This is a genomic window from Halopseudomonas xiamenensis, from assembly GCF_014219065.1.
Lineage (GTDB): Bacteria > Pseudomonadota > Gammaproteobacteria > Pseudomonadales > Pseudomonadaceae > Halopseudomonas > Halopseudomonas xiamenensis.
This window is the reverse complement of record NZ_JACLGO010000018.1, coordinates 1-89,306: the sequence shown is the minus strand read 5'-3', so window position 1 is coordinate 89,306 and position 89,306 is coordinate 1. Positions and strand designations below refer to the sequence as shown.

General features: G+C 61.2%; 76 protein-coding genes and 1 pseudogene. 41 read left to right on the top strand and 36 right to left on the bottom strand.

Features of this window, described 5'->3' with window-relative positions:
* A pseudogene (locus H6X51_RS12975) lies at positions 1–240 on the top strand (TonB-dependent receptor); the annotation flags it as partial.
* A 140-nt stretch (positions 241–380) separates the two neighbouring features.
* On the opposite strand, the gene H6X51_RS12970 reads toward H6X51_RS12975, so the two are convergent.
* Entirely contained in the window at positions 381–2,507 is a 2,127-nt protein-coding gene (locus tag H6X51_RS12970) for a 4Fe-4S binding protein (protein ID WP_185267908.1), read from the bottom strand.
* A gap of 170 nt (positions 2,508–2,677) precedes the next feature.
* Between H6X51_RS12970 and ercA the strand changes: the two genes are divergently transcribed.
* The 5 genes from ercA (at position 2,678) to H6X51_RS12945 (ending at position 10,763) form a co-directional block, all read left to right on the top strand.
* The gene (ercA, locus tag H6X51_RS12965) at positions 2,678–3,841 is read left to right on the top strand and encodes an alcohol dehydrogenase-like regulatory protein ErcA (RefSeq protein WP_185267907.1); all 1,164 of its coding nucleotides are present in this window, start codon (positions 2,678–2,680) and stop codon (positions 3,839–3,841) included.
* The gene (locus H6X51_RS12960) at positions 3,825–5,549 is read left to right on the top strand and encodes a PAS domain-containing hybrid sensor histidine kinase/response regulator (protein ID WP_185267906.1); all 1,725 of its coding nucleotides are present in this window, start codon (positions 3,825–3,827) and stop codon (positions 5,547–5,549) included. The genes ercA and H6X51_RS12960 overlap by 17 nt, the downstream gene beginning before the upstream one ends.
* Before the next feature lie 190 nt (positions 5,550–5,739).
* Entirely contained in the window at positions 5,740–6,915 is a 1,176-nt protein-coding gene (locus H6X51_RS12955; RefSeq protein WP_185267905.1) for a porin, read from the top strand.
* Between the two features lie 115 nt (positions 6,916–7,030).
* A complete protein-coding gene (nosP, locus tag H6X51_RS12950; protein WP_185267904.1) occupies positions 7,031–8,179 on the top strand; it encodes a nitric oxide-sensing protein NosP in 1,149 nt (382 codons plus the stop codon).
* Positions 8,124–10,763: a hybrid sensor histidine kinase/response regulator gene (locus tag H6X51_RS12945; RefSeq protein ID WP_185267903.1), complete on the top strand. Its 2,640-nt coding sequence runs from the start codon at positions 8,124–8,126 to the stop codon at positions 10,761–10,763. The genes nosP and H6X51_RS12945 overlap by 56 nt, the downstream gene beginning before the upstream one ends.
* Here the strand turns inward: H6X51_RS12945 and H6X51_RS12940 are convergent.
* On the bottom strand, positions 10,753–11,415 hold the full coding sequence (locus tag H6X51_RS12940; RefSeq protein ID WP_185267902.1) for a response regulator: 663 nt from the start codon (positions 11,413–11,415) through the stop codon (positions 10,753–10,755). The two genes, H6X51_RS12945 and H6X51_RS12940, sit on opposite strands and share 11 nt — an antisense overlap.
* 380 nt (positions 11,416–11,795) lie before the next feature.
* Here H6X51_RS12940 and H6X51_RS12935 point away from each other — a divergent pair, with 380 nt between their 5' ends.
* The gene (locus tag H6X51_RS12935) at positions 11,796–12,455 is read left to right on the top strand and encodes a response regulator (protein WP_185267901.1); all 660 of its coding nucleotides are present in this window, start codon (positions 11,796–11,798) and stop codon (positions 12,453–12,455) included.
* A gap of 14 nt (positions 12,456–12,469) precedes the next feature.
* Here the strand turns inward: H6X51_RS12935 and H6X51_RS12930 are convergent, their stop codons facing one another.
* Entirely contained in the window at positions 12,470–13,165 is a 696-nt protein-coding gene (locus H6X51_RS12930; RefSeq protein WP_235991334.1) for a pentapeptide repeat-containing protein, read from the bottom strand.
* A 76-nt stretch (positions 13,166–13,241) separates the two neighbouring features.
* The gene (exaA, locus tag H6X51_RS12925; protein WP_185267900.1) at positions 13,242–15,110 is read right to left on the bottom strand and encodes a quinoprotein ethanol dehydrogenase; all 1,869 of its coding nucleotides are present in this window, start codon (positions 15,108–15,110) and stop codon (positions 13,242–13,244) included.
* Positions 15,111–15,495: 385 nt separating this feature from the next.
* Here exaA and pedF point away from each other — a divergent pair, with 385 nt between their 5' ends.
* The 8 genes from pedF to H6X51_RS12885 all read left to right on the top strand — a co-directional run bounded on the left by pedF (position 15,496) and on the right by H6X51_RS12885 (position 23,873).
* Complete coding sequence (gene pedF / locus H6X51_RS12920; RefSeq protein ID WP_185267899.1) at positions 15,496–15,933, top strand: cytochrome c-550 PedF; 438 nt, start codon at positions 15,496–15,498, stop codon at positions 15,931–15,933.
* 158 nt (positions 15,934–16,091) lie between these two features.
* Positions 16,092–16,163: a pyrroloquinoline quinone precursor peptide PqqA gene (gene pqqA / locus H6X51_RS12915; protein WP_063607997.1), complete on the top strand. Its 72-nt coding sequence runs from the start codon at positions 16,092–16,094 to the stop codon at positions 16,161–16,163.
* 68 nt (positions 16,164–16,231) lie between these two features.
* Positions 16,232–17,143, top strand: coding sequence for a pyrroloquinoline quinone biosynthesis protein PqqB (gene pqqB / locus H6X51_RS12910; protein WP_185267898.1), 912 nt, complete (start codon positions 16,232–16,234; stop codon positions 17,141–17,143).
* A gap of 25 nt (positions 17,144–17,168) precedes the next feature.
* Positions 17,169–17,906, top strand: a complete 738-nt coding sequence (gene pqqC, locus H6X51_RS12905; protein ID WP_221627345.1) for a pyrroloquinoline-quinone synthase PqqC — start codon at positions 17,169–17,171, stop codon at positions 17,904–17,906.
* Positions 17,903–18,181 carry a pyrroloquinoline quinone biosynthesis peptide chaperone PqqD gene (gene pqqD / locus H6X51_RS12900; RefSeq protein ID WP_185267896.1) on the top strand — a complete coding sequence of 93 codons (279 nt, stop codon included), beginning with the start codon at positions 17,903–17,905 and terminating at the stop codon, positions 18,179–18,181. The genes pqqC and pqqD overlap by 4 nt, the downstream gene beginning before the upstream one ends.
* Positions 18,153–19,313 (top strand): pyrroloquinoline quinone biosynthesis protein PqqE, encoded by a 1,161-nt coding sequence (gene pqqE / locus H6X51_RS12895; RefSeq protein WP_185267895.1) that lies wholly within the window; start codon positions 18,153–18,155, stop codon positions 19,311–19,313. The genes pqqD and pqqE overlap by 29 nt, the downstream gene beginning before the upstream one ends.
* Complete coding sequence (locus tag H6X51_RS12890) at positions 19,279–21,162, top strand: alpha/beta hydrolase family protein (RefSeq protein WP_185267894.1); 1,884 nt, start codon at positions 19,279–19,281, stop codon at positions 21,160–21,162. The genes pqqE and H6X51_RS12890 overlap by 35 nt, the downstream gene beginning before the upstream one ends.
* A 110-nt stretch (positions 21,163–21,272) precedes the next feature.
* Positions 21,273–23,873 carry an insulinase family protein gene (locus tag H6X51_RS12885; RefSeq protein ID WP_185267893.1) on the top strand — a complete coding sequence of 867 codons (2,601 nt, stop codon included), beginning with the start codon at positions 21,273–21,275 and terminating at the stop codon, positions 23,871–23,873.
* A 46-nt stretch (positions 23,874–23,919) separates the two neighbouring features.
* Here the strand turns inward: H6X51_RS12885 and H6X51_RS12880 are convergent, their stop codons facing one another.
* The 3 genes from H6X51_RS12880 to H6X51_RS12870 form a co-directional block, all read right to left on the bottom strand.
* Complete coding sequence (locus H6X51_RS12880; RefSeq protein WP_185267892.1) at positions 23,920–24,336, bottom strand: group II truncated hemoglobin; 417 nt, start codon at positions 24,334–24,336, stop codon at positions 23,920–23,922.
* Between the two features lie 67 nt (positions 24,337–24,403).
* On the bottom strand, positions 24,404–25,405 hold the full coding sequence (locus tag H6X51_RS12875) for a helix-turn-helix transcriptional regulator (RefSeq protein WP_185267891.1): 1,002 nt from the start codon (positions 25,403–25,405) through the stop codon (positions 24,404–24,406).
* Between the two features lie 29 nt (positions 25,406–25,434).
* Complete coding sequence (locus tag H6X51_RS12870; protein ID WP_185267890.1) at positions 25,435–26,562, bottom strand: PcfJ domain-containing protein; 1,128 nt, start codon at positions 26,560–26,562, stop codon at positions 25,435–25,437.
* A 137-nt stretch (positions 26,563–26,699) separates the two neighbouring features.
* On the opposite strand from H6X51_RS12870, the gene H6X51_RS12865 reads away from it, so the two are divergent.
* Both H6X51_RS12865 and H6X51_RS12860 read left to right on the top strand, forming a co-directional pair.
* On the top strand, positions 26,700–27,290 hold the full coding sequence (locus H6X51_RS12865) for a hypothetical protein (RefSeq protein WP_185267889.1): 591 nt from the start codon (positions 26,700–26,702) through the stop codon (positions 27,288–27,290).
* 15 nt (positions 27,291–27,305) lie between these two features.
* The gene (locus H6X51_RS12860) at positions 27,306–28,226 is read left to right on the top strand and encodes a DnaB-like helicase C-terminal domain-containing protein (protein WP_185267888.1); all 921 of its coding nucleotides are present in this window, start codon (positions 27,306–27,308) and stop codon (positions 28,224–28,226) included.
* 190 nt (positions 28,227–28,416) lie between these two features.
* Here the strand turns inward: H6X51_RS12860 and tpx are convergent, their stop codons facing one another.
* Genes tpx through H6X51_RS12845 form a run of 3 tightly spaced genes read right to left on the bottom strand, consistent with a single transcriptional unit; the run spans position 28,417 to position 34,371 of the window.
* Positions 28,417–28,917 (bottom strand): thiol peroxidase, encoded by a 501-nt coding sequence (tpx, locus tag H6X51_RS12855; RefSeq protein WP_185267887.1) that lies wholly within the window; start codon positions 28,915–28,917, stop codon positions 28,417–28,419.
* A gap of 31 nt (positions 28,918–28,948) precedes the next feature.
* Positions 28,949–32,668: a translocation/assembly module TamB domain-containing protein gene (locus H6X51_RS20340; protein ID WP_185267886.1), complete on the bottom strand. Its 3,720-nt coding sequence runs from the start codon at positions 32,666–32,668 to the stop codon at positions 28,949–28,951.
* Positions 32,665–34,371: an autotransporter assembly complex protein TamA gene (locus tag H6X51_RS12845; protein ID WP_221627343.1), complete on the bottom strand. Its 1,707-nt coding sequence runs from the start codon at positions 34,369–34,371 to the stop codon at positions 32,665–32,667. Before H6X51_RS12845 ends, H6X51_RS20340 begins: the two co-directional genes overlap by 4 nt.
* A gap of 123 nt (positions 34,372–34,494) precedes the next feature.
* On the opposite strand from H6X51_RS12845, the gene xthA reads away from it, so the two are divergent.
* On the top strand, positions 34,495–35,310 hold the full coding sequence (gene xthA / locus H6X51_RS12840) for an exodeoxyribonuclease III (protein WP_185267885.1): 816 nt from the start codon (positions 34,495–34,497) through the stop codon (positions 35,308–35,310).
* 48 nt (positions 35,311–35,358) lie between these two features.
* Here xthA and clpA read toward each other — a convergent pair whose 3' ends face one another.
* Together clpA and clpS are read right to left on the bottom strand one after the other, a co-directional pair.
* Entirely contained in the window at positions 35,359–37,626 is a 2,268-nt protein-coding gene (gene clpA, locus H6X51_RS12835; protein ID WP_185267884.1) for an ATP-dependent Clp protease ATP-binding subunit ClpA, read from the bottom strand.
* A gap of 34 nt (positions 37,627–37,660) precedes the next feature.
* Positions 37,661–38,023 (bottom strand): ATP-dependent Clp protease adapter ClpS, encoded by a 363-nt coding sequence (clpS, locus tag H6X51_RS12830; RefSeq protein ID WP_185267912.1) that lies wholly within the window; start codon positions 38,021–38,023, stop codon positions 37,661–37,663.
* A 260-nt stretch (positions 38,024–38,283) separates the two neighbouring features.
* On the opposite strand from clpS, the gene cspD reads away from it, so the two are divergent.
* Positions 38,284–38,547 (top strand): cold shock domain-containing protein CspD, encoded by a 264-nt coding sequence (gene cspD / locus H6X51_RS12825; protein ID WP_185267883.1) that lies wholly within the window; start codon positions 38,284–38,286, stop codon positions 38,545–38,547.
* 103 nt (positions 38,548–38,650) lie between these two features.
* Here cspD and icd read toward each other — a convergent pair whose 3' ends face one another.
* Complete coding sequence (icd, locus tag H6X51_RS12820; RefSeq protein WP_185267882.1) at positions 38,651–39,910, bottom strand: NADP-dependent isocitrate dehydrogenase; 1,260 nt, start codon at positions 39,908–39,910, stop codon at positions 38,651–38,653.
* A gap of 341 nt (positions 39,911–40,251) precedes the next feature.
* Here icd and H6X51_RS12815 point away from each other — a divergent pair, with 341 nt between their 5' ends.
* The 10 genes from H6X51_RS12815 (at position 40,252) to H6X51_RS12770 (ending at position 50,167) form a co-directional block, all read left to right on the top strand.
* A complete protein-coding gene (locus H6X51_RS12815; RefSeq protein WP_185267881.1) occupies positions 40,252–40,686 on the top strand; it encodes an NUDIX hydrolase in 435 nt (144 codons plus the stop codon).
* Positions 40,687–40,693: 7 nt separating this feature from the next.
* On the top strand, positions 40,694–41,815 hold the full coding sequence (mnmA, locus tag H6X51_RS12810; RefSeq protein ID WP_185267880.1) for a tRNA 2-thiouridine(34) synthase MnmA: 1,122 nt from the start codon (positions 40,694–40,696) through the stop codon (positions 41,813–41,815).
* Positions 41,812–42,432 carry a high frequency lysogenization protein HflD gene (hflD, locus tag H6X51_RS12805; protein WP_185267879.1) on the top strand — a complete coding sequence of 207 codons (621 nt, stop codon included), beginning with the start codon at positions 41,812–41,814 and terminating at the stop codon, positions 42,430–42,432. The genes mnmA and hflD overlap by 4 nt, the downstream gene beginning before the upstream one ends.
* Positions 42,425–43,297 carry a DMT family transporter gene (locus H6X51_RS12800; RefSeq protein WP_185267878.1) on the top strand — a complete coding sequence of 291 codons (873 nt, stop codon included), beginning with the start codon at positions 42,425–42,427 and terminating at the stop codon, positions 43,295–43,297. The genes hflD and H6X51_RS12800 overlap by 8 nt, the downstream gene beginning before the upstream one ends.
* A gap of 45 nt (positions 43,298–43,342) precedes the next feature.
* The gene (purB, locus tag H6X51_RS12795) at positions 43,343–44,713 is read left to right on the top strand and encodes an adenylosuccinate lyase (RefSeq protein ID WP_185267877.1); all 1,371 of its coding nucleotides are present in this window, start codon (positions 43,343–43,345) and stop codon (positions 44,711–44,713) included.
* Positions 44,714–44,801: 88 nt separating this feature from the next.
* Positions 44,802–45,974 carry a ribosomal protein uL16 3-hydroxylase gene (locus H6X51_RS12790; RefSeq protein WP_185267876.1) on the top strand — a complete coding sequence of 391 codons (1,173 nt, stop codon included), beginning with the start codon at positions 44,802–44,804 and terminating at the stop codon, positions 45,972–45,974.
* Entirely contained in the window at positions 45,967–46,407 is a 441-nt protein-coding gene (locus H6X51_RS12785; protein ID WP_185267875.1) for a GNAT family N-acetyltransferase, read from the top strand. The genes H6X51_RS12790 and H6X51_RS12785 overlap by 8 nt, the downstream gene beginning before the upstream one ends.
* A gap of 239 nt (positions 46,408–46,646) precedes the next feature.
* Positions 46,647–47,468, top strand: coding sequence for a secretin N-terminal domain-containing protein (locus H6X51_RS12780; protein WP_185267874.1), 822 nt, complete (start codon positions 46,647–46,649; stop codon positions 47,466–47,468).
* Between the two features lie 458 nt (positions 47,469–47,926).
* Positions 47,927–49,525, top strand: coding sequence for an isocitrate lyase (locus tag H6X51_RS12775; RefSeq protein ID WP_185267873.1), 1,599 nt, complete (start codon positions 47,927–47,929; stop codon positions 49,523–49,525).
* A gap of 195 nt (positions 49,526–49,720) precedes the next feature.
* Positions 49,721–50,167: a thioesterase family protein gene (locus H6X51_RS12770; RefSeq protein WP_185267872.1), complete on the top strand. Its 447-nt coding sequence runs from the start codon at positions 49,721–49,723 to the stop codon at positions 50,165–50,167.
* A 51-nt stretch (positions 50,168–50,218) separates the two neighbouring features.
* Here the strand turns inward: H6X51_RS12770 and H6X51_RS12765 are convergent, their stop codons facing one another.
* The 6 genes from H6X51_RS12765 to ppsA form a co-directional block, all read right to left on the bottom strand.
* Positions 50,219–51,178, bottom strand: coding sequence for an OmpA family protein (locus H6X51_RS12765; protein WP_185267871.1), 960 nt, complete (start codon positions 51,176–51,178; stop codon positions 50,219–50,221).
* Positions 51,179–51,273: 95 nt separating this feature from the next.
* On the bottom strand, positions 51,274–51,855 hold the full coding sequence (sigX, locus tag H6X51_RS12760; RefSeq protein ID WP_185267911.1) for an RNA polymerase sigma factor SigX: 582 nt from the start codon (positions 51,853–51,855) through the stop codon (positions 51,274–51,276).
* Between the two features lie 38 nt (positions 51,856–51,893).
* Positions 51,894–52,715, bottom strand: a complete 822-nt coding sequence (locus H6X51_RS12755; RefSeq protein WP_185267870.1) for a mechanosensitive ion channel family protein — start codon at positions 52,713–52,715, stop codon at positions 51,894–51,896.
* Between the two features lie 10 nt (positions 52,716–52,725).
* Positions 52,726–52,980 carry a hypothetical protein gene (locus tag H6X51_RS12750; RefSeq protein WP_185267869.1) on the bottom strand — a complete coding sequence of 85 codons (255 nt, stop codon included), beginning with the start codon at positions 52,978–52,980 and terminating at the stop codon, positions 52,726–52,728.
* Positions 52,981–53,070: 90 nt separating this feature from the next.
* On the bottom strand, positions 53,071–53,559 hold the full coding sequence (gene rraA, locus H6X51_RS12745; RefSeq protein ID WP_185267868.1) for a ribonuclease E activity regulator RraA: 489 nt from the start codon (positions 53,557–53,559) through the stop codon (positions 53,071–53,073).
* Between the two features lie 13 nt (positions 53,560–53,572).
* On the bottom strand, positions 53,573–55,942 hold the full coding sequence (gene ppsA, locus H6X51_RS12740) for a phosphoenolpyruvate synthase (RefSeq protein WP_185267867.1): 2,370 nt from the start codon (positions 55,940–55,942) through the stop codon (positions 53,573–53,575).
* Between the two features lie 158 nt (positions 55,943–56,100).
* Between ppsA and ppsR the strand changes: the two genes are divergently transcribed.
* The 8 genes from ppsR (at position 56,101) to H6X51_RS12700 (ending at position 65,636) form a co-directional block, all read left to right on the top strand.
* Positions 56,101–56,919 carry a posphoenolpyruvate synthetase regulatory kinase/phosphorylase PpsR gene (ppsR, locus tag H6X51_RS12735; protein ID WP_185267866.1) on the top strand — a complete coding sequence of 273 codons (819 nt, stop codon included), beginning with the start codon at positions 56,101–56,103 and terminating at the stop codon, positions 56,917–56,919.
* Positions 56,920–57,212: 293 nt separating this feature from the next.
* Positions 57,213–59,381 carry a TonB-dependent receptor domain-containing protein gene (locus tag H6X51_RS12730; protein ID WP_407925970.1) on the top strand — a complete coding sequence of 723 codons (2,169 nt, stop codon included), beginning with the start codon at positions 57,213–57,215 and terminating at the stop codon, positions 59,379–59,381.
* 212 nt (positions 59,382–59,593) lie between these two features.
* Positions 59,594–61,948: a TonB-dependent receptor domain-containing protein gene (locus H6X51_RS12725; RefSeq protein WP_235991333.1), complete on the top strand. Its 2,355-nt coding sequence runs from the start codon at positions 59,594–59,596 to the stop codon at positions 61,946–61,948.
* Positions 61,949–62,001: 53 nt separating this feature from the next.
* On the top strand, positions 62,002–62,598 hold the full coding sequence (locus H6X51_RS12720) for a PepSY-associated TM helix domain-containing protein (RefSeq protein WP_185267864.1): 597 nt from the start codon (positions 62,002–62,004) through the stop codon (positions 62,596–62,598).
* Between the two features lie 11 nt (positions 62,599–62,609).
* Positions 62,610–63,116 carry a DUF2271 domain-containing protein gene (locus H6X51_RS12715; RefSeq protein ID WP_185267863.1) on the top strand — a complete coding sequence of 169 codons (507 nt, stop codon included), beginning with the start codon at positions 62,610–62,612 and terminating at the stop codon, positions 63,114–63,116.
* A gap of 31 nt (positions 63,117–63,147) precedes the next feature.
* Positions 63,148–64,023 (top strand): DUF4198 domain-containing protein, encoded by an 876-nt coding sequence (locus H6X51_RS12710; RefSeq protein ID WP_185267862.1) that lies wholly within the window; start codon positions 63,148–63,150, stop codon positions 64,021–64,023.
* Complete coding sequence (locus tag H6X51_RS12705; RefSeq protein WP_185267861.1) at positions 64,023–65,372, top strand: sulfite reductase subunit alpha; 1,350 nt, start codon at positions 64,023–64,025, stop codon at positions 65,370–65,372. Before H6X51_RS12710 ends, H6X51_RS12705 begins: the two co-directional genes overlap by 1 nt.
* 105 nt (positions 65,373–65,477) lie before the next feature.
* Positions 65,478–65,636: a YqaE/Pmp3 family membrane protein gene (locus tag H6X51_RS12700; protein WP_185267860.1), complete on the top strand. Its 159-nt coding sequence runs from the start codon at positions 65,478–65,480 to the stop codon at positions 65,634–65,636.
* Here H6X51_RS12700 and H6X51_RS12695 read toward each other — a convergent pair.
* From H6X51_RS12695 to H6X51_RS12645, 11 genes are all read right to left on the bottom strand, one after another.
* The gene (locus H6X51_RS12695; RefSeq protein WP_185267859.1) at positions 65,620–67,374 is read right to left on the bottom strand and encodes a GGDEF domain-containing protein; all 1,755 of its coding nucleotides are present in this window, start codon (positions 67,372–67,374) and stop codon (positions 65,620–65,622) included. The two genes, H6X51_RS12700 and H6X51_RS12695, sit on opposite strands and share 17 nt — an antisense overlap.
* Positions 67,371–68,498, bottom strand: coding sequence for an ABC transporter substrate-binding protein (locus tag H6X51_RS12690; protein ID WP_185267858.1), 1,128 nt, complete (start codon positions 68,496–68,498; stop codon positions 67,371–67,373). Before H6X51_RS12690 ends, H6X51_RS12695 begins: the two co-directional genes overlap by 4 nt.
* 77 nt (positions 68,499–68,575) lie before the next feature.
* Complete coding sequence (locus tag H6X51_RS12685; protein ID WP_185267857.1) at positions 68,576–69,607, bottom strand: GGDEF domain-containing protein; 1,032 nt, start codon at positions 69,605–69,607, stop codon at positions 68,576–68,578.
* Positions 69,608–69,695: 88 nt separating this feature from the next.
* Positions 69,696–70,115 (bottom strand): SufE family protein, encoded by a 420-nt coding sequence (locus tag H6X51_RS12680; RefSeq protein WP_185267856.1) that lies wholly within the window; start codon positions 70,113–70,115, stop codon positions 69,696–69,698.
* A gap of 9 nt (positions 70,116–70,124) precedes the next feature.
* Positions 70,125–70,646 carry a putative Fe-S cluster assembly protein SufT gene (gene sufT / locus H6X51_RS12675; RefSeq protein WP_185267855.1) on the bottom strand — a complete coding sequence of 174 codons (522 nt, stop codon included), beginning with the start codon at positions 70,644–70,646 and terminating at the stop codon, positions 70,125–70,127.
* Between the two features lie 13 nt (positions 70,647–70,659).
* On the bottom strand, positions 70,660–71,016 hold the full coding sequence (locus H6X51_RS12670) for a HesB/IscA family protein (protein WP_185267854.1): 357 nt from the start codon (positions 71,014–71,016) through the stop codon (positions 70,660–70,662).
* A 3-nt stretch (positions 71,017–71,019) separates the two neighbouring features.
* Positions 71,020–72,273, bottom strand: coding sequence for an aminotransferase class V-fold PLP-dependent enzyme (locus H6X51_RS12665; RefSeq protein ID WP_185267853.1), 1,254 nt, complete (start codon positions 72,271–72,273; stop codon positions 71,020–71,022).
* Positions 72,266–73,573, bottom strand: coding sequence for a Fe-S cluster assembly protein SufD (sufD, locus tag H6X51_RS12660; protein WP_185267852.1), 1,308 nt, complete (start codon positions 73,571–73,573; stop codon positions 72,266–72,268). Before sufD ends, H6X51_RS12665 begins: the two co-directional genes overlap by 8 nt.
* Before the next feature lie 3 nt (positions 73,574–73,576).
* Entirely contained in the window at positions 73,577–74,326 is a 750-nt protein-coding gene (gene sufC, locus H6X51_RS12655; RefSeq protein WP_185267851.1) for a Fe-S cluster assembly ATPase SufC, read from the bottom strand.
* A gap of 53 nt (positions 74,327–74,379) precedes the next feature.
* Positions 74,380–75,816, bottom strand: a complete 1,437-nt coding sequence (gene sufB / locus H6X51_RS12650) for a Fe-S cluster assembly protein SufB (protein WP_185267850.1) — start codon at positions 75,814–75,816, stop codon at positions 74,380–74,382.
* A 107-nt stretch (positions 75,817–75,923) separates the two neighbouring features.
* Positions 75,924–76,403 (bottom strand): Fe-S cluster assembly transcription factor, encoded by a 480-nt coding sequence (locus tag H6X51_RS12645; protein ID WP_185267849.1) that lies wholly within the window; start codon positions 76,401–76,403, stop codon positions 75,924–75,926.
* 242 nt (positions 76,404–76,645) lie between these two features.
* On the opposite strand from H6X51_RS12645, the gene H6X51_RS12640 reads away from it, so the two are divergent.
* A complete protein-coding gene (locus H6X51_RS12640) occupies positions 76,646–78,079 on the top strand; it encodes an aldehyde dehydrogenase family protein (RefSeq protein WP_185267848.1) in 1,434 nt (477 codons plus the stop codon).
* A gap of 144 nt (positions 78,080–78,223) precedes the next feature.
* Complete coding sequence (locus H6X51_RS12635) at positions 78,224–80,269, top strand: AsmA family protein (protein ID WP_185267847.1); 2,046 nt, start codon at positions 78,224–78,226, stop codon at positions 80,267–80,269.
* A 59-nt stretch (positions 80,270–80,328) separates the two neighbouring features.
* Here H6X51_RS12635 and H6X51_RS12630 read toward each other — a convergent pair whose 3' ends face one another.
* The 6 genes from H6X51_RS12630 to H6X51_RS12605 all read right to left on the bottom strand — a co-directional run bounded on the left by H6X51_RS12630 (position 80,329) and on the right by H6X51_RS12605 (position 87,545).
* Positions 80,329–81,744, bottom strand: coding sequence for an NAD(P)(+) transhydrogenase (Re/Si-specific) subunit beta (locus H6X51_RS12630; RefSeq protein WP_185267846.1), 1,416 nt, complete (start codon positions 81,742–81,744; stop codon positions 80,329–80,331).
* A 6-nt stretch (positions 81,745–81,750) separates the two neighbouring features.
* Positions 81,751–82,074 carry an NAD(P) transhydrogenase subunit alpha gene (locus H6X51_RS12625; RefSeq protein WP_036990338.1) on the bottom strand — a complete coding sequence of 108 codons (324 nt, stop codon included), beginning with the start codon at positions 82,072–82,074 and terminating at the stop codon, positions 81,751–81,753.
* Positions 82,075–82,076: 2 nt separating this feature from the next.
* Positions 82,077–83,204: an NAD(P) transhydrogenase subunit alpha gene (locus tag H6X51_RS12620; protein ID WP_185267845.1), complete on the bottom strand. Its 1,128-nt coding sequence runs from the start codon at positions 83,202–83,204 to the stop codon at positions 82,077–82,079.
* A gap of 205 nt (positions 83,205–83,409) precedes the next feature.
* The gene (locus H6X51_RS12615) at positions 83,410–84,318 is read right to left on the bottom strand and encodes an AEC family transporter (protein WP_185267844.1); all 909 of its coding nucleotides are present in this window, start codon (positions 84,316–84,318) and stop codon (positions 83,410–83,412) included.
* 170 nt (positions 84,319–84,488) lie between these two features.
* The gene (gene cysS, locus H6X51_RS12610; protein ID WP_185267843.1) at positions 84,489–85,874 is read right to left on the bottom strand and encodes a cysteine--tRNA ligase; all 1,386 of its coding nucleotides are present in this window, start codon (positions 85,872–85,874) and stop codon (positions 84,489–84,491) included.
* A gap of 3 nt (positions 85,875–85,877) precedes the next feature.
* Positions 85,878–87,545, bottom strand: a complete 1,668-nt coding sequence (locus H6X51_RS12605) for a glutamine--tRNA ligase/YqeY domain fusion protein (protein WP_185267842.1) — start codon at positions 87,543–87,545, stop codon at positions 85,878–85,880.
* Between the two features lie 193 nt (positions 87,546–87,738).
* Here H6X51_RS12605 and H6X51_RS12600 point away from each other — a divergent pair, with 193 nt between their 5' ends.
* Together H6X51_RS12600 and lpxH are read left to right on the top strand one after the other, a co-directional pair.
* On the top strand, positions 87,739–88,233 hold the full coding sequence (locus H6X51_RS12600) for a peptidylprolyl isomerase (RefSeq protein WP_185267841.1): 495 nt from the start codon (positions 87,739–87,741) through the stop codon (positions 88,231–88,233).
* 9 nt (positions 88,234–88,242) lie between these two features.
* The gene (gene lpxH, locus H6X51_RS12595; protein ID WP_185267840.1) at positions 88,243–88,968 is read left to right on the top strand and encodes a UDP-2,3-diacylglucosamine diphosphatase; all 726 of its coding nucleotides are present in this window, start codon (positions 88,243–88,245) and stop codon (positions 88,966–88,968) included.
* The last annotated feature ends 338 nt before the right edge of the window (positions 88,969–89,306 follow it).

Genomic DNA, 89,306 nt, shown 5'->3' with positions numbered 1-89,306 from the left:
CGCTACGCCACCGACGACAACCAGCACAAGGCCTCCGGCTACACGGTGCTGAACTGGCGCGCCGGCTACCAGCAGCCAATCGGCAACCTCAGCCTCGAACCCTTCGCCCGGCTGGACAACCTGACCGACCGCGAGTACATCGGCTCATTGATCGTCAACGGCTCCGGCGCCCGTTACTACGAACCGGCCCCGGAGCGCAGCTGGCTGGTAGGGCTGGGGGTGCAGTACCAGTGGCGCTAACCCGCCCCCTGGGGGTGTCGAGCGCCTGCTCGACGCCGGGCTTCTGCGTGGTGGCAAGCCCGCTGGCGTAGCGCCGGCGCGCTACACCCCCAGGCTGGTTGTGTGGCTGCCCAGCGAATGCAGTACGGCTCCCGGGAGCTTCACCCCCTGTAGATCAACGCCCCAGCAGCAGCCTTGCGCTGGCTTTTCTCGGCCTTCTTGCGGGCACTGACCGTGGCCACGCACTGCTGGTCATCATGCAGAATGACGATGCATTCCAGGCACTGGATGCATTCGTCATAGTCGATGCGGCCATCGCGGTGGATAGCGCCTATGCCACAGCGGTTGCGGCAGTGCTGGCAGGGCTGGCCGCAGGCGTCGATGCGTTTCAGCCAGGAGAACAGGCGCAGCCTGCCGAGTATCGCCAGACCGGCACCCAGCGGGCACACATAGCGGCAATAGAACTTGTGGATGAACAGGCCCAGCCCGAGCAGCAGCAGGGCATAGGCGACGAAGGGCCAGCTGCGTACCAGGAACAGGGTAATGGTGGTCTTGAACGGCTCGACCTCGGCCAGGCGCTCGGCCAGGGTCTGGGACAGCAGGGCGCTGGCCAGCAGTCCCAGCAGAATCACGTATTTGAGCCATTGCAGCCGTCGATGCAGCGGCTCCGACACTTTCCATTGCCGCAGGCGCAGCTTCTGGCCCAGCCAGGCGATGAACTCCTGCAGCGCGCCGAACGGGCAGAGCCAGCCGCAGAACAGCCCGCGCCCCCAGATGAACAGGCTGATGAAGGTGAAGCTCCACAGCACGAAGATCACCGGGTCCATCAGGAATATGCGGATATCAAAGCCCTCGACCAGCGCCAGCAGCAGGGTGGTGATGTTCACCACCGACAGCTGGCCCTGGGCATACAGGCCGATGAACAGCAAGGTGAACAGCAGAAAGCCGCCGCGCAGCAGGTGAAAGGCGCGGCTGTGTTGGCTGATCCGGTGCTGGTAGGTGAATACCACGCTCAGCAACAGCAGGGCCGCGCCCAGCAGCGCCAACTGCCACCAGCGTTCCTGCCACAGGCGCAGCCACACCGGCGCCGGTTTGCTGGCGGCATTGGGCTGGTGGATCTCGAACAGCGCCGGGTCGGGCTCGAAGGGATGCTCGAGCACCAGTTGGCTTTCCACCAGATGGTTGCGCCGTAGATGGACATTGAGCTGAAGTGCGGCGGGCTGTGCCGGGTTATAGGCGGCGTGGCTCTTGATGCGGAAGATATGCGCCTGCAGGTCATCCGCCGGTACCATCGTCAGTTGGTTCAGCAGCGTGCCATTGTCGAAATCCAGGTCATGCAGCTCGATGGCCTGGTCATTCTGCACCAGCACCAGCCGGCTGGGCGAGGAGGCGGGGGTGAAATCCTCCGGTACATGCCGATAGCTGCCCCGGGACATGACCAGGATAGCCTGCTCACCGTCGCGCAGGCTGTCCTGCAGACGCGCAAAGCCCTGCTCGCCCAACAGGTTGAGCCCGCTCATGGGCGTATCCATATAGGCGAAGAACAGTTCGCTGAAGGCCTGGTCGTGGAGCATGCCTGGATAATGTTCCAGCGAATGGCCCAGGTGTTGCTCCACATCCTCCGGCTTCACCCGCCAGTGCTGAACCAGTCCGCGCTCCAGCAACTGCTGCCAATCCAGAGGCTCATACAGGTCCGGGCGCGGGGTTGCCAGCGGCGCGCTGGTAAAGCCTTCGAGATAGGCGCGGGCCACGGCCAATGCCGACTGTAGAACGCTTTCATTGAGGATCACCACCGATACCGTGGCCTTGCTGATGCCATCGAACTGGGTGATGGACTGGCCATCGCTGGAATCCGGCTTGCGCCCGCCAACTACCACTGGCCTGCTCAGCGGGTGTTGGCGGTACTGTTCGACGAAGTCGTGCAGGGCCTTGTCGCCCATGCCATGCAGGAACACCGGCTCATGGTGGCCCAGCACCCGCACCCCGGCCAGCACGCCGTCGACATTCAGGCCAACCAGCAGGTGAAAGGGTTTGCCGGCAAAGCCCTGCAGGCTGGAGTGGTCGGTGGACTCGAAGGCGTAGCCGAGCAGCTCGTTCAGCTGATATACCGGATAGACCGGTACATCACCCTGCCTGGCGTCGATCCGGGTGGCCTGGGGAAACAGCAGTTGGATAGCGTCGCGGATCTGTGCCGGCAGGGCGTCATCGGCTGCCAGCAGCGGACTGTGCAGCAGCAGGATCAGCGCCAGCCAGCGCAGCAGCAGGCGCAGTCGAGAGGACAACAGCATGGCGTACCCCGGTTTTTTCCGATTTGGCACCATGCTCATACGAAAAACGCCAGCCGACCATGCGACTTGGGGGTCAGCCCGGCACGACTTCAGTCGTAAACGCGCCCATAGCGTCTGCTTTGAGGTAACCTGTGGCTTCCATAAATACAACAACAAGGTCGATCAGCACCATGGCCTACGATATCAGCCAACTGCGCAAATTCGTTACCCCCGAGATCATCTTCGGTGCCGGCTCACGCAAGACCGTGGCCAACTATGTCAATACCTTCGCCGCACGCAAGGTTCTGCTGGTCTCCGACCCGGGCGTGGTCGCCGCGGGCTGGGTTGCTGACGTGGAGCACAGCCTGCAGCAGCAGGGTGTGAACTATGTGCTCTATACCCAGGTCTCGGCCAACCCACGGGTGGAGGAGGTGATGCAGGGCGCCGAGGTCTATCGCAGCTACGGCTGCGATGCGATCGTCGCCATCGGTGGTGGCAGCCCGATGGACTGCGCCAAGGCCATCGGCATCGTCGCCACCAACGGTGGGCATATCCTCGACTTCGAGGGTGTCGACACCATCCGCACCCCGGTACCACCGGTGATCCTGATTCCCACTACCGCCGGGACCTCGGCGGATGTGTCGCAGTTCGTGATCATTTCCAACCAGCAGGAGAAGGTCAAGTTCTCCATCATCAGCAAGGCGGTGGTGCCGGATGTGGCGCTGATCGACCCGGAAGTGACCGCCACCATGGACCCTTTCCTGTCCGCCTGTACCGGAGTCGATGCGCTGGTGCACGCGATCGAGGCCTTTGTCTCCACCGGCAGCGGGCCGATGACTGATGCCCATGCGCTGGAGGCCATGCGCCTGATCAATGGCAATCTGGTGGAGATGATCAAGCAGCCCGACAATATCCAGCTGCGCGAAAAGATCATGCTTGGCAGCCTGCAGGCCGGGCTGGCGTTCTCCAATGCCATTCTCGGTGCGGTGCATGCCATGTCGCACAGCCTTGGTGGCTATCTGGACCTGCCCCATGGCTTGTGCAACGCCATCCTGATGGAGCACGTGGTGGCCTTCAACTACGATGCGGCGCCGGACCGTTTCAAGGTGATCGCCCAGACCCTGGGACTCGATATCCGCGGCCTGAGCGGGCCGCAGGTGCGCCAGCGGCTGGTGCAGCACCTGATTGATTTCAAGCACGCGGTGGGCTTCGAGCAGACCCTGGGTATGCACGGCGTCGGCACCAGTGACCTGCCGATGCTGTCGATCCATGCCATGGATGACCCCTGCATCCTGACCAACCCCCGTGAATCCAGCCTCAGGGACGTTGAAGTCGTTTATGCCGAAGCCCTCTGACCCGCGCCGCGAGGTGCTGACCGGCCTGCTGGGGCTGGGTCTGCAATCATCGCGCAAAAGCTACTACCCGGAACTGATGGGCCGCCTGGAAGAGCTGGAGACCGAGCGCAATCGCTACAAGTGGCTGTTCGAGAATGCCGTGCACGGCATCTTCCAGGGCGACATGGAGCATGGTATCCGGGCAGCCAACCCCTCGCTGGTACGCATGCTCGGCTACCCCTCGACCGAGGCCGTGCTGGCGGCTGCCACTGAGCTGAAGGACAGCTTCTTCGCCGCCGGGGCCGAGGAGTTCCGCCGGGTTGGTGAGCAGTTGCGGCTGCAGGGCGAACTGGTCGGTTACGAAACCCGCCTGCGGCGGTTGGACGGCAGCGAGCTGGATGTGCGCATGAACCTGTTGCTCAAGCAGGAAGGCGGGCGCTCGTTGGTGGAAGGCTTCGTTGCCGATATCAGTGGTCGCAAGCAGGCCGAACGGGCCATGCAACTGCTCAATGAACAACTGGAACAGCGAGTGCATGAGCGCACCCAGGAGCTGGAAACCCTGAATGACAGCCTGCGCCACGAGATCATCGAGCGCGAGCGGGTGCAATGGGCACTGCGTGATGCCCGGGATGCCGCCGAGCTGGCCAACCGCAACAAGGATCATTATCTGGCGGCGGTCAGTCACGACCTGCTGCAGCCGCTGAATGCGGCGCGGCTGCTCATGGCGACCCTGCGCGAGCGGGCACTGCCGGCGGCCGAGGCGCAGTTGGTCGAACGCTCCCACGCCGCGCTGGAGAGCGCCGAGGACATGCTCAGCGACCTGCTGGATATCGCGCGGCTGGATCATGGCAATATTCCCCTGGATCTCGGTAACCACAGCCTGGCCGAGGTCATCGATCCGCTGCTCAGCGAGTTCCAGGGGCTGATCGAAACCAGCGGGCTGCAGGTGCGGGCCCGGCTCGGGCGCTGGGCGGTGCGCACCGATTACCGCATGCTCAGTCGCATCCTGCGCAACCTGCTGAGCAATGCTATCCGCTATACGCCGAGTGGGCGGATACTGATCGGCTGCCGGCGCCGCGGTGAGCTGCTGAGCATCCAGGTATGGGATACCGGGCTGGGTATTCCGCGCGAGCGTTTCGAAGACATCTTCCGCGAGTTCAACCAGCTGCACGCCGACCGGGTTGGGCCGCGCAAGGGCGCCGGGCTGGGACTGGCCATCGTCGAGCGTATCGCCCGGCTGCTCGAAGCACCGCTGCAGGTGCACTCGGTGGTGGGGCAGGGCTCGATGTTCAGCGTAACGCTGCCATTGGCCCGCGCCAGCACACCGAACCCGCCCGACGCCCTGTTGGAACGGTTGAGCGCACCGCTGCAGGGCCGGCACCTGCTGGTGATCGACAACGACGCGATGATCTTGTCGAGCATGCAGGGGCTGCTGGAACAGTGGGGCGCTCGGGTACAGGTGGCGGTGGACCTGCCAGGCGCGCTGGCGGTGCTCGACGGCCGCCGCCCCGATGCCATCCTGGTCGATTACCACCTGGATGCCGGGCAGACCGGCTGCGATGCGGTGGGCGTGCTGCGCGAGCACTTCCACTGGCAGATCCCGGCGATCATGATTACCGCCGATCGCAGCGAACACAGCCGGCAACGGCTGCGGGATCTGGGTATACCGGTGCTCAACAAGCCGATCAAGGCCGGTAAGCTGCGGGCCATGCTCGGGCAGGTGTTGTGACGGGAACGGCTTTGCTCCTCCCAAGGTAGCAGGCCAGTCGCTGCTTTGGCAGCAGCACCGCCATCCTTGGTAGCCCCCCACCAAAGCCCGGTATTTTCGGGCCCTTGGCAGAATAGGGGCAGGCTTCGCGCTTTCCGATAATCCGCTGGACGCTCAGTTTCGTCAGCCACTGATTCCATCGGAGAGCACAATGAACAAGAACAATACCGCCTATCCTCTGTTGACCGCATTGGCTGCAGCCATGCTCAGCGCACCGGCCTCGGCAGCCATCACCCTGTACGACCAGGACGACACCAGCTTCTCGGTCGATGGCTATTTCAACGCCTTCTATGTGCACAACAAGGTCGACCATATCGACCCTGATCTGGACCGCAACCAGTCGCGGGTGAAGATGGGCTTTCTGCCCAACTACATCGGCTTCAATGTCGACAAGAAATTCGACAACCTGACCGTCGGCGGCCGTTCCTCGTTCTGGGTCACCATCAACGACAGCCAGGACAACGCCACCGAGACCGGCATCGATGTGCGTCAGTTCTACGGCACCGTTTCCGGCAGCTGGGGTGAGGTGCTGTTCGGCAAGGACTTCGGCCTGTTCGGACGCTCCAACATCATGCTCGACGAGTTCCTTACCGCCTATGGCCAATCCAGTGACACGCTCGGGCTGGTCGATGGCGGCGGGGTGTCCTTCGGCAATATCGGTACCGGCTATCCCTATCCCTTTCCCACCTCGCAGATCACCTATCGCTCGCCGGTGATGAATGGCTTCCGCGCCGCTGTGGGTATCATGGACCCAGTCGATGGTCACCTGGTCGATGACAACGGCGTGCAGACCGGCAAGGACTACCAGGACAGCCCGCGTTTCGAGAGTGAACTCACCTATCAGTTCGAGCTGGGTGGCGCGCAGCTGCACACCTGGCTCAACGGCATGTACCAGCAGGCGGATAACACCGGCGTGGGTGTGGACTCGGTGACCTCGCGTGGTCTGGGTTATGGCGTGCAGGCGAAGCTGGGGCAGCTGTCGCTGACCGGTTCCGGCTTCAATGCCGAGGGCATCAACCCGTTCTTCACCAACAACGCCACCCAGGCCAGCCTGCGCGAGAGCGACAGCAAGGGCTACCTGCTGCAGGGCTCCTATGCCTTCGGCAAGACGCGGGTAGCCCTGTCCTATGGCAAGACCCGGGATGACGGCAACGGCCTGGGCTACCAGGCGGACTTCAAGACCAGCGGCATCGGCCTGTTCCACAGCATCAACGACAACCTGACGCTGGTGGCCGAATACAACCGCTTCGACCTGAAGGACCGCGATGCCGGCGACCGGGTGGAGAAAACCGATACCCTGGCCCTGGGGGTGGCGCTGGGCTGGTAGGCGCCTGACAGGAAATGGCCTCTCGTTCTTTAGCACTAGCCCCTTGCTACTCAAGCAGCATGGGGCCGGGGCGGGGGGCTCAATAGAATGTCGGTCAGTGAGTATGGAGGTAACCATGCAGCAGATATTGGCAGATTGCTTCCAGACCGCCATGACCGACGTTGCCGATCCCGAACTGGCGGCGCAGAGCCTGGCCAGCCAGTTGCTTCATCCACACCTGGGCTTCGTGCTGTTCTTCTGTTCCGCGCACTATCCACTGGAACGGCTGGGGGCGGCGCTGGAACAGCATTTCGGTGGTGTGATGCTGGTCGGCTGCACCACCGCCGGGGAAATCACCCCGCAGGGCTATGGTCGCGGCTGCATCAGTGCGGTCGGTTTCGACTGCCGCGCCTTTGCCATCGACAGCACCCTGATCAGTGCGCTGGATGACTTCAGCCTGGTGGATGCCCAGGCGGCGGTCGACCGCATGCTCAGCCACTGCCGCCAGGCGGGACTGGCACCGATCAAGGGGCATACCTTCGCCCTGACCCTGCTCGATGGTCTGTCCAGCCGCGAGGAGGTAGTACTCGCCACCCTGGGCGCGACCCTGGGCAGCATCCCGCATTTTGGCGGATCGGCCGGCGGAGACGATCACCCGGTGCATACCTATGTCTATTACCAGGGCCGGTTCCACAGCGCCGCGGCGGTGGTGGTGATGGTCAATACCTGGCTCGACTTCGAGGTGTTCACCACCCACAACCTGCAGGCCAAGGCCGAGAAGCTGGTGGTAACCGCCGCCGACAACGACCGTCGCACCGTGCTGGAACTCAATGCCGAACCCGCCGCCGAGGAATACGCCAGGCTGGTCGGCGTACCGGTCGAACAGCTGAGTACCGCCACCTTTGCGCTGAATGCGCTGGCGGTGCGCATCCGCGACCAGTTCTATGCGCGCGCCATCCAGCGGGTCAATGCCGATGGCAGCCTGACCTTCTATTGCGCGGTGGATACCGGCATCGTGCTGACCGCCATGGCCTCGCGGCCGCTGTTGCCCGACCTGCGCAAGCAGATGGAACAACTGCGCCAGCGCCTGGGCGAGCCGGTGCTGATCATCGCCTGCGACTGCGTGCTGCGCCGGCTGGAAGCGGAGTTGCTGGGCGAGGACGAACTGCTGGCCAGCTACATGGCCAGCAATGCGGTGATAGGTTTCAACACCTACGGCGAGCAGTTCAATGGCATGCACATCAACCAGACCCTCACCGGGGTGGCCTTTGCCTACCCGCGTTGAGGCGAGCGCGCAGGCCGATCGCGACGAACTGCTGGCCCTGCGTGCAGCCAACAACAAGTTGCGGCGCATCAATGCGGCGCTGATCGAGCGAGTCGAGTCGATCGCCAACCCGCGCACCGAGAGCTATGCGGCTTTCCAGCATTCTGTGGAACTGGCCGAGCAGGTCCGCGAGCGTACCCAGGCGCTGAATGAGACCATGGCCGAGCTGCAGGCCAGCAACCGCCTGCTCAGCGAGGCGCGGGCCCGGGCGGAAACCGCCCGGCATCACCTGGCCGATGCCATCGAAAGCATGCACGACGGCGTGGTGCTGTTCGACAAGGACCGGCGCGTCGTACTGTTCAACAGTCACTATGCACGCTTCTGGCAGGGTACCCGGGCGCGGGTGCGTGAGGGTGTGCGCCTGGACGAACTCAAGCGCATGGCGGCGGCCACCGGACTGGTGATGGATATGGAAGCCGGCGCCGATGGGCACATGCTGTATCGCATGCGCAACAAACGCTGGGTCCAGGTCAGCGAGCGTCCCACCCGGGAGGGTGGGCTGGTCATCATCTATACCGATATCACCGACCTGAAGAACTCCGAGACCGCTCGCCGCGAGCAGGCCCTGGCGCAGAAGACCCGGTTGCTGCAGCGCACGGTGGACAGCCTGTCCCAGGGCGTTGCCGTGGTCAACGAGCAGGGCGCCCTGGAGCTGTGGAACTACCGCTTCCTGGAGCTTGCCGGGCTGGCGCCGATACGGCCGCACCGGCCCTTCGCCGAGGTGCTGGAAGACAGCGAACTGCAGCTGTTCACGCCATACAGTCACAGCCAGGCGGGCCAGCCGCAGCTGACCCGGGAGCAGCGCCTGGACAGCGGCCGGGTGCTGGAGATGCGCAGTCACCCGATGCCCGCCGGTGGCTTCGTCAACACCTACACCGATATAACCGAGCGCGACCTGTATGCCCAGGCGCTGCTGGAAAGCGAACGCTGGGTACGCCTGATCACCGACCAGTTGCCGGCAATGATCGCCTATGTGGAACAGGACCTGACCTACCAGTTCACCAACAAGATGTATGACGAATGGTACGGTTGGCAGCGCGGGCACATCCTCGGGCAGAGCATGATGCATGTGCATGATGCGTTGCAGTTCAGCCGGCTGGAGCCCTATATAGAGCGGGCTTTCAAGGGTGAAAGCGTGAGTTTCGAGTTTGCCGAGCGTAGCCTCAACGGGGATGAGCGCTACCTGTTGCGCTCCTATGTTCCCAATCGCAACGCGCTGGGGGAGGTGACCGGCCTGTTCGTGCTGATCCGCGATGTCACCGAGCGCCAGCGCAGTGCCGAGGCCCTGCACCAGGCGTATCAGCACCTGGAGCAGCGGGTGCGCGAGCGCACCCGGGAACTGACCAGCCTGAACGACCAGTTGCGTCAGGAGATCAACGAGCGGGCCAGGGCCGAGGCGCGCCTGCGCGAGGCCAAGCATGAAGCCGAGCAGGCCAACCTGTCGAAGACCAAGTTCCTCGCTGCGGTCAGCCATGACCTGCTGCAGCCGCTGAACGCGGCACGCCTGTTCACCGGTGCCCTGCTGGAGCATCCGCTACCGCCGCCCAGCGGTGCATTGGCGAGGCAGATCAACCAGTCGCTGGAGGATGTCGAAAACCTGCTGGGCACCTTGGTGGAAATGTCCAAGCTGGATGCCGGCGTGATCAAACCCGATATCGGCTCGTTCAATATCGCTGATCTGCTGGACAACCTGGCCAATGAATACCGGCAGGTCTGCGCCAGCCAGCAGCTGCAGTTCCGTTTTGTCAGCAGCCGCTGCGTGGTGCTCAGTGACGTGCAGTTACTGGCACGCATTCTGCGCAACTTCCTGACCAATGCGGTTCGCTATACCCAGCATGGCCGTGTCCTGCTGGGCTGTCGCCGGCATGCCCAGGGGCTGCGCATCGAGGTCTGGGATACCGGCATGGGGATTGCCCAGGACAAACTGCAGGAGATCTTCCAGGAGTTCAAGCGCATCCAGCCTGCTACCCAGGTCCGGGATCAGGGGCTGGGCCTGGGGCTGGCCATCGTCGACAAGGTGGCGCGCATGCTCGGCCATCGTATCCAGGTCCGCTCGGTCGAGGGCAGGGGATCGGTGTTCGCCGTGGATATCCCCTACGGTAGACGCAGCCCGGCGCTGACCAGCCAGGTGCCGATCCCGGCGAGTATCGGTGAGCATCTGCGCGGGGCGCGCATCTGGGTGCTGGATAATGATCCGTCGATCTGCGCGGCCATGCGTACCCTGCTGGAGAACTGGGGCTGCGAGGTGACCACAGCGCTGTCGTCCGAGGACCTGGCGAGCCAGGTGGACGACTTCCGCGCCGCCGCCGACCTGCTACTGGCTGACTATCACCTGGACAACGGGGTCAACGGCGTGGACGTCGCCGCCGCGATCAACGCCCGCCGCGCCACGCCCCTGCCGGTGCTACTGATCACCGCCAACTACAGCAACGAGCTGAAACAACAGGTGCGCGAACTGGGCCATATGCTGATGCACAAACCGGTCAGGCCGATGAAACTGAAGGCCGCCATGAGCCATCTGCTGGCCCCGGCGATCAGCGCCTGAGATAGGCGCTGAAATCCACATCGACGGCGGACAGAATGGCCTGCACCCGGTTGCTGACGTTGAGTTTGCGCAGGATCGCGGAAACATGCGCCTTGACGGTGGTCTCGGCGATATCCAGGTGATAGGCGATCTGCTTGTTCGACTCGCCCTTGGCCATGCGTTCCAGCACCAGCAACTGCTTGCGTGTCAGGGCATACAGCAGCTCCGGTGACAGCGGCGCCTCTTCCGGGGTGCGTCGGGTGATGGTGCGGCTGGAGCGGATGATATCCGACGGCAGGTAGACATCACCGGCCAGGATCTGCTCGATGGCCTCGGTCATCTGCGCCCTGGGCGAGGATTTGGTGATGAAGCCCACCGCGCCATAGGTAATCGCCTGCAATACCACCTGCTTGTCTTCCTCGGCGGAGACTATCACCACCGGTATTGATGGTGACTCGTTGCGCAGGGTGATCAGGCCGTTCAGCCCATGCATGCCGGGCATGTTCAGATCCAGCAGGATCAGGTCCAGATCATCATGTTCCCTGGCGATGCCCAGGGCGCTGTCCAGGTCCGAGGTTTCCAGCAGTTCGGAGCCGGGAAAGCCGGCTGCAACCACGTTGCAGATAGCTTCGCGGAACAGTGGGTGATCGTCGGCTATCAATATCTTGTGCATGGCCTGCTCCAGGCTGTTCTTGTTATGGATTGCCAGCCGCTACGCTCGCAGTATTGTCATATGTCCGGCATTACACCCTGTGGCGGGGCTACTTTCAAATAGTACATTGGCATCACAAGATACAACCAAAGTAGTAGATGGCGGCCCGAATCCCGGCTCATCCTGCCAACAAGTAGCGTGCAACGAGTACCAAGGTAGCATTCAACTGCCTCCCCCAGGCTCTAGCATGGCTGGGGGAGCAGGGCTGACCTGTACTGGCACATCGTCGTGCAGCAAGCCTGGGGGTGTAGCGCGCCCGCGCTACGCCGGCTCTCAGCGGGCAGGGAGATCTGTCGTCGAGCAGGCGCTCGACAACCCGGTATTTATGGGAGTTTCGGGGCATGCATATTCTGTTGCTGGATGATCACTTCATTGTCAGGCAGGGCTACCGCAGCCTGCTCGCGGCGCAGTATCCGCAGGCCGGCATTCTCGAAGCGAGCGATGGCGAGGAGGCACTCTCGGCAGTCCAGCAGCGGGTGCCGGACCTGGTGATCCTCGAGGTCAGCCTGCCCGGCATCAGCGGTATCGAAACCGCCCGCCGTCTGTTGCAGCGCTGGCCGCTGCTGCGCATCCTGTTCTTCAGCATGCACGATGAGCTGCCGCTGGTGCGCCAGGCCCTGGCGGCCGGCGCCATGGGTTTCATCACCAAGGGGGCGGGGCGGGAGGTGCTGATCGAGGCCGTGAAGCGCTGCCTGGCTGGTCACCGCTACATAGAGCAGGAGCTGGCCATCCAGCTTGCCTGTTCGGCGGATGACAGCAGGCTCGACCCGCGCCTGGAGTGCATGACGCCACGCGAATTCGAGATTTTCGTCATGCTTGCCAAGGGGCTTGCGCCACGCCAGATAGCCCATCACCTGTGCCTGAGCAGCAAGACCATCTCCAACAACCTGACCAGCTTGAAGCAGAAGCTCGATCTTACATCGCTGACCGAACTGGTCCATCTGGCCATCGATACCGGCGTGATCCGCCTGCACGGCCTGGCCGAGCGGCAGGTGGGTTGAACCTGCCACTTGCCTCACTGGGCCCGAGGGCTGAGGTGAGCTTCCCAATCCACCGGGCAGTCGGTGCAGTTGGTCATGTGCATATTCAGGTAGGTGCCGTAGTGCAGGCGGGTGCCGGTCATGATCGCCGACTCTAGGTTGGCGTGGTTCATCTTCGACTCCTGCAGATTGGCATCGCTGAGGTCGGCGCCCTTGAGGTCGGCCTTGGGCAACCAGGCCATTTCCAGATTGGCGGCACGCAGTATCACATCGTGCATGCGTGCTGCGCTGAAGCGGGCGAATTCCAGGTTGGCCCCGGTGAAGTCGGCCTGCCGGAACTCGCCACCCTGGGCATTCAGGTTCCAGGCCTGGACCGCGACAAAACTGCTGCCGACGGCGCTGGCACCGCGCATGGCGGTCTGTTGCAGGCTGGCGCGGTTGAAGTTGGCACCGTCGAGTCTGGCGTTATCCAGCTTGGCCTGGTCCAGTTTGGCATGCCGCAGGTCGGCACCGCGCAGGTCCGCACCGGTGAAATCCGCCTTGCTCAGGTCCTTGTGGCGCAGATCGGCCTGGCGCAGGTCCACTCCGGGGCAGGCGGTGCCGCGTACCAGCGCACAGCCATTGATGGTGACGATATCTTCCTCGGCAACATCAGCCACCTGGGCCTGCAGTCCCAGGCTGAATAACGCCAGGCCGGACATCAGCAGCATGTGGGGTGTCAGTGGTTTCATGGTTGGTACCTCTGTCTGTGATTCATGCCGTTGCGCCAGGCTGAGCCTGGCGCAACGCGGGTTAGTGCATTCCCAATCAGCGCTTGGCTGTCTGTTCCCAGGAAGGCAGCTTGAATACCCAGAACGAACCACCCTGGGCGACCGGCTTGGTCAACTCGGCCATATCGCCGCCCCACAGTGGAACCGCACCGCCGTAACCGGTGGTGACGCCGATATATTGCTCACCATCCTGCTCCCAGGTGATCGGCGGGGAAATGATCCCGGTGCCGGTCTGGAATTTCCACAGCTCGCTGCCGGTCTTGGCATCGAACGCCTTGAAGTAGCCGTCGCCGGTGCCGGTGAACACCAGGTTGCCAGCGGTGGCCAGCACGCCTGCCCACAGCGGCAGCGGCTCCTTGTGTTCCCATTCCACCTTGCCGGTGGTCGGGTTCATGGCCCGCAGTATGCCGACGTGATCGTCATACAGGCGCTTGATGCGAAAACCCATGCCCAGGTAGGCCGAGCCCTTGTTGTAGCTGACTTCCTCGGTCCAGTAGTCCTCCTTCCAGTGGTTGGCAGGCACATAGAACAGGCCGGTGTCCTTGCTGTAGGCCATCGGGTTCCAGTTCTTGCCGCCGAGGAAGGGCGGCGATACCTCGACCGCTTCGCTGCGCTCCTGGCCGGGTTGCAGGCGCGGCGGACGTTGGCCTTCGTTCTCCACCGGGCGACCGGTTTCCAGGTCGATATGGCTGGCCCAGGTGATGTTGTCGACGAAGGGGAAGGCGTTGGTCAGCTTGCCGTTGTTGCGATCGACCACATAGAAGAAACCGTTACGGTCAGCGTGGGCGGTAGCCTTGACGGTCTTGCCCGACTTGTCCTTGTAGTCGAACAACACCAGCTCGTTGTTGCCGGAGAAGTCCCAGGCATCGTTGGGCGTGTGCTGGTAGAACCACTTCACCTCGCCGGTAGTCGGGTCCACGGCCACCTGGCCGGAGGTGTAGAGGCTGTCATAGTCGGAAGGATTGCCGTCCTCGGAGGTCCTTGCCCAGCCGTTCCATGGGGCGGGGTTGCCGGCACCGACAATGATGGTGTTGGTTTCCGGATCGAAGCTTGCACTCTGCCATGGCGCACCGCCACCCTGGCTCCAGGCCTCGACCTTGCCGGTGGGGGAGTTCGGGTCGTCCGGCCAGGAGGGTGCCTTGATATCGCCGGTGGGGGTGCTGTCCTTGCCATTGAGACGGCCCATGTGTCCTTCGACAAAAGGCCGCATCCAGATTTCCTTGCCGGTATCGGGATCACGGGCGAACAGCTTGCCGACCACGCCGAACTCATCACCGGAGGAGCCATGGATCAGCAGGGTCTTGCCGGTTTTCTGATCCTTGACGATGGTGGGGGCGCCGGTCATGGTGTAGCCGGCACGGTGGTCACCGAACTTCTCACGCCAGACCACTCGACCAGTGTCCTTGTTCAGGGCAACGATGCCAGCATCCAGGGTGCCGAAGAACACCTTGTCACCGTAGATCGCCGCGCCGCGGTTGACCACATCACAGCAGGGACGGATGTCGTCGGGCAGGCGGTGGGAGTAGCTCCACAGGCGCTTGCCGGTCTTGGCATCCAGGGCGAACATCCGCGAGTAGGAGCCGGTGACATAGATCACGCCGTCATGCACCAGCGCCTGGGACTCCTGGCCGCGCTGCTTCTCGTCACCAAAGGAAAAGGACCAGGCAGGCGTCAGCTTGAAGACGTTCTGGTCGTTCACCAGGCTCAATGGGCTGTAACGCTGGGCGTTGTTGCCCATGCCATACATCAGCACATCATGGGTGGTGGTGTGATCATTGGCGATATCGTCCCAGGTCACTGGTTTGGCCGCCACATGGGATGCGCTCAGGGCAAGCCCCGCCGTGAGGATAAGGTATCTGACAGCCCGGGCTGCGGGCCTCATGGCAGGAAGTGTTTTTGTTGTCATGGCAGTGTTCCTTGTTGTTGGAAGAGGGCAGCATTGCTGGTCCACGCCAACATCTTGGTCAGGGCAGGGAAGGGGCGAAACGGAAAATAACCCGTAGTTGGCGGGAAATAGTCCCTTGCGGATGCTCCTTGGGATGGCTACCGCAGAACCGCTACTTCAGGATGAGAGAAACACTGCTTTGGCATCTGTTGCCATTTCGATGCGCTCATGTCAGCTGCGCATTGCCTCGCCGCTCCGGTGCAGACCCACTCCTCCATGTGCTTACTACCAAGGAAGCAAATCTGAACCACCAAAGCAGCATTGGGGAGCAAATGACGCCTTTCTATGATGCTTGCCAACACCCGAATAAAAACTATCCGTGATCACACGGCCGCGAGGTAAGCAGATGACAGAGTACAAGAAAACACTGAAATGGGCTGCCATCAGCCTGGTGATGGCAGCCGGCCAGGTCTGGGCGCACGGTAATGTAACCCCGCAAGCAGTGGACACCAAGGGACTCGACAAGCTTGGCGAAGAGTGGCTGGAGTCCAATCCTTACCGTGAAGGTCATCCGCAATACGAGACCGCCGTGACCATCGGTGCTTCTGCCTATAACCAGAACTGTGCTGCCTGCCACGGCCTGGACGGCATATCCGGGGGCATCAACCCGGATCTGCGCTACCTGGAGACCGGCGATTACGGCGATGAGTGGTACAAAGAAAGGGTCGTCAACGGGGCCGTGCGCGACGGGCGGGTATACATGCCGAAGATGGCCGACTTCCTCAGCCAGGAAGCGCTATGGGCGATCCGCGCCTGGCTGGAAACGGTTGCCATAGAGCAGTAAGGCGCCGGTCTGGCGACCGGGAGAAAGTCGACAAGGGCCCACCTGGCTCCTATGGTAAAGGAGGCTTGCCTATGTAGCATCTTGTGGTTCAAGTGCTTAACCGGGTCTGTCGGCAGGTGCCGCCTGGCTCGATCGTCAACCCACCGGAGGATTCAACCATGTGGACCAAACCCAGCTACACCGACCTGCGCATTGGTTTTGAAGTCACCATGTACTTCGCCAACCGCTGAGCGCAAACGCGCCGTCTGGCCGGTTGCCACACTGAACCGGTCCGGCGGCCGCATCCGGGGGCCATGCCATGCTGATTCATATTCTCGGTTCTGCTGCTGGCGGTGGTTTTCCGCAGTGGAACTGCAACTGCCGCAATTGTGATGGTCTGCGCAAGGGAGAGATCAACGCCCGGCCGCGCACCCAGTCCTCGATTGCGCTCTCCGACGGTAGCGGCAACTGGGTGTTGTGCAACGCCTCGCCGGATATCCGTACGCAACTGGAACAGACGCCGGTACTGCAACCGGGCCGCCAGCTGCGCGACACCGCCATCGGCGGCATCATTCTGATGGACAGCCAGATAGACCACACCACGGGCCTTCTGACCCTGCGTGAGGGCTGTCCCCACCAGGTCTGGTGCACGGAGATGGTGCATCAGGACCTGACCACCGGCTTTCCGCTATTCAACATTCTGGATCACTGGAACGGCGGGTTGCAGTGGAACCCCATAGAGCTGGATACGGATTTTACCGTTCCGGCCTGCCCGGCTCTGCACTTTACCCCGGTCCCGCTGCGCAGCGCCGCGCCACCCTATTCACCGCACCGCAACAATCCGCATCCCGGTGACAATATCGGTTTGCTGGTGCGTGATATCAACACCGGCGGGGTGCTGTTCTATGCGCCCGGCCTGGGCCAACCCGGCAGCCAGGTGCGCGAGGCCATGGCCGTGGCCGATTGCCTGCTGGTTGACGGCACGCTCTGGCGCGAGGATGAAATGCTCCACGCCGGCGTGGGCACCAAGCTCGGCAGCGAGATGGGCCATCTGCCGCAGAGCGGGGAGGGCGGCATGATCGAGCTGCTCAGTGCCTACCCCGACAGCCGGCGTGTGCTGACCCATATCAACAATACCAACCCGATTCTCGATGAGGATTCGGCCGAGCGCGCCGAACTGGCACGTCTCGGCATCGAGGTCGCTCATGATGGGCTGGTGATCAGTCTGTAAGGAGAGCAATGTGTCAGCTGAACCGATGAGCCGCGCGGCGTTCGAACAGGCCCTGCGCGACAAGGGGCGTTATTATCATATCCATCACCCGTTCCACATCGCCATGCATGAAGGGCGCGCCACTGCACAGCAGATCCGCGGTTGGGTCGCCAACCGTTTCTATTATCAGCTGAACATTCCGCTCAAGGACGCGGCCATCATGGCCAACTGTGATGATGCAGTCGCGCGCCGCGAGTGGCTGCAGCGGATCATCGATCATGACGGCAGCGCCGACGGCCAGGGCGGTATCGAAGCCTGGCTGCAATTGGGTGAAGCCGTGGGCCTGAGCCGCGAGGAACTACTCGACCAGCGCCATGTACTTCCCGGTGTGCGCTTTGCCGTGGATGCCTACGTCAACTTCGCCCGCCGCGCCGGCTGGAAGGAAGCCGCCAGCTCATCACTGACCGAGCTGTTCGCCCCGCAGATACACCAGTCGCGCCTGGACAGCTGGCCGGAGCACTACCCCTGGATCGATCCGCAGGGTTATCGCTACTTCCGCACTCGCCTGAGTGAGGCGCGCCGGGACGTGGAACACGGCCTGCGCATCACGCTCGACCATTACCGTACATTGGAGGCCCAGCAGCGCATGTTGGAGATCCTGCAATTCAAGCTGGATGTGCTCTGGAGCATGCTCGATGCCATGTCGATGGCCTACGAACTGGAGCGGGCGCCATACCATACAGTCACCGACCAGCCCGTCTGGCACCGGGGGATCAGCTTATGAACATGCCACTATCGACTAGCGTGCCGGCGCTGCGGCCGGGCTACCGAATGCAATGGGAGCCGGTTCAGGACTGCCATGTGCTGCTCTATCCCGAGGGCATGGTCAAGCTCAATGACAGCGCCGCCGAGGTGTTGAAGCGGGTCGATGGCCAGCGCTCGGTCGGCGAGATCATTGCCGAACTGCAAACCTGTTTTCCATCCGCAGCCGAACTGGATGCCGATGTCCTGGCCTTTATCGGGGATGCCCATGAACAACACTGGATCCGTTTTCGCTGACAGCCGGCCCCGGCCGGAGCAGGGACCACCCCTGTGGCTGTTGGCCGAGCTGACCTACCGCTGCCCGCTGCAGTGCCCGTATTGCTCCAACCCGCTGGAGTTCGCCGAGCACAAGCAGGAACTGAGCACCGCACAGTGGATCGACGTACTCAGCCAGGCGCGGGCGCTCGGCGCGGCCCAGCTGGGCTTTTCCGGTGGCGAGCCGCTGGTGCGCGATGATCTCGCCGAGCTGATTGGCGCGGCGCGGGAGATGGGCTACTACACTAACCTGATCACCTCCGGCATGGGGCTGAATCAGGCGCGTATCGAACAGTTCCTGGAGGCCGGGCTGGACCATATCCAGATCAGCTTCCAGGCCTCGGACGGCGAGGTCAACAATATGCTGGCCGGCTCGCGCAAGGCCTTCGAGCAGAAGCTGGCGATGGCGCGGGCGGTCAAGGCCGCCGGTTACCCCATGGTGCTCAACTTCGTCACCCACCGGCACAATATCGACCAGATCGACAGGATCATCGAGCTGTGCCTGGCGCTGGAAGCCGACTTCGTCGAACTGGCTACCTGCCAATACTACGGCTGGGCACACCTGAATCGCGCCGGGCTGCTGCCGACCAGAGCGCAGCTGGAACATGCCGAGGCGGTAACCAACCGCTATCGGGCGCAGCTGGCTGAGCAGGGCCATCCGTGCAAGCTGATCCTGGTCACTCCCGACTATTACGAGGAACGCCCCAAGGGCTGCATGAATGGCTGGGGCAACATCTTCCTGACCATCACCCCCGATGGCACGGCCTTGCCCTGCCATAGCGCCCGGCAACTGCCGGTGACCTTTCCCAGAGTCAGCGAGTACAGCCTGGCGCATATCTGGTATGACTCCTTCGGTTTCAACCGCTATCGGGATGATGACTGGATGCAGGAGCCCTGTCGCTCCTGCCCGGAAAAACACCAGGATTTCGGTGGCTGCCGCTGCCAGGCCTATATGCTGACCGGTGATGCGACCCAGGCCGATCCGGTGTGCAGCAAGTCGCCGCATCACGGGCTGATTCTCACGGCCCGGGCCGAGGCCGAACAACCCCAACCGGGCATAGAGGAGCTGACCTTTCGCAATGAACGCACCTCCAGAATCATCTGCAAGGGCTGAGCTGGTGGCCGGCCACTGGCCCAGCGACTTTTCCGCTGCCGATGCGGTAGCCGCCGCTACCGACTACGCCGACCTGATCTGCGACGAGCAGCGGGTGCTGTGGGTGGAGTTCTTTCCGGGGGAGGGCGCCAGTGCCGCTGTCGAGTGGACGCCCAGGGGCACACGACGGCTGACCCCGGCAGGCTACAGCGTGCGCAGCCGGGTCTACGAGTATGGTGGTGGCGCCCTGTGCCTGGTCGGCGACGGTCTGGTGTTCGTCAACGAGGCCGACCAGCAGCTCTATCGCCAGTCATTCGATGATTCGATCTGTACACAGCTGACCTGCGCCGCCGACTGTCGGTACGGCGGCTTGCTGTTCGACCCGCTACGCCAGCGCGTTATCGCGGTCGAGGAGCAGCATCACGCCAGCGAGGTGATCCACCGGCTGGTGGCGATCGACCTGCACGGCCAGCGGCAGGGGCTGGCCGAGGGTGCGGACTTCTACAACAGTCCTTGCCTCAGTCCGGATGGCCGGCAACTGGCCTGGATCGAATGGCAACGTCCCGCGCTGCCCTGGACCAGCAGCACGCTGTGCCGCGCCGAGCTGGACAGCCATGGGCTGCCCGGCAAGGTCGAACGGACTGGCAAGGATGAGTCGCTGCAGCAGCCGCTGTTCAATGACCGTGGTGAGCTGCTGTGCCTGACCGACAGCAGCGGTTACTGGCAGCCCTGGCGCCAGGCTGCCGACCGTACCTGGCAGTTGCTGCCATCGCCGGCTGCTGATCACGCCCCGGCGCCCTGGCAGCTCAACCCCCGGCACTATCTGGCCTTGCCTGATGGCTGCCTGGCCGTGGGCTGGAGCGAACAGGGTTACGGTCGTTTGGCCCAGCGCCACAGCGAGCGATCTGAGCAGCAGCGGCTGGCCGAAGGCTATACGCGCTTTCGTGCCCTGGCACATAACCGCAACGGGCTGTTCTGCCTGGCTGGCTCGCCCGAATGCAGCGCCGCAGTCCTGCATATCGCCCTGCCCAGCGGCAAGGTCAGCGTACTGGCTCAGGCGCCCAGCGCGCTGGCGCCGCAGGATATTTCCCGGCCCCAGGCCATCTGCTACCCGACTGGACAGCAGGAGATCGCCCACGGCTTTCATTATCCACCGTGCAACAGCAAGGCAGTGCTGGCGCCGGGGCAGCGACCACCGCTGGTCATTTTTACTCACGGCGGCCCGACCTCGGCCTGTTACCCGGTGCTGGACAACCGCATCCAGTTCTGGACCCAACGCGGTTTTGCCGTCGCCGATCTGAATTATCGCGGCAGCGTCGGCTTTGGCCGTGACTATCGGCAGCGGCTGCAGGGCAACTGGGGCGTGAGCGATGTCGAAGATGTACTGGCGGCCATCGACCACCTGGCCCTGCGTGAGCTGATCGACCCGGATAGGGTATTCATTCGCGGCCAGAGCGCCGGCGGCTTTACCACACTGAATAGCCTGGTCAGCGCTAGTGGACGCTTCCGCGCAGCCGCCAGCCTGTATGGGGTGAGCGATCCGCTGCAACTACGGGCGGTGACCCACAAGTTCGAGGCCGACTATATCGACTGGCTGATCGGCGACCCCCGTGTGCAACCCGAGCGCTACCAGCAGCGCTCGCCACTGGCGCAGGCGGCAGCCATCAGCACGCCGGTGATTTTCTTCCAGGGTATGCGCGATGCGGTGGTGCTGCCGGCGCAGACCGAGCAGATGGTGGCGGCGCTGGAAGAGAATGGCGTACCGGTGCAATACGTCAGCTTCGATGAGGAGCGCCATGGTTTTCGCCAGCCGGGCAACCTACAACAGGTTCTTGAAAGTGAATTAAATTTCTATCACAACTATTTGTAACTTAAGGATTTAAATAGAAGGCTGGGCGCTACTTTTTTTCGGGGTGTAGCGCCCCCGCGCTACGCCAGGGCCCCCGCAGCCACGCAAGACTCCGGAGATCAACACACCTCATGCAACCCTTGGAACTACCACGCCTACCCAACGACGGCCGGCACTACCAGCTCTACACAGCGTCCAACGGACTGCTCTGCCTGCTGATCAGCGACCCGGCAGCCGATGCCGCCAGCTGCGTGGTCCAGTTCCGCGTGGGCAGCCACGACGAGCCGCAACATCTCCCCGGCCTGGCCCACCTGCTCGAACATATGTTGTTCATGGGCTCGGCTGCCTACCCGCAGGCCGGCTCGTTCCCGCAGTTGGTAAGCGAATGGTCCGGCCGTTTCAACGCCAGCACCGCCGCGGAGCGCACCCGCTATCACTTCAGCGTCAACCCGGCCGGGCTCGATGTCTGCCTGGCGCAACTGACCGATATGCTGGCCGCGCCGTTGTTCGAGGCCGAGGCGGTGGCCGCCGAGCGCCAGGTGATCGATGCCGAGTTTCATACCCGGCTGGCAGATGACGCACTGCACGAGCAGGCTGTCCTGGGGCAGGTATTCAATCCAGCTCATCCCCTGAGCCGCTTCAGCGCGGGCAACCTGGCCAGTCTGGACCTGGAGCCAGCTGCCCTGGCGCAAGCGCTCAGGCAGTTTCACGGCAAACATTACCGAGCCGCCAATGGCTGCTTGCTCATCCATGCGCCGCAGCCCATGCAACAACTCCTGTTGCTGGCCAGGCAGATGGATGACCGCCTGCCGGGGACGGCACCCGTGCCGGGAGCCAGCGCCGGACCGCTGTTCGACCCGCAGAGCCTGCCCGGGCTATTGCGCTGGCAAAGCCCGGCTCGGCAGGAACAATGGTTGCTGCTTTTCGCACTGGATGAGGCGCATAGCAACGAGGCTGCCAAGGCCCTGCGCTGGCTGTGCGAATGGCTGGCCAGCCCAGCCTCGGGCGGAGCACTTGGCTGGTTGCGGGCGAGGGGGCTGGCCGCCCGGTTGAGTGTCAGCACTCAGCGTTATGCCGGCCAGCAAACCCTGCTGCGTATCGAACTCGAGCCATTGCTTGGGGACAGCGACTACCCGGCGCTGCTCGACGGCTTTTTCGGCTGGCTGGCGGCCTTGCGGGCGACACCGATACAGCACTGGCCCCAGGCTGCCCGCCAGCAACTGGCCGACCAGGCCTTTGCCAATGGCCCGCAGGGTGAACCGCTGCGCTGGTTGACCGCGCTGGCCGAACGCACGCTATACGAGCCGCCGGAGCAGATCCTGGAATGCACCGGGCAGTGGGCGAAGATCTCCGCGCAGGCCTGGCATGGGTTGTTGAAGCAGATGCAGCCAGACAGGATGCTGCTCGGCCAACGCCAGAGCGTCAGCACGGCCCTGGCGCAACGGGCGCCCTGGACGGATACCCGCTTCACCTTTGAACGATTGAGTTGGAAACCAACTGCAGGCGCGAGCAATATGCTGGCGGAAGTGGATTGGCCGATATGGACTCTCAGTGCGCCGGAGGCAGGTGCCAGTGTCGACCGCCACTGCTTGCCCGGCTTGCGCACAATAATGGTTCCAGACGCGCAAGCAACAGCCGTGGGGCAGGGCAGGGAAACCACCCGTTTTGCCTGGTGCTGGCCCGAAGGTTTGCATCGCTCCGAGCGGGACAAACTCAAGGCCTTATGGTCCCTGCAGCTCGAACCACTGGGCAACTGGGCCGATGCCTGCGGTATCAGTCTGTCGTGGCAGGACCAGGCAAGCCTGATCTCCCTGGAACTGCAAGGCCCAGGCGAGCCACTGCGGATAGGCGCAGCCGCGGCATTGGCAGCGCTGACCCGGCCGGCCGAAGCGGCCCAGCAGCGCCTGGCCGAGCATCATCACAAGAACAACCTGAACGAACGTCACCAGGCCTTGCCTGCCTACCGTTTACTGGATGAGCTGGACCAACTGCTGAACCCGGCGGGCAACGAGCCCCGGAACGCCGCCGAGGCCGCGCAATCGTCACAGGCCCAGATGGCCTGGCTATACCCACAAAGCTGGCAACCCGAACACCTGGCCCCCATGACCGCCAGCCTGCAAAGGCTCTGCCCGGAGCTGACCGAGGCATTCGATTGGCAATGTCCAGCAGCAAGGCGCCTGGGGCAGGGCACCGAGATCATTCAGGTCGATTGCCAGCACGCAGACCGGGCGCAGATCCTCTATTGCCAGGCCAGCTCCAGCGACATACCTCAACGCGCCGGCTGGCAACTGCTGCAGCAGCACATCAGCGCATCCTTCTTCGATCAGTTGCGCACCCGCCAACAGCTCGGCTACTGGGTCGTGAGCCGCTACCACGAAGTGGCCGGAACACCCGGGCTGATCCTGCTGGTGCAGTCACCGACACATGATCACCAGCAGATTGAGTTCGCCATCACCTCCTGGCTGGAAAGCGAGCACAAACGCCTGAAAGAACTGCCCTTTGAACAGATACGACGCCAGGCACAAAGGCTGGCGGATCACCTGCGGGAACAATCCGCTTCGCCCACCGGCCAGATCGAGCTGTACTGGGCACGTGGCCTAAGCCTGCCAGGTGCGGCGCTGGGTGAACAATGCATCGCTCTGGAACAATTTACCCGGGAGTCATGGGAGGAGGTGTTGCACGACTGGCTGAGTCTGCCGAGGCGCTTGCATCTGTTCAGCAGTCCTGCTTAGAACATGCCCGTCGGGACACTGGAGTCCGTCGAGCGTTGTTTCCTGATCAGGGCTTGCGCTGTACAGCAACCACGCGTTCAGCCGGAACACGCAGTTGGCGCAACAGATACTCCCTGAACTCCGGCGTATAAGGCTGCAACTCGATCGCCTGGGCCATGCAGCCCAGCCAGGCATCCCGTTCAGCTTCGCCGATCGGCCAACTGGTGTGAAACATGGGAATACTGATCTGCCCGTAGCGCTCCTGGAACAGCTTGGGACCGCCGAGCCAGCCACTGAGAAAACACGCCAGCTTGTCCCGTGATTCGGTCAGATCGTCCTTGTGCATCTGCCGGATGGTACGGGCAAGTTCCCAAGTGTCCATGATCCGATAGAAATCATCCACCAGACACCTGAGCCCCTCAATGCCGCCGGCGGCCTGGTAAGAGGCGTCTTTGGTGCCGTAGAGAGGTGGTTGCGTAGACATGTTCATTTCCTTCTGGATCGTGTAAGCGGATATTCTAGCAACAAAGAAAGAAGAAGCTCATACATGCTCAGAAGCTGTACTTTTCGGCCTGTTCTCGAACAACCTCACGCATCCAATTGCGTAGCTCATCCGGCTTGAGGATCTCCACCTGAGTGCCTTGGCTGAGTAGCCAGCGGCGCAGTTGCAGGCTGTCCAATACATCAGCTTTCAGCTGGAAGCATCCAGCCATTTTGGCATCGACCCTGATTTGCTGATTATCCGACAAGGGCGTTTCATGTAAATGTTCAGCCAACCAGCGATCAATGCGTAACTGCAGGCAAATATGCTTATCTTCGACCTCTGGCCAGAGCATCGCGCCCTCATCAAGGTAATCATCAATCTTGAATTCGGGGAAGGCGCGTACTGTCTCATCCAGTACCTGCACCTCGGTGTAACGGTGTAAGGCGGTAATCCGGATATCGTCGTACTCGTAGAAGCGGCAGATCAAATATAAAACGTGCCCCTGCTGGACCAGCCCGTAGGGGTGGATGATGCGCTCAGGTATACCCTTATAATTGGCGCTGATTTGCCGGTTTTGCAGCAGAGCTTGGTAAACACCTTCCACGGCTTGGCCATCTACCGTCGGGGGCTGCAATACTTGCTGCGGTACGATACGCACCTTGTCGATCCAGCCCTGATATTGTCTGGAATCCTGCCCATTCAGCAGGGCTTTCGCTTCTTGATGGAGTGGCTCCAGATACGCAATGACATGCCCAGGCAGTAGAGGCTGCAAATGCTGAACAGCCATCGCCAAGGTCAACGCTGCCGAGTTCCCCATCAGGGGTAAGGATATATTTTGAGTATTGCGCAGAAACGCCCAGCCAAGACCGGCCTTTCCTCGGCCTTGGGGAGTATTTTGTATCAACGGAAAATGCGTTGATAGCATCTGCAGATCCCGTTGAATGGTGCGCAGGCTTACTTCATGCCCAGCATCTGCCAGTCGTTCACGTAGTTGCTGAGTGCTGATAAATTGCGGTTCGCGAGAAATGTGGCGCAGCAATAGCAGCAAGCGCAAGGACGGGTCTGTCATATTAACCTCTAGATATTTTTGCCGTTATGCTACCAGTCTGGCAGGTAGGTATGCGACTGAGCATGCTCGAACCAGTCCTGTACCTGTCGCATTGAGGTCTCGTCTGGTATCCGGTTGTCCACCCCTCGAACTTGATTGAGCCGCCAGCCCCCTGATGTAGATTTTATGGACACCGTCAGGCGCTGCTTCCCGTAATACCTGTAGATGAAGTATCTCTTTCCGGCGACGTAACTGGCGTATCTGACAACGCAATGCTGCATCTCCTGCCCTTCCTGGATGAACTCCACCCAACTGACCAATGGCTGCACGATATGGTTGCCCGGGAAAGGCGGGGTAGGGAAGTCCCCCAGAACTTGTTGACAATCCACGGCGGATTTCAATCGCCTCCGGCGCTTGATTTGCGGCTGCATACGGGCATAAAGAATTTGCAGGTCAGATAGGCTCTGGATTTTCCGGAAATGTCCTAATGGGATTTGAGTCGCAAGGCAAATGTTCAATAGCTTGCGTAGATGTGCCATTTCCCAAACTCCGGTTTGTGGACCGATGAGATTCAACAGCCCCGGCCAACTATAGCCGTCGTACAGTGCAAGAAATAAAAACTGCTGCATGTTGGGGTGTTGGATGTGCAGCAAGGTAGATAAATGCCTGTGATTACGTAGCACCACAGGAATATGTCTGAAGTCGGGATGAAACCGAAATTCAAGCGTGGCGCGTGCCAGAAGCCTCGCGACTGCCGGACGTGCGGGTAGATCCAATTTTCGCAGAATCAAGGTGCGTTTTTGCATCACCGTCATCTTGAAGTATTCTAACGGCCACTGCTGTTGTTCTGCATGATCAACCACCAGAAGAAATAGAAACGGGGCCGACAAGGCTAGCTCCATGGCGGCTTGGGATACCAACATGGATTGCAGCAACTGAAACTGTTTCAGGGGTACGGCTCGTGCAATGTCCAACGCAGCCTGCGGTATTTGCGTCCAAGCTGTTGAGGAAAGAAGGAGCTGTAAAGGCAAACCGGGAGGCTGCAGAAAGCCACCGTCGCCGACGACTTTGCCGTACTCATCCCGTGTTTGCCAAAACAGGGGAAGCTCATGCTCGGGAGCGTTGATATGCAGGGTCAGAGGGTAACCGACCTGGGTAGTGAAATCGATACAGTACATCTGAAATCCATACATGAAAGGGTGGGGTTAGAGAATTATTTCAGGATTAAACGACAGAAATTGACGCTTTAGGGTGGCATCGTTAGTAAAAATGACGGTCCCATAGATACAAGAGTTTCAAGGTTATAGGGGAAAACATGAATTACTTCGCGAGATTTGAAAATATTGATGGCGACCTTTTCAGGTTTGACACAAGAATATATTTGAATGGGTTTGATCCTGAAAGAGAAAGTGTCTGCGTTGGTGCTATGGTAGGAAAGAATCCTGGCTCAGCCACACCGAAAGTTCTGGGTGAGCTAGCGCCTCTAGAGTTGAATCGCGACAAAATGCTACCTGTAGTTAGGAACCGATTTAACGAAGCCTATAGGTTGGCCGGAAAACCGCTCCCCTTAAATGCATTTGTTCGAGTCTGGAACTTATTTTATATTTGCGATCCTGTTTTGGATTCTGCAATTGAAAAAGCTGCTAAATTTCAAGTGTTGCCTCTGTGTAGTACTGAAAATGAAGTTGTTCCTGTTATATGGTACGGATGGGGTGGGGACGACCAGAGAATCTTGTCTTTTAAAGAGAGGTTTCTCGACAGAGGCAGTAACGTGCAGTTTTTTTATGACCATCGTAGGAAAGAAGTGATAGCGCAAAAGCCAACCGCAGGCTTTTTTGCTCGGCACACTCAAGGCATGCCAAAAAAACCAATTATAGAGCATTTGATAACTATAGTTCAAAGTTGAGTAGGGCTGCTTTATATGACTATATGGGGCGATGAGAAAGGATTTGAAGCATCATCTAATGATGGTGGGCCTATATTGCTGAAGGACATTCTGCTTAGAGTGTCATATAACCGCCAAAGAGGTTCGCGGCAGACCGGGCTGGACACCGGCTTCGATGACTTGAACGCAATGACCAGGGGACTACAGCCGGCAGAACTGATTGTTATCGCAGGTCAACCAGCGATGGGCGCAACGACCTTCGCGATGAATATCGCGGAAAACGCAATGCTCCACGACAAGACCGTCCTGGTGTTTTCATTGGATCTGCCCGCGGAGATGTTGGCGATGCGTATGCTGGCATCCATCGGGCGTATCGATCTATTCAGGTTGTATGAAGGCAAGCTGGATGCTGATGAGCAGGAGCGGGCAGACTCAGCCGTATCAGCGATGCAGAACTGCAGTCTTTATATTGACGATTCTGCTATCAACCTTGCCGAAATACGCTCCCGCTCCAGATATGTAGCATGCAAAAACGATGGGATAGACTTAGTCATAGTGGACAATCTCCAGCAAATACTATGCAGGGAAGATCGCTATAAAAATAAAAAACGTAAGTTGTCAGAAGTCTGTCGGACACTCAAATCCCTGGCTCAGAAATTCAATTGCCCGGTAGTTGTTTTATCAGAAATGGAGCACTCGCTTGAGATTACTCAAAGACGTCCCATCCTTTTCGATTTAAGTGAGATGGGCGTGAGCGAGCGAGATGCGGACATGATCGTGTTTGTTTACCGAGACGAAGTGTACCACCCGGATACGGAAGATAAAGGTATTGCCGAGATCATTGTTGCTAAGCAGCGGAATGGACTCATCGGCACAGTACGTATGATGTTTAGGGGGTGTTATTGTCGTTTTGAAAATTTGCCATACGGCCACTATGGCAGCCACCGATCTGGTTGAAGGGCATCTATAGAGAAATACAAAATTTAACATAATATAGATTATGCGAAATAACGTGACGAGTGATGGAGCGAGCTGGGACTGTTCTTTATGTACGCAGACTTCGTCTAAAGCAAGATTATGGTAAGTAGATAACGGCATGCAGGCGTGCCTCATCGGAGACACGCCTGTACGTCATTTCAACCGCTGCTTAGCTCAACGCCGCCAAGGCCTTGTCATAATCCGGCTCATTGCCGATCTCGGAAACCAGCTCGCTGTGCAGCACCTTGTCGTTCTCATCCAGCACCACCACCGCGCGTGCAGCTAGGCCAGCCAGCGGACCGTCTTCGATCGCTACGCCGTAGTTGCGAATGAATTCCGCGCCGCGCAGGGTCGACAGGTTGGTCACGTTCTCCAGGCCTTCGGCAGCGCAGAAACGGCTCTGGGCGAACGGCAGGTCCGCGGAGATGCACAGCACGGCGGTATTGGGCAGGTTGCTGGCCTTGGTGTTGAAGGTGCGCACGGAGGTGGCGCAGGTCGGGGTGTCGACGCTGGGGAAGATATTCAGGATCTTGCGCTTGCCGGCGAAGGACGCCAGGCTGACGTCGGACAGGTCCTGGCTTACCAGGGTGAATGCCGGGGCGCTGTCGCCAGGCGCGGGAAGTTTGCCGCCAACGGTGACCGGGTTGCCGCGCAAAGTAACATTCGACATGTGAAACTCCTTTCAGTCTTGCAGTGAGGCATCAAAAATCGATGCGGTAGAAAAAGTCCAGTGAGCTGGCCAGGCCGCCCACGGCTTCCAGATACAGGCGCTTGGTCAGGTCGTAACGCAGCGCCAGTTGGTTGGCCTGTTCGAATACCCCTACACCATAGCGCAAACTCAGTTTTTCGGTGATGTATCCGGTCGCCACCACGCTGGTGGTCAGGCCGCTGCCTTCGGTATCGAGCTGGAAGTCTTCTATACCCAGCGAGCCGGCGATATTCTTCGCCAGCGGTGTGCTGCCGGCCATGCCCAGAGCCAGTGCCGCCTGGCCCAGCAGGTTGCTGTCACCGCCATCGGCGCCCAGCGGACGGCCGAGTATCAGATAGGCCAGCGCCTGCTCCTGGGCCATGGTCGGCTCGGAGAACACTTCCGATACCGGCGCATCAGCCGGACCGGTCAGGCGCAGCCCGGCGATCACGTCATCCACCCGGCGGATGGCTTCGATATCCAGGTACGGTTTGCTCAGCGGGCCGGCGAACAGGATCTGTGCCCGGCGCAATTCCAGCCGCTGGCCATAGCCGCGGAAGCGGCCGTCGAGGATGTTCAGGTCGCCGGTGGCGGTCATGTTTTCCCTGACCTGCAGCAGCCCGCTGAGACGTCCGGTCAGGCCGAAACCGCTGAAGTGCAACTGGTCGCCGATGGCCAGACGTATATCGGCGCTGATGCCCATCGGCAGCCCCTCCTCCACTTGCTCCTCGGCTCCGACGATCTCGGCATCGGCCGATACCCTGACCGCTGCGGGGGGCAATTCGCGGACGGTGATCTCGCCTTCGGGGATGGCGATGGTGCCGGTGAGCCGGAGGTTGTTGTCGGCCAGGCCGATATGTAGATCGGGGCTGGCCAGCAGATCCGCGTAAGGGTCGACGTGAATCGGCAGGTCGTTACCGGTCAGTGCGATATCCACTGCCAGCGATGGCGCCCAGGCGGCGGTGCCGGCCAGTCTGCCCTGCCCTGCGCCGCTGCGCCATTGGCCATCGATGTTAGCCTGTTGCCCGCTGATGCCGATCAATACCTGCAATTGCTCGAAACTGACTGGTAATTCGGGACCACTGACATGACCATCGCGCAGGCGGATCTCCCCCTCGACCTGGGGTTCGGTGAGAGTTCCGCGGAGCACGCCGTTGCCGACCAGATCGCCGCTGAGGGTGTCCACCTGGGGCAGGAACGGCCGCAGGATATCCAGCTGTACATCGCTCAGGCGATAGCTGCCTTCCAGGCGCTGCTCGCCGCTGGGGTCGGTGATGTCGGCCTGGATATCAAGGTTGCCGAGGCCACTGCTGAGCAATTGCAACTGGGTGCGTGCGCGCCTGGGGTCGAGCTGCGCGCTGAACTCGAGGGTTTCATAGGGCAGTTGCAGGTCCTGCTCGGCGTTGCTGACGCTGATCTCGCCATTGCGGCTGCTGACCAGCACATTGGCGGTCGGCTGGGCCCCGGCGCTCTGGCGGAAACTGGCATCGGCGTTCAGGCTGGCATCCCAGGTGAAGTCCTCGGGAAGCCAAGGCTGCAGGGAAGCCAGCGGGAAATCACTCAACTGCACATGCAGCTGCCGATCGGGCATCAGCCGCTGTTCGCCATTGAAACACAGCCGGCTATGCAGATGGCTCCAGCAGTGGGCTCCCAGCCGCAGGTCACCATTGGCCAGCCGGTAGCTCAGCGCTGCCGGCTCATCCAGTTGCCAGAGCATCTCGTCGCTGGCGATGCTGCCGGTACTCAACTGACCTTGCCAACGTTCATCGGTCAGGCGACCGGACAGGCGGCTGTTGAGCTCGACGATACCACCCTGCAGGTCGATGGCCAGGCGATGGGACGCCTTGTTACCGTCGGCGGACAGGCTCAGGTCACCCAGCCGGGTATCGCCGCTGCGCAGCCGGCTGGCTGTCAGATTCAGGGTGACGGGCAACTGGTCATTGAGGGTGAGGTTGCCGTCCAGTGCCAGTTGCGCCAGGCCTAAGTCCTCGTACCCTACCCGCTCGCCCCGCAGGTCGATAGTCAGTTTCGGTGCCTCAGCCGAGCCTGAGGCAAGTGCTGTACCACTCAGGCTGCCGGCCAGGCCCGGCCACAGGGTACGCAATTGCGGCAGTGCAATGTCGAAACGGCCCTCAACCGTATTGCCCCAATAGCCGGCACCGCTGATGCGGTTTTCCCCCTGGCGCAGCAGCAGGTCGTTGACCTGCCATTGTTGGTCATTGCCCGCCAGCGCACCGGACAGGGCCAGCGGCTGGCCGCGCAGTGTGCCACTGAGGTCCCAGCCGGCGGAGAGCTGCAGGTCATCATCGCGCAGGCTGCCTTCGCTGTTGATCGGACCGCTGAGCGAGCCGGGCAATTCGGCAACGAATACTCTCGGGTTGAGCTCCTCGAGCAGCAGGCTGGCATTCCAGCTGACGCCCTCCAGCAGACCGATGACAGCCTGGCCATTGAGGCGACCGTTGTCGGTAGTCAGGGCCAGGGGGGCGATGGTGATTTCTTCTGGTGTGCCCGCCAGCGACAGGCTCAGCTCGGCGGTCTGCTCCGCTACCCCGGTCAACTGCGCCTGCAGGTCGGAACTGAAGCGTTCACCATGCACCTGGGCCTGCAGCCCGAGCTGCTGTATTTCCAGCGTCCCGATATCCTGCGGGTACAGCCATTGCCAGGGGAACTGCTGCATGGCCAGTTCGGCCTGTGCCGCCAGTTCCTCACTCCAGTCGGCTTCGGCGGACAGACGCAGGTCCCGCTCCGGCTGTTCTGTCACCCAGAGCTGCAGGTTGACTCCGGAAACGCCTGTGGTCATCGCCTGTCCGCGCAGGCTCATGCTGACGTTACCGCCCTCGCCCGGCAGATTGCCGCTGGCCTGCATGGCGATGCCGTCCTCGAGGTTGCCATCCAGTTCAAGTACCAGGTCGTTGAGCGTCAGGCTCGGCGGTAATGACTGCAGTGCCAGGAAAGACTCGCCGCGCCAATGCGCCTGCAACGGCAGCTCCGCCTGTAGTGGATGGAGACTGGCGGTCAGTACGCCGGGCAGATAGCCACTGCTGCGCGCCTCCAGTTGCAGGTCTGCGGCGCTGCCGCCGATACGGGCCTGCAGTTGCCAGGGGCGCTCATCCATGGCCGGCAATTGCACATCGGCGAGAATGCGCAGGGGCCAGTCACCGATCATGCGCACGTCCCCTTCCACATCCCATGTCAGGTCGGGTCCGGTGCCGCTGAAGCGGCTGATATGCAGGTGGTCGCCACTAGCCTGAGCCTGCAGCAGGATATCGCTGAGCAACGCCTGCTGGTCATCGAGCCAGACGCTGCCGATACGCAGCTGCTGCAGTTGGATGCCGACCGGCAGCTGTAGGCTTGGCAGGCTGATGTCCTGTCGTGGCTCGCTGGGGCTGTCATCCTCGCTGGTGAGGATGCTGATGCGCTCGGCGCTGAGCAGATCGATGCAGACCCGCTTGCCGCGCAGGCAGCCGGGTGACCAGGCGAACTGCAGATCCTCGACCGTGACATTGATGCCGGTGTCGCTCCAGCGCAGGCTGGAGAAGCGCCATCCCTGCCACAACTGGCCGCCGGTGAAGTCGAGTTGCAGGCGCGGCTCCAGTTCCGGGGCCTTGTTCATCAGCCAGCGGTTGAACGCCTCGTTGGACAGCAATGCAGCCAGCAGCGCGACCAGCAACACAGGTACCAGCAGCAGGATCAGCAGGCCGCGCAGCAGGGCCTTGAGGAAAAAACGGCTCACAGTTCGGCCCCCATGGAGAAGTGGATACGGAAGCCCTCATCCGGATCGCTCACCGACCTGGCCAGGTCCAGGCGGATGGGCCCGACCGGGGAAACCCAGCGGATGCCCAGGCCGGCACTGGTCTTCATCGGGTCCTTCCAGCTGTCCACGGCATTACCATGATCGACAAAGACCGCGGCACGCCACTTCGGCTTGAACTCGTACTGGTATTCGGCACTGGTCGCCAGCAGGTAGCGGCCACCGATGCGGTCGCCGGTCTCATCGGTAGGAGCCAGGGTGCGATAGTCGTAGCCACGCACGCTCTGGTCGCCACCGGCGAAAAAGCGCAACGACGCTGGCACACTGGCAAAACCATTGCTGGCTATCCCCCCGGCCTGGGCGCGGGCCAGAAAGCGGTGGTTGTCCCACAGGGTATACAGGCCCTTGGCGGACATGTTCAGCCGGACGAAATCGATATCCGAGATGATGCCTTCCTTGGCACCCTGCAGGTCCATCATCAGGCTGTAGCCGCGGCTGGGGTCCATGCTGTCATCACTGATGGTGCGCTGGAAGCCGAGACTGGGGATCAGCAGTGTGCTGTGGCCCGAGTCGTTACCCAGCGAGTAGCGCTCCTGCTCCAGGCGCAGGCCTATGCTGCGGTTCCAGCCATTGTCCAGCCGCCGCTGGAACAGACCACCGACGACCAGGCTCTCGCTTTCGGTGTCGTCGATGTCTTCCCTCTGCCAGCCGGTAAAGAAGCGCAGGTGACTGGATTGCGGCGGTGTCAGTGGGATCTGGTACCAGGAGGAAACCTTCTGTCGTGGCCCCGACAGCTCCAGCTCTGCCCCACGGCTGTGGCCCCGGGAGTTGAGCCAGTGTTGGGTCCAGTCAGCCTTGGCGCGCGGGCCCACGTCAGTGGAGAAACCACCGCCAAAGCCCAGGGTATGTTGGTTACGAGCCTTGAGGTTGACCTGCACCGGGATCTCGTTATCCACCGCCAGGTTCGATGGCGCCGACACCTGAACCGTTTCGAAATAGCCGCTGGACAGCAGCTCGCGGTTGAACTCCGCGACCAGGTCCGCATCGTAGGGCACCCCGGGGCGAAATGGCACCATGCGTTGCAGCAGGTCCGGATCGAATGGTGTCTCGGAAAAACTGACCTCACCCAGCCGGTAGCGCTCACCCGTGTCGTAGCGCAGGATGATGTCGGCCAGGTACTGATCGACATCGATCAGCATGCGGTTCTCCAGGAACTTGCCGGAAAAATAGCCGTAGCGCAGCGCCTGGTTCTCCAACAGCGTCTTGGTATCTTCGTAACGGCCATGGTGCAGCTGCGCGCCGGGCATCAGGTAGCGGCTGCGCGGGATGCTGAAATACTCGGTGTCACGCCCGGGACCGGTGATATCGAAGGTCACCTCATCCAGCCGCACCGGTTCGCCCAGTGCCACCTCCAGCACCAGGACCGGTTCGCTCTGTGCGCCGGTGACGCGCGGCCTTACCCGGGCGTGGTAGTAGCCGAGAGCCTGCAATGCGCTGAGCGCCTGCTCGCGACTGGAACGCGCCAGGCGCCACATCGCCTGGTGACTGTCCGCTGAAAGCGTGCCTATGTAGGCTTCGATATTGCGCTTGGCCGCGTCATTGCGTGGTTCCACCCTGACTTCCAGTTCGGCGCGCGCCGCCGTGGCAAGCAGGAGCAGTACCGACAGCACAAAAAAACGGACCATATTCTCTTCCAGCAACTAAGGGGTCAGGCGCGCAAACAACGGACCTGCAGGGGATGCTAACATGCACTCCGTTTCAGGCCGAGCATCGCTGCGGCTTTTCCGATTTTTAATGACAGGAACGCAATGAAAATAGTCTCTTTCAATATCAATGGGTTGCGGGCAAGGCCTCATCAATTGCAAGAGGTGGTCGCGCAACATGCCCCCGATGTGATCGGCCTGCAGGAAACCAAGGTGGATGACCCGGCCTTTCCGTTGGAGTCGGTCCAGGCATTGGGCTATCACGTGCATTTTCACGGTCAGAAAGGTCATTACGGTGTGGCATTGCTGACGCGCGAAGAGCCATTGTGGGTACGCAAGGGCTTTCCGGAGGATGGCGAAGACGCCCAGTGCCGGATGATCAGCGCTGCCCTGCCCTGTGCCGACGGTCAGCCGTTGATCGTCTTCAATGGCTACTTCCCCCAGGGCGAGAGTCGCGACCACCCGATCAAGTTCCCAGCCAAGACCCGCTTCTATGCCGACTTGCAGAGCCACCTGGAGCAGAGTTTCAGCCCCGAGCAGCGCATCGTGGTAATGGGTGACCTGAATATCTCGCCGCAGGATTGCGATATCGGCATCGGTGAGGCCAATGCCAAGCGCTGGCTGCGTACCGGCAAGTGCAGCTTCCTGCCCGAAGAACGCGAATGGTTGCAGAAGCTCAAGGACTGGGGCCTGGTCGACACCTTCCGTCATATGAATCCTGCCGTTGCGGATCGTTTCAGCTGGTTTGACTACCGTAGCCGTGGCTTCGAAGACGACCCCAAGCGCGGACTGCGTATCGACCTGGTCATGGCCAGCAAGGGGTTGATCGAGCAGTGTGTCGATACCGGTATCGATTACGCCATCCGCGGGATGGAGAAGCCCTCTGACCATGCGCCGGTATGGGCGCAGTTCTCGCTCTGATCCAGCAGGGCCGGACGGGGCATACCACCCCGCCCGGCCTGAACCGGATCAGGCCATCTCCTCCTCGGGTACGTCCAGTACCAACTCACCATCACGCAGCGTGACGTGCACCGTGCCGCCATGCTCGGCCAGTTCGCCAAACAGGATCTGCTCGGCCAGTGGCCGCTTGATCTTGTCCTGGATCAGGCGAGCCATGGGCCGCGCGCCCATCAACGGATCGTAGCCATGCTCCACCAGCCAGTCGCGTGCAGCATCGTCCACATCCAGCAGCACGTGCTTGTCTTCCAGCTGCGCCTGCAGTTCGGTGAGGAACTTGTCCACCACGAACTTGACGCTGGCGTGACTGAGCCGGCCGAACTGGATAATGGTATCCAGGCGGTTGCGGAACTCCGGGGTGAAGGTCTTCTTGATGACCTCCATGGCATCGCTGGTGTGGTCCTGGGTGGTGAAACCGATCGACGAGCGCGCCATGGACTCGGCCCCGGCATTGGTGGTCAGGACGATGATCGCATTGCGGAAATCGGCCTTGCGCCCGTTGTTGTCGGTGAGGGTGCCGTGGTCCATGACCTGCAGCAGCAGGTTGAACACTTCCGGATGCGCCTTCTCGATCTCGTCGAGCAGCAGCACGCAGTGCGGGGTCTTGTTCAGTGCTTCGGTCAGCAGACCACCCTGGTCGAATCCCACATAGCCGGGTGGTGCGCCGATCAGCCGGGACACGGTATGCCGCTCCATGTACTCGGACATGTCGAAACGCACCAGCTCCACGCCGAGGCTCTTGGCCAACTGGCGGGTGACCTCGGTCTTGCCGACCCCGGTCGGCCCGGCGAACAGGAACGAGCCCACCGGCTTGTCGGCTGACTTGAGCCCGGCGCGGGACAGCTTGATCGCCGTGCTCAGCGCCTCGATGGCCTGGTCCTGGCCGAACACCACCAGCTTGAGATCGCGCTCCAGGTTCTTCAGCAGCTCCTTGTCGCTGGTGGAGACGTGCTTGGGCGGGATGCGGGCGATCTTGGCCACGATGGCCTCGACCTCGGCGACATCGATGCACTCGGGCCGCTCCTCCTGAGGCTTGAGCCGCTGGTAGGCACCGGCCTCGTCGATCACGTCGATCGCCTTGTCCGGCATGTGGCGGTCATTGATGTAGCGGTCGGCCAGCTCGGCGGCGGCCTTCAGCGACTCGTCGGTATAGCGGATGCCATGGTGCTCCTCGAAGCGGCTGCGCAGCCCCTTGAGAATCTGGATGGTGTCGCTGACCGAGGGTTCGACCACATCGACCTTCTGGAAGCGCCGCGCCAGAGCGCGATCCTTCTCGAAGATACCGCGAAACTCCTGGAAGGTAGTGGAGCCGATGCAGCGGATCTCACCGGAGGACAGCAGCGGCTTGAGCAGGTTGGAGGCATCCATCACTCCGCCGGATGCCGCGCCAGCGCCGATGATGGTGTGGATCTCGTCGATGAACAGCACCGCCTGCGGCCGCTTCTTCAGTGCCTTGAGCAAGGCCTTGAAGCGCTTCTCGAAGTCACCGCGGTACTTGGTGCCGGCCAGCAGCGCACCGAGGTCTAGCGAGTACACCACTGCCTCGGTGAGAATGTCCGGCACCTCGCCATCAACGATACGCTTGGCCAGCCCCTCGGCGATGGCGGTCTTGCCGACCCCGGCCTCGCCGACCAGCAGCGGGTTGTTCTTGCGCCGACGCACCAGGATCTGCGCCACCCGCTCTACCTCGGCCGCACGGCCGACCAAGGGATCGATCCGTCCCAGGCGTGCCTGTTCGTTCAGATTGCTGGCGTAGGCTTCCAGCGGATTGTTCGCCGAGATGGTCTCGCCGCCCTCCTCGTCCAGGCTTTCCTGGTCGACTTGCATGCTCTCGCTGTCATCGGCGACCTTGGAGATGCCATGGGAAATGAAGTTGACGATATCGATGCGCGCTATCTGCTGCTGCTTGAGGAAGAATACCGCCTGGCTTTCCTGCTCGCTGAAAATCGCCGCCAGCACGTTGGCACCGTTGACCTCGCCCTTGCCCGAACTCTGCACGTGGAACACCGCACGCTGCAGCACGCGCTGGAAGCCAAGGGTGGGTTGGGTTTCACGTTCGCTGTCCTGGACGGGAATCAGGGGCGTGGTCGAGTCGATGAACTCGGACAGCTCCCGGCGCAGGCGCTCCATATCCGCACCACAGGCGCGCAGCACCGCGATGGCGGCCTGGTTGTCGAGCAACGCGAGCAGCAGGTGCTCGACCGTCATGAATTCGTGGCGTTTGTTGCGGGCATCCTTGAACGCCAGGTTCAGGGTGATCTCCAGATCTCTGTTAAGCATAGTGCCCCCTCATCATGCGACATAGGTCGCTTTATTACGCTTCCCGTTCTATCTGACACATCAGCGGGTGCTGACATTCCCTGGCGTACTCGTTTACCTGGGCTGCCTTGGTTTCGGCGACATCCCGTGAGTAGACTCCGCAGACCGCCCTGCCTTCAGTATGGACCCTGAGCATGATCTGTGTAGCCCTTTCCCGGTTCAGCATGAAAAAGGTTTCCAGCACTTCCACCACGAAATCCATCGGCGTGTAATCGTCATTCAGCATGACCACCTGATAACGCGCCGGCGGCTTGAGTTCGGGCTTGCCCGTCTCTACCGCCAGGCCGCTGTCATCCTCATGCTCCGGTTGACCCGGCCCCTGCATAAAGGTTAGTTGAATTTCCATCTTTGCAAATATCTTGTGTTACTGGTTGATATTCCGGGACGGTTGCCGTCTCGCTGTGCCATGACTGACCCGTCATCGCCCTTTGCCCTCAGGCTACAGGCAAAACGTGCACTGGTACACAGCTTGTCGGCAGCCAGCTTGACTTGCCTTGATTCAATGTTAAAAAGTGTAACAGGCATGCCCTGCGGGAGGTATCCGCTATCGCCCACGGAACATGTCGATATCGGGATTTCACCACCCATAGATATATGGGGACAGCAGAGGAATGCAGTATGGAGATTGGCAAGGTCAAATGGTTCAACAATGCCAAGGGATATGGCTTCGTGGTAGCCGACGGACGCAGTGAAGACCTTTTTGCTCACTACTCAGCTATCCAGATGGATGGGTACCGAACGCTCAAGGCGGGACAGCCTGTACAGTTCGACATCATCCAGGGGCCCAAGGGCCTGCACGCCGTGAATATTCAAGCGGTTGGCGAACCTGTTCGCAAAACCGCTGAAGCAGCCAGGGCGAGCGAGATGACGACCGTTGTTTAACTGATACCCTGCCCGCGTGTTCCTCGCTGTACCGGGCATCCCTATGCAAACAAGCCGGCAAATGCCGGCTTGTTTGTCAGTGCCTGTCACAAAACGCTGAGACTCAGCTCATCGCCGCGATCAGGTCGTCACCGAACTCGGAGCACTTGCGCAGAGTCGCGCCGTCCATCAGACGCTCGAAGTCATAGGTGACGGTCTTGTTGGCGATGGCGCCTTCGGTGCCCTTGATGATCAGGTCAGCCGCTTCCACCCAGCCCATGTGACGCAGCATCATTTCGGCGGAGAGGATCAGCGAACCGGGGTTCACCTTGTCCTGGCCTGCGTACTTCGGTGCAGTACCGTGGGTCGCTTCGAACATGGCAACCGAGTCGGACAGGTTGGCACCCGGAGCGATACCGATACCGCCTACTTCGGCAGCCAGCGCATCGGACAGGTAGTCACCGTTCAGGTTCAGGGTAGCGATTACGTCATACTCGGCCGGGCGCAGCAGGATCTGTTGCAGCATGGCATCAGCAATGGCGTCTTTTACCACGATGTTCTTGCCGGTGTTCGGGTTCTTGAACTGCATCCACGGGCCGCCATCCAGCAGCTCGGCGCCGAACTCGTCACGGGCGACTTCGTAGCCCCACTCCTTGAAGGCACCTTCGGTGAACTTCATGATGTTGCCCTTGTGCACGATGGTCACGGAGCTGCGATCGTTGTCCACTGCATACTGCAGAGCCTGGCGCATGAGGCGCTTGGTGCCCTGCTCGGAAACCGGCTTGATGCCGATACCGCAACCTTCGGTGAAACGGATCTTGGTAACACCCATTTCCTCGGTGAGGAACTTGATGACCTTCTCGGCTTCAGGGGAGCCGGCCTTCCACTCGACACCAGCGTAGATGTCTTCGGAGTTCTCGCGGAAGATGACCATGTCGACATCGCCCGGGTTCTTGACCGGGCTGGGTACGCCAGTGAACCAGCGAACCGGACGCTGGCAGACGTACAGGTCGAGCTGCTGACGCAGGGCAACGTTCAGCGAGCGGATACCACCACCTACCGGCGTGGTCAGAGGACCCTTGATGGAAACAACGTAGTCCTTGACTGCGTCCAGAGTTTCTTCTGGGAGCCAGGTGTCCTGGTCATATACCTGGGTGGCCTTTTCACCGGCGAAGACTTCCATCCAGGAGATCTTGCGCTTGCCGCCGTAGGCTTTCTCAACAGCCGCATCGACGACCTTGATCATGACCGGGGAAATATCGACACCGATGCCATCACCTTCGATGTAAGGGATGATCGGGTTGTCAGGTACGTTCAGGGAAAGGTCGGCATTAACGGTAATTTTGTCGCCGTTGGCCGGCACCTGGATCTTTTGGTATCCCATTTGTGACTCCGTTGTCGTTGTCAGTGAAGACCCGGAGGGTTGATCCGGATCAGAAAGAATACGGCTCTTGGTGGGCCATATTGTTGTAGTTTTCCTACATAAAGTCACGCACTTTCTGCCGAGACTCTTTGTTTTTACGGTAAAATCGCCTGCTCAAGACGGCAGGCTAATTGCATTGCTGTCATTATGTAGTGTGACTACATGCCCACTACAGAAAAACCGCTCATGGCATCCTAGCCGTTTTTCCATTCAAATCCAGCCGCTCCGACTCAACGGTCCGACGGGCATTCACCCGGCGGGTTGTTTACGGTAACCTATCGACCCTGAATCGGGAGTAGTTCATGCGCTTTATACCTCACGTTACCGTCGCCACCATTGTCGAGGATCAAGGGCGGTATCTCATGGTTGAGGAACTCAGCAACAATCGTGTTGTATTCAACCAGCCCGCTGGCCATTTGGAAGCCGACGAAAGTCTTATACAGGCCGCCCATCGCGAAACCCTGGAAGAAACCGCCTGGACCATAGAAATAACCGGCGTCACCGGAGTCTACCTGTTTCGTGGCGAAAACGGTGTGACCTACCAGCGTACCTGCTTCACCGCCCTGCCGCTGACACATCAGCCTGAGCTGGAGCTTGATACCGGCATTCTCCGGGCCCACTGGATGACGCTGGATGAGATCCACGCCCGCCAGTCCGAGCTGCGCAGCCCGCTGGTGCTGGAATGCATCCTCGATTACCTGAACAAACCGCGCTATCCACTGGATCTGATTCGTTGATATGAACATGCAAGCCAAAGCCCCCAGCCAGACCAAGGTCATCGTCGGCATGTCCGGCGGTGTCGACTCCTCCGTGTCCGCAGCCCTGCTCCTGGAGCAGGGTTACCAGGTGGAAGGCTTGTTCATGAAGAACTGGGACGAGGATGACGGCACCGAGTACTGCACCGCCATGGATGACCTGGCAGATGCCCAGGCCGTGAGCGACAGGCTCGGCATCAAGCTGCATACCGCCAACTTTGCCGCCGAGTACTGGGATAACGTGTTCGAACACTTCCTGCACGAGTACCAGGCCGGGCGCACGCCGAACCCGGACATCCTGTGCAACCGCGAAATCAAGTTCAAGGCCTTCCTGGACTATGCCCTGATGCTCGGCGCCGATCTGATCGCCACCGGTCATTACACCCGGCGCGCTGACCGTGACGGGCAGACACTGCTGCTGCGCGGCCTGGACAGCAACAAGGACCAGAGCTATTTCCTGCATGCGGTGGCCGGTGAGCAACTGGCGCGCACCCTGTTCCCGGTCGGTGAACTGGAAAAGCCCGAAGTGCGACGCATTGCCGAGAAATACCAGTTGGCGACCGCGCGCAAGAAGGACTCCACCGGCATCTGCTTCATCGGCGAGCGGCGCTTCAGCGACTTCCTCAAGCGATATCTCCCGGCCCAGCCGGGCGATATCGAAACCACCGACGGCCAGGTCATCGGCCGCCACCATGGCCTGATGTATCACACCATCGGCCAGCGCCAGGGCCTCGGAATCGGTGGACTGCAGGGCGCCGGCGAGGAGCCCTGGTATGTTCTGCGCAAGGATCTGACACGCAACGTGCTGGTGGTCGGCCAGGGCAACGACCATCCCTGGCTGTTTTCCAGCGCGCTGGAATGCTCCAGCATCTACTGGGTCAATCCGCTGCAGATCAGCGAGCCCATGCGTTTGACCGCCAAGGTGCGCTACCGCCAGCCGGATCAGGACTGCACCATCGAGCCCGGCGCGAACGGCTACCTGATCCGCTTCGATCAGCCCCAGCGTGCGGTCACGCCGGGACAGTCGGTGGTGCTGTACCAGGATGATGTATGCCTGGGGGGCGGCGTTATCGAGCGGGCGATCCCGGCCTTTGACGAGGCCGCAGCATGACGTCATACCAACAGCAGGTTCTGGCCCTGGGCGCGATATTCGAAGCGGCGCTGCAGGTCGACAAGCTGGCGCGCAGCGGCCAGTACAGTGAAGGGCCGGTCGGCTGCCTGATCCAGAGCATCTTCGAACGCTCGCCGGACGACACTCTCGGCGTGTACGGCGGTTCGCACCATCAGATCCGAGGCGGCCTGCAGGCCGTGGCCAGCATGCTCGAGCGCGACACCGCGGCACTGCAGCGCGATGCCCTGCGTTACACCATGAACCTGATCGCACTGGAACGCCAACTGGACAAGCGCGACGACATGCTCGCCGTGCTCGGGCAGCGGCTGGACCAGGCCGGGCAGCAGGTCCAGCATTTCGGGCTGCTGCATGACAATGTCATGGCCTCGCTCGGCAGTGCCTATCAGGACACGCTGAGCACCCTGCGCTTGCGCATCCAGGTACACGGCGACATGCGCCACCTGCAGCAACCGGATGTGGCCAACCGCATCCGCGCCCTGCTGCTGTCCGGCATCCGTTCCGCACGCCTGTGGCGACAACTGGGTGGCCATCGCTGGCAACTGCTGTTTTCCCGAAGCAAGCTGCTGGAGGCGACCCGGACCATCCTAAATGGCTGAAGCCGCCCGCAGCGAACAGCTTGGCAAGGGAGCTGCGCTGCTGGCATTGTCGGCGCTGCTGTTTTCGCTGATGGGCGTACTGATTCGCGAAGCCTCGGTCACGGTCAACAACGAGACCATCGTCTTCGCTCGCAATCTCATCGGTATGCTGTTCTTCCTGCCGATGATTCTGTTGCGCGGCTTCGCGCCATTCCGTACCCAGCGCCTGGGCAGCCACATGCTGCGCGCTTTCTACGGGCTGGGTGCGATGTACTGCTTCTTCTACGCCATTGCCCACTTGCCGTTGGCCGACGCCATGGTCTTCACCTATGCGGCACCGGTGTTCACGCCGATCCTGGCCTGGCTGTTCCTGCGTGAGCAACTGACCCAGCGCATGATGCTGCTGGTGCTGCTCGGTTTTGCCGGCGTGCTGCTGGTCGCCAAACCAACCGGCGCCTTGTTCGATATCAAGGGCTTGGTGGGTATCGGTGCAAGCCTGCTGGCGGCCATGGCCTGGGTGTCGATCCGGATCATGAGCAGCAGCGAGCCGACCAGCCGTATCGTGTTCTACTTTTCCACCTTCGCCGCGCTGTTCTCGGCCATACCACTGTTCTGGGCCTGGCATCCCCTGACAGCGCATGATCTGTTGCTGCTTGGCGGTCTCGGCCTGCTGGCCACCCTCGCCCAACTGGTGATGTCGCATGCCTATTCTCTGGCGCCGCTGGGCAGGATAGGTCCGTTCAGTTATCTGGCCATCGTCTTCTCCGGCATCATCGCCTGGCTGTTCTGGGGCGAGCTGCCGGATGCCAGTTCCTGGCTTGGGGCGGGCCTGATCTTCCTGTCCACCCTGCTGAGCATCGCCATGCCCGCGAGACGGGCCAAATGATGTATCATTTGCGCCTTTCAGCCAGCCTTATGACGAGAACTTCCTATGCAGCTTTCCTCCCTGACCGCCGTTTCCCCGGTTGATGGCCGTTACGGCAGCAAGACCGCCAGTCTGCGCAACATCTTCAGCGAATATGGCCTGATCCGTTTCCGTGTGCAGGTTGAGGTTCGCTGGTTGCAATGCCTGGCCGCACACCCGGGCATCCCCGAGGTTGCACCGTTTTCGGCGGAGGCCAACAAGCTGCTCGACAGCCTGGTCGATGACTTCCAGCTGAGCCATGCCGAGCGGATCAAGGAAATCGAGAAGACCACCAACCATGACGTCAAGGCGGTCGAGTACCTGCTCAAGGAGCAGGTGGCTGGCCTGCCGGAGCTGCAAGCGGTCAACGAGTTCATTCACTTCGCCTGCACCTCCGAGGACATCAACAACCTGTCCCACGCGCTGATGCTGCGCAGCGGGCGTGATGAGGTGCTGCTGCCGCTGATGCGTCGCATCGCCGATGAGATCCGCTCCCTGGCCGTTCAGTTCGCCGATGTGCCCATGCTCTCACGCACCCATGGCCAGCCGGCATCGCCGACCACCCTGGGCAAGGAGCTGGCCAACGTGGTCTACCGCCTGGAGCGGCAGATCATTCAGGTCGAAGGTATTCCGCTGCTGGGCAAGATCAACGGTGCGGTAGGCAACTACAACGCCCACCTGTCGGCCTACCCACAGCTCGACTGGGAAGCCAACGCCCGTGACTTCATCGAGCAGACCCTGGGCCTGACCTTCAACCCGTACACCACGCAGATCGAGCCGCATGACTACATTGCCGAGCTGTTCGATGCCGTGGCACGCTTCAACACCATTCTGATCGACTTCGACCGGGATATCTGGGGCTATATCTCCCTCGGCTACTTCAAGCAGAAGACCATCGCCGGTGAAATCGGCTCCTCGACCATGCCGCACAAGGTCAACCCGATCGACTTCGAGAACTCCGAAGGCAACCTGGGGATCGCCAATGCCATCCTGCAGCATCTGGCCAGCAAGCTGCCGATTTCCCGCTGGCAGCGCGACCTGACCGACTCCACGGTGCTGCGCAACCTGGGTGTGGGTTTTGCTCACAGCATCATTGCCTATGAGTCCACCCTCAAAGGAATCAGTAAGTTGGAAGTCAACGTTCAACGAATTGCTGAAGATCTGGACAGTACCTGGGAAGTGCTTGCCGAGCCGGTACAGACAGTCATGCGCCGCTACGCGGTAGCCAATGCCTATGAAAAGCTCAAAGAGCTGACCCGTGGCAAAGGCATCACTGCGCAGGCCCTGCAGGAGTTCGTCGATACCCTGGATATCCCGGAGGCGGCCAAGCAGGAACTCAAGGCGCTGACCCCGGCCAGCTATATCGGCAACGCAGTGGGCCAGGCCCGCCGTATCTGAGTGCCTTGCGGCATTGTCCGGCACCTTGGCCGGGCAATGCCTGACCTTTTCATTCCCATCCGCCCTGCCGCAGCACTGCGAGGCCATCATGTCCCTATCCGTTACCACCCTGCCTGGCGGCATGCCGGCCGACGAATTTCTCCGCGATTACTGGCAGCGAAAACCTTTGCTGATCCGTCAGGCGTTCGCCGGGTTCGACAACCCGCTGACAGCCGATGAACTGGCCGGGTTGTCACTGGAGGAAGAAGTCGAATCACGCATCGTGTTGGAGCACGGGGCCACGCCCTGGGAGCTGCGTCGTGGCCCCTTCGCCGAGGACGATTATCGCCATCTTCCCGAGCGGAACTGGACCCTGCTGGTGCAGGCGGTCGACCAGTTCGTTCCCGAGGTCGCCGAGCTGCTGCGGGCGTTCCGCTTCCTGCCCAGCTGGCGGGTGGATGACGTGATGATCAGCTATGCGGCGCCCGGCGGCAGTGTCGGTCCGCATTACGACAACTACGACGTGTTCCTGCTGCAGACCCAGGGTCACCGGCGCTGGAAGATCGGCCAGCAGTGCGATGCCGACAGTCCGCTGCTGGAGCACCCGGACCTGCGTATTCTCAGCCAGTTCGAACAGCAGGACGAGTGGGTTCTGGCGCCAGGCGATATGCTCTATCTGCCGCCGGGGCTGGCTCATTACGGCATCGCCGAGGACGAGTGCATGACCTGGTCGGTAGGCTTTCGTGCGCCCAGTCATGCCGAAGTGCTGACCCATTTCACCGACTTCCTCAGCCAGTACCTGGGCGACCAGCAGCGCTACAGCGATGCCGGCCTCGCCCTGCCCGCCGACCCGGCGCAGATCGATGAGCAGACCGTCGAACGGCTGCAGCGCCTGGTTCTCGAACTGGTGCAGGACCGCGAGGCGCTGGGCACCTGGTTCGGTCGCTTCATGACCGAGCCGCGCTATCCCGAGCAACTGCAGGCCCAGGAGCCGGACGCACAGTTGCTGGCCGAGGCGCTTGATCACGATTACGGTCTGATACGCAATTCCAGCGCGCGACTGGCCTGGCGCCAGGAGCAGGAGCACTACCTCATGCTGTTCGCCAGTGGCGAGCACTGCCTGCTGCCGACGCGGCTGCTGCCGCTGGTGCAACTGATCTGCAACCAGGACTATCTGGGAGCCGAGCAACTGCAGGCCTGGCGCAGCGACCCGGAAGCGATGCAACTGCTCGAACAGCTGCTGGCCAAGGGCGACCTGTTGCTGGAGGAAGACGATGAGTGACGTGCAGGTCCGCACCGCGGACTGGAACTCGACCCCTGCGCTGCGCAGCATCCGCCAGACCGTGTTCATCGACGAACAGAAGGTGCCGGCGGAGCTGGAGTGGGATGCGGACGATGCCGGTGCGACGCACTTTCTGCTGACCCTGGACCAGCAATCGGTCGGCACCGCCAGGCTGCTGGACAGTGGGCGCATCGGCCGTGTCGCCCTGCTGGTCTCGGCCCGTGGCCAGGGGCTGGGGCATGTGCTGATGCGGGCGGTCATGGAGCATGCCCAGAGTGCCGGCATGACCTCCCTGACCCTGTCGGCGCAGACCCATGCGCTGGAGTTCTATCGCCAGCTTGGCTTTGAAACCTGCTCCGACACCTACCTCGATGCCGGCATACCGCACCAGGATATGCGCTGGAAAACCGCTGATATCCAGACTGAAGATTGATGACTGGGTCGTCCAGCATACTCGATGACAGCCCCGAGGTGCTGGCTGCACTTCCGCTGGCGTAGCGCAGGCGCGCTACACCCCGATACCCGAATGCAGCGCCGACACCGGGTTGTCGAGCCCCTGCTCGACGACAGCACTGCGGCAACCGCGGTTTCGCCGGCGGGGCGCGGGCGCGTTACATTCCTGGAGTACGGTCCAGCTGCTAAACTCTGGTTCGGTCCCCATGAGATTGCGCCATGAACCTGCGACCTTTTCTGACCCTGTGCGCCACCCTGCTCTTGCTCCTGGGCTCCGCCCAGCTTGCCGCTGCGCCCAGGACCGAGATCATCCCCCTCGGCTACAACATGGCCGAGGATCTGCTGCCCGCCATCCAGCCGTTGCTGCGCCCTGACGAGCGGGTTTCCGCCCATGGCAACCAGCTGATCATTCGCGCCGAGCCGCAACGCCTGCAGGAAATTCGTGCCCTGCTGGCGGATCTTGACCGGCAACCGGCGCAGCTGCGCATCAGTGTCAGCCACAGTGGCAGCTCGCTCGGCAGCCAGAGCGGTTACCGGGTGGATGGGCGCATCGAAACCGGTGCTGGCGATATCGTCGTCGGTCGCCCCGGGAGCAGCAACCAGGGCCGGGTCATTCGCCGCGAGACCCGTGGCGCCAATGACGGCACACGGGTCATCCTCGCCAGCGAAGGCAGTCCGGTACTGATCCAGACCGGCCAGAGTATCCCGCTGACCACGACCACCACCAATGTCTACGGCCAGGTAATGCGGCAGACGGAATATCATGACGTGACCGCCGGTTTCTATGCCACGGTGCGCCTCAATGGCGACCTTGCGACCATCACCCTGAGTGCCAGCAACGATCGACTGCGCCCGACCGGTGACGACGTCATCGAGGTACAGAGAGCCGATACCGTGGTCACCACCCGCCTCGGCGAATGGGTAACCATAGGCGGTGTGGATGACCTGGACCACAGTCAGGATCGTGACGTCGGCCGGCGCACCACCACCCGCAGCGCCCAGCAGCAGAGCGTGCGGTTGATGGTAGAACGGGTCAACTAGCCTTTGTTGCATTTTTGTAGTGTTTTAATAAATTCACTACAAAGTGCATTGACTTCTGATTCCTTAGCCCGCATTATTGCCTCGCTCCCGCTAGCCAGAGCCCCTTCAGAGGGTCTCCGGATCGGTTCCTGAACCTAAGGAACCCTCCGTGTCTCAACAGCCCACAAGGCAGTTCGACGAGGTTGCGACTGGAACGAAGTTGTCCTGAGGGACGGGGAAGCGATTAAAACGTAGCAGCCTGCATGATACAGGAGCGGCCGAATACTCTACCAAGCTGCCAGCTTGTTCGAGACGCGCCATCCGCATCGTCGACTGTTTCGTCACCCTCCTCTCTCTTCATGTCATTCTTCAATCCGGTCACTGTTTCGACGCACTGCGGAGTGCCGCACCCAGGCTCTGGCTGATGGGTTCGGGGTCGACTAACGTCAGAACCAAACGCAAACTTTGAAGGATTGACCATGTCTGCATATCAAAACGATATCAAAGCAGTTGCCGCGCTCAAAGAAACCGCCGGTAACGGCTGGAATGCCATCAACCCGGAATCCGTCGCGCGCATGCGTGCACAGAACCGTTTCAAAACCGGTTTGGATATCGCCAAATACACTGCTGCGATCATGCGCAAGGACATGGCAGAATACGACGCCGACTCGTCTGCTTACACTCAGTCCCTGGGCTGCTGGCATGGCTTCATTGGTCAGCAGAAGCTGATCTCCATCAAGAAGCACCTGAAAACCACCAACAAGCGCTACCTGTACCTGTCCGGCTGGATGGTCGCCGCCCTGCGCTCCGACTTCGGTCCCCTGCCCGACCAGTCCATGCATGAAAAGACTGCGGTTTCCGGCCTGATCGAAGAACTGTACACCTTCCTGCGCCAGGCTGACGCCCGCGAACTGGACCTGCTGTTCACCGCCCTGGACGACGCCCGCGCAGCAGGCAACAAGACCAAGGAAGCTGAAATCCAGGCCCAGATCGACGGCTTCGAAACTCACGTCGTGCCGATCATCGCCGACATCGACGCCGGTTTCGGTAACGCCGAAGCCACCTACCTGCTGGCCAAGCAGATGATCGAGGCGGGTGCCTGCTGCATCCAGATCGAGAACCAGGTATCCGACGAGAAGCAGTGCGGTCACCAGGACGGCAAGGTCACTGTTCCCCACTCCGACTTCCTGGCCAAGATCAACGCGGTCCGCTACGCCTTCCTCGAGCTGGGTGTGGATGACGGCGTCATCGTTGCCCGTACCGACTCCCTGGGCGCCGGCCTGACCAAGCAGATCGCCGTGACCAACGAGCCGGGCGACCTGGGCGACCTGTACAACAGCTTCCTCGATGGCGACTACATCGAGAATGCCGACTCCATCGAGAACGGTGACGTGGTCATCAAGGCCAACGGCAAGCTGCTCAAGCCCAAGCGCCTGGCCTCCGGCCTGTTCCAGTTCCGCAAGGACACTGGTGTCGATCGCGTCGTGCTGGACTGCATCACTTCCCTGCAGCACGGTGCCGACCTGCTGTGGATCGAAACCGAGAAGCCGCACGTTGGCCAGATCGCTGAAATGGTCAACCGCATTCGCGAAGTCGTGCCCAACGCCAAGCTGGTCTACAACAACAGCCCGTCGTTCAACTGGACGCTGAACTTCCGTCAGCAGGTATTCGATGCCTGGGCCGCCGCAGGCAAGGATGTTTCCGCCTACGACCGCGCCAACCTGATGAGCGTCGAGTACGACGAAACCGAGCTGTGCAACGAGGCTGACGAGCGTATCCGTACCTTCCAGGCTGACGCCTCTCGCGAAGCGGGTATCTTCCACCACCTGATCACCCTGCCGACCTACCACACTGCTGCGCTGTCGACTGACAACCTGGCAAAAGGTTACTTCGACAAGGAAGGTATGCTGGCTTACGTCAAGGGTGTTCAGCGTCAGGAAATCCGTCAGGGTATCGCCTGCGTCAAGCACCAGAACATGGCTGGCTCCGATATCGGTGACAACCATAAAGAGTACTTCGCCGGTGAAGCAGCACTGAAAGCTGGCGGCAAGGACAACACCATGAACCAGTTCGGCTGATAAGTCGGCAGTTCACGGGCCTCGGCCCAGGTGTTGAGGAAAGGCCACCTTCGGGTGGCCTTTTCCATATGGAGCGCCCAACGGCAAGCTGCTGTCGCCCTTGGGACAAGTCGCGTACAATGCGCCCTTCACTGCCGGCCATGACTGTTTCAGCCAGGCGTTGTCGGCGCATCATGCAGCAGCAGGTTTTAGAGAATGGCACGTTTACATTTGGAGTTTCCGGAAGATCAGTTCTATTTCACCACGCAACTGACCGTCCGCATCACCGACATCAACTCGGGCAAACACCTGGCCAATGACTCGATGGTTTCGATGATATCCGAGGCGCGGGCACGCTTTCTGTACCAGTTCGGCATCGAGGAAGTCAGCGTCAATGATGTCGGCATCATCGTCACCGATATGGCCACCACTTATCTCAAGGAAGCCTTCGCCCGTGAAGCGCTGATCTTCGAAGTGGGATTGATGGATCTGAACAAGTATGGCGGGGATATCATCTTCCGCATTACCAAGGCCGATGGCGGTGACCTGGTTGCCCTGGCGAAGTCCGGCTTCGTGTTCTACAACTTCCTCGCGGCCAAGGTAACCCCCATGCCGGAAGACTTCAGATTGCGCTTTCCCGGCGTCAACCAGATCGAGGAATGATCAATAAAAAAACCCGGTCAAATGACCGGGTTTTTTGTTGCTGAAGATCGATTAACGAACTTCAACCTGTGTTTCCACTTCCGCTTCCACACGACGGTTCATGGCGCGGCCATCGTCGGTAGCGTTGTCAGCGATCGGACGGGACTCACCGTGGCCGACAGCATTGACGCGGGAAGACTCGACACCTTCAGCGATCAGAGCTTCACGAACCGAATTGGCACGACGCTCGGACAGGTTCTGGTTGTAGGCATCGGTACCTACGGAGTCAGTGTGACCTTCAACGGTAGTGGTCACCGACGGGTAGGTCTTCATGAACTCGGCCAGGCTCTGGATGTCCTGACGGAACTCGGGGCGGATGGTGTCGCGGTCGAAGTCGAACTTGACGTCCAGTTCAACACGCACGGACTGCATTTCAGGAGCCGGTTCCGGGGCCGGAGCAGGTGCAGGAGCCGGTTCGGCCTGAGCTACGACCGGAGCGGGCTTGCCACCGAAGTTCAGACCCAGGCCAACGCCAGCCTGCCATTCGGTGTTGCGATGATCCAGGCCGTACAGTGCGTCAACGCCTGCCTTGACGAAGAAGTTTTCGTTCAGGTAGTTCTTCACACCGAAGCCAGCCACTGCCATGGTGGTGCGGTCACGCTGGCTGGTGCCAACCTGATCCAGCTCCTGGTGTGCAAAACCACCAGAAACGTAGGGGCGCAGGGCACCTTCTCCGAAATGGTAAACAGCTTCAACGTGGGCCATACGACCGTCGATGTCTTCGCCGGTAATATCGGATTCCAGGCTCTTGTAAGTACCCAGGCCGATATTCAACAGTACGTCGTCGGTGACAAAATAACCCAGGCTGCCACCAACCAGAGTACCGTCGTCCAGGTTACGCATGCTGTCGGTGAAATAGCGCTTCGCAAAGGCTTCCACCTCAACCGAACCGGCGCTCTGGGCCATGGCCGGCAGCGTGGAAGCTGCAATAGCTGCGCCTACAACGATACCTACTGTGTTTTTCAATTTCATCTTTGAATCCCCGTTAAATCCATTCGGACGTTAGGTTTTGCGCAAAACTCGGTGGGAGTATAGCAGAGTTGAGAAAAGTGCAATATGAGAATGGCCTAAAAAGGATTGCTTATATGCTTGCGCAGCTTCTCCAGTGCACGCTTGTACCGCATTTTCGTGGCACTCAGACCCATGTTCATAATGTCGGATATCTCCTGAAACTCCAGCTCGGCCACGAAGCGCAACACCAGGATCTCGCGATCCACCTGGTTGACATGCACGAGCCAATGATCGAGACCCTTGCTATCTACCGCTGGACTCTCGAGCTCATGCGCCTCTTCCTGACCGCCCAAGCTCAACGCATCATATAACCGTCGCTTGCGCTTTTCTTTTCGATACTGCGTAATGCATTCATTGTAAGTAATACTATATAGCCATGTCTTGAACTTGGCCTTGCCTTCGAAGTGCTTGAGTCCATGCAGCACTTTGAGCATTACTTCCTGACATACATCATCAGCATCCCTTTCGTTGCCAAGATACCGGGCACACACATTGTAGAGTGTGCGCTGGTACCTTCGCATCAGCTCCTCATAGGCAACGGTGGTGTGAAAAAGTTCACGGTTAGCACGAATTACCAGTTCTTCGTCCGTCATCTCGGACAACTGGCCACGGCTGCGCGAAGCTGGGATCTCGGTCAAAACAGTGTCATCAATCAATGGGCAAGGTCGTGTCGCGCTCAGCGCGACACGGGTCTGTCGATCAGTGAACGGTTGGGTACGGAAATGAGTCGCCCCTCATCATCCATGAGCGAGGTCTTGACGGTGCCTATCTCCTCGATGACGCCCTCGGTGCCGTCTACCGTGATCCTGTCCCCTACCTGATAGAGTTCGCGCAGATACACACCGGCGATGATCTGGCTGACCGTGTCCCGGCTGCCCAGCCCCATCGCGAGTGCCGCCGCAGCGCCGAAGGAGACCAGGACGATGGCGATCACGGTATTGAGCAGCTGGGTCTCGATCTGCAACTGACCGATGGCCAGCGACACGGTGATGATCACCAGCAGTCCCTGCACCAGCCGGCTGATACCACCGGCATAGTCGGCGCCGATACTCTCGACCGTGCCACGTACCACGCCGGCGACCAGGTGCGACAGCAGCAGGCCAGCCAACAGGATGAGTGCAGCACCGAACACCTTGGGCAGGTACAGGGCGAACGCATCCAGCGTGGCTGATACCCGCGCCAGGCCGAGGGTTTCTGCGGCGGAGACGACGAAGGTGAGAATGATGAACCAGTAGATGATCTTGCCGATCACCGCTGATACCGGTGAGGAGATGCCGATCCGCCCCAGCATCTTGGTCACCCCTGCTCCGCTCATCAGCCGGTCGAGTCCCAGCTTGGCCAGGCCCTTGCTAAGTACCGCATCGACTATCCGGGCAACCACGAAACCCAGCAGGACGATGAACAGTGCGGTAATCAGGTCGGGAATGAAGGAAGCTATCTTGGTCCACAAGGCAGTCATCGCGGCGATGAAGCTCTGGCTCCAGGTTTCTTGTTGCATGACGGGCTCGCTATGAATTCAGATCAGTGGAAGAAGGGCTTTTGGCTTCGCGCCGCACGCTTCTGGCATGCCGCAGCCCACGTGCCCCACCCTCGCTGATGACCCAGCCCCAGTTGGCGAACAGCCTGAGCAGATCGAACAGGCCGCTGTGGATGTGGGCTCGGTGCAGAACACGCTCCAGGCGCTTGTCATCCTCGCTGGGGGACTGCCGGGAGGCATCCTCCTGCATCAGGCTGCGCAGGTGACGCTCAAAGGGATCATCCATGGCTATCTCCGAATCAGTGAATACACAGACACAGACGCGCGCCGGTCGAGCGATGTCACCTGACCGGCGCGTTCCCTGGGAGCTGCCTGTTTACTCAGGCATCTTCAGCGCCACCGGCGAGACGATGATGCCGTTGTTGTCGGCATACAGATACTCGCCCGGGCGGAAGGTGACACCGCCGAAGGTGACTGGCACGTTGAGCTCACCGATACCGCGCTTATTGCTCTTCATCGGATGGCTCGCCAGCGCCTGGATACCCAGGGGAGTCTGGATCAGAACATCCACATCACGCACGCATCCGTACATGATGATACCCTGCCAGCCACTCTTCGCGGCCTTTTCCGCCAGCATGTCGCCCAGCATCGCGCAACGCAGGGAGCCACCGGCATCCACCACCATGACCTTGCCGGTACCGTCCTGGGCAACAAGGTCCTTGACCACCGAGTTGTCTTCGAAACACTTGACCGTGACGATTTCGCCACCGAAGGAGTCATGCCCGCCGAAGTTGCTGAACATCGGCTCGACAACAGCAACATCGGGGTAGGCGTCACACAGGTCTGGAGTTATATACATCGTCATGCTCCCGGGCTGATCAGCCATTGTTTTCCGCGAGGAAGAACCAGGTATCCATTACCGAATCAGGGTTGAGCGAAACGCTCTCGATGCCCTGCTCCATCAGCCAGCGTGCCAGGTCCGGATGATCCGACGGGCCCTGTCCACAGATACCGATGTACTTGTCGGCCTTGCGGCAGGCGGCGATGGCATTGGCCAGCAGCTTCTTGACCGCGGCGTTGCGCTCGTCGAACAGGTGCGCAATGATGCCGGAGTCGCGGTCCAGGCCCAGGGTCAGCTGAGTCAGGTCGTTGGAGCCGATGGAGAAGCCGTCGAAATGCTCGAGGAACTCCTCGGCCAGCAGAGCGTTGGCCGGCAGCTCGCACATCATGATCAGGCGCAGGCCGTTCTCGCCACGTTTGAGACCGTTTTCCGCCAGCAGCTCGACCACCTGGGACGCTTCACCGACAGTACGCACGAAGGGCACCATGATTTCCACGTTGGTCAGGCCCATCTCGTCACGTACCCGCTTCATTGCCCGGCATTCGAGTTCGAAGCAGTCACGGAAGGATTCGCTGATGTAGCGCGACGCACCGCGGAAGCCCAGCATCGGGTTCTCTTCCTCCGGCTCGTACAGACGACCGCCGATGAGGTTGGCGTATTCGTTGGACTTGAAGTCGGACAGGCGGACGATAACCTTCTTCGGCCAGAACGCCGCCGCCAGGGTGCTGACACCCTCGACCAGCTTGTCGACATAGAAGTCGACCGGGTCACCATAGCCGGCAATACGCTTCTCGACGCTGTCCTTGACCTCCGACGGCAGGCCGTCGAAATTCAGCAGCGCCTTGGGGTGTACACCGATCATGCGGTTGATGATGAACTCCAGACGTGCCAGACCAACACCTTCGTTGGGCAGGTTGGCAAAGTCGAAGGCGCGGTCCGGGTTACCGACGTTCATCATGATCTTGAACGGCAGTGGCGGCATGGCATCAACGCTATTGGTACGAATGTCGAACTCCAGGCGGCCGGCATAGATCATGCCGGTATCCCCTTCGGCGCAGGAAACCGTGACTTCCTGACCATCGCTCAGCTCGCTGGTGGCGTTGCCGCAGCCGACTACCGCCGGAATACCCAGCTCGCGAGCGATGATCGCCGCGTGACAGGTACGCCCGCCGCGGTTGGTGACGATGGCACTGGCGCGCTTCATCACCGGCTCCCAGTCGGGGTCGGTCATGTCCGATACCAGTACGTCGCCTGGCTGTACCTTGTCCATTTCGGATACGTCGCGGATCACCTTGACCGGACCGGCGCCGATACGCTGGCCGATGGCGCGACCCTCGACCAGTACCGTGCCCTTGTCCTTGAGCAGGTAGCGCTCCATGACGTTGACGTTACTGCGGCTCTTCACCGTCTCGGGGCGAGCCTGGACGATGTACAGCTGGTTGTCGTCACCATCCTTGGCCCACTCGATGTCCATCGGGCAGCCATAGTGTTTCTCGATGATCACCGCCTGGCGAGCCAGGTTGACCACTTCCTCATCGCTCAGGCAGAAGCGTGCACGTTCTGCGGCATCGACATCAACGGTCTTGACCGAGCGACCTGCGGAGGCCTCTTCGCCATAGATCATCTTGATCGCCTTGCTACCGAGGTTGCGACGCAGGATCGACGGACGACCGGCTTCCAGGGTCGGCTTGTGTACATAGAACTCGTCGGGGTTGACCGCGCCCTGTACCACGGTCTCGCCAAGGCCGTAGGCACCAGTGATGAACACCACGTCACGGAAACCGGACTCGGTGTCCAGGGTGAACATCACCCCGGCGGTACCGGTTTCGGAGCGCACCATGCGCTGCACACCCGCGGACAGGGCAACCAGCTTGTGGTCGAAGCCCTGGTGGACGCGGTAGGAAATGGCCCGGTCATTGAACAGGGAGGCGAATACTTCCTTGGTTGCGCGGATCACGTTGTCCACGCCACGGATATTGAGGAAGGTTTCCTGCTGGCCGGCGAAGGAGGCATCGGGCAGGTCTTCGGCGGTAGCGGAGGAACGCACGGCCACTGCCAGGTTGTCGTTGCCAGCGGACAGATCGGCGAACGCGTCGCGAATGGCCTGGTCCAGAGCAGCGGGGAATTCCGCGTCCATCACCCACTGGCGGATCTGCGCGCCGGTACGGGCCAGGGCGTTCACATCATCCACATCCAGCGCGTCCAGCGCGGCATTGATACGGTCATTGAGACCACTCTGTTCGAGAAATTCGCGATACGCATCAGCTGTGGTGGCAAAACCACCCGGTACGGATACGCCGGCACCGGCCAGATTGCTGATCATTTCGCCAAGCGAGGCGTTCTTGCCGCCGACACGCTCAACATCTCCAACACCCAGTTGCTCAAAGGACACTACGTACTCTAGCAAGGTGATCTCTCCGTCAATCAATGAATAGGGAGGCAGCGCCGGCTTTGCCGTCTGGTCTGCAAGTCACAAATACGCGACAATGCCACTTCGACGCTTACTCAAATAAAGGGGCAGGATCACCGCCCTCAGTAAAATTCCGATATTTTAAGGCTTCGCGCATGAAACGCACTGCTTTTTTCATTTCCGATGGTACCGGTATCACTGCCGAGACGCTTGGCCAGAGCCTGCTCTCTCAATTCGAGAACATCCAGTTCAGCAAGCTGCTGCGGCCCTATGTGGATACCGTGGAAAAAGCGCGGGACATGGTACAACAAATCAATGCCGCTGCCGAGGCAGATGGTCAGCCACCGATCATTTTCGAAACGGTGGTCAATCGCGACATCCATCAGGAGCTGACCCAGTCCCAGGGTTACATCATCGATATCTTCTCCACTTTCCTTGCCCCGCTGGAGCAGGAGCTGGGTGCCGGCTCGTCATATTCGGTTGGCAAATCCCATTCCATCCAGCACAACAGCAACTACCAGGACCGTATAGAGGCGGTGCATTTCGCCATGGACAACGACGATGGCGCCCGCACCCACCACTACAAGGAGGCGGATATCATCCTGGTCGGTGTCTCCCGCTGCGGCAAAACGCCCTCCTGCCTTTATATGGCACTGCAATATGGCATTCGTGCGGCCAACTACCCGCTGACCGACGATGACATGGAAAGCCTGCAACTGCCCGTTGCGCTCAAACCGCACAAGCACAAGCTGTTCGGCCTGACCATCGATGCCGAACGCCTGGCCAGCATCCGCAATGAACGTCGCCCCAACAGCCGCTACGCCAGTTTCGCCCAGTGCGAGTTCGAGATTCGCGAGGTGGAGAACCTGTTCCGCCGCGAGAACATCCCGCACATCAACTCGACGCATTTCTCGGTAGAGGAAATCTCCGCCAAGATCCTGGTGCACATGGGAATCGAGCGCCGGCTCAAGTGAGCTTACGCCGCCCGCCAGGGCGGCATGGCTGCCGGCGGCCCCTCTTTACATAATTTGCAAAACATTTTCCCGCGCCGCTGCTGGGTTTGCGTTGAACTTTTCCGACCGCTCTGTACCATTCCGCGAACAATGATAATTGTTATCAATGGCGAATACTAACAATTGGACCACGCATTGGCATCTGTAAAGGGCAATGCGTGGAAAAGGAGCAATACATGTCGCGGAACCACCCTGCCCTGACCGTCCACCGGACTGTTGCCGGCACCCTGGCCCTGTTGGCCACCAGCGTAGCAATGGCCAACCAGGAATCGGTTCGATTGGCGGATACCGTCGTTACCGCTTCCGGCTTCGAGCAGAAGATCACCGATGCGCCGGCCAGTATCAGCGTTATCAGTCAGGAAGATCTGCAACGCAAACGCTACGGCAACCTGGCCCAGGCGCTGGAAGATGTGGAAGGCATCGATGTTCGACAAGGTACAGGCAAGACCGGTGGTTTGAATATCAGCATCCGCGGTATGCCGAGCCAATATACGCTGATCCTGATTGACGGTCGTCGCCAGAACGCGGCTGGCAATGTGACTCCCAACGGCTTCAACGAAACCTCCACCAGCTTCATGCCGCCGATGTCTGCCATTGAGCGTATCGAGGTAATCCGCGGCCCAATGTCCACTCTCTACGGCTCCGACGCCATGGGTGGTGTGGTCAACATCATTACCAAGAAAGTCTCCAGCGAGTGGGCTGGTTCGATCAGCCTGGATCATACCTTCCAGGAAAACCGTGATTATGGCGATGCCAGCAAGGTCAGTCTGTATGCCAGTGGCCCTTTGATTGAGGGGCTGATGGGGTTGGCAGTACGCGGCAGCCTGTATGACCGCAGCGCCTCGGATCTGAGTTTCGATAACGACAGCACCGTCAGCAAGCGTGGTGCAGCGCCGGTTGAAGGCCGTAACAACACGGTTGGCGCCCGCCTCACCCTCACTCCGCATGAAAACCATGATTTTGCCCTGGACTTTGAGCGTGGCCGCCAGGTCTACGACAATGATGACTGTCAGTTGGGTAATCTGGACGGCAAGGCCACCGGCAGTGCAACCGGTGGGTGCGCAGCGGATGCGCCTACCGCCCATGGGTATAAGGACGAGCTGCGCTTCGAGCGCGAGCAGGTCGCGCTTACCCATACTGGTCGGTTGGGCTTCGGGGTGCTGGACAGCAGTCTGATGCATAACACCACCGAGACCCTTGGGCGTACCATCCCTGGCCGCAGCGCTGGCGGTGATATCGGAACTCCCCTGCCGGCGGCGCCTTGGGCGACAGTCGGTGATGATCGCAAGCTGGAAACGACCAATCTGGTCCTGGACAGCAAGCTGGTTGCCCCAGTTGGTGATGCGCATATTCTCACTGTCGGTGGCCAGTGGTGGAAGGCTGAAATGACCGATGATATTGCCGGCACCGATTTCGAGCAGACCTCCTGGGCGCTGTTCTCGGAGGACGAATGGCGCCTGCGTGATGATCTTGCGCTGACTTTGGGAGTGCGTTACGACGATCACGAAAGTTTTGGTGGGAACGTCAGCCCGCGGGCTTACCTGGTGTGGAACGCGACCGACAGCTGGACACTGAAAGGTGGTGTCAGCCGAGGCTACAAGACGCCGGACCTGAATGACCTGCATAACGGTATCAATGGTATTACCGCCCAAGGGCGTGCGGTAACCGTAGGTAATCCGGACCTTGACCCGGAGACCAGCACCAATACCGAGTTCGGCGTTTATTACGACAACCTGGCGGGCTTTAATGCCAACGCCACTCTGTTCCACAATAAGTTCAAGGACAAGATCGCCAGCGGACCGCTGATTATCGACCATCCGTTGTGCCTCGGTAACGAGACTACCAACGGTACTCCCAACCCGGGCTGCTCACCTTTGATCAACGTAGACGAGGCTGTCACCAAAGGGATCGAGTTGGCTGGTGGCTGGCAGTTCGCCCCGGCCTGGAAGTTGAATGCAAACTACACTTACACCGACAGCGAGCAAAAGAGTGGTGCAGACAAGGGGGCGGCGTTCACCAATACTCCCAAGCACATGCTCAACGCCAGTCTGAACTGGAGTGCAAGTGATCGCCTGGAACTTTGGTTCAAAGGGGAATATCGTGGTAAGCGTGACCGCTTTACCAACCTGTATCAGAACCTGAGTCAGGAAAATCAGGCTGTCCAGAGCCAGGTGGGTGATCTCAAGGCTTATGAAGTGTTTCATCTGGGTGGGTCATTCCGCGCCTCGGATAATGTCACTCTAAATGCCACTATCTACAACCTGTTCGACAAGGACTTCCTGGACGGCGGTATCTACCAATATACGACTGGTGCTGGTACGAACACCGGATGGGCATCGCACTATACGCATTCAGCCCAGTCCACTACAGGAACATTGGAAGAAGGCCGCCGTCTCTGGCTCTCTGCCACAGTCGACTTCTGATATTCCGTTTCTCCAAATACCCCAGACTTTTTCCGGGGTATTTTTTATCTCCTCTTCTGACCGATAAATATTTCCTCCTCAATCAGCCAAAGAGTATGGCGCTTTTGTCGCCGACTCTTTATACTTCTGCCCGCCAACAATAATGATAACGATTTAGATTAGCGTGATGATCACACTGGAGTTTCCAAAAAGAGCATAGAAGGAGCGCTACCTTGTCGATCAACACCTCCCTACCCTCCCAGCTCATAGGCGGCATGGCGCTGCTGGCGAGCTGTATTGCATTGGCCAATGAAAATCCGGTGCAGCTGCCGGACGTCACCGTCGTATCGGCCACCGGTTTCGAACAGAAACTCACCGACGCCCCAGCCAGTATCAGCGTGATCAGTCGCGAGCAGCTGCAGAGTAGACCCTACGCAGGGCTCGCCGACGCATTACGCGACGTCGAAGGTGTCGATGTGGGTGCCGATCTGGACAAGAACGGCAATATCAGCATCACCATGCGCGGCCTGCCGAAGGACTACACCCTGGTACTGATCGATGGTCGCCGGCAGAGCGACATCGGTGATATCGGGCCGAACAACTTCGGCAACAGCCAGTTCATGTACATGCCATCGATGGACGCGATCGAACGCATCGAGGTGATCCGCGGACCGATGTCCACCCTGTACGGTGCCGATGCCATGGGTGGAGTGATCAACATCATCACCCGCAAGGTACAGGACAACTGGGGCGGCTCCATCAGTCACGGGCTGACATTCCAGGAGGATTCGCAGTTTGGTGACGACCGCAAGACCGATGTGTTCGCCAGCGGTCCGCTGATCAAGGGTCTGCTCGGCCTCGGGCTGCGTGCCAGCCTGTACGATCGCGAGCAGAGTGATCCGGGTTATAGCGTAGGCACCCTGGTCAATGGTGACGGCAGCCTCTTTGAAGACACTGGCAGCTTCGGTGACAAGAAAATCGTCGCCGCCAAGAACTGGAACGCCGGCTTTACCCTGAACCTCACGCCGCTGGAGGACCATGACTTCCAGTTCGAATACGACGTCGCCAAGCAACGTTACGACAATACCGAGGGCCAGACCGGCACACTGGACTCCGTTGAGAGTCTCTGGCGGGCCAGCCGTGGGATCATCCAGCCGCGGGTTGGTTACTCGGAGTATCAACGGGTGGAGCGTGAGCAATTCGTCCTGGCCCATACCGGGCGCTGGAACTTCGGCACCAGTACCACCAGCCTGACCCGCAGCACCAGCAACAACCTGGGACGCTCCCTGCCGTTGACCGTGCAGGAGCGCAGCGACCTGCAGGCCATCTGGGATCAGGCCGCGGCAGACCAGGGCGTCACCTCACCGGTACTGACCGACGAGCTGCGCGCCCAGTTGGGCAGTGCCTTCCTGCCGCGTGATCGGCGCGAGCTGGAGATTCGCAACACCATCTTCGATACCAAGCTGGCCAGCTCGATCGGCAACCACCACTTCACCATCGGCGGCCAGTACTTCTTCGCCGAGATGGAAGACGGTGTGTTCGGCATGGACGGCGCCGGTTTCCAGTCCGGCAAGACCCAGGATCACAAACAATGGGCGCTGTTCGCCGAGGATAACTGGGATCTCACCGAGAGCCTGACCTTCACCTACGGCGCACGTTACGACGACCACAACATCTTCGGCTCCGAAGTCAGCCCGCGTGCCTACCTTACCTGGCGGACAACGGACAACTGGACGCTCAAAGGTGGTGTCAGTACCGGCTACAAGACACCCAAGCCCAACCAGCTGTTCCCCGGTATCGTCGGTTTTGGTGGCCAGGGCGTCAGCCCCATGGCCGGCTCGCCCGACCTGAAACCGGAAACCAGTACCAACTATGAAGTCGCGGTCTATTACGACAACCTGAGCAACTTCAACGCCAACGCTACGCTGTTCTTCAATGACTTCAAGGACAAGATCGCCACGGCCGACGCCGTTCCCAACTGTTACAACGCCAGTGGTGTGAAGTATCTGACCTCGGGCTGCGTGGATGTCGGCCCAGGTTGGGCCGAGCTGGGCTACAACAGCTTCAGCCAAAGTACCAACGTGGACAAGGTCGAGACCAAAGGTATCGAGCTGGCAGCGCGCTGGGAAATCATCCCGACGCTGAGCCTGAGCGGCAACTACACCTATACCGACAGCGAGCAGAAAAGCGGTCGGCAAAAAGGCCTGCCGCTGGTCAACACCCCCGAGCACATGCTCAACAGCACGCTCAGCTGGGATGTATTGCCGCGCCTGAACCTGTCGTTGATTGCCGAGCTGCGTGATGAGCGCTATCGCGGCACCGCGACCAGCGCCGGGCCGCAGCCGGTCACCCGCAAGCTGTACTACAAGTCCTATGAGCTCTACCACCTGGGCATGCGCTTCCAGGCCAGCGATGATCTGACCCTGCATGGTCGGGTCAACAACCTGCTGGACAAGAACATGGCCGGCCGCAACTGTGAGCCGACCTATGACGATCTGGGTGCGCACGACAGCTGGTCCTGCTCGAATGACTACAACGTGACCGAGAAGGCACGCAGCTTCTGGCTGTCAGCCAACTACCGGTTCTGACCCTCAACCCCGGCCCGGGACTACCCGGGCCGCCTGACCCACAAGAGTAGGCAATGAAACACCTGGCGATCGGCACCCTGCGACAATGGCACTGGATCAGCTCGGCACTCTGTCTGGCGGGCATGCTGTTGTTCGCGGTGACCGGCATCACGCTCAATCACGCCGGCGATATCGAGGCCAGACCGCAGGTGCGCAGCGTCGAGCTGCAGTTGCCGGAGGAACTGCTGGAAACCTTGCCGGCGGCTGTCGAACAGCAGGTGCTCGCTGACCCGCTGCACCACTGGCTGCAGGACAGCCTGGGCGTGCGCTTCGCAACGCAGGCCGCGGAATGGTCCGACTCGGAGCTGTATGTCGGCATGCCCAGGCCCGGCGGCGACGCCTGGCTGACGCTGGACCTGGAGTCCGGAGAGCTGTTCTTCGAAACCACCGACCGGGGCTGGATCGCCTATGCCAACGACCTGCACAAAGGCCGCCACAGCGGTACCGCCTGGAGTTGGTTCATCGACGTATTCGCCGCGGTTTGCGTAGTGTTCGCGCTGACCGGCCTGCTACTGCTCATGCGCCAGGCCCGCTCCCGACCGGCCACCTGGCCGGTGACCGGGCTCGGCCTGCTGATCCCCCTGCTCATTGCCCTGTTGCTGATTCATTAGGAGAAAGGCCCATGCACAAATGGTTGTTATTGTCGCTGGCGACAGCGATCACCACCGTCAGCGCCGCCGAGATGGAAGTCTCCGTCGAGGTTCCGCGCCTGGCTGTGGCGGAGTATCACCGTCCCTACGTGGCGATCTGGATCGAGAACGCCAACGGCCACGTCGCCGACCTGTCGGTCTGGTACGACCTCAAACTGCGCGACCGTGAGGGCGAGAAATGGCTGAAGGACATGCGCCAGTGGTGGCGCCGCAGTGGGCGTGCCCTGGAACTGCCGATCGACGGCTTGTCCGCCGCTACCCGCCCGGTCGGCCAGCATAGCCTGCGCTTTGCCGATGACCACCCGGCGCTGGCAGCACTCGTGCCGGGTGACTACCAACTGCTGGTCGAGGCTGCCCGGGAAGTGGGCGGTCGCGAACTGGTCCGCCTCCCCTTCAGCTGGCCGGTGACCGAGCAGGTCAGCCATCAGGCTGCCGGCACCAGCGAACTGGGCAAGATCCAACTGAACATTCAACCCTGAATCATCCATTGCAACCCTGGAGAACAATACCATGCTCAAACGACTCACCTGCTGGACGGCGCTGGCCGTCGCCGTCACCCTGCCCCTCTCCGCTCAGGCACACCGGGCCTGGATGCTGCCCTCGACCACCATCGTCTCCGGCGACAGCGCCTGGGTCAGCGTGGACGCCGCCATATCCAACGACCTGTTCTATTTCGAGCACCACCCATTGGTACTCGAAGGTATTGGCCAGCCGCCGGAGCGCGCCAGTGCTGCACCAGCCCGGCCGCGCCCGGCCAATCGCCTGTTGATCAGTGCACCGGATGGCAGCGAAGTGGCTGCGCAGAATGGCCATGTGGGCAAGTACCGCAGCGTCTTCGATGTGGAACTCAGCCAGAAAGGTACCTACAAGCTGGCGATCGCCGGGGCACCACGTTACTTCGCCCGCTACAAGGAAAACGGCGAGGACCAACGCTGGATGGGTGAGCTGGCCGACGCAGCGCAGGCTATCCCGGCCACTGCCGAGGATGTGCAGATCAGCCAGATGGAGTCGCGCATGGAGGTGTTCATCACTTCCGGCAATCCCACCGACGGGGTGTTCAAGCCCACCGGGCGCGGTCTTGAACTGCAGCCGGTCACGCACCCGAACGACCTGTTCGCCGAGGAAACCGCCGAGTTCATTTTCCTGCTCGATGGCAAACCGGCTGCTGGCGTCGAGGTCAATGTCATCCCCGGTGGCATCCGTCATCGCGATGAGCTGAACGATATCAGCGTGACCAGCGATGCTGCTGGCAAGGTTGCCATCACCTGGCCGCAGTCCGGCTTCTGGTGGCTGGAAGCCAAGGTGGTACAGGAGGATGGCCTCGAGGCTCCGCTGAACCAGCGCCGCGCCACCTATACCGCCACGCTTGAAGTCATGGCTCCCTGATGAGCCTGCTGGAGCTGTCGTGGTTGAACGATCCGCTGACTGCCCGTGGGTTGTATGCGACGTTGGCCACTGGCGGCTGGCTGCTGCTGTGCTGGTACTGCCTGGCCCCGGCCTGGCGTCGCCAGCACCGGGGCAGCTCTGCGGCGGCGGACTGGCTGATCGCCTACGCCAGCCAGTCCGGCGCTGCCCGGCAGATCGCCGAGCAACTCGCCCTGAGTGCTCGGCACGATGGCCAGGCGCCGGCGCTGCTGCCGCTCAATGACCTGTCGCTGGACGACCTCGGGCGTCATACCCGTGCGTTGTTTGTCGTCAGTACCTACGGGGAAGGCGAAGCGCCGGACAATGCGGCGCTGTTCTGGCGCAGGGCTCGGCATCAGCGCCCAGCGTTGCAGGACCTGCAGTACAGTGTGTTGGCGTTGGGTGACAGCCACTACAGTGACTACTGCGGCTTCGGCCGGCGTCTTGACCAGTGGCTGGGAGCAGCCGGCGCGCAGCCGGCGATACCCTGTACCGAGGTGGACCAGCTTGAGCCGGAAGTCCTGCAGCAATGGCGCGCTCGCGTCGACAGCCTGTTCGGCCTGCCCGAGATGGACGATAACCCGACCGACACCGTCGAGCACTGGCTGCTGGCCGAGCGGCGGCAGCTCAACCCCGATAGCCCTGGTGCCCCAGCCTGGCTGATACGCCTGGTACCGGTCGCCGACATGCCGCAATGGCAGGCCGGCGACCTGGCCCAGGTACATATCGGGGCGTTACGACGCACCTACTCCATTGCCAGCCTGCCCGAGGATGGCGCGCTGGAACTGATCGTGCGCCAGGTTATCGGCGACGATGGTCAGCTCGGGCAGGGTTCCGGCTGGCTCTGCCAGCACGCGGAGCCAGGTGTCAGGGTGGAGGTCGTGCTGCGTCCCAATCCGCAGTTTCATCTGTCCGAGCAGGATGCTCCGACCATCTTCATCGGTGCCGGCACTGGCCTGGCCGGCCTGCGCGGTCTGATCAAGCAGCGCCAGCGCCAGGGGCGCGGGGACAACTGGCTGATCTTCGGCGAACGCTGCCAGCAGCATGATCGCTGGCTGGCTGAAGAGCTGGAGACCTGGGCAGCGCAGGGGATGCTGACGCTGGACCGCTGTTTCTCCCGGGCCGAGGAGCACGCCGAATATGTCCAGCATCGCCTGACCGCCAGGGCCGATCAACTGCGCCAGTGGGTCGACCACGGCGCCTGCATCCATGTCTGCGGCAGCCTGGCCGGCATGGGCAATGCCGTCCATGCTGCACTGCAACAGCTGCTGTCGGCCGAGCAATGGCAAGGGCTGCAACAGCAGAATCGTTACCGGCGGGATCTGTATTGACGGTGTAAAGCGCCTCCGCGGAACCATGCTGTTAGCGCAGCGGTCAGAACAGATGCTGCCCGCGCTGTCAGGGGCCGATGCTTTCAATGAATCAGGAGTGCATATATGGACATCATTCGCCTTATCGCTGCCATTCTCTTGCCACCTCTCGGTGTATTTCTCCAGGTCGGCCTGGGTGGCGCCTTCTGGCTGAATATCCTGCTGACGCTGTTCGGCTACATACCGGGCATCATCCACGCTGTATGGATCATTGCGCGTCGCTGAATTCTGCCGCCTCGCGGGCAGCGACAACCTGATTCCTGCCCGCGTCCTTGGCCCTGTAGAGCGCCGCATCGGCGTCGCGCATCAGACCGTCGATGATTTCCTCGGTAGTCGCCACTGGCTGCCCGGCCCAGCTCGCACAGCCGATACTCACCGTCGCCCTGCCCCAGATCGATCCGCCGTGGGGTACATGCAGGTCGTATATCGCCATGCCCAGCGACTCGGCTGCCTGCCGTGCGGCTTCCAGGCCTATGCCCGGCAGCAATACGGCAAACTCCTCCCCTCCAAGCCGCGCCGCCATCTCACCGGTGCGCTTGAAGCGCGAATCCAGTAACCCGGCCAGTTTCGCCAGGCAGGCATCCCCTTCAGTATGCCCGTAGAGGTCATTGAACGCCTTGAAGAAATCCACATCCAGCATCAGCAGACTGACCGGGTAGCCCATGCGCTGGGCACGGCGCAACTCATCGGTCTGGTGCTGCTCGAAGTGACGCCGGTTGGCCAAGCCGGTAAGCGGATCGGTGCGGGACATTTCCAGCAATTCCTGGCGGGCCTGTTCCAGGCCGATGACATGGTCCCAGTGCTGCAGCAGGCTGAACAGCCACTGCCCGGCTCCTTGCAGTAACTCCTCGCGATCGCTGGCAACGGCCTGTGAAGTGCATCCGCGTACGGCATAGCCGAAGCTGTGCTGCGGGTTGCTGAAGTGGATCAACAGACTCCGTTCATCCAACCGCTCGATGGACCAACCCGGCTCATGCTCTACCGCCGAGCGCTGCTCAAGGCGTTCGAGCCACTGGGGATCGTCCTGCTTCATCCAGTGTACCCGCAACCTGTGGTTGTCCAGCAGCGCGCTGGCATCCTGCTGCAGATAGTAGCCCAGCAGCTTGAGGGTCTGCTTCATGGCCTGCGGATATTGTGTATGGTGCAGGTGCATCAGCTTGAGACTGGAGCCGGAAATCAGCTTCAGATAGCCGTTCAGGTAAGCGAGTTCCGAGGTGCGCTCCTCGACCCGGTGGTCCAGGCTGTCGCGCTCACTGGCCAGTTGCTCGATGGCCAGCTCATGCTGCTCGGCGTAATGGCGTATACCTGCATGCAGGGTATCGAAGCCGCGGCATACCAGGTCGATCTCGTCATGCCAGTTGCGTGCGGCACGTGACAAGGCCAGCGGAGCTGCATGCTTCTCGGGCTTGAGACGGCTGGCATAGTCCGCGATCAATTGCAGCGGTTTGCCCACTTCCCGGTGCAGTGTTCGAAACAGGATGACGAATATCAGCAGGGTATACAGCGAAAGTTCGAGAATACGCTGCAGGATGGCGCCGAGGATGCGCTGGGCCAGGTGCTGATGCTGGAAGAATATCTGCAGCTCGCCCAACTGCTGGGCATACCCGGGAGGTGCGGGAATCATCAGCGTCGAGTCCGCCTCGCGCTTGTCGGGCAACTCGCCAGCGACCATGTCCAGCCCGGTCTCCGAGTGCAGGCGCACCCCGGCCACGGCCGACAGGCCGCTGATGCGCTGCAGATGGCTTTGCAGTGTGCCTATCTCGATATCCCACAGTGCCATCTGCAACAGGGGTACCTGGGTCGAGGTCAGCTCATGCAGCAGCTGTTCCTGCTGTTGTCGCTGTTCCCTGGCGATCAGGAAAACCTGGGCGGCCGAGGCCAGCAGCATGGCGATCAACGCCAACAGCGTGAGGCGTACCAACAGCCGCTGGCGGAACGAGCGGAATCTGACGTGTCCACTCATTGCCCGGTCTCCAGCCAGCTGGCAAAGGAAAAGTCGTATTGGCTGCGCGCCGGGTTGCAGGCGCGGCTGTGCGAGCAGAAGTCGATGGTCGGCATCTTCGCGTGCCGTTCCAGCAGTTGCTCGGCACGATGCCGATCCAGCAGGGCGAACATGCTGTACTCCTGCGCCGTGGTACCCGTCGTCTCGATGAAGTCCAGGCCGTGGTAGTGGTCATACAGCATGATCAAGGCCCAGGCGCCGGCCATGTGATGCCCACCGGACAGGGCGCTCAGCCTGCCGTCGAGCAGGGCCTCCAGCGCCTGCGAGGTGGCGTTGATACCCGAGAAGAACACCTGCCGGTCCGCGCTGCTGTCATGCAGCGCCTGCATGGCGCCGAAGGCCAGCAGGTCGCTGCCGCTCCATACCAGTTGTGCCTGGGGGTAGCGACGAAACAGATACCCTGCCTGCTCTACAGCCTTGTCGTATGACCAGTCGGCATACACCAGCTGCCGAAAACGGACCTGGGGAAACTCGGCCAGTGCCCGATGCAGCCCCTGGTTGCGCTTGAGCGAGGTATCAGTGGAACGATCCCCGGCCAGCGCGATCAGCTCCGGTGTGGCACCGGCAGGCAGTTGTCGCAGGGCATGCTCGATCAGCGCTTTGGCCGAGAGATAGCCACCCTCCTCCGCCAGCGGGGCCAGGCTGCCCAGCCAGAGTGGAAAGCGCTCGCGGGGATGGCCGACGCGGGAGCGGTCGCTATCGGCTACGGTATTGAAGGCCAGGAAGGTGGCGATACCGGCCTGGTCGGCCAGTTGCAGTTGCGTCAACAGCGTGCCTTTCTCGGCCACCACGATCAGATAGTCGGGCCGCTGCGCCTGCGGCCGCTCGGCCACTTCACGGGTCAGGCGGATCTGCGCCAGGTAATCGCGCTCGGCGCTGAGTACTTCCAGCTCGATACCCAGGCTATCGGCAGTCGCCTGCATGTTGCGGATGGCCATCACCCAGAACGGTTCGGTACTTTTGCCGGGATTGATGAACACCATGCTCAGAGCCAGCGCCGAGGCCGGCAACAGCGCCATACCAGCAGCGGCCATGATGCAGAATGACAGGCAAATCCGTTGCACATTCGGGCTGAGAAGTCGCACGAAAGAAAAGCTCCCTGAGGTGACGGCAAAATGATACCACAGGGAGCGGTATTTATTGACGCCTGTGCACAAAACCGTCAGGGAATCGTCTGTTCTGCCAGAAACTGTTCACTGGAATGGATGACGCTACGATTGCGCCCCTGGTTTTTTGCCTGATACAGGCAGATATCCGCCTTGTGCAGCCAGCGGATACTGTCGTCCCCGCTTTCCAGCAGCGCGCCGCCGATGGAGACGGTCACCGGCCCGCCGGTGCTGCGCAAATGGGCGGCAACCGTCTTGACGATATTACACGCCGCGGCTTCCAGTCCCGCCCGGTCGATATTGGGTAGCAGGAGGACGAACTCTTCTCCGCCCAGGCGGAACAGGCGATCCGTGCGGCGACTGGTATTGCGCGTGAGCAAGGCGAACTCGACCAGCACCCGGTCACCTTCAGCATGCCCGTCCCGGTCGTTGATCCGTTTGAAGTGATCCAGATCCAGCAGCAACAGGCCGCAGGCGGTGCCGTGGCGTTTGTAGTTGGCCAGGGCAATGTCCATTTCGCTGGTCAGCGTCCGGCGGTTGCCGACGCCGGTGAGTGGGTCCCTGCTGGCCAGGTCCTGCAGCAACCGCCGTTGTTGCGCCGTGCGCCAGGCGAACATGAAGGCGAACAGGGCTGATACCGCGTAGGTGGTGGCGAAGATGATCATTTGCTGCAGATCGGTGAATACCTCACCCGGGTTCAGGCTGGCATAGCCGCAAAGGGTTGCCAGGGAGGCGAAGATGACCAGTGTGCTGCGCACTGGCGAAGTCACGAAATAGCTGAACAGGATGACGCAGTAGAACCAGAACAGGCCACTGCCCGGCAGGCGAATGGCAATGACCACTGCCGCCATGCCGTAGAGTACCGCCAGAATCTGGCCAGCCTGCTGCGAACGGCCGTAACGCCAGGAAATGAACAAGGCGAAGGAGGTTATCGCCAGCAGCAGCGAGTCCACCGCCACAACCAACCAGTCCCGCTGCAGCAGCCGATAGAATGCGAAGGGCGTAATACTTATCAGGCCAAGCATACCGGCGGTGGAAATGATCGCCAGGTGGGCGTCATTTCGCAACCGGGTCCAGATCTCGCGCATGAATACCGTCCCTTTTGTTTTTCGGCGGCTAAACTACCGCGAATCCCGGACGGAGAACAATGGCAACGGGCTATCGTTCGTCTGAAACTTACCTGGCTTCGGCGGTATCCTTGATACGTTTGACCATAGCACGCAGGCCATTGCCCCGCGTTACGCTCAAGTGCTTCAGCAGATTCAACCGCGAGAAATAATCCTCGATATCGAAGGCCAGGATCGCTTCGGGCGACTTGCCGTTATAGGCGGCCAGCACCACCGCCAGCAGCCCCTTGACGATGAAGGCGTCGCTGTCGGCATCGAAGTACAGCTTGCCGCCCTCTTCGCGGCTGGTCAGCCAGACCTGGCTCTGGCAGCCGCGGACGAAGTTCTGCTCGGTACGATGCTGCTCGTCCATGGGTGGCAGTTCACGACCCAGGTCGATGATGTACTTGTAGCGATCTTCCCAGCTGTCGAAGAACGACAGGCTCTCGAGAATATCGTCAGTGGTGATATCGGTGCCGAATTGGCTCATGCAGAATTCCTAGAAAAACATGCCTGTTTCGAGTTGGGCTTCTTCGCTCATCATCTCCCGGCTCCACGGCGGATCGAATACCAGTTCCACGTGCACGCTACCGACGTTCGGCACCAGGCGCACCCGGTACTCGACGTCACCGACCAGCACCGGACCCATGCCGCAGCCGGGGGCGGTCAGCGTCATGCTGATATCCACATGCTTGCGCTGCTGGTCGATGGCGACTGAGTAGATCAGCCCGAGATTGACCAGGTCGACCGGGATCTCCGGGTCGTAGACGGTCTTGAGCGCGGTCCAGACGTCCTCCTCCCGGATCAGCTCGTCTACCGGCTCGGGGAACGACAGCAGCTCCGGCTCGAGGCCCAGTTTCTCCGCGTCGGTACCGTCGACCCGCACCATCTGGCCGTTGTAGGTGACGGTGTAGTTGCCACCCAGCGCCTGGGTGATGGTGACGAAGGTGTCTTGCGGAATCGTCAGCGGCGTACCATCGGGAACCCGTCGCGCCGGGCAATCGGCCCGGGCGACAACCATGCGTCTTTCCATTTCAACTCACACTGAAGCTTTCGCCGCAACCGCACTGGTCTTTGACGTTGGGGTTAATGAAGCGGATCTGCCGATTGATGCCTTCGGTGACCATGTCGATTTCGGTGCCGGAGATCACATCCAGGCTGTCGCGGTCGACCAGCAGCTGGACCTGGTCATCCAGTTGGTAGCGCAGGTCCGTCTCGCTGCCCTGCTCCACCATGTCGATGACATACATGAAACCGGTACAGCCACTCTTCTTGACGCTGACCCGCACCGACTTGCCCGGCTGCTTGGTCAGCTGCCGGCGGAAGTGCTCCAGCGCCGCGGGGGTGACCGACACCACCTGGCTGGACGGATCAAATGCTTCAACAGTCATTTTCTACTCCTCGACAAGAAACTGTTTTGCCTTGGCCAGGGCTTCGAACAGCCGATCGATATCGGCCCTGGTATTGTAGAAACAGAAACTGGCGCGCACGGTACCGGGAATACCCAACTGATCCATGATCGGCTGGGCACAGTGGTTGCCGGTGCGCACCGCGACGCCCTGCTGGTCCAGCAGCATGCCCACATCATGCGGGTGGGTGTCATCCATCAGGAAGCTCAGCACTCCGGCACGCTGGGCGGCGGTGCCAACCAGGGTGATACCGGGCATGGCGCGCGCCTTGGCTTCGGCGTACTCCAGCAGGTCCTGCTCGTGACGCTCGGCGCCCGCGCGATCGATGCCCTGCAGGTAGTCCACCGCCGCACCCAGGGCAATCACCCCGGCGATATCCGGCGTGCCCGCCTCGAACTTGTAGGGCAGCTGGTTGTAGGTGGTACCGGCGAAGCTGACCGTCTCGATCATCTCGCCACCGCCCTGGTACGGCGACATGGCTTCGAGCAGCTCGGCCTTGCCATAGAGCACGCCGACACCGGTCGGGCCGAACATCTTGTGTGCCGAGAACACATAGAAGTCACAATCCAGCGCCTGCACATCGACGCGCAGATGGCTCATGGCCTGGGCGCCGTCGATCAGGCACAGGGCGCCGACCGAGTGGGCCATGCGAATAATCTGCTGCACCGGGTTGACGCTGCCCAGGGCATTGGACACATGCCCGCAGGCGACCATGCGCACCCGTTCATCGAGCATGCCCTGCAGGGCGTCCAGGTCCAGGGTGCCATCGTTGCCCACCGGGATCGGCTCGACACTGGCGCCCATCTGCTCGGCGATCATCTGCCAGGGCACGATGTTGGAGTGGTGCTCCATGGCCGAGACCAGGATGCGATCGCCTGCCTTGAGCTGGCTGCGCCCCCAACTGGCAGCAACCAGGTTGATGCCCTCGGAGGTGCCGCGGGTCCAGATCACCTGCCGCGCTTCGGCGGCGTTGATCAGGCCGGCCACCTTGATGCGCGCGTTCTCGAACTTTTCGGTAGCCCGCTCGGCCAGCGCATGGGCACCGCGGTGCACGTTGCTGTTGTCCTGGCGGTAGTAATCGACGATCGCCTGGATCACCGCCTCGGGCTTCTGCGTGGTGGCCGCGTTGTCCAGGTAGACCAGCGGCTTGCCATGCACCTGCTGGTGCAGGATCGGAAAATCCCTGCGCACCTGCTCGGCATCGAAGGCGGTACGGGTATCGAGGGCCAGGTCAGTCATAGCTCATCTGCCCCAGCTCACCGCCCTGCTGACCGAACAGCGCGGTCAGACGCGGACGCAGGTAATCCTGGATTGCCTGCTCCGGCACCTGGTTGAGCAACTCGTTGATGAAGCCGAAGCTGAGCATGCGCACCGCTTCGGCGCGGGTCACCCCACGGCTCTGCAGGTAGAACACCGAGGTCTCGTCCAGCTGGGCGATGGTCGCACCATGGGCACAACGCACGTCGTCAGCGTAGATTTCCAGCTCCGGCTTGGTGTTGATCTCCGCCGTGGGCGACGTCAGCAGGTTGCGGTTGCTGAGTTCGGCCAGGGTCTTCTGCGCATGCGGGTGAATATGGATGCGCCCGTTGAACACCGCCTTGGCCGAGTCGCCGATGATGCCGCGGAATACCTCATCGGTAGTGCAATGCGGCACGCGGTGCTCGACGTTGGTGTGGTAGTCGATCAGTTGCTTGTTGCGCGGCAGGTACACTCCGTTGAGCCCCAGGTGCGCGCCTTCGCCACGGTGATTGACGTGGTAGTCGATGCGCTTGAGCCGGCTGCCCTGGGCCAGGGTGAAACCGAGGAAGCGCGCGTCGCGGTGCAGGTCCACGTGCACGCCGCCGACATGCAGCAGGTCTTCCTGCTCCAGGTTGATGCGGTAGTGCTGGATCTGCGCGTTATTGCCGACGATCACCTCGGTATGGCTGTTGACGAACAGGTTCTGCTGCTCGCTGCCGGATACGTAGTGTTCGATCAGCTCGGCCTGGCTGTTGTCCTCCAGCACCACCAGCACGCGCTGGTTGCTCGCCGCAGGCTGCGCCTCGGGGGTGGCCACGTTGAGGATATACACCGGCTTGTCCAGCACCTGGCCGCGCGGCACGTGCAGCAGGATACCGTCCGCTGTCCAGGCGTCGCTCAAGGCGCCGAACAGGTGCCGCGAGGTATCGATGACCGTGCCCAGGTGTCGGGCGATCAGCTCGCGCTGGCCGGCATCGGCCTCGGCGAAGCGCACTACCCCGGCCGGCAACTCGCTGGAGTGTTCCGGGCAGAAGTGCCCGTTGACGAATACCAGGCGGGTGGCGTCCAGCTCGATGGGGTCGATGGCCTGCTGCCAGGCGCAGCTGTCGGTGCTCGGCCAGCGGGCCGGGTTGTCGTTCTGCAGCGCGAGCAGCGGTGTGTATTTCCACTGCTCGGTCTTGCGGGTGGGCCAGGCGGCGGCCGACCAGACGTCAGCGCCCCGCGCCCGCAGCTCAGCCAGCCACTCGGGGCTGCGCTGTTCCGCGGCCAGCGTCAGGGCCTGTTGTTGAAAGTCACTCATGCCTCAGCCTTCTCCGTTTTCCAGCCAGCCGTAGCCCTTGGCTTCCAGTTCCAGCGCCAGGTCCTTGTTGCCGGACTTGACGATGCGACCACCGGCCAGGACGTGAACGTAATCCGGGACGATATAGTCCAGCAGGCGCTGGTAGTGGGTCACCACGATGAAGCTGCGTTTGCCGTCACGCATGGAGTTCACGCCGTCGGCCACCACCTGCAGGGCGTCGATGTCCAGACCGGAGTCGGTTTCATCGAGGATGCACAGGTCAGGCTCCAGCAGCATCATCTGCATGATTTCGTTGCGCTTCTTCTCGCCACCGGAAAAGCCTTCGTTGACCCCACGCTTGAGGAAGCTGGCGTCCAGGTCGACGCGCTTGCTGGTCTCCCGGGCCAGTTTCATGAACTCGACCGCGGACAGTTCCGGCAGGCCGGCATGCTTGCGCTTGGCGTCCACCGACACCTTGAGGAACTCCATGTTGCTGACGCCGGGGATTTCCACCGGATACTGGAAGGCCAGGAAGATACCCTCGCGGGCACGCTCTTCGGTATCCAGTTCCAGCAGGTCCTGGCCCTTGAACACCACGCTGCCAGCGGTCGCCTCGTAGCCGGGACGGCCGGCCAGCACGTTGCCGAGGGTGCTCTTGCCCGAACCGTTGGGCCCCATGATCGCGTGGACTTCACCGGGATTGATCTCGATATCCAGCCCCTTGAGGATATCCTTTTCTTCAACTTTAGCGTGCAAACCTTTGATCGATAACATGTTTTATGCCTGATAACCTGTATTGAATTCGTCTCGTCAGCCTGTGGCGGGGATTAGCCCACCGAACCTTCCAGGCTGACTTCCAGCAGCTTGCCCGCTTCCACGGCAAACTCCATCGGCAGTTCCTTGAACACCTCGCGGCAGAAGCCGTTGACGATCATGGATACCGCTTTCTCGGCATCCAGACCGCGCTGCTGGCAGAGGAACAGTTGGTCGTCGCTGACCTTGGAGGTGGTCGCTTCGTGCTCGATCACCGCACTCGGGTTCTTGCTCTCGATGTACGGAAAGGTATGCGCGCCGCAACGGTCACCGATCAGCAGCGAATCGCACTGGGTATAGTTGCGCGCGCCCTCGGCACCCGGGTTGATGCGCACCAGGCCACGGTAGGAGCTGTTGCTGCGGCCGGCGGAAATACCCTTGGCGACGATGGTCGAGCGGGTGTTCTTGCCCAGGTGGATCATCTTGGTGCCGGTATCGGCCTGCTGGAAATTGTTGGTCAGCGCCACTGAGTAGAACTCGCCGACGCTGTTGTCCCCTTTCAGGATGCAGCTGGGGTACTTCCAGGTCACCGCCGAGCCGGTTTCCACCTGGGTCCAGGAAATCTTCGCGTTGGTATGCGCGACACCACGCTTGGTCACGAAGTTGTAGATCCCGCCCTTGCCCTCGGCATCGCCGGGGTACCAGTTCTGCACCGTGGAGTATTTGATCTGCGCGTTGTCCAGCGCGATCAGCTCTACCACCGCAGCGTGCAATTGGTTCTCGTCACGCTGGGGAGCGGTACAGCCTTCCAGGTAGCTGACATGCGAACCCTCGTCGGCAATGATCAGGGTACGCTCGAACTGCCCGGTGTTCATCTCGTTGATGCGGAAGTAGGTGGACAGCTCCATCGGGCAGCGCACGCCCTTGGGAATGTAGACGAAGGAGCCGTCGGAGAACACCGCCGAGTTCAGTGCGGCGTAATAGTTGTCCTTCTGCGGTACTACTGTGCCCAGGTACTTTTTCACCAGTTCCGGGAAACGCCGCACCGCTTCGCTGATCGGGCAGAAGATCACACCGGCCTCTTCCAGCTTGGCGCGGAAGGTGGTAACCACCGATACCGAGTCGAATACCGCGTCCACCGCGACCCCGGCGAGCATTTCCTGTTCGTGCAGCGGGATACCCAGCTTCTCGTAGGTCGCCAGCAACTCCGGGTCCACCTCGTCCAGGCTCTGTGGCCGGTCGGCCATGCTCTTGGGCGCTGAATAGTAGGAAATAGCCTGGAAATCGATTTCCGGGTACTGCACCTCGGCCCAGGTCGGCTCCTTCATTTCGAGCCAGGCGCGGTAGGCCTTCAGACGCCATTCGAGCATCCATTCCGGCTCTTCCTTCTTCGCCGAGATGAAGCGCACGACGTCCTCGTTCAGGCCGGGCGGCAGGGTGTCGGATTCGATGGCGGTATGGAAACCGGCGGCGTAATCCTTCTTGATAAGGTTCTCGACTTCTTGAGTCACGGTATCACCTCAGTCCTGCAGCCAGGATCATCACCGTGGCTGCACTGTATGTCAGGCTGCAATACCTCTTCGGGTATTACTCTAAATTCGCGTGGCCCGCGGCCACGTCAGATGATGCGTTCCAGGTTGACCGCTTCCCGGCCGGAACAGGCGCCCCGATCCTGGCGAGCACGTACATGCTGAATATCTTCGCGGGAAACCAGGTCGGCGAGGGTTATGTCACCGAGGAAGTCACGCAGGCGAGCACTCAGGTCCGTCCATAGATAATGCGTCAGGCAGACATCCCCATGCTGGCAGTCGCCCTTGCCCAGGCAACGGGTCGCATCCATGGAGTCGTTCACCGCCTCGACGATCTGCGCCACATTGATGGCTGCCGGACCACCGGCAAGGCGATAACCGCCACCCGGGCCACGCACACTCTCAACCAGTTTGCTGCGGCGCAGCTTGGCAAACAGTTGCTCCAGATAGGACACAGATACGCCCTGGCGCATGGATATATCCGCCAGCGTAATGGGTCCCTGCTCCTCATGGAGGGCCAGGTCCAGCATTGCTGTAACCGCGTAACGGCCTTTGGTGGTCAGACGCATAACGATACCCGAGTCAGGTTTTCTCAGGACCAGACTATGCAATATCCAACCATTTTAGTCAACTATTAAAGGCCCTATCCGGGCCGCCAGGGGGCATAGTATAAAGTTATTACCGGGGCGCTTGAAGTGAAAGCGTGACCATGTTCTGCTTGGTGGGTTTCACGCAAAACAGCTGATACAGGATGGATTTACGTGTATCTTTCCTTCACTTTCAGTTTATGTCCCATCAGGAGTCATGACCAATGAGCCACGAAAAACAATTCTATATCAACGGCCAGTGGGTAGAGCCCAAGGGTGATCGCACGGTCGATGTGATCAATCCCGCCACCGAAGAGGTGGTGGCAACCATCGCCCTGGGTAACAAGGAAGACGTCAATATCGCCGTGGCTGCAGCGCGCAAGGCTTTCGAGAGCTACTCGCAGACCAGTCGCGAAGAGCGTATCGCCCTGCTGGAGCGCGTGCTCGAGATCTTCCAGCGCCGCAGCGACGAGTTCGCCAAGGCCATTTCCCTGGAAATGGGCGCACCGGCCAAACTGTCCAAATACGCTCAGGCCCCATCCGGTACCGGTCATTTCGCCGCCGCGCTGAAAGCCCTGAAGGAATTCGAATTCGAGGAGCGTATCGGCAACACCCTGGTGGTCAAGGAGCCGATCGGTGTGTGCGGCCTGATCACCCCGTGGAACTGGCCGATCAACCAGTTGGCCTGCAAGATCGCCCCGGCCCTGGCCACCGGCTGCACCATGGTGCTCAAACCCTCCGAAGTGGCCCCCCTGTCCGCCCTGCTGCTGGCCGAGGTGCTGGACGAAGCCGGGGTGCCGGCCGGCGTATTCAACCTGGTCAATGGCGACGGGCCGACCGTTGGCTCGGCCATGTCCGGCCACCCTGATATCGACATGATGTCCTTCACCGGTTCCACTGGTGCCGGTCGCCAGGTCATGAAGAACGGCGCCGAAACCATCAAGCGGGTAGCTCTGGAGCTGGGCGGCAAGTCCGCCAACATCCTGCTGGATGACGTTGATTTCGAGAAAACCATCACCCATGGCGTGATGTCCTGCATGAACAACAGCGGCCAGTCCTGCAATGCCCCGACCCGCATGCTGGTACCCAACAGCCGCATGGATGAAGCTGCAGCTATCGCGAAGGCCGTAGCGGCCAAGGTCAAGGCAGGTGCTCCGGATGGTGCGGACACGGTCATCGGGCCGGTGGTCTCCAAGGCTCAGTGGAGCAAGATCCAGGACCTGATCGCCAAAGGTATCGACGAAGGCGCCAAACTGGTAGTCGGGGGTACTGGTCGTCCCGAGGGACTGGACAAGGGCTATTATGTGCAGCCGACCGTCTTCAGTCACGTGACCACCGAGATGACCATCGCCCGCGAGGAAATCTTCGGGCCGGTGCTGTCGATCATCGGTTACGAGAACGAAGAGGATGCCATCCGCATCGCCAATGACACCCGATATGGCCTTTCCGGCTATGTTTCCTCGGGTGATCTGGATCGGGCACGCAAGGTCGCGCGTCAGATCCGCACCGGGATGGTTCACCTCAATGGCGCCCCGCTGGACAACAACGCTCCCTTCGGCGGCTACAAGGAGTCCGGCAATGGCCGCGAGTGGGGACACTATGGCTTCGAGGACTTCCTCGAAGTGAAATCCATCTTCGGCTATTACGCAGCCAACTGATCGACAGCAGCCGGTGCAGCACGGACTGCACCGGCCACCTGCCTCCTCTCCGGAGACATCTCTCTCCGGCCCATCATTTGTAGTCTTTGCTAGTCTGAACCTGAGGCATCGTTATCGGATGCATGATGAAGGGGCGGACTGGGTATGACGCGTGTTCGTAGTGTTTTCATCTGGCTGTTGAGCGCCCTGGCGTTGCTGGTGGCGGCGCTGGCGTTGTTCCTGCTGCTGTTCGACTGGAACCTGCTCAAGCCGACGATCAACGAGCGGGTGTCCGCGGCACTGGACCGGCCTTTCGCCATCGAAGGCGACCTGGCGGTGTCCTGGCGGCGTGAGCCAGAAACGAACGGCTGGCGGTCCTGGGTGCCCTGGCCGCACATCGCCGCCGAGCAGATGATGCTGGGCAATCCGCAATGGGCCGAAGGCGACACCTTCGTCAGTCTGCAGCGAGTGGAGTTGCGTCTGGCACCCCTGCCGCTGCTGCGCAAGACCGTGAGCATTCCGCGCATCGATGTGCGCGGGCCGAATGCCGATCTGCAGCGGTTGGCTGATGGGCGCGACAACTGGACCTTCGACCTGGGTAGCCAGGATGACGAACCAGAGCAGCCCGCGCCCTGGACACTGGATATCGGCACCATCGGCTTCGATCAGGGGCAGATAAAGGTCGATGACGCCATCAGCAATCTGCAGCTGGAATTGCAGGTCGAGCCCCTTGGCGAACCTATTGCCTTCAGTGACCTCCTCGGTCAACCAGAGCCAGAGCAGTCATCCGTGGTCGTACCCCAGGATTATGCCTTCGCCTGGCGCGCCGAGGGCCGCTACCAGGGGCAGCCGGTGCAGGGCGAAGGCAGGATCGGCGGTCTGCTGGCGCTGCAGGATGCCACGCTGCCGTTTCCCATTCAGGCAGATATCCGCGCCGGCTCCACCCGTATCCGCCTGGTTGGTACCCTGACCGATCCGCAGAACCTCGGCGCGTTGGATCTGAACCTGCAGCTGTCTGGTAGCAGCCTGGGCAACCTGTACCCGTTGACCGGGGTGACCCTGCCCGACAGTCCACCCTACTCCACCGAGGGTCGGCTGAGCGCGCAACTGCAGGCCGCCGAAGGCGCCACCTACCGCTATCAGGACTTCAGTGGGCACATCGGTGACAGTGATATCCACGGCGATCTGACTTACGTCGCCGGTCAGCCCCGCCCCAAGCTGTCCGGCAGCGTGGTGTCCAGACAACTGCTGTTCAGCGACCTGGCGCCTTTGATCGGTGCCGATTCCAACGCCGAGAAAGAGGCCCGTGGCAGCGATACCCGGCAGCCGGCGGACAAGGTGCTGCCGGTCGAGGAGTTCCGTACCGAGCGCTGGCAGACGATGGATGCCGATGTGCGCGTACAGGGTCAACGCATCGTGCACAGCGAGCAGTTGCCGATCACCGACCTGGACACCCATGTGCTGCTGGACGATGGCCGGCTGCGCCTGGCGCCACTGAAGTTCGGCATGGCCGGTGGCGTGCTGCAGGCCGATATCGAGCTCAATGGTGCCAGCACCCCACTGCAAGGGCAGGCGAAGCTGAGTGCACGGCATTTCAAGCTCAAGCAACTGGTGCCCGGCTTCGAGCCGATGCAGACCAGCCTTGGCGAACTCAATGGCGACGCCGATCTGCGCGGGCGCGGCAACTCGGTGGCAGCGCTGCTGGGCAGCGCCGATGGCACAGTGCGGCTGGTGATCAATGACGGCACTGTGAGCCGCGGCCTGATGGAAATCGCGGGGCTGAATGTCGGCAACTATGTGATCTCCAGGCTGTTCGGGGACGAGGAGGTGCAGATCAATTGCGCGGTGGCCGACCTCGCACTCAAGCAAGGGCTGATGAGCACGCCGATATTTCTGATCGATACCGAGAACGCGCTGATTCACGTCGACGGCACGGTGAACTTTGCCAGCGAGGAGCTGGATCTGGACATATCCCCGGACTCCAAGGGCCTGCGCATCTTCTCCCTGCGCTCGCCTTTGTACGTGCGCGGCTCCTTCAGCGAACCGCGCCCCGGGGTACATGCCGGGCCGCTGGCGCTGCGCGGTACCGGCATGCTGGCACTGGGCGCGCTGACCCCGGCTGCCGCCCTGCTGGCACTGATCGCCCCGAGTGGCGAGCAGACCAGCCAGTGCCAGGAGTTGCTGGAAGGGATGCGTAGCGGCCAGCGCTGAGGCAAAACAAAAAAGGGGCTTCGCCAAAGGCGAAGCCCCTTTTTCTTTCAGCTACAGAATCAACCCAGCGATTTCACCGCTTCGATCATCTGTACCATGACCTTCTGCGCATCGCCGTAGACCATGGAGGTGTTCTCGGCGAAGAACAGTTCGTTCTCCACGCCGGAGTAGCCCTTGCCCTGGCCACGCTTGACCACGTAGGCTTGGCGCGCCATGTCCACGTTGAGGATCGGCATGCCGTAGATCGGGCTGGACTTGCGATGGCGAGCGGCCGGGTTGACCACGTCGTTGGCACCCAGAACGATGGCCACGTCGGCCTGCGGAAAGTCCTCGTTGATATCTTCCAGGTCGTGGATGATGTCATAGGGCACGCCTGCTTCGGCCAGCAGCACGTTCATGTGGCCCGGCATACGGCCGGCAACCGGGTGGATGGCGAAGGCCACGTCCACGCCCTGCTTCTGCAGCAGCTTCACGAACTCGTACAGCTTGTGCTGCGCCTGGGCCACCGCCAGACCGTAGCCCGGAACGATGATTACCTTGCTGGCGTAGTACATGGCGATGGCCGCATCGGACGCATCGGCCGACTTCATGCTGCCCTCGATCTCGCCACCGTCGTCATCGCTGCCACCAAACTGGCTGAAGATAACGTTGCTGACCGGGCGGTTCATCGCCTTGGCCATCATCAGCGTCAGCAGCGTACCTGCCGAGCCTACCACGGTACCGGCAATGATCATCGCCGGGTTCTGCAGCACGAAGCCTTCGAAGGCTACGGCCAGACCGGTGAAGGCGTTGTACAGCGAGATCACCACCGGCATGTCCGCGCCCCCGATGGGGGTGGTGAGCAGCACGCCCAGCACCAGTGCCAAGATGAAGAACAGCGCGATCATCGGGAACGAGATGACGCCATTGAGGCCAGTGACAACGATGTACGCACCCAGGGCCAGCGAGCCGAGGAAGAGTACCGCATTGATCAGCTGTTGAGCCGGCAGACGGATCACGCCGTTCATGCGGCCATCGAGCTTGGCCCAGGCGATCAGCGAGCCGGACAGTGCTACTGCACCGATCAGACCACCCAATACCGCCAGTATGGAAACTACTACACCGTGGGACTGGGCATTACCGGAGAACAGCTCGGTGGCGGCAATGGCGGCAGCAGCACCGCCACCCATGCCGTTGTACAGGGCAACCATCTGCGGCATGTCGGTCATGGCGACCTTCTTGCCGCTGTACCAGGCCCAACCCAGGCCCAGGCCCAGCGCGATCAGCACCAGCGCCACGTTCATGGTCAGGTGTTCCTGCGCCGCCTCGCGTACGTCAAAGCCGTAGAGGAAGGCAGCCAGTACCGCCAGCACCATGCCGATGCCGGCAATCAGGATGCCCGAGCGCGCGGTGACCGGGCTGGCCATGCGCTTGAGGCCGTAGATGAACAGCAATGCCGTGAGGAAATAGACGGCTTCGATTATAAATTGACTCATCTGTTGTTATTCCTTGTCCGCTGTACCTTGGCGCTTGTCGCTGGGCTTGAACATCTCCAGCATGCGCTCGGTTACCACATAACCGCCGGCGGCGTTGCCCGCGCCGAGCAGCACACCGAAGAAACCGATGACCTGCTCCAGCGTGGAACCGGCGTTCAGCAGCGCCCACATGGCGCCAACTACCACGATGCCGTGGACGAAGTTGGAGCCGGACATCAGCGGCGTGTGCAGAATGGCCGGTACCCGGCCGATGATTTCATAGCCGGTGAAGGCAGCCAGCATGAAGATATACAGGGCTACGAAGCCGGTAATGGTAGTTACTGGGTCCATGATCATTCCTCGGCGGATTCGACGGCCTGGCGAGCGGCCTCGTTGCGGATTTCACCGGCATGGGTCAGTACCGCGCCGGCCAGGATCTCGTCTTCCCAGTCGATGGCCAGTTCGCCATCCTTGACCATCAGGCCGACCAGGTTCTGCAGGTTGCGGGCGTACAGCTCGGAGGCGTGCTCGGCCAGGCGGCTGGGTACGTTGAGCGGGGCAACGATGGTGGCCGGGCCGACCTCGACGGTTTCGCCGGGCACGGTCAGCGGTGTATTGCCACCACCCTCGCCTGCCAGGTCGATGATCACCGAGCCGGGCTTCATGCCCATGATCTGGGCTTCGCTGATGATTTTCGGGCTGGGACGACCGGGGATCGCAGCAGTGGTGATCACCGCGTCGGCCTGCTGGATGTGGCGGGTGATGACCTGCTCCACCTGGGCCTTCTCCTCTTCGGTCAGCTCCCGGGCGTAACCACCCTCGCCGCTGGCGGAGACGCCGGTATCGACGAACTTGCCGCCGACCGACTCGACCTGTTCCTTCACCTCGGCACGCACGTCGTAGCCTTCGATCATGGCACCCAGGCGCTTGGCTGTGGCCAGTGCCTGCAGACCGGCAACGCCGGCGCCCATGACCAGCACCTTGGCCGGACGCAGGGAGCCAACCGCGGTGGTCATCATCGGCAGGATACGATTGAGGCTGGTGGCGGCCATCAGACCGGCGGCATAGCCGGTTAGAGCTGCCTGGGAAGACAGTGCATCCATGGCCTGGGCGCGGGTGATGCGTGGCACCAGTTCCATGGCGAAACAGGTGATCTGGCGATCACGCAGGGCCTTGACGATTTTCGGCTCGCGGTGGGCGTAGATGAAGCTGCACAATACGGTGCCGGGCGCCATCTGCTCGATGTCGGCCAGTTCCGGTGGCTGAACGCTGAACACCAGGTCGGTCTTGACCGGAGCGGAAGCGATCTTCACGCCTTCCTTTTCAAACGCGTTGTCGGGAATTCTTGCAGCCAGGCCTGCGCCGGATTGCAGAGAGCATTCGATGCCCATCTTCGCCAATTTGTTGGCAACGGAGGGGACTAGGGCTACGCGTTTCTCGTGTTCGCGTGTTTCCCCTGGAACAAACAGACTGACCGGCATGGGGTCTCCTTTCACCTATTGTTTGTTTTATGCAAAGTCAAAAACGCGGGCAAGCATACACCAAATGCAATTGAACTTTTGTAGTGCTTTCGAAACTTTTTTCGTACGGCTTTCGAATGTTTTACCCAAGCGATTCAAAAAACACAGGAAAATATCATACTTTTTTTGGAAATACAGTGGCTTGCTCTGCCAGGACGTTGTTTTGTCAGAAAGAAAGGAGTATCAGCCACACCGGCAGGGTGAGCGCTGCCGCGACCGTCGACAGGAAAATCACCGAACTGATGATGCGCACATCATCCTGGCCCATGGGAAACGCCAGCACATTCACCCCGGTGGGACAGGCGGCCATCAGCACCAGCACCATGCGCGCCTCGCCACTCAGCCCCGGCACCAGCAAGCCTGCCGCCAGTACCAGCAGCGGGAACAGCGCCAGCTTGGCCGCGGTGAGCAGGAACAGGGTGCCGCTCAGGTGCAGGCGGTAACCGGCCAGGCTGATGCCGAGCATCAGCAGTGCCATCGGCAGGGCCGCCGCCGCGAGCATCTCGACGATACGCCACAACGGCGCCGGAATCACCAAGCCCGAGAGATTCACCAGCGCGCCGAGGGCCAGGCCGATGATCAGCGGGTTGGCCAGGCTGGCCAGCAGGCCGCGCCAGTCGAAGCTGTCGTCGCGGTTGCCGCTGCAGAAAGCGTTGTACAGACTCTGCAGGGAGAACAGCAGCAGGCTGTGGAATGCCAGGATGGCGAACAGGTAGACCAGGCTGTCCACCCCCAGCACCACCGTTACCAGCGGAATGCCCACCAGGACATTGTTCGAATAGCTGGCCGTCAGCCCCATGGATGAGGGGCGTCCCAGTCGCCGGTGCATCAGCAGGTTGATGCCGACGAACACCAGCGCGGCGGGAATGTAATACAGCATCAGCAACAGCGGCGACAGCGCCTGCTGCAGATCAGCCCGGGCCAGCCCGGAAAACAACAGCACCGGCATGAACAGCTTGAAGGTGATGATTCCCAGGGTCTTGCCACCGTCGCTGGGGATGATCCGACGGGCGCCGAGAAACCAGCCGAGGAAGATCAGGCCGAATACGGGAACAAGGGCATTGACTACGATCACAGGAGTCTCCCGTTGAGCAGCTCAAGGCGGCAAATCCGACACTGTAGTGGGAGCGCCGCCTCGGCGCGAAGCGAGCCAGGTGCCGGGAAAGCGTTGCCATATAAAGGAAAAAAACAAACAGGGAAGAAAACCGCCGCCACGCCCGGTACAGTCATGGCGGCAGCCCGGGGTCAGTCCTTCAGGCTCCAGGTGGTAGTGCCCTTGCTGTCCTCGAGGACCACGCCCATCGCAGCCAGTTGATCGCGAATGCGGTCGGACTCGGCCCAGTTCTTCTCGGTGCGGGCCTGCAACCGTGCCTGGACCATAGCTTCGACCTGGGCGGTATCGACCTTGCCCGCCGCATCGGCCTGCAGAAAGCTGTCGGCATCCAGCTGCAACAGCCCGGTCACGCTGGCGAGCTGGCGCAGGCGCGCAGCCAGTGCCGCGGCCGCCGGCGCATCCGACTCCTTCAGCCGATTGACCTCCCGGGCCATGTCGAACAGCACGGCGCAGGCTTCAGGCGTATTGAAGTCATCGTCCATGGCGGCCGCGAAGCGCTCGGTAAATACTTCACCACCCGCTGCAACTGCATCCGGCAGGCCCTTGAGCGCACGATAGAAACGTTCCAGCGCACCACGGGCTTCCCTGAGGTTGTCTTCCGAATAGTTGATCGGGCTGCGGTAGTGGCTGGCGACCAGCAGGTAGCGCACCACTTCCGGATGATACTTTTCCAGCACGTCGCGGATGGTGAAGAAATTGCCCAGCGACTTGGACATCTTCTCGCCATCGACCCGCACCGCACCGGCATGCATCCAGCTCATGGCGTAGGGTTTGCCAGTGGCGGCCTCGCTCTGAGCGATTTCGTTCTCGTGATGCGGGAATACCAGGTCCGGACCGCCACCATGGATGTCGAAAGTATCGCCCAGGCAGCAGGTGGACATCACCGAACATTCGATATGCCAGCCGGGACGACCCTCCCCCCAGGGCGAGAGCCAGCTTGGCTCGCCGGGTTTGGCCGCCTTCCACAACACGAAGTCCAGCGGGTCCTCCTTGGCTTCGTCCACCTCGATACGCGCGCCGATCTTCAGGTCTTCGATGCGCTTGCGCGACAGCTTGCCGTAACCGGCGAACTTGCCGACCCGGTAGTACACGTCGCCATTGCCCGGCGCATAGGCGTAGCCCTTGTCGATCAGCGTCTGGATCATGTTGAACATGCCGTCGATATGCTCGCTGGCACGCGGCTCCTGGTCCGGACGCAATACCCCTAGCCTGCCCTCATCCTCGTGCATGGCGGCAATCATGCGCTCGGTCAGCTGCTGGAAGGTCTCGCCGTTCTCCGCCGCGCGGCGGATGATCTTGTCGTCGATATCGGTGATGTTGCGCACGTAGGTCAGGTCATAGCCGCGATGGCGCAGCCAACGGGACACCACATCGAAGGCCACCATCACCCGCGCATGGCCGATGTGGCAGTAGTCATAGACCGTCATGCCGCAGACGTACATGCGCACACTGTTACCCACCAGCGGCCGTAACGGCTCCTTGACCTTGCTCAGCGTGTTGTAGATATGCAATGCCATCGCTTACTGCCCCCAGGAATCACGCAAGGTCACGGTGCGGTTGAACACCAGGTTGCCCGGACGTGAATCCTTGCTGTCAGCACAGAAATAACCCTCGCGCTCGAACTGGAAACGCTCCTCCGGCGTCGCACTGGCCAGCGACGGCTCGGCGCGGCAGCCCTTGAGTACCACCAGCGAGTCGGGGTTGATGTTGTCCAGGAAGGTACCGCCGTCGCCAGCCTTGTCCGGGTTCTCCGCGGTGAACAGCCGGTCGTACAGGCGCACCTCGCACTCGACGCTTTCCGCGCCCGGCACCCAGTGGATCACACCCTTGACCTTGCGGCCCTCGGGATTCTTGCCCAGGGTGTCCGGATCGTAGCTGCACAGCAGTTCGACGATATTGCCCTCGGCATCGGTGATCGCCTCGTCGGCACGGATCACGTAGCTGCCGCGCAGGCGCACTTCACCACCGGGCACCAGACGCTTGTAGCCCTTGGGCGGATCGACCATGTAGTCGTCCTGGTCGATATACAGCTCGCGGCTGAACGGCAAGGTGCGCTCGCCCATATCCTGCTTGGGATGGCGCGGCAGTGTCAGGTTTTCCACCTGCCCTTCCGGGTAGTTGGTAATGGTCACCTTCAGCGGGCGCAGCACGCACATGGCGCGCGGCGCGTTGTTGTCCAGGTCGTCACGGATGCAGAATTCCAGCATGCCCATGTCCACCACCGCATCGGAGCGGGTGACGCCGATGCGCTCGCAGAATTCGCGGATTGCCGCCGGCGTGTAGCCGCGGCGACGGAAGGCGCTGAGGGTGGACATGCGCGGGTCGTCCCAGCCATCCACATGACCTTCGTCAACCAGCAGCTTGAGCTTGCGCTTGCTGGTCACCGTGTAGTTCAGGTTCAGCCGGGCGAACTCGTACTGGCGCGGCTTGGCCGGCACCGGCAGGTTGTCGAGGAACCATTCGTACAGCGGGCGGTGATCCTCGAATTCCAGGGTGCAGATCGAGTGGGTGATCAGTTCGATGGCATCCGACTGACCATGGGTGAAGTCGTAGCTCGGGTAGACGCACCACTTGTCGCCGGTCTGGTGGTGATGGGCGTGGCGGATCCGGTACAGGATCGGGTCACGCAGGTTCATGTTCGGCGCGGCCATATCGATCTTCGCCCGCAGCGCCCTGGCACCATCGGGGAACTCGCCGGCGGTCATGCGCGCGAACAGATCGAGGTTCTCCTCGACGCTGCGCTCACGGAACGGGCTGTTCTTGCCCGGCTCGGTCAGGTTGCCGCGGTATTCCCGCGCCTGCTCCGGCGACAGGTCGCAGACATAGGCCTTGCCCGCCTTGATCAGCTCGATGGCCCAGGCGTGCAACTGGTCGAAGTAGTCCGAGGCATAACGCACCTCGCCATCCCACTCGAAGCCCAGCCACTGCACATCCTGCTTGATGGCATCGATATATTCCTGTTCTTCCTTGGCCGGATTGGTGTCATCGAAGCGCAGATGACAGACACCACCGAACTCCCGGGCCAGACCGAAATTCAGGCAGATCGACTTGGCATGACCGATGTGCAGGTAACCGTTGGGTTCCGGCGGGAAGCGCGTCACTATGGACGCATGCTTGCCGCTTTGCAGGTCGGCCTGAACGATCTGGCGCAGAAAGTGGGCGGGTGGCGTGGTTTCCGGTTTGTTCATAGGTATTTCAGGACTCATCTTGGGCAATGCCGCCGGCATTACGCTATTGATCAGCGGATGGATCGCCGTGCTGCAAGACAGCCCCGAACCATCCGGCCAAAAGACGTCCATCATACCCTAAACTGACGGATGCCTGAATCCGCCTCAGCTGATAGCATTGCACCTTTACCCCAACAATCCGAGGATCAACCGCATGGTCAAGCTGCATACCAATTTTGGTGTCATCACCCTGGAACTGTTCGCCGACAAGGCGCCGGAAACGGTCGAGAACTTCAAGCAGTACGTGCGTGACGGTCACTACGACAACACCATCTTCCACCGCGTGATCAGCAACTTCATGATCCAGGGCGGCGGTTTCGAGCCGGGCATGCAACAGAAGGACACCCGTGCCCCGATCAAGAACGAAGCCAACAACGGCGTGGGCAACGAGGTGGGCACCATCGCCATGGCCCGCACCATGGACCCGCACTCGGCCAGCGCCCAGTTCTTCATCAACGTCGCCGACAACGGCTTCCTCAACCACACCGCGCCCACCACCCAGGGCTGGGGCTACGCGGTATTTGGCAAGGTTACCGAGGGCATGGACGTGGTCGAGAAGATCAAGGGCGTACGCACCACCAGCCGCGCCGGCCATCAGGACGTACCAGCGGACGACGTGATCATCGAACGCGCCGAACTGGTCGAGTAACCACCGCAGATGCGCTGTCTGTTCATCTCGGACCTGCATCTGGAAAAGGAACGCCCGGACATCACCCGGGCGTTTCTGCATTGCCTGCAGACCCGCGCGCAGGGTGCTGACGCGTTGTACATCCTGGGAGACTTCTTCGAAGTCTGGCTGGGAGACGACAACCCGGACCCACTGGCCGACCAGGTAAGCGACGCCCTGCGGCAACTGTCACAGACCGGCGTGGCCATCTACCTGATGCACGGCAACCGCGACTTTCTCATCGGCCGGGACTTCTGCCGCCGCTCCGGCTGCACCCTGCTGAAAGACCCTACCCTGCTCGAGCTCAACGGCGAGCGGGTGCTGTTGATGCACGGCGACAGCCTGTGTACCGACGACACCGACTACATGCGCATGCGCCGCTGGCTGCGCAACCCGCTGAGCCTGTTCATCCTGCGCAATCTGCCCTTGAAGACCCGCCACCGGATCGGGCGCAAACTGCGCAATGAAAGCCAGCAACGCACCCGTTACAAGGCGTTGGATATTACCGATGTCAACCATGGCGAGGTGCTGCGGGTGATGCGTGAACATCGAGTGACCACTCTGATCCACGGCCATACCCACCGGCCGGCGGTGCACCCGCTGGAGATCGATGGGCGGCCGGTGCAGCGGATTGTGCTGGGGGATTGGGACAGGGATGGTTGGGTGTTGGAGGTGGATGAGGATGGGTATCGGTTGGAGAGTTTTGGGTTGGGTTGAGGGCCGGCAGCCCCTCTCCCCAGCCCTCTCCCGCAAGGGGAGAGGGAGCCAGGCTGTGCAAACGGCAAATTTTGTGCCCCCCCCTGATCAGTTGTTGCTCGCTGGAAACATCAGAAATACTCAAAACAGCCAGCGAGCACAGACATGCTCCCTCTCCCCTTGCGGGAGAGGGCTGGGGAGAGGGGAAACCCAACACACACCCCAAAAAGACAAAACCCCCGACTCTCACAAGCCAGGGGTTCCGTTTTTCCAGCCTGAAGCTTACAGCTTGCCAGCCAGCTCCGGCACCGCCTCGAACAGGTCGGCTACCAGGCCATAATCAGCCACCTGGAAGATCG

Coding starts and splice junctions, on each gene's coding strand:
- H6X51_RS12620 (WP_185267845.1), bottom strand. CDS start 83,204: ATGCCGGTCAGTCTGTTTGTTCCAGGGGAAACACGCGAACACGAGAAA.
- H6X51_RS12955 (WP_185267905.1), top strand. CDS start 5,740: ATGAACAAGAACAATACCGCCTATCCTCTGTTGACCGCATTGGCTGCA.
- pqqB (WP_185267898.1), top strand. CDS start 16,232: ATGCTGATTCATATTCTCGGTTCTGCTGCTGGCGGTGGTTTTCCGCAG.
- H6X51_RS12635 (WP_185267847.1), top strand. CDS start 78,224: ATGACGCGTGTTCGTAGTGTTTTCATCTGGCTGTTGAGCGCCCTGGCG.
- pqqD (WP_185267896.1), top strand. CDS start 17,903: ATGAACATGCCACTATCGACTAGCGTGCCGGCGCTGCGGCCGGGCTAC.
- H6X51_RS12935 (WP_185267901.1), top strand. CDS start 11,796: ATGCATATTCTGTTGCTGGATGATCACTTCATTGTCAGGCAGGGCTAC.
- H6X51_RS12785 (WP_185267875.1), top strand. CDS start 45,967: ATGAGTGACGTGCAGGTCCGCACCGCGGACTGGAACTCGACCCCTGCG.
- lpxH (WP_185267840.1), top strand. CDS start 88,243: ATGCGCTGTCTGTTCATCTCGGACCTGCATCTGGAAAAGGAACGCCCG.
- H6X51_RS12625 (WP_036990338.1), bottom strand. CDS start 82,074: ATGGACCCAGTAACTACCATTACCGGCTTCGTAGCCCTGTATATCTTC.
- H6X51_RS12720 (WP_185267864.1), top strand. CDS start 62,002: ATGAAACACCTGGCGATCGGCACCCTGCGACAATGGCACTGGATCAGC.
- cysS (WP_185267843.1), bottom strand. CDS start 85,874: ATGGCATTGCATATCTACAACACGCTGAGCAAGGTCAAGGAGCCGTTA.
- purB (WP_185267877.1), top strand. CDS start 43,343: ATGCAGCTTTCCTCCCTGACCGCCGTTTCCCCGGTTGATGGCCGTTAC.
- icd (WP_185267882.1), bottom strand. CDS start 39,910: ATGGGATACCAAAAGATCCAGGTGCCGGCCAACGGCGACAAAATTACC.
- H6X51_RS12800 (WP_185267878.1), top strand. CDS start 42,425: ATGGCTGAAGCCGCCCGCAGCGAACAGCTTGGCAAGGGAGCTGCGCTG.
- clpA (WP_185267884.1), bottom strand. CDS start 37,626: ATGCTTAACAGAGATCTGGAGATCACCCTGAACCTGGCGTTCAAGGAT.
- H6X51_RS12770 (WP_185267872.1), top strand. CDS start 49,721: ATGGCACGTTTACATTTGGAGTTTCCGGAAGATCAGTTCTATTTCACC.
- H6X51_RS12700 (WP_185267860.1), top strand. CDS start 65,478: ATGGACATCATTCGCCTTATCGCTGCCATTCTCTTGCCACCTCTCGGT.
- H6X51_RS12600 (WP_185267841.1), top strand. CDS start 87,739: ATGGTCAAGCTGCATACCAATTTTGGTGTCATCACCCTGGAACTGTTC.
- H6X51_RS12875 (WP_185267891.1), bottom strand. CDS start 25,405: ATGACAGACCCGTCCTTGCGCTTGCTGCTATTGCTGCGCCACATTTCT.
- H6X51_RS12755 (WP_185267870.1), bottom strand. CDS start 52,715: ATGCAACAAGAAACCTGGAGCCAGAGCTTCATCGCCGCGATGACTGCC.
- H6X51_RS12645 (WP_185267849.1), bottom strand. CDS start 76,403: ATGCGTCTGACCACCAAAGGCCGTTACGCGGTTACAGCAATGCTGGAC.
- H6X51_RS12705 (WP_185267861.1), top strand. CDS start 64,023: ATGAGCCTGCTGGAGCTGTCGTGGTTGAACGATCCGCTGACTGCCCGT.
- H6X51_RS12940 (WP_185267902.1), bottom strand. CDS start 11,415: ATGCACAAGATATTGATAGCCGACGATCACCCACTGTTCCGCGAAGCT.
- H6X51_RS12960 (WP_185267906.1), top strand. CDS start 3,825: ATGCCGAAGCCCTCTGACCCGCGCCGCGAGGTGCTGACCGGCCTGCTG.
- H6X51_RS12640 (WP_185267848.1), top strand. CDS start 76,646: ATGAGCCACGAAAAACAATTCTATATCAACGGCCAGTGGGTAGAGCCC.
- H6X51_RS12845 (WP_221627343.1), bottom strand. CDS start 34,371: ATGGTCCGTTTTTTTGTGCTGTCGGTACTGCTCCTGCTTGCCACGGCG.
- H6X51_RS12680 (WP_185267856.1), bottom strand. CDS start 70,115: ATGAGCCAATTCGGCACCGATATCACCACTGACGATATTCTCGAGAGC.
- H6X51_RS12750 (WP_185267869.1), bottom strand. CDS start 52,980: ATGGATGATCCCTTTGAGCGTCACCTGCGCAGCCTGATGCAGGAGGAT.
- sufD (WP_185267852.1), bottom strand. CDS start 73,573: ATGAGTGACTTTCAACAACAGGCCCTGACGCTGGCCGCGGAACAGCGC.
- H6X51_RS12670 (WP_185267854.1), bottom strand. CDS start 71,016: ATGACTGTTGAAGCATTTGATCCGTCCAGCCAGGTGGTGTCGGTCACC.
- H6X51_RS12685 (WP_185267857.1), bottom strand. CDS start 69,607: ATGCGCGAGATCTGGACCCGGTTGCGAAATGACGCCCACCTGGCGATC.
- sufC (WP_185267851.1), bottom strand. CDS start 74,326: ATGTTATCGATCAAAGGTTTGCACGCTAAAGTTGAAGAAAAGGATATC.
- ercA (WP_185267907.1), top strand. CDS start 2,678: ATGGCCTACGATATCAGCCAACTGCGCAAATTCGTTACCCCCGAGATC.
- rraA (WP_185267868.1), bottom strand. CDS start 53,559: ATGACGATGTATATAACTCCAGACCTGTGTGACGCCTACCCCGATGTT.
- H6X51_RS12930 (WP_235991334.1), bottom strand. CDS start 13,165: ATGAAACCACTGACACCCCACATGCTGCTGATGTCCGGCCTGGCGTTA.
- H6X51_RS12885 (WP_185267893.1), top strand. CDS start 21,273: ATGCAACCCTTGGAACTACCACGCCTACCCAACGACGGCCGGCACTAC.
- pqqE (WP_185267895.1), top strand. CDS start 18,153: ATGAACAACACTGGATCCGTTTTCGCTGACAGCCGGCCCCGGCCGGAG.
- H6X51_RS12695 (WP_185267859.1), bottom strand. CDS start 67,374: ATGAGTGGACACGTCAGATTCCGCTCGTTCCGCCAGCGGCTGTTGGTA.
- H6X51_RS12775 (WP_185267873.1), top strand. CDS start 47,927: ATGTCTGCATATCAAAACGATATCAAAGCAGTTGCCGCGCTCAAAGAA.
- H6X51_RS12665 (WP_185267853.1), bottom strand. CDS start 72,273: ATGACTGACCTGGCCCTCGATACCCGTACCGCCTTCGATGCCGAGCAG.
- ppsR (WP_185267866.1), top strand. CDS start 56,101: ATGAAACGCACTGCTTTTTTCATTTCCGATGGTACCGGTATCACTGCC.
- H6X51_RS12715 (WP_185267863.1), top strand. CDS start 62,610: ATGCACAAATGGTTGTTATTGTCGCTGGCGACAGCGATCACCACCGTC.
- H6X51_RS12945 (WP_185267903.1), top strand. CDS start 8,124: ATGGCATGCACATCAACCAGACCCTCACCGGGGTGGCCTTTGCCTACC.
- H6X51_RS12880 (WP_185267892.1), bottom strand. CDS start 24,336: ATGTCTACGCAACCACCTCTCTACGGCACCAAAGACGCCTCTTACCAG.
- H6X51_RS12780 (WP_185267874.1), top strand. CDS start 46,647: ATGAACCTGCGACCTTTTCTGACCCTGTGCGCCACCCTGCTCTTGCTC.
- H6X51_RS12790 (WP_185267876.1), top strand. CDS start 44,802: ATGTCCCTATCCGTTACCACCCTGCCTGGCGGCATGCCGGCCGACGAA.
- cspD (WP_185267883.1), top strand. CDS start 38,284: ATGGAGATTGGCAAGGTCAAATGGTTCAACAATGCCAAGGGATATGGC.
- H6X51_RS12860 (WP_185267888.1), top strand. CDS start 27,306: ATGACTATATGGGGCGATGAGAAAGGATTTGAAGCATCATCTAATGAT.
- hflD (WP_185267879.1), top strand. CDS start 41,812: ATGACGTCATACCAACAGCAGGTTCTGGCCCTGGGCGCGATATTCGAA.
- pedF (WP_185267899.1), top strand. CDS start 15,496: ATGACAGAGTACAAGAAAACACTGAAATGGGCTGCCATCAGCCTGGTG.
- H6X51_RS12890 (WP_185267894.1), top strand. CDS start 19,279: ATGAACGCACCTCCAGAATCATCTGCAAGGGCTGAGCTGGTGGCCGGC.
- tpx (WP_185267887.1), bottom strand. CDS start 28,917: ATGTCGAATGTTACTTTGCGCGGCAACCCGGTCACCGTTGGCGGCAAA.
- H6X51_RS12870 (WP_185267890.1), bottom strand. CDS start 26,562: ATGTACTGTATCGATTTCACTACCCAGGTCGGTTACCCTCTGACCCTG.
- pqqC (WP_221627345.1), top strand. CDS start 17,169: ATGAGCCGCGCGGCGTTCGAACAGGCCCTGCGCGACAAGGGGCGTTAT.
- H6X51_RS12815 (WP_185267881.1), top strand. CDS start 40,252: ATGCGCTTTATACCTCACGTTACCGTCGCCACCATTGTCGAGGATCAA.
- H6X51_RS12605 (WP_185267842.1), bottom strand. CDS start 87,545: ATGAACAAACCGGAAACCACGCCACCCGCCCACTTTCTGCGCCAGATC.
- H6X51_RS12765 (WP_185267871.1), bottom strand. CDS start 51,178: ATGAAATTGAAAAACACAGTAGGTATCGTTGTAGGCGCAGCTATTGCA.
- mnmA (WP_185267880.1), top strand. CDS start 40,694: ATGCAAGCCAAAGCCCCCAGCCAGACCAAGGTCATCGTCGGCATGTCC.
- H6X51_RS12730 (WP_407925970.1), top strand. CDS start 57,213: ATGGCCAACCAGGAATCGGTTCGATTGGCGGATACCGTCGTTACCGCT.
- H6X51_RS12970 (WP_185267908.1), bottom strand. CDS start 2,507: ATGCTGTTGTCCTCTCGACTGCGCCTGCTGCTGCGCTGGCTGGCGCTG.
- H6X51_RS12865 (WP_185267889.1), top strand. CDS start 26,700: ATGAATTACTTCGCGAGATTTGAAAATATTGATGGCGACCTTTTCAGG.
- H6X51_RS12630 (WP_185267846.1), bottom strand. CDS start 81,744: ATGAGTCAATTTATAATCGAAGCCGTCTATTTCCTCACGGCATTGCTG.
- xthA (WP_185267885.1), top strand. CDS start 34,495: ATGAAAATAGTCTCTTTCAATATCAATGGGTTGCGGGCAAGGCCTCAT.
- H6X51_RS12710 (WP_185267862.1), top strand. CDS start 63,148: ATGCTCAAACGACTCACCTGCTGGACGGCGCTGGCCGTCGCCGTCACC.
- sufT (WP_185267855.1), bottom strand. CDS start 70,646: ATGGTTGTCGCCCGGGCCGATTGCCCGGCGCGACGGGTTCCCGATGGT.
- nosP (WP_185267904.1), top strand. CDS start 7,031: ATGCAGCAGATATTGGCAGATTGCTTCCAGACCGCCATGACCGACGTT.
- exaA (WP_185267900.1), bottom strand. CDS start 15,110: ATGACAACAAAAACACTTCCTGCCATGAGGCCCGCAGCCCGGGCTGTC.